This is a genomic window from Streptosporangium amethystogenes, assembly GCF_000721075.1.
In the GTDB taxonomy this organism is placed as follows: Bacteria; Actinomycetota; Actinomycetes; order Streptosporangiales; family Streptosporangiaceae; genus Streptosporangium; species Streptosporangium amethystogenes.
Map to the genome: position 1 here is coordinate 55,245 of NZ_JOEQ01000024.1, position 115,343 is coordinate 170,587.

At 69.0% G+C, this 115,343-nt stretch carries 103 protein-coding genes, 1 tRNA gene, 2 pseudogenes and 2 riboswitches (1 of these 108 only partly in view); of the genes and pseudogenes, 53 read left to right on the plus strand and 53 right to left on the minus strand.

Translation table 11 applies throughout. The annotated features are described in order from the left end of the window. The 22 genes and pseudogenes from IG98_RS0128945 to IG98_RS0129050 form a co-directional block, all read left to right on the plus strand. On the plus strand, positions 1-709 hold the 3' portion of the coding sequence (locus IG98_RS0128945) for an ABC transporter ATP-binding protein (protein ID WP_030919044.1). 104 nt of this gene lie to the left of the window's left edge; 709 of the gene's 813 nt are visible here — the last part of the coding sequence; its start codon lies off the left edge, out of view; it ends in the stop codon at positions 707-709. Next, positions 706-1,530 (plus strand): ABC transporter ATP-binding protein, encoded by an 825-nt coding sequence (locus IG98_RS0128950; protein ID WP_157594580.1) that lies wholly within the window; start codon positions 706-708, stop codon positions 1,528-1,530. Before IG98_RS0128945 ends, IG98_RS0128950 begins: the two co-directional genes overlap by 4 nt. Next, entirely contained in the window at positions 1,527-2,417 is an 891-nt protein-coding gene (locus IG98_RS0128955; RefSeq protein ID WP_030919050.1) for a branched-chain amino acid ABC transporter permease, read from the plus strand. Before IG98_RS0128950 ends, IG98_RS0128955 begins: the two co-directional genes overlap by 4 nt. After that, positions 2,410-3,537: a branched-chain amino acid ABC transporter permease gene (locus tag IG98_RS0128960; protein ID WP_030919052.1), complete on the plus strand. Its 1,128-nt coding sequence runs from the start codon at positions 2,410-2,412 to the stop codon at positions 3,535-3,537. The genes IG98_RS0128955 and IG98_RS0128960 overlap by 8 nt, the downstream gene beginning before the upstream one ends. 2 nt (positions 3,538-3,539) lie before the next feature. Then, positions 3,540-4,820 (plus strand): ABC transporter substrate-binding protein, encoded by a 1,281-nt coding sequence (locus IG98_RS0128965; protein WP_030919054.1) that lies wholly within the window; start codon positions 3,540-3,542, stop codon positions 4,818-4,820. Between the two features lie 104 nt (positions 4,821-4,924). Next, on the plus strand, positions 4,925-6,334 hold the full coding sequence (locus IG98_RS0128970) for an aminopeptidase P family protein (RefSeq protein ID WP_030919056.1): 1,410 nt from the start codon (positions 4,925-4,927) through the stop codon (positions 6,332-6,334). 481 nt (positions 6,335-6,815) lie between these two features. Beyond that, positions 6,816-7,625: an MlaE family ABC transporter permease gene (locus IG98_RS0128975; protein ID WP_051753110.1), complete on the plus strand. Its 810-nt coding sequence runs from the start codon at positions 6,816-6,818 to the stop codon at positions 7,623-7,625. Next, entirely contained in the window at positions 7,625-8,506 is an 882-nt protein-coding gene (locus tag IG98_RS0128980; protein ID WP_030919062.1) for an ABC transporter permease, read from the plus strand. Before IG98_RS0128975 ends, IG98_RS0128980 begins: the two co-directional genes overlap by 1 nt. A gap of 5 nt (positions 8,507-8,511) precedes the next feature. After that, on the plus strand, positions 8,512-9,531 hold the full coding sequence (locus tag IG98_RS0128985; RefSeq protein WP_030919064.1) for an MlaD family protein: 1,020 nt from the start codon (positions 8,512-8,514) through the stop codon (positions 9,529-9,531). Between the two features lie 4 nt (positions 9,532-9,535). Beyond that, the gene (locus IG98_RS0128990) at positions 9,536-10,594 is read left to right on the plus strand and encodes an MCE family protein (protein ID WP_051753112.1); all 1,059 of its coding nucleotides are present in this window, start codon (positions 9,536-9,538) and stop codon (positions 10,592-10,594) included. After that, entirely contained in the window at positions 10,594-11,619 is a 1,026-nt protein-coding gene (locus IG98_RS0128995; protein ID WP_030919071.1) for an MlaD family protein, read from the plus strand. The genes IG98_RS0128990 and IG98_RS0128995 overlap by 1 nt, the downstream gene beginning before the upstream one ends. Then, positions 11,616-12,728, plus strand: coding sequence for an MCE family protein (locus IG98_RS0129000; protein WP_030919073.1), 1,113 nt, complete (start codon positions 11,616-11,618; stop codon positions 12,726-12,728). Before IG98_RS0128995 ends, IG98_RS0129000 begins: the two co-directional genes overlap by 4 nt. After that, positions 12,728-13,804: an MCE family protein gene (locus IG98_RS0129005; RefSeq protein WP_084195732.1), complete on the plus strand. Its 1,077-nt coding sequence runs from the start codon at positions 12,728-12,730 to the stop codon at positions 13,802-13,804. Before IG98_RS0129000 ends, IG98_RS0129005 begins: the two co-directional genes overlap by 1 nt. After that, complete coding sequence (locus IG98_RS0129010) at positions 13,801-15,126, plus strand: MCE family protein (RefSeq protein ID WP_030919079.1); 1,326 nt, start codon at positions 13,801-13,803, stop codon at positions 15,124-15,126. Before IG98_RS0129005 ends, IG98_RS0129010 begins: the two co-directional genes overlap by 4 nt. Positions 15,127-15,130: 4 nt before the next feature. Beyond that, positions 15,131-15,880: a hypothetical protein gene (locus tag IG98_RS0129015; RefSeq protein ID WP_030919081.1), complete on the plus strand. Its 750-nt coding sequence runs from the start codon at positions 15,131-15,133 to the stop codon at positions 15,878-15,880. A gap of 70 nt (positions 15,881-15,950) precedes the next feature. Continuing rightward, positions 15,951-16,505: a MarR family winged helix-turn-helix transcriptional regulator gene (locus tag IG98_RS0129020; RefSeq protein ID WP_084195733.1), complete on the plus strand. Its 555-nt coding sequence runs from the start codon at positions 15,951-15,953 to the stop codon at positions 16,503-16,505. A gap of 59 nt (positions 16,506-16,564) precedes the next feature. Further along, positions 16,565-17,245 (plus strand): LppX_LprAFG lipoprotein, encoded by a 681-nt coding sequence (locus tag IG98_RS0129025; RefSeq protein ID WP_030919086.1) that lies wholly within the window; start codon positions 16,565-16,567, stop codon positions 17,243-17,245. After that, positions 17,245-18,801, plus strand: a complete 1,557-nt coding sequence (locus IG98_RS0129030) for an MFS transporter (RefSeq protein WP_051753114.1) — start codon at positions 17,245-17,247, stop codon at positions 18,799-18,801. Before IG98_RS0129025 ends, IG98_RS0129030 begins: the two co-directional genes overlap by 1 nt. A 218-nt stretch (positions 18,802-19,019) precedes the next feature. Continuing rightward, the gene (locus IG98_RS0129035) at positions 19,020-19,436 is read left to right on the plus strand and encodes a pyridoxamine 5'-phosphate oxidase family protein (protein WP_030919090.1); all 417 of its coding nucleotides are present in this window, start codon (positions 19,020-19,022) and stop codon (positions 19,434-19,436) included. 10 nt (positions 19,437-19,446) lie between these two features. After that, positions 19,447-20,025, plus strand: a pseudogene (gene cbiT / locus IG98_RS0129040) (precorrin-6Y C5,15-methyltransferase (decarboxylating) subunit CbiT); the annotation flags it as partial. After that, entirely contained in the window at positions 20,022-20,771 is a 750-nt protein-coding gene (cobM, locus tag IG98_RS0129045; protein WP_063766310.1) for a precorrin-4 C(11)-methyltransferase, read from the plus strand. The pseudogene cbiT and the gene cobM, both read left to right, overlap by 4 nt. A gap of 95 nt (positions 20,772-20,866) precedes the next feature. Continuing rightward, complete coding sequence (locus tag IG98_RS0129050; RefSeq protein WP_030919100.1) at positions 20,867-21,607, plus strand: cobalt-precorrin-6A reductase; 741 nt, start codon at positions 20,867-20,869, stop codon at positions 21,605-21,607. On the opposite strand, the gene IG98_RS0129055 is transcribed toward IG98_RS0129050, so the two are convergent. The 3 genes from IG98_RS0129055 to cobG form a co-directional block, all read right to left on the minus strand. Then, the gene (locus tag IG98_RS0129055; RefSeq protein ID WP_425428116.1) at positions 21,595-23,118 is read right to left on the minus strand and encodes a precorrin-2 C(20)-methyltransferase; all 1,524 of its coding nucleotides are present in this window, start codon (positions 23,116-23,118) and stop codon (positions 21,595-21,597) included. The two genes, IG98_RS0129050 and IG98_RS0129055, sit on opposite strands and share 13 nt — an antisense overlap. A gap of 97 nt (positions 23,119-23,215) precedes the next feature. Beyond that, positions 23,216-23,842 (minus strand): precorrin-8X methylmutase, encoded by a 627-nt coding sequence (locus IG98_RS0129065; RefSeq protein ID WP_030919105.1) that lies wholly within the window; start codon positions 23,840-23,842, stop codon positions 23,216-23,218. Continuing rightward, positions 23,839-25,230: a precorrin-3B synthase gene (gene cobG / locus IG98_RS0129070; RefSeq protein WP_037971563.1), complete on the minus strand. Its 1,392-nt coding sequence runs from the start codon at positions 25,228-25,230 to the stop codon at positions 23,839-23,841. The genes IG98_RS0129065 and cobG overlap by 4 nt, the downstream gene beginning before the upstream one ends. Positions 25,231-25,244: 14 nt before the next feature. Next, positions 25,245-25,449: riboswitch (cobalamin riboswitch) on the plus strand. 32 nt (positions 25,450-25,481) lie between these two features. Here cobG and cobN point away from each other — a divergent pair. Continuing rightward, positions 25,482-29,123, plus strand: a complete 3,642-nt coding sequence (gene cobN, locus IG98_RS0129075) for a cobaltochelatase subunit CobN (RefSeq protein WP_051753116.1) — start codon at positions 25,482-25,484, stop codon at positions 29,121-29,123. A gap of 132 nt (positions 29,124-29,255) precedes the next feature. Here the strand turns inward: cobN and IG98_RS0129080 are convergent, their stop codons facing one another. The 9 genes from IG98_RS0129080 to IG98_RS0129120 all read right to left on the minus strand — a co-directional run bounded on the left by IG98_RS0129080 (position 29,256) and on the right by IG98_RS0129120 (position 37,879). Then, positions 29,256-30,590: a cobyrinic acid a,c-diamide synthase CobB gene (locus IG98_RS0129080; RefSeq protein WP_030919121.1), complete on the minus strand. Its 1,335-nt coding sequence runs from the start codon at positions 30,588-30,590 to the stop codon at positions 29,256-29,258. Next, positions 30,584-31,186: a cob(I)yrinic acid a,c-diamide adenosyltransferase gene (cobO, locus tag IG98_RS53640; RefSeq protein ID WP_030919123.1), complete on the minus strand. Its 603-nt coding sequence runs from the start codon at positions 31,184-31,186 to the stop codon at positions 30,584-30,586. The genes IG98_RS0129080 and cobO overlap by 7 nt, the downstream gene beginning before the upstream one ends. 1 nt (position 31,187) lies before the next feature. Further along, entirely contained in the window at positions 31,188-33,263 is a 2,076-nt protein-coding gene (locus tag IG98_RS0129090) for a putative cobaltochelatase (protein ID WP_030919127.1), read from the minus strand. Positions 33,264-33,312: 49 nt separating this feature from the next. Further along, positions 33,313-34,038, minus strand: coding sequence for a CbtA family protein (locus IG98_RS0129095; protein ID WP_030919137.1), 726 nt, complete (start codon positions 34,036-34,038; stop codon positions 33,313-33,315). An 8-nt stretch (positions 34,039-34,046) separates the two neighbouring features. Continuing rightward, positions 34,047-34,235, minus strand: a complete 189-nt coding sequence (locus IG98_RS0129100) for a CbtB domain-containing protein (RefSeq protein ID WP_030919140.1) — start codon at positions 34,233-34,235, stop codon at positions 34,047-34,049. A 31-nt stretch (positions 34,236-34,266) separates the two neighbouring features. Continuing rightward, a riboswitch (cobalamin riboswitch) is annotated at positions 34,267-34,398 on the minus strand. Between the two features lie 186 nt (positions 34,399-34,584). Continuing rightward, on the minus strand, positions 34,585-35,223 hold the full coding sequence (locus IG98_RS0129105; protein ID WP_030919143.1) for a response regulator: 639 nt from the start codon (positions 35,221-35,223) through the stop codon (positions 34,585-34,587). 3 nt (positions 35,224-35,226) lie between these two features. Beyond that, positions 35,227-36,447 carry a sensor histidine kinase gene (locus tag IG98_RS0129110; RefSeq protein ID WP_030919146.1) on the minus strand — a complete coding sequence of 407 codons (1,221 nt, stop codon included), beginning with the start codon at positions 36,445-36,447 and terminating at the stop codon, positions 35,227-35,229. Continuing rightward, complete coding sequence (locus IG98_RS0129115; protein WP_030919149.1) at positions 36,444-37,166, minus strand: ABC transporter permease; 723 nt, start codon at positions 37,164-37,166, stop codon at positions 36,444-36,446. The genes IG98_RS0129110 and IG98_RS0129115 overlap by 4 nt, the downstream gene beginning before the upstream one ends. Further along, positions 37,166-37,879: an ABC transporter ATP-binding protein gene (locus IG98_RS0129120; protein ID WP_030919151.1), complete on the minus strand. Its 714-nt coding sequence runs from the start codon at positions 37,877-37,879 to the stop codon at positions 37,166-37,168. Before IG98_RS0129120 ends, IG98_RS0129115 begins: the two co-directional genes overlap by 1 nt. 374 nt (positions 37,880-38,253) lie before the next feature. On the opposite strand from IG98_RS0129120, the gene IG98_RS0129125 reads away from it, so the two are divergent. After that, the gene (locus tag IG98_RS0129125) at positions 38,254-40,596 is read left to right on the plus strand and encodes a DUF4132 domain-containing protein (protein WP_157594582.1); all 2,343 of its coding nucleotides are present in this window, start codon (positions 38,254-38,256) and stop codon (positions 40,594-40,596) included. A gap of 82 nt (positions 40,597-40,678) precedes the next feature. On the opposite strand, the gene cobF is transcribed toward IG98_RS0129125, so the two are convergent. Next, the gene (cobF, locus tag IG98_RS0129130; RefSeq protein WP_030919157.1) at positions 40,679-41,431 is read right to left on the minus strand and encodes a precorrin-6A synthase (deacetylating); all 753 of its coding nucleotides are present in this window, start codon (positions 41,429-41,431) and stop codon (positions 40,679-40,681) included. A 142-nt stretch (positions 41,432-41,573) separates the two neighbouring features. On the opposite strand from cobF, the gene IG98_RS0129135 reads away from it, so the two are divergent. Continuing rightward, positions 41,574-42,041, plus strand: coding sequence for a DUF6220 domain-containing protein (locus IG98_RS0129135; RefSeq protein WP_030919159.1), 468 nt, complete (start codon positions 41,574-41,576; stop codon positions 42,039-42,041). Positions 42,042-42,146: 105 nt separating this feature from the next. After that, the gene (locus IG98_RS45455; protein WP_051753118.1) at positions 42,147-44,222 is read left to right on the plus strand and encodes a multicopper oxidase family protein; all 2,076 of its coding nucleotides are present in this window, start codon (positions 42,147-42,149) and stop codon (positions 44,220-44,222) included. Positions 44,223-44,354: 132 nt separating this feature from the next. Here IG98_RS45455 and IG98_RS49175 read toward each other — a convergent pair whose 3' ends face one another. Next, positions 44,355-44,879: an ATP-binding protein gene (locus IG98_RS49175; protein WP_169750198.1), complete on the minus strand. Its 525-nt coding sequence runs from the start codon at positions 44,877-44,879 to the stop codon at positions 44,355-44,357. A 326-nt stretch (positions 44,880-45,205) separates the two neighbouring features. Here IG98_RS49175 and IG98_RS48140 point away from each other — a divergent pair, with 326 nt between their 5' ends. Both IG98_RS48140 and IG98_RS0129155 read left to right on the plus strand, forming a co-directional pair. Then, positions 45,206-46,060, plus strand: a complete 855-nt coding sequence (locus IG98_RS48140; protein WP_030919167.1) for a helix-turn-helix domain-containing protein — start codon at positions 45,206-45,208, stop codon at positions 46,058-46,060. A gap of 33 nt (positions 46,061-46,093) precedes the next feature. Then, the gene (locus IG98_RS0129155; RefSeq protein WP_084195739.1) at positions 46,094-46,519 is read left to right on the plus strand and encodes a DUF397 domain-containing protein; all 426 of its coding nucleotides are present in this window, start codon (positions 46,094-46,096) and stop codon (positions 46,517-46,519) included. Between the two features lie 63 nt (positions 46,520-46,582). Here the strand turns inward: IG98_RS0129155 and IG98_RS0129160 are convergent, their stop codons facing one another. Further along, on the minus strand, positions 46,583-47,353 hold the full coding sequence (locus IG98_RS0129160; RefSeq protein ID WP_030919170.1) for a GntR family transcriptional regulator: 771 nt from the start codon (positions 47,351-47,353) through the stop codon (positions 46,583-46,585). Between the two features lie 122 nt (positions 47,354-47,475). Here IG98_RS0129160 and IG98_RS0129165 point away from each other — a divergent pair, with 122 nt between their 5' ends. Next, the gene (locus IG98_RS0129165) at positions 47,476-48,771 is read left to right on the plus strand and encodes a D-tagatose-bisphosphate aldolase, class II, non-catalytic subunit (protein WP_030919171.1); all 1,296 of its coding nucleotides are present in this window, start codon (positions 47,476-47,478) and stop codon (positions 48,769-48,771) included. Beyond that, positions 48,768-49,922 (plus strand): SIS domain-containing protein, encoded by a 1,155-nt coding sequence (locus IG98_RS0129170; protein ID WP_051753121.1) that lies wholly within the window; start codon positions 48,768-48,770, stop codon positions 49,920-49,922. The genes IG98_RS0129165 and IG98_RS0129170 overlap by 4 nt, the downstream gene beginning before the upstream one ends. 349 nt (positions 49,923-50,271) lie before the next feature. Here IG98_RS0129170 and der read toward each other — a convergent pair whose 3' ends face one another. The 11 genes from der to IG98_RS0129225 form a co-directional block, all read right to left on the minus strand. After that, the gene (der, locus tag IG98_RS0129175; RefSeq protein ID WP_030919178.1) at positions 50,272-51,702 is read right to left on the minus strand and encodes a ribosome biogenesis GTPase Der; all 1,431 of its coding nucleotides are present in this window, start codon (positions 51,700-51,702) and stop codon (positions 50,272-50,274) included. After that, on the minus strand, positions 51,699-52,334 hold the full coding sequence (gene cmk / locus IG98_RS0129180; protein ID WP_051753135.1) for a (d)CMP kinase: 636 nt from the start codon (positions 52,332-52,334) through the stop codon (positions 51,699-51,701). Before cmk ends, der begins: the two co-directional genes overlap by 4 nt. Before the next feature lie 143 nt (positions 52,335-52,477). Continuing rightward, a complete protein-coding gene (locus tag IG98_RS0129185) occupies positions 52,478-53,551 on the minus strand; it encodes a prephenate dehydrogenase (protein ID WP_030919181.1) in 1,074 nt (357 codons plus the stop codon). Between the two features lie 34 nt (positions 53,552-53,585). Further along, positions 53,586-53,945 (minus strand): chorismate mutase, encoded by a 360-nt coding sequence (gene aroH, locus IG98_RS0129190; protein WP_030919183.1) that lies wholly within the window; start codon positions 53,943-53,945, stop codon positions 53,586-53,588. Between the two features lie 80 nt (positions 53,946-54,025). Continuing rightward, on the minus strand, positions 54,026-55,402 hold the full coding sequence (locus IG98_RS48145; RefSeq protein ID WP_245651761.1) for a pseudouridine synthase: 1,377 nt from the start codon (positions 55,400-55,402) through the stop codon (positions 54,026-54,028). A gap of 141 nt (positions 55,403-55,543) precedes the next feature. Continuing rightward, entirely contained in the window at positions 55,544-56,122 is a 579-nt protein-coding gene (scpB, locus tag IG98_RS0129200) for an SMC-Scp complex subunit ScpB (protein ID WP_030919186.1), read from the minus strand. Continuing rightward, positions 56,115-56,939 carry a segregation and condensation protein A gene (locus IG98_RS0129205; RefSeq protein ID WP_030919188.1) on the minus strand — a complete coding sequence of 275 codons (825 nt, stop codon included), beginning with the start codon at positions 56,937-56,939 and terminating at the stop codon, positions 56,115-56,117. Before IG98_RS0129205 ends, scpB begins: the two co-directional genes overlap by 8 nt. A 30-nt stretch (positions 56,940-56,969) precedes the next feature. Further along, the gene (locus tag IG98_RS0129210) at positions 56,970-57,917 is read right to left on the minus strand and encodes a ParA family protein (protein ID WP_030919190.1); all 948 of its coding nucleotides are present in this window, start codon (positions 57,915-57,917) and stop codon (positions 56,970-56,972) included. 99 nt (positions 57,918-58,016) lie between these two features. Next, a complete protein-coding gene (locus tag IG98_RS0129215; protein WP_030919193.1) occupies positions 58,017-58,943 on the minus strand; it encodes a tyrosine recombinase in 927 nt (308 codons plus the stop codon). A 12-nt stretch (positions 58,944-58,955) separates the two neighbouring features. Beyond that, positions 58,956-59,603: an NUDIX domain-containing protein gene (locus IG98_RS0129220; RefSeq protein ID WP_211264146.1), complete on the minus strand. Its 648-nt coding sequence runs from the start codon at positions 59,601-59,603 to the stop codon at positions 58,956-58,958. Beyond that, positions 59,600-61,270 (minus strand): CTP synthase, encoded by a 1,671-nt coding sequence (locus tag IG98_RS0129225; RefSeq protein WP_030919200.1) that lies wholly within the window; start codon positions 61,268-61,270, stop codon positions 59,600-59,602. The genes IG98_RS0129220 and IG98_RS0129225 overlap by 4 nt, the downstream gene beginning before the upstream one ends. Positions 61,271-61,426: 156 nt before the next feature. On the opposite strand from IG98_RS0129225, the gene IG98_RS0129230 reads away from it, so the two are divergent. From IG98_RS0129230 to IG98_RS0129245, 4 genes are all read left to right on the plus strand, one after another. After that, on the plus strand, positions 61,427-62,224 hold the full coding sequence (locus IG98_RS0129230) for an acyltransferase (RefSeq protein WP_084195741.1): 798 nt from the start codon (positions 61,427-61,429) through the stop codon (positions 62,222-62,224). An 89-nt stretch (positions 62,225-62,313) separates the two neighbouring features. Further along, entirely contained in the window at positions 62,314-63,447 is a 1,134-nt protein-coding gene (locus IG98_RS0129235; RefSeq protein ID WP_030919206.1) for an NAD(P)H-dependent flavin oxidoreductase, read from the plus strand. Positions 63,448-63,745: 298 nt separating this feature from the next. After that, positions 63,746-64,345 carry a DUF4126 domain-containing protein gene (locus tag IG98_RS0129240; protein WP_030919209.1) on the plus strand — a complete coding sequence of 200 codons (600 nt, stop codon included), beginning with the start codon at positions 63,746-63,748 and terminating at the stop codon, positions 64,343-64,345. A gap of 52 nt (positions 64,346-64,397) precedes the next feature. Beyond that, positions 64,398-65,012, plus strand: a complete 615-nt coding sequence (locus IG98_RS0129245; RefSeq protein WP_157594585.1) for a hypothetical protein — start codon at positions 64,398-64,400, stop codon at positions 65,010-65,012. Positions 65,013-65,057: 45 nt separating this feature from the next. Here IG98_RS0129245 and IG98_RS0129250 read toward each other — a convergent pair whose 3' ends face one another. Further along, on the minus strand, positions 65,058-66,323 hold the full coding sequence (locus tag IG98_RS0129250) for an APC family permease (protein ID WP_030919215.1): 1,266 nt from the start codon (positions 66,321-66,323) through the stop codon (positions 65,058-65,060). Positions 66,324-66,545: 222 nt separating this feature from the next. Between IG98_RS0129250 and IG98_RS0129255 the strand changes: the two genes are divergently transcribed. Continuing rightward, a complete protein-coding gene (locus IG98_RS0129255) occupies positions 66,546-67,292 on the plus strand; it encodes a hemerythrin domain-containing protein (RefSeq protein ID WP_030919223.1) in 747 nt (248 codons plus the stop codon). A 28-nt stretch (positions 67,293-67,320) separates the two neighbouring features. On the opposite strand, the gene IG98_RS0129260 is transcribed toward IG98_RS0129255, so the two are convergent. Further along, positions 67,321-67,632: an Rv3488 family transcriptional regulator gene (locus IG98_RS0129260; protein ID WP_030919225.1), complete on the minus strand. Its 312-nt coding sequence runs from the start codon at positions 67,630-67,632 to the stop codon at positions 67,321-67,323. Positions 67,633-67,934: 302 nt separating this feature from the next. After that, positions 67,935-70,046, minus strand: coding sequence for an excinuclease ABC subunit UvrB (gene uvrB / locus IG98_RS0129265; protein WP_030919228.1), 2,112 nt, complete (start codon positions 70,044-70,046; stop codon positions 67,935-67,937). A 199-nt stretch (positions 70,047-70,245) separates the two neighbouring features. Here uvrB and IG98_RS0129270 point away from each other — a divergent pair, with 199 nt between their 5' ends. The 6 genes from IG98_RS0129270 (at position 70,246) to IG98_RS0129295 (ending at position 75,483) form a co-directional block, all read left to right on the plus strand. After that, positions 70,246-71,811, plus strand: coding sequence for an SPFH domain-containing protein (locus tag IG98_RS0129270; RefSeq protein ID WP_245651762.1), 1,566 nt, complete (start codon positions 70,246-70,248; stop codon positions 71,809-71,811). Between the two features lie 48 nt (positions 71,812-71,859). Continuing rightward, positions 71,860-73,092 carry an SPFH domain-containing protein gene (locus IG98_RS0129275; protein WP_030919234.1) on the plus strand — a complete coding sequence of 411 codons (1,233 nt, stop codon included), beginning with the start codon at positions 71,860-71,862 and terminating at the stop codon, positions 73,090-73,092. Positions 73,093-73,110: 18 nt separating this feature from the next. Further along, complete coding sequence (locus IG98_RS0129280; protein ID WP_037971564.1) at positions 73,111-73,884, plus strand: sporulation protein; 774 nt, start codon at positions 73,111-73,113, stop codon at positions 73,882-73,884. Between the two features lie 197 nt (positions 73,885-74,081). Then, a complete protein-coding gene (locus tag IG98_RS0129285) occupies positions 74,082-74,330 on the plus strand; it encodes a hypothetical protein (RefSeq protein WP_157594586.1) in 249 nt (82 codons plus the stop codon). A 62-nt stretch (positions 74,331-74,392) separates the two neighbouring features. Then, entirely contained in the window at positions 74,393-74,605 is a 213-nt protein-coding gene (locus tag IG98_RS0129290) for a hypothetical protein (protein ID WP_030919243.1), read from the plus strand. A 68-nt stretch (positions 74,606-74,673) separates the two neighbouring features. Next, complete coding sequence (locus tag IG98_RS0129295; protein WP_169750199.1) at positions 74,674-75,483, plus strand: DUF4259 domain-containing protein; 810 nt, start codon at positions 74,674-74,676, stop codon at positions 75,481-75,483. Between the two features lie 11 nt (positions 75,484-75,494). Here IG98_RS0129295 and IG98_RS0129300 read toward each other — a convergent pair whose 3' ends face one another. The 3 genes from IG98_RS0129300 to IG98_RS0129310 form a co-directional block, all read right to left on the minus strand. After that, the gene (locus tag IG98_RS0129300; RefSeq protein ID WP_030919249.1) at positions 75,495-76,283 is read right to left on the minus strand and encodes a class I SAM-dependent methyltransferase; all 789 of its coding nucleotides are present in this window, start codon (positions 76,281-76,283) and stop codon (positions 75,495-75,497) included. Positions 76,284-76,378: 95 nt separating this feature from the next. Then, on the minus strand, positions 76,379-76,600 hold the full coding sequence (locus tag IG98_RS0129305; RefSeq protein ID WP_030919252.1) for a hypothetical protein: 222 nt from the start codon (positions 76,598-76,600) through the stop codon (positions 76,379-76,381). Beyond that, on the minus strand, positions 76,597-77,016 hold the full coding sequence (locus IG98_RS0129310) for an ATP-binding protein (RefSeq protein ID WP_051753122.1): 420 nt from the start codon (positions 77,014-77,016) through the stop codon (positions 76,597-76,599). The genes IG98_RS0129305 and IG98_RS0129310 overlap by 4 nt, the downstream gene beginning before the upstream one ends. Before the next feature lie 118 nt (positions 77,017-77,134). Between IG98_RS0129310 and IG98_RS0129315 the strand changes: the two are divergent. Continuing rightward, positions 77,135-77,605: pseudogene (locus tag IG98_RS0129315) on the plus strand (DUF5753 domain-containing protein); the annotation flags it as partial. Continuing rightward, positions 77,587-77,808: a DUF397 domain-containing protein gene (locus IG98_RS0129320; RefSeq protein WP_245651763.1), complete on the plus strand. Its 222-nt coding sequence runs from the start codon at positions 77,587-77,589 to the stop codon at positions 77,806-77,808. The pseudogene IG98_RS0129315 and the gene IG98_RS0129320, both read left to right, overlap by 19 nt. 195 nt (positions 77,809-78,003) lie before the next feature. Here IG98_RS0129320 and IG98_RS0129325 read toward each other — a convergent pair whose 3' ends face one another. Beyond that, a complete protein-coding gene (locus IG98_RS0129325; protein WP_157594589.1) occupies positions 78,004-78,501 on the minus strand; it encodes a hypothetical protein in 498 nt (165 codons plus the stop codon). 500 nt (positions 78,502-79,001) lie between these two features. Next, complete coding sequence (locus IG98_RS50935; protein ID WP_157594590.1) at positions 79,002-79,451, minus strand: hypothetical protein; 450 nt, start codon at positions 79,449-79,451, stop codon at positions 79,002-79,004. 120 nt (positions 79,452-79,571) lie between these two features. On the opposite strand from IG98_RS50935, the gene IG98_RS0129330 reads away from it, so the two are divergent. Together IG98_RS0129330 and IG98_RS0129335 are read left to right on the plus strand one after the other, a co-directional pair. Continuing rightward, a complete protein-coding gene (locus IG98_RS0129330) occupies positions 79,572-79,829 on the plus strand; it encodes a DUF397 domain-containing protein (RefSeq protein ID WP_342666856.1) in 258 nt (85 codons plus the stop codon). A gap of 199 nt (positions 79,830-80,028) precedes the next feature. Next, positions 80,029-80,247 carry a transposase gene (locus IG98_RS0129335; protein ID WP_084195743.1) on the plus strand — a complete coding sequence of 73 codons (219 nt, stop codon included), beginning with the start codon at positions 80,029-80,031 and terminating at the stop codon, positions 80,245-80,247. Positions 80,248-80,528: 281 nt separating this feature from the next. On the opposite strand, the gene IG98_RS0129340 is transcribed toward IG98_RS0129335, so the two are convergent. The 3 genes from IG98_RS0129340 to IG98_RS0129355 form a co-directional block, all read right to left on the minus strand. Continuing rightward, positions 80,529-81,032, minus strand: a complete 504-nt coding sequence (locus IG98_RS0129340; protein ID WP_030919269.1) for a hypothetical protein — start codon at positions 81,030-81,032, stop codon at positions 80,529-80,531. Positions 81,033-82,371: 1,339 nt separating this feature from the next. After that, positions 82,372-82,584 carry a hypothetical protein gene (locus tag IG98_RS0129350; RefSeq protein WP_030919273.1) on the minus strand — a complete coding sequence of 71 codons (213 nt, stop codon included), beginning with the start codon at positions 82,582-82,584 and terminating at the stop codon, positions 82,372-82,374. A gap of 93 nt (positions 82,585-82,677) precedes the next feature. After that, positions 82,678-88,296, minus strand: coding sequence for a LamG-like jellyroll fold domain-containing protein (locus IG98_RS0129355; RefSeq protein ID WP_157594591.1), 5,619 nt, complete (start codon positions 88,294-88,296; stop codon positions 82,678-82,680). A 326-nt stretch (positions 88,297-88,622) separates the two neighbouring features. On the opposite strand from IG98_RS0129355, the gene IG98_RS0129360 reads away from it, so the two are divergent. Next, on the plus strand, positions 88,623-91,628 hold the full coding sequence (locus IG98_RS0129360; RefSeq protein ID WP_030919280.1) for an AfsR/SARP family transcriptional regulator: 3,006 nt from the start codon (positions 88,623-88,625) through the stop codon (positions 91,626-91,628). A 52-nt stretch (positions 91,629-91,680) separates the two neighbouring features. Here the strand turns inward: IG98_RS0129360 and IG98_RS0129365 are convergent, their stop codons facing one another. The 6 genes from IG98_RS0129365 to polA all read right to left on the minus strand — a co-directional run bounded on the left by IG98_RS0129365 (position 91,681) and on the right by polA (position 100,619). Then, the gene (locus IG98_RS0129365; protein WP_030919283.1) at positions 91,681-92,868 is read right to left on the minus strand and encodes an ArsB/NhaD family transporter; all 1,188 of its coding nucleotides are present in this window, start codon (positions 92,866-92,868) and stop codon (positions 91,681-91,683) included. Positions 92,869-93,046: 178 nt separating this feature from the next. Next, positions 93,047-93,646, minus strand: a complete 600-nt coding sequence (gene coaE / locus IG98_RS0129370; protein ID WP_030919286.1) for a dephospho-CoA kinase — start codon at positions 93,644-93,646, stop codon at positions 93,047-93,049. 354 nt (positions 93,647-94,000) lie between these two features. Next, the gene (locus tag IG98_RS0129375; RefSeq protein WP_037971565.1) at positions 94,001-94,456 is read right to left on the minus strand and encodes a GNAT family N-acetyltransferase; all 456 of its coding nucleotides are present in this window, start codon (positions 94,454-94,456) and stop codon (positions 94,001-94,003) included. Positions 94,457-94,756: 300 nt separating this feature from the next. Next, positions 94,757-96,253: a 30S ribosomal protein S1 gene (gene rpsA, locus IG98_RS0129380; protein ID WP_030919293.1), complete on the minus strand. Its 1,497-nt coding sequence runs from the start codon at positions 96,251-96,253 to the stop codon at positions 94,757-94,759. Positions 96,254-96,474: 221 nt separating this feature from the next. Continuing rightward, positions 96,475-97,596, minus strand: a complete 1,122-nt coding sequence (locus IG98_RS0129385; protein ID WP_245651765.1) for a polysaccharide deacetylase family protein — start codon at positions 97,594-97,596, stop codon at positions 96,475-96,477. Between the two features lie 329 nt (positions 97,597-97,925). Continuing rightward, positions 97,926-100,619 (minus strand): DNA polymerase I, encoded by a 2,694-nt coding sequence (gene polA, locus IG98_RS0129390; protein WP_030919299.1) that lies wholly within the window; start codon positions 100,617-100,619, stop codon positions 97,926-97,928. A 106-nt stretch (positions 100,620-100,725) separates the two neighbouring features. On the opposite strand from polA, the gene IG98_RS0129395 reads away from it, so the two are divergent. Beyond that, positions 100,726-101,112 carry a PaaI family thioesterase gene (locus tag IG98_RS0129395; RefSeq protein ID WP_051753141.1) on the plus strand — a complete coding sequence of 129 codons (387 nt, stop codon included), beginning with the start codon at positions 100,726-100,728 and terminating at the stop codon, positions 101,110-101,112. Between the two features lie 74 nt (positions 101,113-101,186). Here the strand turns inward: IG98_RS0129395 and IG98_RS0129400 are convergent, their stop codons facing one another. Continuing rightward, positions 101,187-102,347, minus strand: coding sequence for an RNA-guided endonuclease InsQ/TnpB family protein (locus IG98_RS0129400; RefSeq protein WP_030919305.1), 1,161 nt, complete (start codon positions 102,345-102,347; stop codon positions 101,187-101,189). Between the two features lie 19 nt (positions 102,348-102,366). Here IG98_RS0129400 and tnpA point away from each other — a divergent pair, with 19 nt between their 5' ends. Further along, on the plus strand, positions 102,367-102,795 hold the full coding sequence (tnpA, locus tag IG98_RS0129405; protein WP_084195751.1) for an IS200/IS605 family transposase: 429 nt from the start codon (positions 102,367-102,369) through the stop codon (positions 102,793-102,795). A 346-nt stretch (positions 102,796-103,141) separates the two neighbouring features. Here the strand turns inward: tnpA and IG98_RS0129410 are convergent, their stop codons facing one another. Genes IG98_RS0129410 through IG98_RS0129420 form a run of 3 tightly spaced genes read right to left on the minus strand, consistent with a single transcriptional unit; the run spans position 103,142 to position 105,570 of the window. Beyond that, the gene (locus IG98_RS0129410) at positions 103,142-103,903 is read right to left on the minus strand and encodes an amino acid ABC transporter ATP-binding protein (RefSeq protein WP_030919324.1); all 762 of its coding nucleotides are present in this window, start codon (positions 103,901-103,903) and stop codon (positions 103,142-103,144) included. After that, positions 103,900-104,748, minus strand: coding sequence for an amino acid ABC transporter permease (locus IG98_RS0129415; protein WP_030919326.1), 849 nt, complete (start codon positions 104,746-104,748; stop codon positions 103,900-103,902). Before IG98_RS0129415 ends, IG98_RS0129410 begins: the two co-directional genes overlap by 4 nt. A 3-nt stretch (positions 104,749-104,751) precedes the next feature. Next, on the minus strand, positions 104,752-105,570 hold the full coding sequence (locus IG98_RS0129420) for an ABC transporter substrate-binding protein (protein WP_051753125.1): 819 nt from the start codon (positions 105,568-105,570) through the stop codon (positions 104,752-104,754). Between the two features lie 287 nt (positions 105,571-105,857). On the opposite strand from IG98_RS0129420, the gene IG98_RS0129425 reads away from it, so the two are divergent. Beyond that, entirely contained in the window at positions 105,858-106,412 is a 555-nt protein-coding gene (locus IG98_RS0129425; RefSeq protein ID WP_063766312.1) for a DUF4352 domain-containing protein, read from the plus strand. A gap of 70 nt (positions 106,413-106,482) precedes the next feature. Here the strand turns inward: IG98_RS0129425 and IG98_RS0129430 are convergent, their stop codons facing one another. The 6 genes from IG98_RS0129430 to IG98_RS0129455 all read right to left on the minus strand — a co-directional run bounded on the left by IG98_RS0129430 (position 106,483) and on the right by IG98_RS0129455 (position 112,494). Continuing rightward, positions 106,483-107,256, minus strand: a complete 774-nt coding sequence (locus IG98_RS0129430; RefSeq protein WP_037971566.1) for an ABC transporter ATP-binding protein — start codon at positions 107,254-107,256, stop codon at positions 106,483-106,485. Beyond that, complete coding sequence (locus IG98_RS0129435) at positions 107,246-108,079, minus strand: ABC transporter ATP-binding protein (RefSeq protein WP_425428118.1); 834 nt, start codon at positions 108,077-108,079, stop codon at positions 107,246-107,248. Before IG98_RS0129435 ends, IG98_RS0129430 begins: the two co-directional genes overlap by 11 nt. Continuing rightward, positions 108,076-109,245: a branched-chain amino acid ABC transporter permease gene (locus tag IG98_RS0129440; protein ID WP_030919334.1), complete on the minus strand. Its 1,170-nt coding sequence runs from the start codon at positions 109,243-109,245 to the stop codon at positions 108,076-108,078. The genes IG98_RS0129435 and IG98_RS0129440 overlap by 4 nt, the downstream gene beginning before the upstream one ends. Further along, positions 109,242-110,210 (minus strand): branched-chain amino acid ABC transporter permease, encoded by a 969-nt coding sequence (locus tag IG98_RS0129445; RefSeq protein ID WP_030919336.1) that lies wholly within the window; start codon positions 110,208-110,210, stop codon positions 109,242-109,244. Before IG98_RS0129445 ends, IG98_RS0129440 begins: the two co-directional genes overlap by 4 nt. A gap of 158 nt (positions 110,211-110,368) precedes the next feature. Continuing rightward, positions 110,369-111,541: a branched-chain amino acid ABC transporter substrate-binding protein gene (locus IG98_RS0129450; RefSeq protein ID WP_281178547.1), complete on the minus strand. Its 1,173-nt coding sequence runs from the start codon at positions 111,539-111,541 to the stop codon at positions 110,369-110,371. 338 nt (positions 111,542-111,879) lie between these two features. After that, positions 111,880-112,494, minus strand: coding sequence for an ANTAR domain-containing response regulator (locus IG98_RS0129455; RefSeq protein WP_245651767.1), 615 nt, complete (start codon positions 112,492-112,494; stop codon positions 111,880-111,882). A gap of 133 nt (positions 112,495-112,627) precedes the next feature. Here IG98_RS0129455 and IG98_RS0129460 point away from each other — a divergent pair. From IG98_RS0129460 to IG98_RS0129475, 4 genes are all read left to right on the plus strand, one after another. Beyond that, a tRNA-Leu gene (locus IG98_RS0129460) sits at positions 112,628-112,701 on the plus strand. Between the two features lie 100 nt (positions 112,702-112,801). Beyond that, the gene (locus IG98_RS0129465; RefSeq protein WP_030919343.1) at positions 112,802-113,569 is read left to right on the plus strand and encodes a hypothetical protein; all 768 of its coding nucleotides are present in this window, start codon (positions 112,802-112,804) and stop codon (positions 113,567-113,569) included. A 70-nt stretch (positions 113,570-113,639) separates the two neighbouring features. Continuing rightward, on the plus strand, positions 113,640-114,233 hold the full coding sequence (locus IG98_RS0129470) for a GNAT family N-acetyltransferase (RefSeq protein WP_084195744.1): 594 nt from the start codon (positions 113,640-113,642) through the stop codon (positions 114,231-114,233). A gap of 175 nt (positions 114,234-114,408) precedes the next feature. Next, positions 114,409-115,215 carry a maleylpyruvate isomerase N-terminal domain-containing protein gene (locus IG98_RS0129475; protein WP_030919349.1) on the plus strand — a complete coding sequence of 269 codons (807 nt, stop codon included), beginning with the start codon at positions 114,409-114,411 and terminating at the stop codon, positions 115,213-115,215. The last annotated feature ends 128 nt before the right edge of the window (positions 115,216-115,343 follow it).

A 115,343-nucleotide genomic window follows, 5' to 3' on the forward strand; every position in this document is an offset into this window, starting at 1 on the left:
CGTCCCTCGCGGTTCGGTCGTCGCGGTGCTCGGCGGCAACGGCGCGGGGAAGTCCACCCTGCTGCGCGCCGTATCGGGCACCCTCAGGTTCCACCGAGGCGGGATCACCGCGGGCGAGGTCACCTTCGGCGGGAAGCGGCTCTCCGGCGCCACCACCTCTGCCGTCGTGGCCGGCGGCGTCGTCCAGGTACCCGAGGGCCGCCGGATCTTCGCGCGGATGACCGTGGAGGAGAACCTGCGGGCCGGCGCCCTCGGCGCGCCCGGCCGGCGGTCGGCGGCCAAGGCGAAGGAGCGAGTGCTCACGCTCTTCCCCGTGCTCGCCGAGCGCGCCGGGCAGCGCGCGGGACTGCTGTCCGGGGGCGAGCAGCAGATGCTCGCCATCGGCCGCGCGCTGATGGCCAGGCCGAGGATGCTCCTGCTCGACGAGCCCACCCTCGGCCTGGCGCCGATGATGGCCTCCCGGATCGCCGACACCGTTCGCGAGATCAACGCCGGGGGGACCACGGTGCTCCTGGTGGAGCAGAACGCCGCCATGGCCCTGTCCCTGGCCTCGCACGCCTACGTGCTGGAGGTCGGAGAGGTCGTCCTGTCGGGACCGGCCGCCGAACTCGCCACGAGCGACGAGGTGCGCCGCCGCTACCTGGGCATCGAGGACGCCCCCGAGGCCGCGGCCGGCGCCCGTCCCGTGCTGGCGAGGTGGTCCACGTGAGCGGCACGGACACCTCCGTTCCCCGGCTCGACGTGCGCGAGGTGACGGTGCGCTTCGCCGGGCTCACCGCGCTGGACGCGGTCGGCTTCACCGTCGAGCCCGGCAGTGTGCACGCTGTGATCGGGCCCAACGGGGCGGGCAAGTCGACCTGCTTCAACGTCCTGTCGGGCGTCTACCGGGCCACCTCGGGCAGCGTGCGGTTCGGCGACGCGGAGCTGACCGCCCTGGCCCCGCACCGCATCGCCGCCCTGGGCGTGGCGCGCACCTTCCAGAACATCGCGCTGTCGCCGATGCTGTCGGTCCGGGACAACCTGATGCTCGGCCGCCACCGGCTGACCCGCGCCGGGTTCCTCTCCGCCGGGCTGCGGCTGCCGTCGGCCCGGCGCGAGGCCGCCGCGCACGGCGAGCGGGTGACCGAGATCGCCGCGTTCGTCGGGCTCTCCGAGCATCTGGCCACGCCCGTCGGACTCCTGTCGTACGGCGTGCAGAAGCGCGTGGAGCTGGCCCGGGCACTGTGCATGGAACCTCGGCTGCTGCTGCTGGACGAGCCGGTCGCCGGCATGAACGGCGGCGAGCGCCGCGACATGGCCGAACTGATCGTCGCGGTACGGGAGAGCCTCGGCATCTCGATCCTGCTGGTCGAGCACGACATGGGGATGGTCATGCGGCTCGCCGACGCGGTGACGGTCCTGGACTTCGGCAGGCGCATCGCGGACGGCCCGCCCGGCGAGGTGCAGAACGATCCCGAGGTTGTCCGCGCCTACCTGGGCGCGGCGGCCGAGAGCACGACCGTGAGCGGGACCGAGGAGGTCACCTCATGATCACCTTTCTCGAACTCCTGGTGAACGGCATCTCCGTCGGAGCGGTGTACGCGCTGATCGCCCTGGGCTTTGTGATCATCTTCAAGGCGACCGAGGTGGTGAACTTCGCCCACGCCTCGCTGCTGCTGGTCGGCGGGTTCGTGATCGCGAGGCTGCACCCGCTGATCGGCTTCTGGGCCGCGCTGCTGCTGGGCATCGCCGGCGCGGCGGTCGTGGGCGCCCTGATCGAATTCCTGATCATCCGCAGGGCGAACGTCATCTCGCACAGCGTCCTCGCGATCGTGACGATCGGTGTCGACATCGTGCTGACCACCGAGCTCACCAGGCAGATCGGCACCGACGTGCTCGCCCTGGGCGACCCGTGGCGCGACCGGGTGCTGCACCTGGGAGGCGTCAGCATCGCCGAGACCCGGATCGTCGCGCTGGCCGTCGCCGCGGTCCTGATCTCCGCGTTCCTGCTGGCGTTCAAGTACACGAACTGGGGCATCGCCATGCGCGCCACCGCGGAGGACACCGAGACCGCCGCGCTGATGGGCGTGCGGCGCGGGCGGATCTCGATGGGGGCCTGGGCGGTCGCCGGGGCGCTCGCCGCCGTCGCCGCGCTCTTCCTGTGCGTCTTCCCCACACCGGGTCTGGATCGCAGCACCACCTTCGCGGCGATGAAGGCGTTCCCCGCGGCGATCCTCGGCGGCCTCGACTCCACCACCGGGGCACTGGCCGGCGGGCTGATCATCGGTGTCACCGAGGCGATGATGAGCGGCTACCAGAACGACCTGGTCTTCCTCGGCCGGGGTATCGGCGACGTCGCGCCGTTCCTCGTGATGATCGTGGTCCTGCTCATCCGCCCCGCGGGGCTGTTCGGGACGAGGGAGCTGGCACGTGTCTAAGAAGGTCATCCTCTCCTGTGTGGTGCTGGTCGTGGCGGCGGTCGCCATACCGTTCTACCTGGAGGGCTTCTGGCTGCAGGCCGGACTCTTCGCGATGTCGGCGGCGATCGGGGCGATCGGCCTCAACCTGCTGACCGGTGCCACCGGCCAGCTCTCCATGGGCCACGCGTTCTTCCTCGCGGTCGGCGCGTACGCCTACGTCTACTTCGCCGCCGAACCGGAGGGCGGCACGCACGCCCTCGGCGGCCTCGGCCTGCCCACGCCGGTCGCGGCACTGTTCGCGGTGCTCACCGCGGGCGTCGCGGGCGGGGTGTTCAGCCCCATCGCGGGACGCCTGAAGGGCGCGTACCTCGGCATCGCCACCCTCGCGCTGATCTTCGTCGGCCAGCACGTGCTGTTCAACGCCGAGCCTGTGACGGGCGGCTACAACGGGCGGGCGGTGCCGCCGATGGAGCTGTTCGGATTCGTGTTCGCCGACTCCCCCGAACTGGTGGTCGCCCAGGTGCCGTTCGGGTCGCTGGAGCGCCTGTGGTTCCTCGGGCTGGCCGTGCTGACCTGCGCGGCGCTGTTCGCCCGCGGGGTGCTGCGCGGCCGGCCGGGACGGGCCATGAACACCATCCGCGACCACGAGATCGCGGCCGGGGTGATGGGCGTGCCGGTGGCCCGCTACCGCGCCGGGGTGTTCGTGCTGTCGTCGATGTACGGCGGGCTGGCCGGGGTCCTGATCGCGCTGGTCTTCCAGCGCACCGTGCCCGACTACTTCGGCCTGCTGCTCTCCCTCGACTACCTGGCGATGATCATCATCGGCGGCCTCGGCTCCGTCGCGGGCGCGGTGATCGGCGCGTTCTTCATCTCCCTGCTCCCCCAGTTGCTCAGCCGCTACAGCGACGCCCTGCCGCTGGTGGCCGAGCCCGGCTCAGGCGGGGTCTCACCCGCCGAGGCGTCCCGCATCCTGTACGGCGCCGCCGTCGTCGTCATCGTCCTCTTCCTGCCCGGCGGACTGCTCGGCCTCGCCAGGCGCCTGCGCCTCGCCGTGACCCGGCGGCTCGCCCCGGTCCACGCGACGAGGAAGACCCCGCTCTCCCCCTCTTCCACCCCCTCCCCCGACACAAGGAACTGACAATGGGAATCCCAAGAACCCCGGTCCGACGAATCGCGGTACTCGCCCTCCTGGCCCTGGCCGTCACCGCGTGCGCCAGCGAGAAGGCCACCGGGGGCAGCGGGGGCGCCGCCCCCTCCGCCGTCGGGGGGGACGGCGTGAAGACCGGTCCCGGCGTCACCGCCGACAAGATCACGATCGGCCTGATGACCGACCTCACCGGCCCGTACGCCTCCTTCGGCAAGAGCCTGACCCAGGCGCAGCAGCTCTACTTCGAGCAGACGAACGCGGCGGGGGGCGTGTGCGGGCGGCAGCTGGAGGCTCTGGTCCGTGACCACGGCTACGACGTGCAGAAGGCGGTCGCGGCCTACACCGAGATCTCCCCGAAGGTGGTGGCCCTCGCCCACGTCGTCGGCTCGCCCATGGTCAACGCGGTCAAACAGCGCATCGAGGCCGACGACATGCTCACCATCCCGCAGGCGTGGGCGACCGGGCTGCTCGGCAGCAAGCCCATCCAGGTCACCGGGACGACCTACGACATCGACATGATCAACGGGGTGGACTTCCTCACCAAGGAGAAGGGCATCAAGTCCGGCGACAAGATCGGCCACCTGTACTTCGAGGGCGACTACGGCGAGAGCGCGCTGAACGGCTCCAAGTACGCGGCGGAGAAGCTCGGCCTCAAGCTCGTGGAGCAGAAGATCAAGGCCACCGACCAGGACATGAGCGCCCAGGTCGCCGCCTTCAAGGCCGAGGGCGTCAAGGCCATCCTGGTCTCCGTCGGCCCCAGGCAGACCGCCTCGCTCGTCGGCGTCTCGCTCGCCAAGGGCATGGACGTGCCGTTCGTCGGCAGCAACTCGGCCTACTCCCCGCAGCTGCTGCCCACCCCGGCGGGTCCCGCGCTGCTGAAGGACTTCTACTACATCACCGCCGGCACCCCGATCAGCGCCGACCAGCCGGCCATGAAGAAGCTGGCCGCCGACTACGCGGCGAAGTATCCGGACGCGGCCATCGACAGCGGTGTCTCCGCCGGTTACTCGGCGGCGGCGATCGTCGTCGACGCGCTCAAGAAGGCCTGCGAGGGCAAGGACCTGACCCGGGCCGCCGTGGTCGCCGCGCACCGCGGCCAGTCGGCCTGGGGTGCGGAGTTCGGCACCGTCATGGACTTCACCACGTTCGACAAGCCCGCCTCGCTGCTGTCGTACGTCGCCAAGCCGGACAAGGACGCCCTGGGCGGCGCGGTGATCTTCAAGGACGCCGCCACCTCCGACCTGGCCAAGACCTACCAGGTCCCGGTGGGCTGATCCGCGGTTCACGACGGGCCCCGCACCCCCGGCGAGGAAGGTGCGGGACCCGTCGCTCCGGGCTAGCGTGGCAGGGACCGTAAACCTTCGCGCCCGGGGACACAATGACCCAGAAGCTCAATACCGGCAGCCACGACCTGCCGGTCTCCGACGCCCTCGCCGAGTTCATGAACACCGGCTGGGCCGACACCCACCGCGACGACCTGGCCGCGCTGCCACAGGCCGCCTACACCGCCAAGCGGCGCGCCGCACTCGCCGCCCGCTTCCCCGGCGAGCGGCTGGTCGTCCCGTCCGGCACGCTCAAGACGCGTAGCAACGACAGCGACTACCGGTTCCGGACGCACAGCGCGTTCGCCTACCTCACCGGTGACCAGGAACCCGACGGCGTGCTGGTCGTCGAACCCTCCGGGGAGGCCGTCCTGTTCCTGCGCCCCCGCTCGGTGCGGTCGGCGCCGGGGCCGGCCGGGCAGGACTTCTACCGCGATCGCCGCCACGGCGAGTTCTGGGTCGGCCGCCGCCCCGACCTGACCGAGGCGGAGGCGCTGTACCAGATCGCCTGCGCGCCGATCGACAGGCTCGACGACGTGCTCGACGGGCCCGCGCGGGTGCTGCGCGGGGTGGACGCGTCGGTGGACGGGCGAGTCGCGCCCGGCGACGGGGACGAGGAGCTGGAGACGTTCCTGTCCGAGATGCGGCTGATCAAGGACGACTGGGAGATCGCGGAACTGCAGTTCGCGGTGGACGCGACCAGGCGCGGGTTCGAGGACGTGGTGCGGGCCCTGCCCGCCGCCCTGGGGCACCGGCGCGGCGAGCGCTACCTGGAGGGGATCTTCGGCCTCCGCTCCCGTCTGGAGGGCAACGCGGTCGGCTACGACAGCATCGTGGCCTCCGGCGCGAACGCGTGCGTGCTGCACTGGATCCGCAACGACGGGCGGCTGAACGAGAGTGAACTGCTCCTCCTCGACGCGGGCGTGGAGACCGACCACCTCTACACCGCCGACATCACCAGGACCCTGCCGCTTTCCGGACGCTTCGACCCCGTCCAGCGCCAGGTCTACGAGCTGGTGTACGAGGCCCAGGAGGCGGCGATCGCCGTCCTGCGGCCCGGTGCGAGCTTCCGCGACTTCCACGGTGCGGCCATGCGGGTCATCGTGGAGGGGCTGCGCGACTGGGGCGTGCTGAAGATCAGCGCGGACGAGGCGATGGAGCCGGACAGCGGCCTGTACCGCCGCTACACGCTGTGCAGCAGCGGCCACATGCTCGGCATGGACGTGCACGACTGTGCCAGGGCCCGCGCGGAGGTCTATCTGGACGGTGTGCTGGAGGAGGGCCAGGTGCTGACCGTCGAACCCGGCCTCTACCTGCAGCCTGACGACCTGACGCTGCCGCCGGAGCTGCGCGGCATCGGTGTGCGCATCGAGGACGACCTCGTCATCACGGCCGACGGCGCCCGCCTCATGTCAGGTGGCCTGCCCCGGCACCCGGACGAGATCGAGAAGTGGATGCAGTACTAATTGCGACGCTGACGCGTCGCGGTTCGGGCGTACCCATGGCGACGCTAACGCGTCGCGGTGAGGCCGCTCTTACCCGGCTCCTTCCCTCGTCGACCGGGGTCGCTCGTTCCTCGCGACCCCGGTCTCCTCAGTCCAGTCGCCGGCGCGGCCTCACGGGAGCCCGTAGGTAAACGGCCTCACAGGAGCCCGTAGATGAGCGGCCTTGTGGGATCCGTAGGTGAGCGGCCTCACGGGGAGTCCCCTGCGCGGCCTGTTGGGCCCGTAGGGGAGGCGGTTCTCGTGGGGGCGCGCAGGGGGCGCGTTCTCACGAGAAGGCGGGAGGAAAATGTGAGGGGCTGACAAGTTGAAAGGCGGTGGTCATACCTTTTCATCAAATTACTTGAGAAGCATCGACTTACTGGAATACCCGTCAGTAGCGTGGCTGATCCATGGTCGGAGTCGCTAGTTCCGAGGTGGTCATGGCTCAACGGACGGCGGGTTGATGGCGGTCGGCGGGCGGACGAGGGTCACCGGTTACGTGATCCGCCGGACGACCGGCGTACTGGACCGGGTCGGCGACATGTCGGTGATCGCCCTTGAGGGCTTCCGCCGCACCTGGGACGTCAGGACCTGGTTCTGGGAGTTCGTCCAGCAGTGCTGGTTCCTGGCCCGTGTCACGAGCCTGCCCGTGCTGCTGGTCTCGCTCCCGCTGGGCGCGACCGTCGCCCTGCAGGTGGGCCAGCTGGCCTGGCAGCTGGGCGCCTCCTCCGCCACCGGCGGCGCGGTGGTCGTCGGCCTGGTCCGCGAGGTCGCCCCGATGGCCTCGGCCCTGCTGATCGCCGGAGCCGGGGGATCGGCCATGACCTCCGACATCGGCGCCCGCAACATCCGTGACGAGCTGGCCGCCATGGAGGTGATGGCGGTCAACCCGATCCACCGCCTGGTCACCCCCCGGCTCTGGGCGGCGAGCACGGTGGCGGTGCTGCTGGTACCGCTGGTCATCGTGGCCGGGGCGGGCGGCGGCTACTTCTTCAACGTCATCGTCCAGGGCGTCACACCCGGCGCGTACTTCGACGGCGCGGTCTCGCTGCTGGTCACCAGCGACCTGCTGGTCACACTGCTCAAGGCCTGGATCTTCGGCTTCATCGCGGCCATCATGTCGTGCTACTTCGGCATGACCTGCCAGACCAGCCCGGTCGGCGTGGGCCGCGCGGTGAACCAGTCGACGGTCGTCACCTTCATGCTGGTCTTCGCGGTCAACTACGTGATCACCATGATCTACTTCCTCGCCTACCCGCCGAGGGCCATGTGATGGCCGCCGCCCCGGAGGTGCACAGCGCGGGGGTTCGCAGCGTGGGGGTTCGCGCGTACGGGCTGATCCGCGACGGCGCGGACCGGCTGGCCTCGCTGTCGGACTGGCCGCTCTTCCTGTGGAAGGTCGTCTTCTACTCGGTCAGGGACATCGTCCTGCGGCTGAAGTTCTCCAAGGTCGTGCTGCGCCAGGTCAGCGACGTGGTGGTGGGCGTCGGCGCGACGGTCATCGGCGGTGGCATGGTCTTCGTGGTGTTCACCATGGCCTTCGCGGTCGGTGCCACCGTCGGCCTCCAGGGCTACCAAGGCCTGCAGGCGATCGGCGCCGAGTCCTTCATCGGGCTGGTGGGCAGCTTCGCCAGCGTGCGGGAGATCACCCCGATCATCGCGGCGGTCGCGCTCGCGGCCCAGGTCGGCTCGTCCTTCACCGCCGAACTCGGCGCCATGCGGATCTCCGAGGAGATCGACGCGCTCGAGGTGATGGCCATCAACGCGTTCACCTACCTCATCTGCACCCGGGTGGTGGCCGCGCTGATCGCGCTGATCCCGATCTACCTGATCGCGCTGTTCGCCAGTTTCTTCGCCACCCGGCTGATGTGCACCGTCCTGTTCGGCATGTCGCCGGGCGTCTACGACTACTACTTCTACCTCGGCCTGCCGGTGATCGACATCGTCTACAGCGTGATCAAGGTGGTCGTCTTCGCGTTCGCCGTGGTCAGCATCCACTGCTACTACGGGTTCAACGCCACCGGCGGCCCGGTCGGCGTTGGCGTCGCGGCCGGGCGGGCGATCCGGCAGTCGATCGTCACGGTCATCCTCCTCAACCTGCTGCTGTCCTACCTGTTCTGGGGTGGCGGCAGCAGCCTGAAGCTGACGGGGTGAGCCGGATGGCGACCAGGGGTGAGGTGGCACTGCCGATCAGGCTGGCGATCTCGATCGTCGTGCTGCTGGTCCTGGCCGTCTCCATCACCTTGGTGGTGCGAAGCGCGTCCGAGGTGAGCGGCACCCGGCTGGCCGCGGTGTTCACCCGTTCGGGCCAGGGTCTGGACCCCAACTCCCCGGTCAAGATCCGCGGCATCACGGTGGGCGGGGTCAGTTCGGTCACCCTGGACCGGCAGGGCCGGTCCGTGGTCGCCATCTACGTGGACCCCGGAGTCAGGGTGCCCCAGAGCGTCACCGCCACGATCGAGCCGAGCTCGGTCTTCGGCCCCAAGTTCGTCAACCTCGTCCCCGGCTCCGGCGAGACCTCCGGCCCCTACCTGCTCAGCGGCGCGGTCATCACCAGGACCGAGGCGCCCTCCGACCTGTCGGACTCCCTCACCGACGCGTACGAGGGGCTGAAGGCGATCAACCCGCAGGACGTCACGACCATCGTGCACACCCTGGGCCGGGGCCTGGACGGCAAGGGCCCGCAGCTGCGGGCGATCGTCGGCGACGCCGGAAAGGTCATCGACGTGGCCCACCGGCACCGCGCCGACTTCCAGCGGTTCATCGGCGACGCCGGGGACCTCAGCGCGGCCCTGGCCGACAAGGGCGACGAGCTGGTGTCCATCTCCGCGGACACCAATGTGATCACTCCCGACCTGCTGAAGCGGGCCGACAAGGTACGCGCCCTGCTCAAGGAGTTCGACGACGTCTCCCATCTGACCGCGCACGGCCTGCGCAAGCACCGCCGCGACCTCAAAGCCGCCGTCAACTCCGGGGAACGCCTCGTCTCCCTGCTGTACGCGCAGCTCGGCATCGTCGGAGACGGGGTGCGGGGGCTGAACCAGTTGCTCACCGCGCTCAACGACCTGGCCTCGGGGCAGGGCCCGAACGGCACCGCCCAGATCAAGATGGAGACCTTCATCTCGACGGACGTGTGCGAGCTCTTCGTCGGCGCGTGCGGCTCCACGAAGGGCGGGTGAGCGCGTGGCCGGATCCGTGGAGCAGATTCAGCGCCGCTGGACGCTGGGCAAGTTCACACTCTTCCTCCTGGTGACGGGCGCACTGATCATCCTGATCGGCGGTCAGATCGCCCGGGTGAACGTGGACGCCTCCTACCGCCTCGTCGCCACCTTCGACGACGTCTCCGGGCTGCACGAGGGAGACCAGGTGAAGATCGCGGGTGCGCCCGTCGGGCAGGTCGACACGATCGAGGTGGTCGCGGGCCGGGCCGAGGTCACGCTCAGCGTACGGACGGATGTACGGGTTCCCTCCGACAGCTCGGCCGCGATCCGCTGGCGCAACACGATCGGGCAGCGGGTGGTCTATCTGGAGCCGGGCACCGCCGGGGAGATGCTCGGCGACGGCGCCCGCGTGGAGCGGACGAGTTCGGTGGTCGACATCGGCGAGCTGGTGAGCGACCTGGGCCCGCTCACCCGCAGCCTCGACCCCGAGCAGATCAACCAGTTGCTCACCGCGGCGGGCGAGGCGCTGGACGGCAACCAGGAGAACATCACCGAACTGGTCGACAACCTCGACGACCTGACCGGCACGATCGCCGAACGTAAGAAGGTCATCCAGGGGCTGCTGGAGGACTACGCCACGGTGACCGACGTCGTCGCCCGCCGGGACCGGCAGATAGCCCAGCTGGTCGACAACCTGGTCACGCTGACCGGCGCGTTCGCCCGCAACCGCGAGCTGGTCGACGACGCCCTGGTGGAGCTGTCCACCACGGTCAGGGTCAGCGACCGGGTGCTCGGCGCGAACTCCCAGGAGCTCGGCCGGGTGGTGGACCACCTGACCCGGTTCACCGGCGGCATCCGGCGCAACATCGGCAGCGTGGAGAAGCTCCTCAGCTCGCTCCCCCAGCCGATGGGGCGCTCGTTCCAGGTGACCGGCCAGGGCAACTTCGTCACCGCCTACGTGCCCTGCCTCGCACTCGGCCCGCTGCCCTGCCCGTACCCGATGAAGAGCCCCCCGCCGCTGCGCGGCTCCTTCAAGCTGTCCGACACCGGTGACCTGCGCCGGGTTCTGGTGGGGTCCTGATGGCGCTCAAGTCGTTCCGCGACCGCAACAGGACCGTCGTCGGCCTGGTGTCGATGACGGTCCTCGTCATCGTGCTCGTCGTCACCTTCCTCATCGGCAACCTGGGGCTGCTGGAGGGGGGATACACGATGTCGGCGGTGCTGCCCGACTCGGCCGGGCTGCGTTCCGGTAACGACGTCCGGGTGGCGGGGGTGACGGTCGGCAAGGTCACCGAGGTCCGCGCCGACTACTCCCGGGGGCACGTCGTAGTGACCTGGAGGGTGGACGACGGGATCAGACTCGGCCCGCAGACCCGGGCCGAGATCGCCCTGTCCAACCTGCTGGGCGGGCGCTACGTCAGGCTCACCGGGCCGGTCACCCGCCCGTACATGGACGAGCTGCCCGAAGAGCAGCGGCGGATCCCGATGTCCCGGACCAGCACCCCCGTGCTGATCACCGACGCGCTCAAGGACGCCACCAGGCTGGTGCAGCGGCTCGACACCGACTCCGTCGACAGGCTCCTGACCGAGCTGGCCGAGCTCAAACCCGCCCGCCAGGGCAGGGTCAGCAAGCTGCTGGACAACATCGGCGAGCTGTCGGAGATCATCAGCGAGAGTGAACCCCAGCTGCGGCGGCTGCTGGACAACGGCAACAAGATCATGGACGTGCTGGAGAAGAAGGACGCGCAGATCGGCCGCCTGATCGACTCGATCGAGATCATGCTCAACGAGCTGCGACTCCGCCGCGACGAGCTGAAGTCGCTGCTCGGCGACGGCAGCGACCTGGTCAACAGCATCACCACCCTGGTCAACCGGCACGAGAAGGACCTGATCACGGTGCTCGACGACGTGACCGCCATCAGCAACCGCCTCGACTCCACCAGCCGCAAGAACCTCAACTCGGTGCTCGCCTGGGTCGGCCCCACCTTCTCCGGGCTCGCCACGACCGGTGGCCACGGGCCGTGGGTGGACGCCATCGCCACCGGGCTGGGGCCGATCAACCCCGAGGTGCTCGCCGCCATCCGCAAGGACAGGAACAGCCGTTGACAGCGCAGGGACAGCAAGGAGCGAGCCGCCCGCACCGCGCCCGCACCGCGGCGCGGTCCCCGGCGCGGTCCCCGGCGCGCAGGATGATCGCGGCGCTGCTCGCGGGAGTGCTGCTGGCCTCCACCGGGGGGTGCTCGCTGCTGCCGGGCGGGGCCGGCCCCTACCGGCTGACCGCCTACTTCAGCGCGGCACCTTCGCTGTACGAGCAGGCGAAGGTCAAGGTGCTGGGCCTGGACGCGGGGACCGTGCAGAAGCTCACCGTCGAGGGCGACAAGGTCCGGGCGGACCTGCTGATCGACGGGGGGATACCGCTGCCCGCCGATGTCAACGCCATCGTGGCCGCGCAGAACACGCTGGGCGAGCGGAACGTGGTGCTCCACCCGCCCTGGACGCCCGGCAAGCCGAAGATCGCGCCCAACACGGTGATCCCCCTGGAGCGGACCGACCTGCCGGTGGAGATCGACGACGCCCTGGAGGCGTTCACCAAGCTCACCGACGCCCTCGACACCGACAAGATGGGCGATGTGGCCGGCAACCTGGCCGACACCGTCAGGGGCCGGGGCAAGCAGATCAACGGCGCGCTCGCCGACGCCGCCTCGCTGACCCGCACCCTCGCCGGGCAGGACGAGCAGCTGATCGAGCTGGCCAGGGGCCTCAACCGGATCGCCACCAACCTCAACAGGCGCGAGAAGCAGGTGAAGACCACCATCGACGCCTTCGCCGAGGCCGGCGCCACCCTCGCCGACGAGCGGCAGCGGATGAAACGCTTCGTCGCCGGCCTGGCGGAGCTCGTGCAGCGCGGTGACGTGCTGATCGAGGCGTACCAGGAGCGGCTGCCCAAGGGGGTGGCCAACCTCGCCGAGCTGGTGCTGACCCTCAAGGTCAACAGCGAGTCGGTGGCCAAAGGCATCACGAGCACCAGGAAGTTCCTGGACAACATGATCCTGTCCTGGGACAGGAAGAACCACGTGCTCAAGATCCGTGTGGTGCTCAACGCGCTGACCCGGGTCTGGCTGACCCCGCTCTTCGAGGCACTGGGCCTGGGCAAGGTGCCCTGTCTGCCGGGAGAGCTGAGCAACTGCCCCTGGCAGGGAAGCGGGAAGGGCTGATGGGCGCGGGAGTACGGGAGCGGACGGAGACGCCACCGGGGACACCCGCGGGCGCGGGCCGGTGGCGGCGGTGGACCCGCCCGGTCGCCGGGCTGGCCGTGCTCTGGCTGAGCGCGGCGTGCAGCCTGCAGACCCTGGGCGCGCCGACCGGGGAGCTCACCCTGACCGCGACCTTCGACGACGTGCAGAGCCTGGTGGCCGGACACAGCGTGCAGGTGTCCGACGTACGGGTGGGCAGCGTGACCGACATCCGGCTGGAGGGCTACCGGGCGAAGGTCACCATGTCCATCGAGGACGGCAACCAGGTGCCCGAGGGGACGAGCGCCATCGTCGCCAAGACCTCGATCCTCGGCGAGAACTACATCGAGCTGGATCTTCCCGAGGGGAGGGACATGACGACGGGGCCGTTCATGCGGAGCGGATCGACCATCGCCGTGACCTCCGTCAAACCCGACATCGAGCAGGTCACCGAGCGGGCCGGGCCGCTCATCGACGCGCTCGGCGCCCAGGACGTGAACGCCGTCCTTGACGCGGCGGCGACCGGGATCGGCGGCAAGGGCAAGGACCTCAACCGGCTCCTGCGGCAGACCACCGAGGTCACCGCCGCCTACGCGGAGTCCCGCCAGGACCTGGCCCGTACCATCGACGGCCTGGCCAGGCTCGGCGACGAACTGGCCAAGGGCACCGCGGAGCTGGACCGGCTGCCCGGCACGCTCACCGACGCCACCGCTCGCCTGAACCACGGCCGCAGGCACATCAAGAAGACCCTCAGGGAACTCACCGCGCTGGCCCGTGAGGTCAACGACACGATCTATCCCCGGCACGAGGCCCGGTTGCGCACCCTGCTGCGCGAGCTCGACGCGGTCTCCGCCTCGGCGGTACGCGGCAAGGAGGACCTGAAGATGCTGGTGAGCCGGGTGCAGAGCTTCCTCGACCAGCCACCACTCGTGGTGAACGGCCAGTTGCTGATCTCCGTATGGCTCAAGGGGCTGCTGCTGTCCGAACCGAAGAAGAGCGACAAGCCCCGCCTGCCCAACTCGGTGGACGACTTCCGCCTGCTGCTGGGGCCGCGATGAAAAACCGCATCTGGATCAACCTCGGCTTCTTCGCGGCGCTCGGCGTCGTGATGACCGTGTGGGCGTTCACCACCATCATCAAACTGGACTTCGTCGAGCGGCCGTACCGGATCAACGCCGAGTTCCTCTCCTCCCCCGGCCTGGTGGAGGGCTTCGACGTGGCCTACCTCGGCGTGCGGATCGGCCGGATCAGCGGCGTGCGGCTGGCCCCCGGAAAGATCGTTGTCGCGCTGAGCATCGATCGCGGAGTACAACTGCCCCGGGACGTCACCGCCGAGGTGCGCCGCAAGTCCGCCATCGGCGAGCCGTACGTGGAGGTCTCCCCGCCCAAGAGCGGAACCGGCGGCGCCACCCTGGCCGCGGGCGCCACCATCCCGCTGGCCAACACCTCGGTGCCGCTCGACTACCGGAAGCTGTTCGACGGCGTCGGCAAGCTGCTCGACGCGGTGCCCGCCGATGACGCCCGGACCATCGTGGGGGAGCTGGCGACCGGCCTGGACGGACGGACGACCTCGATCCGGGAGATCGTCGACAACGCGCACGACCTCACCGCGACCCTCGCCGAGAACACCGACGTGCTGGACGAGTTGTCGGTGCAGCTCACCCGGCTCACCGGAACCCTGGCGGGCCGGCGCGAGAAACTGTCCGAGGGGGTGGAGGACCTGGCCGGGGTGACCCAGGCCATCCGCGAGTCCCGCAAACAGCTGAACGTCGCCCTCGACCACGGACCGAGCTTCTTCCGACAGGTCAACACCCTGCTCACCACCGCGCGGCCCGGCCTGTCCTGCCTGCTGACCGCCGGAGGCATCAAGCCCGGCAAGATTTTCGGCGGCGCTGCCCCCGACAACGTCAACCGCCTGCTCCGCAACATACCCACCGCTCAGGCGCTGCTCGCCGACGTGAGCGACAGGCAGGCAGACGGCCTGTACGGCAGGACCGCGTTCATGTTCAGCGTCCCCGGCGGCCCCAAGGCCGCGCAGGAGTACCGCAATCCGCTGGCTCCCCCGACGATTCCCAAGCTCCGCACCTGCCCGAAGGGACCCGCGAGCAAGGTGGCGGTCGGAAAGGACGAGAAGGCTCCCGACGACGAGAACGCCGACGACGAGTCCGCGGACGGAGCGACCGCCGAGCCCGGCGACGCGACACCGGCGCCCGAGGAGAGCCAGGAGCCGGTACCGGCCGCGGACACCGACCGGACCTCGGAGTCCTCCCAGGACACGACCCCCCTCATCGTTGCGATCTTCGCCGCGGTCGTCATCTCCGGCGGTGTGCTCGGCTGGATCGCCGTCGGCCGAGCCTCCCGCCGCCGTGAACAGGAGTAAGCCCTTGACCCCCACCCCCCGCACGTCGGAACAGCGCCGGCTCGACCCCGCCGAGGACGCCCCGGCTCCGGACCAGGACCAGGAGACCACGGCGGAAACGGAGGCCGGACCGTCCGCCGAGGCGAACCCGGAGCCCGAGCGGGAGGACGGAGCCACGGACCGGAAAAAGAGCGGATTCAGCACGTGGCGCGGCAGACTGGCCGGTGCCGTCGCGGCCATGCTGTTCGCGGCGACCGCGACCACCGCGGTGCTCCAATGGATGGCCGCCGACCGGCTGGCGCAGGAGAAGGCCGACCGCGGGGCGGTGTCCACCAGGGCGGGCGAGTTCGCCGTGGCCCTGCAGACCTACGACCACACCAACCTGCAGGCCTACCGCGACCGGGTCTTCGCCATCTCCGGCGAGGACTTCGAGAAGACCTACAACGAGGCGTTCAGCCCGCTCGAAGGCGTGATCATTACGATGCGGGCGAGCTCTTCGGCCTCGATCCGCGGCGTCTACGTCTCAACGGTCGACGAGGGCAGGGCGAAGGCGATCACGGTGGTCGACTCCCAGGTCACGAGCACGGCGGGGACCCGGCGCATGCTCGGCACGTACATGGAGCTGAGCCTGATCAAGACGGGAGGCCAGTGGAAGGTGAATGCGGCCACGGTGATGGGCGCCGCCGAGGAACTGGTCACCGACCCGAACGGCGAGACCGTCGAGCCGTCCCCGACATCATCCCCGGCACCGTCGCCGAGCAAGAAGGCCGGTTGACGAGACCCTCCGGCCGCGCTGACGCCGCCTACCACGAGTGATCGGTGCCTTCTGAGGTAGGTTCTGATCCATGACCCTGCAGCAGGCCTCGCCCGGCGAACGGAGTGGTCGGCCGGGGGGCGGACCCGCCGGCGCGGGGAACGAGAGTGGTGAGCGACCGGTGAACGACGAGACGCCTCGCTGGCTGTCGTCAGTCGAGCAGCGCGCGTGGCGTGCCCACCTCGCCGCGCACAAACTCCTCGAACACCGCCTCGACCGCGAACTCCAGCCCTTCGGGCTCTCGGTGAACGACTACGAGATCCTGGTGAACCTGTCGGAGACCCCCGGGCACCGCATGCGGATGAGCGACCTGGCGGACGCCACGATCCAGTCCCGCAGCCGGCTGTCGCACCAGATCTCCCGGATGGAGAAGGCCGATCTGGTCGCCAGGGAGAACTGCGCCGATGACCGGCGCGGCACCTTCGCCGTCCTCACCGAGCACGGCTGGGACACCATCAACAGGGTCGCGCCGCATCACGTGGCCGGCGTACGCCGGCATTTCATCGACCTGCTCACCGACGATCAGCTGATCGACCTGGAAATCGCCTACGCTCCGGTGGTGGAGCATCTCAAAAACATTCGCTGACGCGAAACCGATACCGCCCGTACTCCCTTACTAGACCACGCTGTCGTTACGATCCGCCCATGTCTGCTCGCCGGATCTTCATCGCCGCGGTGCTCACCGCGTGCTCCCTGGTCACCGCCTGCAGCGGCGGCGACGCCTCCGACGCCACGACGGCCCTCCCCAGCGGAGCCGAACTGGTCAAGAAGTCCGCGGAGGCGACACGTGCCGTGAAGTCGGCGAGTTTCTCCATGGAGACCGAGGGCGCTCCCGCGGTGCCGGTCAAGAAGGCCTCCGGCCGCCTCAGCGGGACCGGCGACGCGGACGGCACCATCCAGATCGACGTGGCGGGCAGCCTCCAGGAGATCAGCTTCGTGCTGATCGGGGAGACCGTCCACTTCAAGGGGGTGACCGGGGGCTTCCAGAAGATGTCGCGGAGCCAGCTGGCGGCGATCTACGACCCGTCCGCCATCCTCAACCCGGAGAGGGGCGTCGTGCAGTTGCTGAGCAACGCGCTGGACCCGAAGACCCAGGCGGCCGAGAAGGTGAACGGCGTCGACTCCTACCGGGTCTCGGCGACGCTCTCCCAGCAGGTGCTCGCCACGATGGTGCCCGGCCTCGCGCAGAGCGTGAACGGCACGCTCTGGATCGACAAGGCCACCAGTCGCCTGCTCAAGGCGGATCTGCCACTGACCGGCGGCAAGGTGATCGTGGTCTTCAGCGATTACGACGTGCCGGTCCAGGTCACCGCTCCGGCTCAGTGATGGCGACCCGCACCCTCCCGAAGGACGGGGGCCGGACCGCCCGGCGGCGGGCCGCTCTCGGCGTCGGCGGCACCGCGGTGCTGCTGGCGGCGCTGGACGCGTACGTCGTGGTCACGGTCCTCATCGACATCGCCAAGGACGTCGACGTCCCGCTCAACCACATGGAGCGGGCCACCCCGATCGTCACCGGCTTCCTGCTCGGCTACATCGCGGCCATGCCGCTGCTCGGCCAGCTCTCCGACCGGTACGGCAGGCGTCCGCTCATCCAGCTCTGCCTGGCGGGCTTCGCGGTGGGCTCGGTGGTCACCGCGCTGGGTGAGACGGTGCCCTGGCTGGTCGCCGGACGGGCCCTGCAGGGGGTCGCGGGCGGTGCGCTGCTGCCCATCACCATGGCTCTGATCGGGGATCTGTGGGATGAGGACGAGCGTCCGGTGGCGCTCGGCGCGGTGGGGTCGGCCCAGGAACTCGGCAGCGTGCTGGGCCCCCTGTACGGCGCGGCCCTCGCCGCCCTGGTCCCGTCCACCCTCCAGCTCGGCGGCGTGCAACTCGGCGGCTGGCGGTCGATCTTCTGGCTGAACATCCCGCTGGTGGCCCTGGCCGCGGTCGCCGTACAGCGGTCGGTGCCGCCACCCGGCCGGGATCGGACCGGCGCCGCGGGCAGCCGCGTCGACGTGGTCGGCGGGCTGCTGCTGGCGCTCGCGCTCGGCCTGCTCGTGGCCGGTCTCTACAACCCCGACCCGAGCGAGGCGGTCCTCCCGCCCTGGGGTCTGCCGGCGATCGTCTGCGGGGTCGTGTCCGGCGCCGTGTTCGTCGCGTGGGAGACGCGCGCCAGAACCCGGTTGATCGACATGGCGGGGGTGCTGCGCGGCCCGTTCTTCGCCACGCTCGGGGTGAGTTTCCTGACCGGCGCCGCGCTGCTGGTCACCCTGGTCGACGTGCAGCTCTCGGCCCAGACCCTGCTGCGCCTGGACACCCTGGACGGCGCCCTGGTGCTGTCGCGCTTCCTCGTCGCGCTCTCCGTGGCCGCTCTGGTGGGCGGCCTGGCGTCCCGCCGGTACGGTGAGCGCACGGTGACGGTGATCGGGCTGGCACTGGCCGCGGTCGGCTACGTGCGCATCGGCCAATGGCCACTGGACCTCGCCTCGGCCGGGTACCGGATGGACGCCGACCTGATCGTCGCCGGTCTCGGCCTGGGGCTGGTGATCGCACCGGTCTCCTCCGCGGTGCTGCGTGCCGTCCCCGCCGTCCAGCACGGGGTGGCCTCGGCGGCGGTGGTCGTGGCCCGGATGATGGGCATGCTGCTCGGTGTCGCCGCGCTGTCCGCCTGGGGTTTCCACCGCTTCCAGTCCCTCACCGCGGACCTGGACACCCCGCTGCCCTTCGGCGTGGACCCGGCCGTGTACGCCACCCGGCTCGCCGAGTACGAGGAGAAGGTCAGGGCGGCGCTGCACACCGAGTACAGCGAGATCTTCCTGATCACCGCCGCCCTGTGCGGGGTGGGCGTGCTGGTCGCGCTGCTGCTGCCGAGCGGGTCCGGGTCGTCCGACCCGGTCTGACCTTCTCCGCCCCGGGCGGTGGCTGCGCCCACGCCGTGTCCGGCCCGGTGTGCAGGAACCTGCCCTCGGCCGCCACCCCCCTCTCCGAGTACACTCTGGCCTCGCCACGGGTGACGTGCGGCGCGCTCCGCCCGGCACCGGGAGAGGGCGCCCCCCGCGGCGGTACGCCACGGGGATCCTCATCGGGGGAACGTACCGACGACCATTGGGGTGACGTGATGCTTGTGGGAGCCACGCGGCCGGACCTGGCCCGGCTCGGCAAGGGGTTCGACGCGTTCTGGCATGAGCGGCACCTGTGCACGCTGACCACCGTCCGCTCCGACGGGACACCGCACGTGGTGCCCGTCGGGGTGACGCTCGACGTCGGCACGGCGACCGCCCGGGTCATCACCTCGCGCGGGTCGCACAAGGCCCGGCTGGTGGCCGCCGCGGGTCCGGCGGGCGCGCCGGCCGCCGTCTGCCAGGTCGACGGGCGGCGCTGGTCCACCCTGGAGGGGCGGGCGGTGCTCCGGGACACCCCCGAGGAGGTCGCCGACGCCGAGCGCCGGTACGCGCTGCGCTACCGCGCCCCCCGGGTGAACCCCGACCGTGTCGTGATCGAGATCCAGGTGACCCGGGTGCTCGGCAATGTCTGACCTGGGACATCTCCCGCTCCCCCGCGTCCCCGGACTGCCGGACGAGGCGTTCGAGCACGACGGGCAGCTGACCAAGCGCGAGGTACGGGCGGTCACCATGTCCCGCCTCGCGCCCGTCCCCGGCGAGCTGCTGTGGGACGTCGGCGCGGGTGCGGGGAGCATCGCGATCGAGTGGATGCGCTGCCATCCCGCCTGCCGGGCCGTCGCGGTGGAGAGCCGCCGGGACCGGGCGGAGCGGGCCGCGCGCAACGCGGCCACACTGGGAGTGCCCGAGCTGGAGATCGTCGTCGGCGCGGCCCCCGGCGCGCTCGCCGGGCTGGCCGCGCCCGACGCCGTCTTCGTGGGCGGCGGCGCGACGGTCCCCGGCGTGCTGAGTACCTGCTGGGCGGCGCTCAGGCCGGGCGGCAGGCTGGTGGTCAACGCGGTGACCCTGGAGTCCGAGGCGGTCGTGGCCGACTGGTACGGCAGGCACGGCGGAGACCTGGTGCGCCTCGCGGTCGGCCGAGCCGCCCCGGTCGGCGGCTTCACCGGCTGGCGGACGATGATGCCGGTGACCGTCTGGTCATCGGTCAAGGAGGAGGAGTCTTGACGGCCAGGGTGCGTTTCGTCGGAGCGGGCCCCGGAGCCGCCGACCTGGTCACGGTGCGCGGCCTGCGGGTGATCGCCTCGTCCCCGGTGTGCCTGTACGCCGGATCGCTGGTGCCGCGCGAGCTGCTGGACGACTGCCCGCCCGGGGCACGGCTGGTGGACACGGCCGGGCTCACCCTCGATGAGATCGTCGCCGAGATGGCCGGTGCGCACGCGGCCGGGCTGGACGTCGCCCGGCTGCACTCGGGCGACCCCTCCGTCTTCAGCGCGATGGCCGAGCAGATGCGGCGGCTGGACGCGCTCGGCATCCCGTACGACGTGGTGCCGGGCGTCCCGGCCTTCGCGGCCGCGGCGGCCTCGCTGAAGCGGGAGCTCACCGTGCCGGGAGTCGGGCAGTCCATCATCCTCACCCGTACGTCCGCGCGTGCCACGCCGATGCCGGAGGGCGAGGACCTGGCCACGCTCGGCGCGAGCCGGGCGACCATGGTGCTGCACCTGGCCGTGCAGCGGATCGAGGCGGTCGTCACGGAGCTGCTCCCCGCCTACGGCGCCGACTGCCCGGTGGCGGTGGTGGCCCGGGCGAGCAGGGAGGACGAGGTGATCCTGCGGGGCACCCTGGCCGACATCGCCGAGCGGGTCAGGGCCGCCGGGGTGCTGCGGACTGCGGTGATCGTGGTCGGGCGGGTGCTGACGGCCTCGGCGTTCCCCGACAGCCACCTCTACTCGACGGACAGGTGCCGGGATTGACCGGCGACCGGCCCCGGCCCGCCGACATCGACAGGCGCACCGCGTCGCCTGGCGATGTCGGCGGGGACTCCGCACGGCCTGGCGGCGGGCGGCGAATGAGACGCCTGCTGATCCTGGGTGGCACCGCGGAGGCCAGAGCGCTGGCCGCCCGGCTGGACGGGCGGGCGGATCTGCACGTGGTGTCCTCGCTGGCGGGACGGGTCGCCAACCCCAGGCTCCCGGTCGGCGAGGTGCGCGAGGGTGGATTCGGTGGCCCCGAGGGGCTCGCCGACTGGCTGCGAGAGCACGCGATCGACCTGGTCGTCGACGCCACCCACCCGTTCGCCCGGCGGATGACCGCCTCGGCCGTCGCGGCCTCCGCCGACACCGGGGTGCCGCTGCTGGTGCTGCGCCGTCCCGGCTGGCACCAGGGGCCGGACGACGACTGGCGCTGGGTGCCCACGCTTGAGGCCGCCGCCCGCCTGCTGCCCGAGCTGGGCAGGCGGGTCTTCCTCACGACCGGCCGCCGGAGCCTGGCCGCGTTCACCGGCCTTGACCTGTGGTTCCTGGCCAGGTCCGTCGATCCGCCCGCCCCGCCGCTGCCCGGCCGGACGGTGGTCGTGCTCTCCCGGGGGCCGTACACCCTGCGCGGAGAGCTGGAGCTGATGCGCGAGCACCGCGTCGAGGTGCTGGTGACCAAGGACAGCGGCGGCGAGATGACCACCGCCAAGCTGGCCGCCGCGCGGGAGCTGGGGATTCCGGTGGTCATCGTACGACGGCCGCCGGTTCCCGGCGGTGTCACGCTGACGGACACCGCCGAGGCCGCCGCAGCCTGGGTGGAGGCTCAGGCCGGGTAGCGGCGCGGGGTGTAGACGACGGGCCGTCCCCCGCGTTCGGTGAGCCGGGTGGTGGACGAGCCCACGATCAGCAGGCAGCGCATGTCGATCTCCGCGGGGTCGAGGTCGGCCAGCTCCACGACGCGCACGCTCTCCTCTGGGCCGCCGACATCCCGCCCGATGACGACGGGCGTGTGCGGGGAGCGGTGTTCGAGCAGCAGGTCGCGCATGGCGGCCACCTGCCAGGTCCGGCTCCGCGAGGCCGGATTGTAGACCGCCAGCACCAGGTCGGCCCGCGCCGCGGCGGTGATCCGGTCCGCGACGACCTCCCACGGTTTGAGCAGGTCGGACAGCGACAGCACGCAGAAGTCGTGGCCCAGCGGAGCCCCGGCGCGACTGGCCACCGCCTGTGCGGCGGTCAGGCCGGGCAGCACGCGTACCTCGACGTCGGCGAACCTCGGCTCGGACGCGACCTCTAGCACCGCGCTGGCCATGGCGAACACCCCCGGATCGCCCGAGGAGACCACGGCCACCCGTGATCCGGCGGCGGCCAACTCCAGCGCGTGCGCGGCGCGCTCGGCCTCGACCCGGTTGTCCGTGGGGTGGCGGCGCTGGCGCGGGTTGGGCGGCACCCGATCGAGGTAGGGGCCGTAGCCGATCAGTTCGTCGGCTCGGGCGAGGGCGTCCTGCACCTCGGGGGTCAGCCACGGCCGCCCGGCGGGGCCGAGCCCCACCACGACGACCTCGCCGCGCCGCTCGTCTCCGGGCTGCTCCTCGCGGTCGGCCACGGCCTTCGCGGAGAACGGCGTGAGCGGGCTGGGCAGCAGCGCGAGGGAGAAGTAGGGGACCGAGGCGGGGTCGACGTCCGCCAGCGGCTCGATGCGCTGCTTACCGGTGGTGGCCCGCTCGACGTACCAGGCGTCGTCGAGGCGACCGGCCTCGGCGAAGGCGGCGCGGACCTTCTCGAAGGTCCTGCCGAGTTTCAGCACCGCGGCCGAGTCGGCGGCGGCCAGCCGTTCGGCCAGCACGTCCGCCGGGAGCGTGCCGGGCAGCACGGTCAGCGTCTCGTCCCGCTCGACCAGCGGGCGGCCGAGCACCGCGGCGGCCCCACTGATCGAGGTCACCCCCGGCACCACCTCGGTCGGGTACCGGTGCGCGAGCCGCTTGTGCATGTGCATGTAGGAGCCGTAGAAGAGCGGGTCGCCCTCGCAGAGCACCACCACGTCGCGCCCGGCGTCCAGATGCGCGGCCAGCCGTACGGCGCAGTCGGCGTAGAAGTCGTCGAGCGCGCCCTGGTATCCGCCGGGGTGGTCGGTGGTCTCGGTGGTCACCGGGTAGATCAGCGCCTCCTCGACCTGGTCTCCCCGTAGGTAGGGCAGAGCCACCGATTTGGCGATGCTCCGCCCGTGCCGGGCGCTGTGGTAGGCGATCACGTCGGCCGCGCCGAGCAGCCTGGCCGCCTTCACCGTCACCAGCTCCGGGTCTCCCGGCCCCAGTCCGACCCCGTACAGGCACCCGAGATTCCCACTCAACCCGCTCACTGCTCCTCACTCGCGACCGCGTCGACGGCAGCCGCCGCCATCGCGAGCCCGACCCCGTACAGACACCCGAAAACCCCACTCAACCCGCTCACTCCTCCTCGCTCGCGACCGCGTTGACGGCGGCCGCCGCCATGGCGCTGCCGCCCCTGCGTCCGTGCACCACCAGGTGGTCGAGTCCGGCCGGGTGCTCGGCCAGGGCCAGCTTCGACTCCGCGGCCCCGATGAAGCCGACCGGCACGCCCAGCACCGCGGCCGGGCGTCCGGCCCCCTCCTCGACCAGTTCGAGCAGGCGGAACAGCGCGGTCGGCGCGTTGCCGATCGCGACCACCGCGCCGTCGAGCCGGTCGCGCCACAGTTCCAGCGCCGCGGCACTGCGGGTGGTGCCCAGCCGCAGCGCCAGCTCCGGGACCCGTGGGTCGCCGAGCGTGCAGATCACCTCGTTCGCCTTCGGCAGCCGTCGCCTGGTGACGCCGGAGGCGACCATCATGGCGTCGCACAGCACGGGCGCGCCGTCGCGCAGCGCCTCGCGCGCCGCCGTGACGACTCCCGGCGACCAGGCGAGGTCGTCGACGAGGTCGACCATGCCGCAGGCGTGCACCATGCGGACCGCGACCTGCGCGACGCCCGGCGGCATGCCGCCGAGGTCCGTCTCCGCGCGGATGGTGGCGAAGGAGCGGCGGTAGATCTCCGCCCCGTCCCTGATGTAGTCGATCACTTTCCCTCTCTGGTCGCCGCCACCGCGGCGCTCGTCTGCTCGGCGTCGGCGAACGTACGGCTCACGCCGTCCGCCTCGACGCGGTATCCGTCTCCGGTCGCGACCACGTCCACGACCCGGCCGCGCGGACGTCCGCACCGCCGCTCGCATCCCGACCAGTGCACGGGGAGCACGCGGCTGCGGCCCCGCGAGGGGCGGACGTCGTCAGGACAGCCCGCACCGGACTCGGGACCGGTGCCGCCGTTCGCGTGCACACCCGCGCGGACGTCGGCGTGGACGTCGGCGAGGGCCTTGGCGCATCCGGGCCGGCCGGCGCAGGCGGTCAGGCCCAGCCACGGCGACGCCGGGTCACAGACCAGGCCCGCGTCGGTGAGCGTCGCCCGCCGGCCGTCGACCTCCTGCGGCGGCAGATCGGGGACGACGACCGTCCGCCACGGCGTCACCCGGACCTCTCCCCCGCCGTGCTCGGCCACCTGGGCGAGCGCCTCCAGCTGGGCCGCCGTGAGCCGCCCGAGCGCGGCGAGAACGGTGAGGGCCGACCTTCCGTCACGCTGCGCGATGACCCCGATCGTGCCGCCGTCCGCCGTCCGCGCCCGTCGTACGACGGGGACGGACAGCCGGAGAGCCGGCTCCGCCCCGAGAACGCGGGCCGAGACCCGCCCCGGGCCGTCGGCCAGCTCGGCGAGCCGCCACGCGCCCGCCCCCTGCTCGGCGCGCTCGGCCAGGAACGCCTCGGCCACCGCGAGCATGCCGGTGACGGCGGAGGAGACGGGCGCGCGCAGCCCCTGGTCGGCACCGGCGAGCAGCAGCGCCACCTCGGAGACGTCCGTCGAGGCGTCCACCGGATCGACCGGCAGCAGCGTGACGTCCGCGCCGAGAGCCGCCATGTCACCCGAGCCGTCGTCGAGCGCGAAGAGGAACCGGCCGGGCAGGTCGGCGAGCGCGGGCCGGGCGCGGAGTTCCCCGTCCAGCTCGGACACCAGCGGGCGGACGTCGAACAGGCTCGCGGGTGCCCGCCCGGCCAGGGGTGAGGCCACGATGTTGCGTACCCGCTCATGCGTGGCCGACGGTAGCAGCCCGGCGGCGACCAGTCGCATGGCGAGGTCGGATACCGGAACGCGCACGTCGTCGCGTGCCGGGTCCATGGCAAGGGGCTCGCCGTCCTGCGGCGGGAGGCCGCGCACCTGGAGGTTCGCCCGGGAGGTCAGCTCGATCACGCCGGATCCGAGCTCCCGGGCGGCGGCGGCGACCACGCGGAGCTGACGCGCCGTGAGCACCCCGCCGGGAACCCTGATCCGTGCCAGGCCGCCGTCGGCCGCGGCGTGCACCTGGAGCGCTCCGGGACACGCGTCGGTCCGGGCTCTTCCGGGAGGGTCGGTTATTGACACGCAGTGGATGGTAGCTCCCATTTCTTTACGGATGTCCGCCTGGCATAGTGTGACCCAGACGATGGCGCAGGGAGGAAGCCGGTGTGAAGCCGGCGCGGTCCCGCCACTGTAACCGGGGAGCGAACCCCACCGAAGGCCACGGTCCGGCAACGGACGGGAAGGCCGGGGTGAGCGTTGATCCGGGAGCCAGGAGACTCCTGCCGTCGTGATGACGACGACCCGGGGCGAGGACCCCGAGGGAGGACTTCCGTATGCGTTCCGTGCCATCCGCACCACTCGCGCCACCCACCGTCCTGCTGCTGTCGACCTCCGACACCGACCTGCTCAGCGCGCGGACGAGCGGCGCGAACTACCGGCTCGGCAACCCGGCGAGGCTGTCCGCCGAGGACCTGCCCGCACTGACCGAGGGCACCGATCTCGTGGTCGTGCGCCTGCTCGGCGGACGCAGGGCATGGCAGGACGGGCTGGACGCGCTGCTCGCCGACCGGCGGCCCGTCGTGATCCTCGGCGGCGAGCAGGCCCCCGACGCCGAGCTGATGGAGCTGTCCACGGTGCCCGGCGGGGTCTGCGCCGAGGCGCACGCCTACCTCGCACACGGCGGTCCGGCGAACCTGGCCCAACTGCACGCCTTCCTCTCCGACACGGTGCTGCTCACCGGGTACGGCTTCGCGCCGCCCGCGCCCACTCCGGGCTGGGGCCCCCTCGAACGTGTCGCGCGACGCACCGAGGGCCCCGTCATCGGCGTGCTCTACTACCGCGCGCACCACGTCGCGGGCAACACCGCCTTCGTCGAGACACTCTGCCTGGCCATCGAGGAGGCGGGCGGCCAGGCCCTGCCCGTCTACTGCGGTTCCCTGCGCAGCGCCGAACCCGACCTGTTCGACACGCTCCGGGCCGCGGACGCCCTGGTGGTCACCGTGCTCGCCGCCGGGGGCACCCGCCCGGCGACCGCCTCGGCGGGCGGGGACGACTCCGCGTGGGACGTCGGCGCGCTCGCCGAACTGGACGTGCCGATCCTGCAGGGCCTCTGCCTGACCACGGGAAGGGACGCCTGGCGGGAGAACGACGACGGCCTGTCCCCGCTCGACGCGGCCTCCCAGGTGGCGATCCCCGAGTTCGACGGGCGGATCATCACCGTGCCGTTCTCCTTCAAGGAGGTCGACGACGAGGGCCTGACCGTGTACGTGGCCGATCCCGAGCGGGCCTCGCGGGTGGCCGGCATCGCGGTACGGCACGGCCTGCTCCGGCACGTCCGGGCACCGGAACGGCGGATCGCGGTGATGCTGTCGGCGTACCCGACCAAGCACTCCAGGATCGGCAACGCGGTCGGCCTGGACACCCCGGCCAGCGTGGTCAGGCTGCTCACGGCCATGATGGAGGCCGGGTACGACCTCGGAGACGGTTTCCCCGGTGTGGCGGAACGGGACGGCGACGCGCTGATCCACGCGCTGATCGCGGCGGGCGGCCAGGACCGGAACTGGCTCACCGAGGAGCAACTGGCCGCGAACCCGGTGCGGATCCCGGCCACACGCTACCGGGCGTGGTTCGAGACGCTGCCCGAGGACCTGCGGCACGGCGTCGAGGCGCACTGGGGGCCGCCGCCGGGCGAGTTGTTCGTCGACCGGAGCCGCGATGCCGACGGCGAGATCGTGCTGGCCGCGCTGCGCGCGGGCAACCTGGTGGTGATGGTCCAGCCGCCGCGCGGCTTCGGGGAGAACCCGGTCGCCATCTACCACGACCCCGACCTGCCGCCGAGCCACCACTATCTGGCCGCCTACCGGTGGCTGGCCGACGACTTCGGCGCGCACGCGATCGTGCACGTCGGCAAGCACGGCAACCTGGAGTGGCTGCCCGGCAAGTCGGCGGGGATGTCGGCCTCCTGCGGCCCCGACGCGGCGCTCGGCGACCTGCCGCTGGTCTACCCGTTCCTGGTGAACGACCCCGGTGAGGGCACCCAGGCCAAACGGCGGGCGCACGCCGTACTGGTCGATCATCTGGTGCCGCCGATGGCCCGCGCGGAGACCTACGGCGACATCGCCCGGCTGGAGCAACTGCTGGACGAGCACGCCTCGATCGCGGCCATGGACCCGGCCAAGCTGCCCGCCATCCGGGCGCAGATCTGGACGCTGATCCAGGCCGCCAGGCTCGACCACGACCTGGGCGTCGACGACCGGCCGCAGGACAGCGGGTTCGACGACTTCCTGCTGCACGTCGACGGATGGCTCTGCGAGGTCAAGGACGTCCAGATCCGCGACGGCCTGCACGTGCTCGGCGACGCCCCCGAGGGGAAGGCCCGCGTCGACCTCGTGCTGGCCATGCTCCGCGCCCGCCAGATCTGGGCCGGTCAACAGGCACTCCCCGGCCTTCGTGAGGCCCTCGGCCTGGCCGAGGACGGCGGCGCCGCGAGGGTGAGCGTGGACGAGGCCGAGTCGCTGGCCCGCGCCCTCGTCGAGGGCATGGAGGAGCGCGGCTGGGACCCGTTCGCCGTCTCCCCGGTCACCGCCTCCGTCCTCGCCGGCGGGAGTGACCGCGACTCCGGAGTCGTGGCCGTCGTGGAGAAGGTGCTCGGGTTCGCGGCCGAGGAGATCGTGCCCCGGCTCGCCAGGACCACGGACGAGATCGGCGCGGTGCTGCACGCGCTCGACGGCGGTTACGTCCCCGCCGGGCCGAGCGGGTCGCCGCTGCGCGGGCTGATCAACGTGCTGCCGACCGGGCGGAACTTCTACTCCGTCGATCCCCGGGCGGTGCCCAGCAGGCTGGCGTGGGAGACCGGGCAGGCCATGGCCGACTCCCTGCTGGAACGGTACCGCTCCGACACCGGTGAGTGGCCGCGCTCCGTCGGGCTGTCGGTCTGGGGCACCAGTGCCATGCGCACGGCGGGCGACGACGTGGCGGAGGTGCTCGCGCTGCTCGGCGTGCGGCCGGTCTGGGATGAGGCGTCCCGCCGGGTCAGCGGCCTGGAACCGGTCCCGCTCGCCGAACTCGGCCGGCCCAGAATCGACGTGACCGTCCGGATCAGCGGGTTCTTCAGGGACGCCTTCCCGCACGTCGTCACCATGCTGGACGACGCGGTACGGCTGGTCGCGGGCCTGGCGGAGCCCGCCGGGGAGAACTACGTGCGGGCGCACGCCGACGCCGACCTGGCCGCGCACGGTGACGAGCGGCGGGCCACTCTGCGGATCTTCGGCTCCCGTCCCGGCGCCTACGGCGCGGGCCTGCTGCCGCTGATGGAGAGCGGGAACTGGCGCGACGACGCCGACCTGGCCGAGGTGTACGCGGTCTGGGGCGGCTTCGCCTACGGCCGCGACCTCGACGGGACACCGGCGCGGCAGGACATGGAGAGCGCCTACCGGCGGATCGCGGTGGCCGCGAAGAACGTCGACACCCGCGAGCACGACATCGCCGACTCCGACGACTACTTCCAGTACCACGGCGGGATGATCGCCACCGTGCGGGCGCTCACCGGCCGGGCACCCGCCGCGTACGTGGGCGACAGCACCCGTCCGGACGCGGTGCGGACCAGGACCCTGCACGAGGAGACCGCGCGGATCTTCCGCGCCCGGGTGGTCAACCCCAACTGGCTGGCGGCGATGCGCAGGCACGGGTACAAGGGCGCGTTCGAGCTGGCCGCCACCGTGGACTACCTGTTCGGCTACGACGCCACGACGGGTGTGCTGGCCGACTGGATGTACGACAGGCTGGCCGCCGCCTACGTCCTGGACCCGGAGAACCGGGCGTTCATGGCCGCCTCGAACCCGTGGGCACTGCACGGCATCGCCGAGCGGCTGCTTGAGGCGGCCGACAGGAAGATGTGGGAGCATCCCGACCCCGAGATCATGGCGGCCCTGCGGGGGGCGTACCTCGCCGTCGAGGGCGACCTGGAGGACCGCTGACCCGTTCCATCTCCCCGGGGGCGGTACGCGGTCACCGCCCCCGGACTCGGGACCGCCGGACAGGTCAGGCGATTCAGGCACGGCCCAGCCGACGGCCCGCCAAGTTCGGAACCAGCGGACCAGTAGCACGGTTCAGCCGATGGCCGCGATCAGGCGTTCGGCCAGCTCGGGGCTGCCGGCCCAGTGCAGGTGCAGGTAGGAGGCGGCCAGCAGGGGCTCGGCGAAGCCGTCGGCCGCGCCCCTCCAGCGGAACAGCGGCGGCGTCGCGTGCCCGGGGTCGGTGGCCGTGCGGTGGAACTCGTGGCCCCGGTAGCGCTCGCCCTCGCGGGTGAGCACGGACGTGGCGGTCGCCACGGCGTCGCGGTAGCCCAGCGTGAGCCGGCCGGTCATCGTCGCGGTGATGTCGAGCCTTCCGCACATGGGATGGCCGTCCAGCTCGCGCGCCAGGTAGAGCAGCCCGGCGCACTCGGCGACGATCGGGCCGTCGAAGGCGGCCACCCGGCGGCGGAGCGGCTCGTTGGCGGACAGCTCCGCCGCGTACATCTCGGGGAAGCCGCCGCCGATGACGACCGCCCCGGCGTTCTCGGGCAGGCACTCGTCCCCGAGCGGGTCGAAGGTCGCCACCTCGGCCCCCGCCGCCGCGAGCAGCTCGACCTGCTCGGCGTATCCGAAGGTGAACGCCGCCCCGCCCGCCACCGCCACCACCGGCCGCCCACCGGATAGGGGGCCGGTCGTGGCCGGGGACAGGGCCGGAGTCCAGGGGCGCGCGGGCAGCGGCGGCGCCGAGCGCGCCAGGGCCACCAGTCCTTCGAGGTCGCAGGAGCCGGCGACCAGGGCACCCATCCGCTCCACCGCCGCCACCGCGTCCCCGCTGCGCTCGGCCGCCGGGATCAGCCCGAGATGGCGGGAAGGGGTCGCCACCCCGTCCACCCGCGGGATCACGCCCAGTACCGAGATGCCGCTCTCGTCCAGCGCGGCGCGGCAGATCTCCTCGTGCCGCGGCGAGCCAACCCGGTTGAGGATCACCCCGGCCAGCCGGACCCGGGTGTCGAAGGAGGCGAAGCCCTGCACGAGCGCGGCCACGGACCTGCCCTGCCGTGCGGCGTCCACCACCAGGACCACCGGCGCGCCGATCAGCCGGGCGACGTGCGCGGTGGAGGCGAAGTCCCCGCTCCCGGCACCGTCGTACAGGCCCATGACCCCCTCGACCACGGCGATGTCCGCGTCCCGCGCGCCGTGCAGGAGGAGCGGCGCGACCCGGTCCTCACCGGTCAGCCAGGGGTCGAGGTTGCGTCCGGGGCGGCCGGTGGCGAGCGCGTGGTAGCCGGGGTCGATGTAGTCGGGTCCCACCTTGTGCGGGGAGACGCGCAGGCCCCGCGCGCGCAGTGCCGCCATCAGGCCGGTCGCGACGGTGGTCTTCCCGCTGCCCGAGGACGGCGCGGCGATCACCAGTCGCGGCACTACCATTCGATGCCCCTCTGGCCCTTCTGCCCGGCGTCCATCGGATGTCTGACCTTCCCCATCTCGGTCACCAGGTCGGCGACCTCGACCAGTCTCGGGTCGGCGTCCCTGCCGGTGATCACGACGTGCTGGTTCCCTGGCCGCGCGGCCAGGGTGGCGACCACGTCGTCCACGTCCAGCCAGCCCCATTTCAGGGGGTAGGTGAACTCGTCGAGTACGTAGAAGCGGTAGGTCTCCGCGGCCAGGTCACGTCTGATCTGCTCCCAGCCCTCGCGGGCGTCGGCGGCGTGGTCCTCCTCGCTGCCCGGCCGCTGGATCCACGACCAGCCCTCGCCCATCTTGTGCCAGGTCACGCTGCCGCCCTCGGCGGACTCGCCGAGCACCAGCAGCGCCCGTTCCTCGCCGATGCGCCACTTGGCCGACTTGACGAACTGGAACACCCCGACCGGCCAGCCCTGGTTCCACGCGCGCAGCGCCATCCCGAAGGCGGCGGTGGACTTCCCCTTACCCGGCCCGGTGTGCACGATCAGCAGCGGCCGGTTGCGGCGCTGGCGCGTGGTGAGCCCGTCCTCGGGCACCGTGTCCGGCTTGCCCTGCGGCATCTCAGATCGCCTTCCGGTAGTCGGCCCGGTGGTCACGGACCAGCCCGCCGAGCCCGCCGCCCTCCGCGAGCGCGTCGAGCCGTACCGCGGGTGCGCCCAGCCTGGCCGCGAGGTCGAGGGCCAGGGCGAGTCGCACCGGACCGCTCTCGCAGTCGACCACGACCCCCGCCGTACCGGCGAGCAGCGCGGCGGAGGCCGCCACGTCGGATCCCGAGGTGGCCCGGCCGTCGGTGACCACCACGAGCAGCGGCCTTCTGGCCGGGTCGCGCAGCCGCTCCACCCTGAGCACCTCGGCGGCCCGGCGCAGCCCGGCGGCCAGCGGGGTGCGTCCGCCGGTCGGCAGTTCCCGCAGCCGGGCCGCGCCGACCTCGACCGAGGAGGTCGGGGGCAGTACCAGGTCCGCCGTGGATCCCCTGAAGGTGATCAGCCCGACCTTGTCCCGCCGCTGGTAGGCGTCGAGCAGCAGGCTGAGCACGGCGGCCTTGACCTCGCGCATGCGCTGCCGGGCCGCCATGGAACCGCTCGCGTCCACCACGAAGAGCACCAGGTTGCCCTCCTTGCCTTCGCGGACGGCCTCGCGCAGGTCGGTGTCGCGTACCAGCAGGCCAGGGCCGGTGCGGCCGCGCTCGCGCTGGTACGGCGCGGCGGCGCGGAGCGTCGCCGACAGGTGCGGCCGCTGGAGCCGCCCGGCGGGAACCCGCGATCCGGTGGTCCGCCCGTTGGGGGTCCGGGCCCGTGACCGCCGGCCCGAGGCGCCGTCGCCCAGCCCGGGGACCTGGAAGGGGCGCACCCGGTACGGTTCGGCGGCGGCGACCACCCGCTCCGCGGCGGGAGGGTCAGGCGAGGCGCCGTTCCCGTCGGAGGCACCTGGAGCACCGTCGGACAGGTCGCCGTCGTTGGAGCCGTCGGGGCCGTCGGCGGCACCGTACGGGCCGCTCTCACTGGAAGCGCCGGCCTCGGGAGCGGGCCCGGAGTCCGCGGGCCCCTCGGGACCGTGCGAGTCTCCCGGGCCGCCGGAGGTGCCCGGCCCTCCGTCCGGGTCGTCCGGCTCGTCGTCGCCGTGTTCCGCCAGCAGGTCGTCGAGCCGTGACTCGTCAAGGCCCGGCGCGTCGAACGGGTCTCGGCGGCGGCGGTGCGGCAGCGAGAGACGGGCCGCCTCGCGCACGTCCTCGGCCGTGACCTCGGCGCCGCCGCGCCAGGCCGCGTGCGCGATGGCCGCGTTGGCCGTGACCAGGTCGGCCCGGAGCCCGTCCACCTCGAAGGCGGCGCACACCGCCGCGATCTGGCGCAGCCGGACGTCCGGCAGCACGACCTGCCTGACCCGCTCCCTGGCCTCGGCGATCCGCCGTGCCAGGGCCGCCTCCTCCCCCGCCCATCCGGCGGCGAAGGAGGCGGGATCGGCGTCGAAGGCCAGGCGGCGCCGTACCACCTCGGCCCGCTCGTCCGGATTCCTGGACGCCCGCACCTCGACGGTCAGCCCGAAGCGGTCCAGGAGCTGGGGCCGCAGTTCGCCCTCCTCCGGGTTCATCGTGCCGACCAGCAGGAACCGTGCCGCGTGCCGTACCGAGACCGACTCGCGCTCGACGAAGCAGGTGCCGAGTGCGGCGGCGTCGAGCAGCAGGTCCACCAGATGGTCGTGCAGCAGGTTGACCTCATCGACGTAGAGGACACCGCGATGCGCGGCGGCGAGCAGGCCAGGCTCGAACGCCCTGACCCCCTCGGTGAGCGCGCGCTCGATGTCGAGCGCGCCGACCAGCCGGTCCTCCGACGCGCCGACGGGCAGCTCCACCAGCGCGGCCGGACGCTCCTGCCCACTTTCGCCCGCGCCGTGCGGATCGTGCGGGCCGTCGGGGCAGGACGGATCAGGCTCGGCCGGGTCGCAGGAGAAGCGGCAGCCGGCGATCACCCTGACCGTGGGGAGCTGTGCGGCGAGCGCACGGACGATCGTGGACTTGGCGGTCCCCTTCTCCCCTCGGACCAGCACACCGCCCACCCGTGGGGAGACCGCGTTGAGTATCAGCGCGAGCTTGAGGTCGTCGAGACCGACGACGGCACTGAACGGATAGGCACCGATCACAAGGGTTCTTTCTGCGAGATCCTGCTGACGTGTCCGACCCGCCGAACGTTCAGTTCGGGGCCGCCGCGAACGCGTCGCGGCGGACGGTGCGCCGCGCGGCGACGCCGTACAGGGCGCCGATGGCCGACCAGAGCACGAGTTGCGTGCCGAGGGAGGACACCCGGAAGTCCCACAGCAGCTGAGCGGGGAAGCCGTCGGGCACCTCGTTGACCGCCGGCAGCACGAACAGGGTGACGATGACGGGGACCAGGAAACCGGCCGCGCCGGCGAGCCAGGGCCTGTCCGGCACCTTACGGGCGCAGGCCACTCCCACCGCCACGGACAGCAGACCGATGGCGACCAGGACCAGGTACAGCGTGGTCCGGCTGCCGATGGTGTCCGGGTCACCGACGGCGGGCGGGTTGGCCGGGTACTTGACGAACGGCACCAGCACGATCGCGACGAACGCGGTGGCGGCCATCGTCGCGGCCAGCAGCGTGTCGGAGCGGGGGCCGATCCGGCCGCGCAGCCCCGCGAAGACGAGGGAGAAGATGCCTCCCACGGACATCCCGTACAGGGCCATGGCGAGGAAGAGCCCGGCCTGCTGGCCGGACCGGCTGACCAGGGCCTCCTCCCCGTGGGAGTGCCCGACCTCGGCCTGGGCGTGCGCGGCGGCCTCTTCGAGTGCGATGGCCTGGTCGATGTTCGGCTCGCCGAGCAGGTAGGCGAACACGGCGGCGATCAGCCCGGCGACCAGCCCGACGAGCAGGCCGCGGAGCAACAGGGTACGGATCACGACGCGGCCTAGTGGCACGGAACGCCGAGCAGGTGGCGCCCGTCGTGCATGAGTTCGTGCAGATAGTCGCCCGCCTGCGACACGGCCCCCTGGTCGAAGGTGACCAGGTAGGCCACCAGCAGGAGCAGCGGAACCGCCACGAGCCAGCGGGCCAGGTGGGAGAGGGGAACGGGCGGTGAAACGGACAGCTCACGCATGAGTAGCCTCCTTGGGGATGACGCGTCCCGACAGATGAGGACGCGGCGGCCAAGTAACCTGGCTCCCGGAACGCACGTTCCGGATACAGTGGCGCGACCGCACCGGCTTCTCACCGGACTTCCCTCGGACCACCGCGAAATCGCCCGCACTGTAACCTTTTTTAGAGCGGGCCGTCAATGTGGGGTATCTGTCACGGCACCGCGGACGCCGTTCCAGTCTGGTGTCCCCCATCTCTCCAGCGGAACGCACCGCGCGGGCTGCGTCACCGGCGCAGCCCTCGAATCCGAGACAGGACACGACTCACGTGGTGACACCGGTACTCAGGACCGGCGCACCGGGCGCCCTTGATCAGGTCTCTGAAGCCCGCTTGAGCAGCCCGGTCTCGTAGGCCGCCGCCACCGCGGCGGCCCGGTCCTTCACCCCGAGTTTGGCGAAGATGTGCAGCAGGTGTGTCTTGACCGTCGCCTCGGTGATGAACAGCTTCGCGGCGACCTCGCGATTGGTGGCGCCGCGGGCGATCAGCCCGAGCACTTCGAGCTCCCGCCGGCTCAGCGTCTGCCGCTCGGGGGCGCGTACCTTCCGCGTGAGCAGCCCGGCCACGGCGGGGGACAGCACCGTCTCGCCGCGGGCAGCCGCCTGCGCGGCGCGGAGCAGCTCGACACGCGGGGTGTCCTTGAGCAGGTAGCCGGTGGCGCCCTGCTCGATGGCGGGCAGCACGTCCGCGTCGTTGTCGAACGTGGTCAGGACCAGCACGTTGATGCCCGGCGTCTGCTCGCGCAGCCGGCGGATCAGCTCGGTGCCGCTCATCTTCGGCATCCGCAGGTCCATGAGCACGAGATCGGGGTTGGTCAGCCGCGCCAGGGCGAGAGCCTCCGGCCCGTCGGCCGCCTCGCCGACGACCTCGAAGGCCTCATCGGTGGAGAAGATCTCGCGTAGCCCGTCGCGGACGACCGGGTGATCGTCCACGACGATGATACGAATCGGCATGCCTCACACGTTTCTGGAGTCGGCGGGGATGGCGGGCACCGTAGCGGAGACGCCCGTTCCCTGGCCGGGAGCGGTCTCGATCTCGAAGTCACCGGCCAGCCGGGTGACTCGCTGACGCATCGCGATGAGCCCGAACCCGCCCGCGACCGACAGGTTCACCGTCCGGGGGTCGAACCCGGATCCGTCGTCGCGCACGTCGAGCACCACCACATCCTCCATGTAGGACAGGGTAACGGCGACCCTGCTGGCAGAGGCGTGCTTGCCGACGTTGGCCAGAGCCTCCTGAGCCACTCGCAGCAGGGTCATCTCCACCTCGGCGTGCAGCGGTCTGGCCTCGCCGGTGACCGACACCGGAACCGGCATGCCGGTCCTCTGTGACCAGGTGGCCGCGACGTCCTCGAGGGCGGCCGAGAGCTGGGCCTCCTCCAGCGGAGCAGGGCGCATCGCCAGAACCGACCGGCGGGCCTCGTTGAGACTGTCCCTGGCCAGCGTGCGTACGGTGTTCAGCCTGGAGCGGGCGGCAGGCACATTCTCAATGACGTTCTCGGCGACTTCGAGCTGGGTGAGGATGGCGGTCAGCCCTTGGGCGATCGTGTCGTGGATCTCCCTGGCCATCCGCTGGCGCTCGCCGAGCACGCCCGCCTCGCGGGCGCTGGTCAGCAGTTGCGCCTGCAGTCTCGCCTTCTCCTCCGCCAGCTCGACCAGTTCGGTGCTAGCGGCCTTCAGCTGCGCGATCATTTCCTGGCGCTGCCGGCTCTGCTCCGAGATGGTCTGGATGAACAGGCCGACGGTCGAGGTGATCAGGACGGCGAGCAGGAAGGAGAAGACCATCTCGCTCGGCGGCCGGGGATCGGGGCGGACGCCGACCAGCACGGCGGCTGTGGCGGCCACCCCCAGGTAGGCCATCCACCCGCGCAGCAGGGCGAAGGACTGGACGAACGCGCCCAGACCGGCCACCGTGAACAGCGAGTCGATCCTGACCAGCACCGCGACGAAGGCGAGCATCACGATGAAGTAGACGATCGCCATCGCCGGCCGCTCGATCCGGCTGAATCGCGAGGAGACCATGAACCAGTGCCAGGCTCCGACGAACACCGCCAGGACCACCACGTCCAGTCTCCAGTCCCGCAGCAGGGCGAAGACCGTCGGTAGCAGGATGAAGAGGTACGGCAGGACCGGCCAGGCGCGGTCCCATCGCGAGACGTCGGGTTCGGTGCCTGTCACCAGCGGAACGCCTTCAGCGCGGCCCCGCCGGCGACGATGAAGATCGCGGCCATGACGGCGAGGGTGAGCGGAGAGACGGGGTGGCCTTCCCAGCCGGCGCGGATGGCTTGGACGGCGGGTGCCATGGGGGTCAGGTCGCCGATGGAGCGCATCGACTCCGGCAGTGTCTCGCGGGCGCTCATGGCGCCGGAGACGAAGACCATGGGGAAGAAGACGGCCAGGCCGATCACCGTGGCGGCGCGACCGCTGGGCACCAGGGCGCCGATGAGCAGCCCGATGGAACCGAGGCTGAGGGCGCCGAGGACCCAGGCGAGGACGACGTCGGCAAGGTTGGCCGGCCCGCTCAGGCCGTAGGCGGCCAGGCCGATGACGGTAAGCAGAGCGGTGCCGAGTACGGCCAGCAGCATGTGCGCGGCCCACTGGGCGCCGAAGATCATGGTGGAAGAGGCCGGGGTGGCGCGCAGCCGCTTGAGCACGTGGCGTTCGCGGTACTGGGCCAGGGTGGCTGGCAGGACGACCAGGGAGGCCAGGCCGACGACGAAGACGCTGAGCATCGGGACGAGGGCGTCGATGGCAGGCAGCCCGCCGGGCAGCGTGCCGCCGTTGCGCATCTTCACCCACAGGATGACCGCGGGGAAGGCCAGTGCGAAGAAGGCGGCCATCGGATCGCGCACGGCCAGTTTGAGTTCGATCGCGATGACGTTGCCGAGTCCCTTCATCACACGGTCCTCTCGATGAGTGTGAAGTAGGCGTCCTCGAGGGAGTCGGCGTGACTTCTGTCGATGAGCTCGCCGGGGCTGCCCTCGTGAACGACACGCCCCTGGTCGATTACGGCGATGCGGTCGCAGAGGGCCTCCGCCTCGTCCATGAAGTGGGTGACCAGCACGACGGTGACGCCGCGGTCGCGCATGTCGCGGATCAGTCCCCAGGTCAGCCGGCGGGCATCGGGGTCCAGGCCGGTGGTCAGCTCGTCGAGGAAGACGACCTCGGGGTTGCCGACCAGGGCCAGCGCGATGAACAGGCGCTGCTTCCAGCCGCCGGACAGACCCGCGAAGCGGGCGCGCTTCTTCTCGGCCAGTCCCCATTCCTGCATCAGTGCGCGCCAGTCGGCAGGCTTGTCATAGAAGGAGGCGTACATCTGCAGTGCCTCGCCGACCTTGATGGCGTCGGGCAGGGCGGCTTCCTGCAGTTGGGCGCCGATGCGCTGGAGCAGCTCACGTCGCCGGGTCCGCGGGTCCATGCCGAGCACGCGCAGGGTGCCGCCGTCGGGCTTGCGCAGTCCGGACGCGCACTCCACCACGGTGGTCTTGCCGGCTCCGTTGGGGCCGAGGATGCCGAAGATCTCGCCTCGCTCGACCGTCAGGGTGACGCTGTCCAGCGCCTTGTGTGTTCTGTAGCTCTTCTGCAAGCCGTTGATCTCGATGACTGCCATGTTCCGAGAATCCCCGTTCCGCCGGATCTCCGTAATCCACCGAATGGTTGATGGCGGCTGTCCAACCTGCGGGATGGCGCTTCAGCCTGTTGATCAGGCACGGTCACGGTTGTGGTCGCCGTCATCTCGATCATCATGGCCCAGATGTGCGGCCTGCCGGGTTTGTGACCGCGCCGGCGGATGCGACGTGAAAAGGTTCGGGGCCGATACCTCACCCGCGTCAGTGAGCGGTCATGACGTCCCCGGTCCGAATCGGACGAGGAGGCGGAAGCGGCTTTCGTGGAGACATGTCTGAATCATGGCAGGGGGAATCTGTCGGTTCCGGCTGATATCCATGATCACCCAGCGTTTCCGATCATCAGTGGAGCCATGTCATGACGTCAGCGGGCAGATGGGACCACATGGACCTGGCCACGAGGGCCGCCTACCAGCGGTTCGACGAGCTCACCGAGCAGGGACTCGGCCCCGGCCCCGGCGTCGACTGGCGGGTCTACGGCACCTACGCGCAGATGAGGCTCTGGCTGGGGCCGGAAGGCGGCCACGACTACGACGAGCGGGTGCTGCGCGTGGTCCGGTCGGTGGCCGAGCGCGACATCGACTTCACCTACCGGGAGGCGCACCACCTCATGGACCGGGCGGGGTACTGGGTGCGGCAGGGGCACACCCGCTACGAGGAGCTGTTCCGGATCCCGCTCGCGGCGGCCCGCCGGTTCGACTACCAGCTGCGCCGGGACCTGCTGCGCTGGCTGACGTCGGGACCGTGGCTGAAGGACGCGCGGGCGCTCCTGGCCGAGCAGGTGACCGAGCTGCTCACCGAACCCGCCGAGCACGGCCCGGCCGGGGTGGTCCGGACCGAGATCGGGGACACCGACCACTTCGCCCGCATGCTGGCCGAGGAGTACGGCCCGCGCCTGGTCGAGGTGCTGCCGCTGTTCCGCCACTGGAACACCGCCCGCTCGACCAAACCCAGCGCCCGGTGGCTCAGGAACGCCGCGCGGATGCTCACCCCCGGCGCGGTCGCCCTGGTCCGTGAGCTGCTCACGCGGCTGGTGGCCTACCGGGGCGGAGACTGGGTCGTCCGCTATGACGACGAGGAGTGGCGGGACAGGGTCTTCCTCAAGGAGGACACCATCGTCGTGGTGCGCGGCATCCTGTGGACCTGCCAGGTCATCGACGAGCGCTGGGTGACCTCGCTCGTCACCGACGTCGCGATGACCTGCGGCACCGGCAGCAACGGGATGGGCTCCACGTGCCGCTGCGAACCCGTCACCAACGCCGCCGTCGGCGTCCTGGCCCGCAGGGGCGGCCTCGACGTGATCGTCCCGCTGTCCAGAATCCAGGCGAAGGTGCGCGCGAGGTCCGTACAGAGGAATCTGAGCCTCGCCCTCGACGCGGTGGCCGGCGAGAACGGGCTGACCCGCGAGCAGCTGCTCGACCGGACGGTCCCCACCTTCGGCCTGGACACCGGCGGCGTCCGCGAGGAGAAGATCGGCGACTACCGGGTCAGGCTGTGCGCCGACGTACCCGCCCTGCGCTACGTGAACGCCACCGGCAAGACCGTCAAGTCGCTGCCGAAGGATCTGCGCGCGGAGCTGTCCGATCTGCGGGCCATCCTGAAGGAGCTCAAGCTGACGCAGGCGGCCGAGCGGTCCCGCCTGGAACAGGCGATCGTCCATGAACGGACGTGGCACTGGCGCGAGGTGACCGAGTACTTCCTCGACCATCCCGTCACCGGCCCCTACGCCCGCACCCTGGTCTGGCAGATCGCCGGCGGCCCGGCGGCCCTGCCGGTCAAGACCGCCGACGGCTGGGAACTGGCCGGCCACCGCCCCGCCCCCGACGCCGTGGCAGGCCTGTGGCACCCGATCCACGCGACCGCCGACGAGGTGGCGGCGTGGCGCGACCATCTTCTCGAGGGTGGTGTACGCCAGCCGTTCAAGCAGGTCTTCCGCGAGCTCTACCTGCTGACCCCCGCCGAGGAGCGGACCGGCACCTTCTCCAACCGTTTCGCCGGCCACATTCTGCGCTACGGCCAGGCCCGGACCCTGCTGGGCCGGCGCGGCTGGACCGGCCGGTCGATCGGCAACTGGGACTACGAGAACGGCGGCGACCAGGGCGAGGTGGTGCGCGACCTGGCGGGCTGGCAGGCCCGCTGGGCCATGCACATCGTCTCCGCCCCCGGGGCCGAGACCACCATGCTGTGCGCCACCGAGAGCATCACCTTCCACCGCGACGGGCGACCGGCGTCGATGGCCGATCTGCCGCCGCTGGTGCTGTCGGAGATCCTCCGCGAGGCCGACCTCGCCGTGGGCGTGGCCTCGGTCGCCCGCGACGACCAGGCGCTGATCGGCCACGAACGCTATTGGCGCTCCCACGGCTTCGGCGAGCTGACGGAGACGGCCAGGACCCGGCGCGAGGTACTGGCACGGCTGCTGCCGAAACTGAAGATCGCCTCCCGGGTGGAGCTGACCGACAGATTCCTTCTTGTACGGGGTGATCTGAGGACGTACAAGATCCATCTGGGGTCGACGAACATCCTGATGGAGCCCAACGACGCGTACCTGTGCGTCGTCCCGGCGAGCGGGCGCGCGGCCGGATCGGTGTTCCTGCCGTTCGAGGACGACGGGGGGACGCTGTCGGTGATCCTTTCGAAGGCGTACCTCCTGGCCGACGACACGGCGATCACCGACCCGACGATCACCCGGCAGCTCGGCTGAACGACCACTCGGACACCGTCGTATCAGATTCCCGGGAGTCACCAGACGCGCGGCGGCCGGTGCGGGCCGCCGCGACGAACGCTCAGCGAGACACCCGGCGGAGCAGGTAGGTGTCCATGATCCAGCCCTTGCGTGCCCGTGCCTCGGCACGCAGCTCGCGGATGCGGTCGGCGACCTCGGGCACCGGTCCGGCGACCAGGATCTCGTCGGGGGTGCCGACGTAGGCACCCCAGTAGATGTCGAAGTCGGCTCCCAGATCGGCGAAGGCGCAGTGCGCGTCCAGCATGACGACGACGTCGTCGGCCGAGGGCCCCTCCTCGGCGAGACGTCGGCCGGTGGTGACGTGCACCGGCCGGGCGACCCGGGTCAGGCCGACCCGGTGCCGGGCGGTGAGTGCGGACACGCTGCTGACACCCGGAATCACCTCGTGCTCGAACCGGACCGAGCCCCGCTGGTGAATCTCCTCGACGATGGCCAGGGTGCTGTCGTACAGGCCCGGATCGCCCCACACCAGGAAGGCACCCGTCTGCCCCTCGGCGAGCTCGTCGCGGATGAACCGCTCGCAGACGTCGGCGCGGCGCGAGCGCCAGTCCTCGACCGCGGGCGCGTAGTCCGGAGTGGTCCGGTCCCGTTCGGGATCGCCGGCCTCGACGATCCGGTACGGCGGGCGGGCGTGCGCGTCGACGAGGTCGTGCCGCAACTGGACGAGGTCGTGCTTGGCCTCGCCCTTGTCCAGGACGAAGAACACGTCGGTACGGGCGATGGCCTTGACCGCCTGGAGGGTGAGATGGTCGGGATCACCGGCACCGATGCCGATGATGAGGATTCGCTTCACCCGACAGAGTCTGCCCGTACCGTCCCGAGATCCGCCACAGGGGCCCCAAGTGGCGGCGCAGACAACAGCAAGAGCCTGCCAAGCGGTGAAGGTGATCCTTGGAACGTCAACCTCCCCCGGCCTACACTCCAGGGAACGTTCCATGCGCAAGGTCTTCCTCGGCTCCGCCGCGCTCCTGCTGCTCGCCGTGATCGCCCAGTTCTACCTCTCCACCTTCGGCGCCTTCGAGCGCCCCACCCCGAGCCCGGGTGCCTCCAGCGCCATCACTCCGCACGCGATCAACGGGGTCGCGGTGATCCCGGTGCTCTCCCTGATCACCGCGATCGTCGCCGCGGCGGCCCGCGTCGGCGGCAAGATGATCTGGCTGAGCCTCGTCCCGCTGGTGGTCGTACTGGGCCAGCTTTTCGTGATCTTCCCGCTGGTCGAGCTGTCCGGCGCCACCAAGGAGCAGACCAACACCTTCGCCCACATCGTGTTCGGCTTCCACGCGGTCCTCGGCCTGGTGCTGCTCTGGGCCTCCGTGGTGATCTTCCGCGAGGCGAGGACTCTGGCCTCACCCGCCGCCCTCGCCAGGAGCCGGACCCACGACCTGGCCTCCTCCCCGTTCTGACCTCGCCCGCCCAGACTTCCCGGCCCGCTCCCGCATCTCCCCTCCCCCGGCGTCCCTGGCCGCCTCTCACGGTTCTCCGGCGCTTCCGACCTTCCCTGAAAGATCATGAACACCGCGCAACTCCTCGCCCTGGACCGCATCCTGCTCGTTCTCGTCGCCGCGCTCTGGCTCGGCGCCGGGGTGAGCACGGTCATGGCCCGCCGTGACCGCCGTACCCGCCTGATCGCCCTCGGCCTGACCCTGGCGGCGCTGGCCGCCACCGGCCTGCGGGTCGGACTGGCGGTCGCGCTGAGCCGTTCGGGCTGGTGGTTCGCCGCCGACAAGCTGACCCTCGCCCTGCCGCTGGTCGGTGTCCCCGCGCTGGTCGCCGCCGTCGCCGCCCTTCCCCGGCTGCTCCGCCCGTCACCGTCCCCCGCCACGGCCGTCCCCGCGCTGACCGCCGGGTACGGAGCCCTGGGCGGCGTCATCGCGGCACTCACGATCTCCCACCCCGTCCCTCCGGTCATGGCCGGCGTCCTCGTCGCCCTGGTCGTCGTCGGTGCCACGATCACCTGGCGGCTGCTCGGCGCCGTCTTCCGTACGGAAGATGTGGAGACCGCGAACGGAACCGTGGCGCGCGGGAGGTGGAGCACCACGGCGGGGACGGCGGTGCTGTGCGCGGCCCTGGTCTGGGCCGGTCTGTCGGCGTGGTCGAGCCGGATACCCGCGACTCTGGATCTCGGCGCCCACCATCGGGACGGCGCCCAGAGCACCGCCCGGCCCGCCGCCGCGACCAGGGCGGTGACGGACCTGCGCGGTCCGGCCGCCGGTGCGAAGGTACGGCGCTTCACCCTCACCGCCAAGCCCGCGACCGTGTCCCTGGCCTCCGGCCGGCGGGTCGAGGCGTGGACGTTCGACGGCACGGTGCCCGGTCCCACCATCCGCGTCCGCCAGGGGGAACTGGTCGAGGTGCGGCTGCGCAACGCGATGCCAGGCATCGGGGTGACCCTGCACTGGCACGGCTATGACGTCCCGGTGGGCGAGGACGGCGTCGCGGGCGTCACCCAGGACGCGGTGAAGCCGGGAGGCGAGTTCGTCTACCGCTTCCTGGCCGAGGACCCCGGCAGCTACTGGTACCACAGCCACGACCTGTCGGACCCGGCGGTCCGGATGGGCCTGTACGGCATGCTCGTCGTCGACCCGGCGGCCACCGGCGAGGGCACCTCCCCTCCCGGCCTTCCGGACCCCTCGAATCCGCCCGGCTCCCCCTCGGGTGCCGCGGGCGGACCACTCGGTTCCGGCTCTTCACCTGATGCCGTGGCGAAGGTGTCGGACCACACCGTCTCCACCCATGTGCTCGGCGGCGTCCAGACGGTGGCCGTCGACGACGAAGGCCCGGTGGACGGCCTGGCCCGGCTCGGAGTCACCCCGGGGACGCCGGTCCGGCTCCGCGTCACGGCGACCGACAACGTCCGGCGGACGCTGGGCCTGAGCGGCACACCGTACCGGATCGCCGCCGTGGACGGACGGGACCTGTCACGGCCCGGCGAGATCGGGGACCGGCGGGTCCAGCTGGCCGCGGGCGGGCGCTACGACCTGACCTTCACCATGCCCGCCACACCCGTCCTGCTCTCGGTGGACGGCCGTTCCGACCTCGGCCTGCTGGTCACTCCCGGCTCGGGCACCGCTCCCACGCCGGCCGCCGGCCCCCTGTTGGACATCGCGACGTACGACTCGGACGACCCCGCGAAGCCCGGCCGACCCGACCGGTTCGACCGGGAGGTCACCTGGATCCTGGACCGGGGTCTGGCCATGCTGGACGGGGTCCCCACCCTGGCCCACACGGTCAACGGCGAGGTCTGGCCGCGCATCACCACCCCGGTGCTGCGCGAGGGTGAGCTGGTGAGGATCACGGTGGCGAACCGGAGCGGGGACGTCCACCCCATCCATCCGCACGGCCACCACGTCCGTGTGCTTTCCCGTAACGGCGTACCCGCCACCGGAGAGCTGTGGATGGACACCTTCGACGTCGGCCCCGGAGAGGTCTGGGAGGTCGCGCTGCGCGCCGACAACCCGGGTATCTGGATGTCACACTGCCACGACCTGGGCCACGCGGCCCTCGGCATGACCTTCCACTTCGCCTATGAGGGCGTCACCACCCCCTACGACGCCGGTCACGCCTCCGGGAACAACCCCGAATGATCATCTCCCCCTGCCCAGACCAGGCAGGAGGCGACAAACCAAAACCAGGGGAACAACCCCGAATGATCATCTCCCCCCGCCCAGACCAGACAGGAGGCGACAAACCAAAACCAGGGAAACAACCCCGAATGATCAGCCGTCTCCGCCCAGGCCGGGCGAGGGCGTGGCGAGTTGGAACCAGACGCTCGTGCTCCCGGGGGATCGGTGGAAGCCCCAGCGGGCCGCCAGGGTGTCGACCAAGGCGAGACCCCGGCCGCTCGGGGCCTCCTCCGCCGCCTGTCTCGGGTACGGGATCCTGGACGAACCGCAGTCCCGGACCGCGACCAGCACGCCGCCGGTCACGAACGCCAGCGAGACGAGGAACTCCCGCTGGATCGCGTGCCGGATCACGTTCCCGGCAAGCTCGCTGGTGAGCAGGACGGCGTCGTCCCTGCGCGGATGCTCGTCCCCCAGCAGGTCCGCGACGAAGGTGCGGGCGGGCCTGACCTGCGAGGCCGTGGCCGCGAACCGGCGGGAGAAACTCGGGGAGGCGGACAGCACGTCCAGCGCGAACAGCTGCCAGTCCAGACCGGAGAACCTCCGATCCGCACCGCCGAGACGCCCGCCCCGGAACAACCCGGAGATCCCGCCGACGATCAGAGCACGCGAACGCTTCACGATCATCCCTGTCCCTTCCCTTGTCCACGGCACCGATCGGCCCGGGAACGTTCCATCGCCGCCTGACACGGCCCGACCCCATGGCGGTACGCAACCGCAGATCCCCACAGCCATCACCTACCGTGACGAGACCTGCGGCACCGGCGCTTCGAACGCCGAATCCGCCATCAATTCCAACTACCAACCGTTTTTTGTCGATCACCTTCGGTAATCGATCGCCGAGCCTATAGTGGTCCGCGAGATTCTGATCCGCAAGCTGCTTCGGTGAAATTCTTACGATGAAGAAAGCTTCATCAAGCGCTCGATCACTGACCCAGGAAAGGGACATGAGACCAGAAACACCATCACTCCGACAACGTTGGTTCGGCGCCAAGCTGGCGGAACTCCGACTCCGGGCGGGCCTCACCTCCCTTGCCCTCGCCGCCGAGAAATGCGGACGTTCCACAGGCTCACTCAGCCGCATCGAAAACGGCATCGTCGGCATTCCGCCCCGCGATGTACCTCCGATCCTGGACGCGTATGGAGTCACCGACCCCAGCATCCGAGACAAACTCATGATCGTCGCGGGAGAGGTACAGCAGGAACGACGCGGCTGGTGGGTCGAACACAGTGACGCGTTGTCACCCTCATATGTGGACCTGATCCGGCTTGAAGCAACGGCGACCGAGATCTGGACATACGAGATGCATTTGATGCCCGGCCTTCTACAGACAGAGGCATATGCCCGTGCGTTCGTGTCCGCCCTGGGAGAGCTTGGCAGCGTGTCGAGGCTTGACGAGTTCATCACCGTCCGGATGAACCGCAAGGCCATCATCAGCCGCGACGAACCGGTCACACTGAAGGCCGTGATCAGCGAGGCCGCCCTGCGCCAGCCCATCGGCGGGCCGGAGATCTTCCGAGATCAGCTACAGCATCTGCGCGAATACATGACTCGGCCGAACGTCACCTTGCAGGTCCTGCCGTTTCTCGACCGCCCCAATCCGGGACTCTTTGGCGCCTTCAGCGTCCTACGTCTCCCCAGCCTGGATGTTGCCCATGTCGAGACCATGAACACCGATGCCTACATCGAGGACGAACACAGCGTCGAGCAGTACCTCCGAGCTTTTGAGCGTCTCACCGCCCTCGCCCTGAGCCCTGCCGAATCAGACTCCTTCCTTCGAGAAATAGCAGTTACGCTCTAATCGGCACAATTCATCCAAGAAAGGGTGCCGAGCATGGCTGGCGATCAGAATTTGGGCGGTATCTGGCGTAAAAGCGCTCGCAGCGGCGTCCAGAGCAACTGCGTCGAAGCCCGCTTCGACGGCACCGTCGTCTGGCTGCACAACTCCAACAACCCCTCCCCCCAAGGCCCGACCATCGCCATCACCCCGGAGGACTGGCTCGCTTTCCTCGACCGCGTACACGCCGATGATCTCGCCCCGCAGAGGCTAGGCACCCCCGCCCTCTTCGCGGGCCGCCTGCTCATCGGTTTCGACGGCGACCGCGTCACGATCCAGGACAGCGATGCCCCGCCCACATCCGCCATCACCTACACCCTCGGCGAATGGCACGCCTTCCTCGACGGAGTGACCCACGACGACGAGTTCACCCTCACCTGGCTCCTCTCCACCCCGGCCAAGGTGCTCGCGGCCCGGGGATGACCGGCCCGGCCGTGGTCAGCGCCGCCCGGTGACGGCGATCCGGACCAGGTCGCGGCCGCACCGTCAGTCGGTGATGGAAGCCCGGAAGCGGTAGCGGTCTCCTCGGTAGACCTGCACCGTCAGTTCGAGCGGCCGCCCGTCCTGGTTGAAGGAGAGCTGCTCGGCGACCAGCACCGGAGTCCCATCCTTGATCTCCAGCAGATCCCGCTCCCGGGTCTCGGGCTGCCGTGCCTCCACCGAGTAGTCCGCGACCCGGGGGAACTGCGCCGGATCGGCGCTTCGCAGGGTCGCGTAGAGCGACGCGGCGGCGAAGTCGGTGTCGGCCAGCGCCGGACAGAGCGTCAAAGGCACCCGGTTGTGCTCCAGTACGACGACGAGGTCGTCGAGGAAACGCAGTCGTCGCATCTCGAACAGCGCGGCGCCCGGGCCGATGCGCAGCGTCTCGGCCTCATCCACGGTCGCCGGCCTGGTTCCCGATTCCAGCACTTGGCTGCGGGTGGCCAGGCCGTGCTTCAGGGCGTAGTCGGCGAACCCCTCCACCGTGTGCCCACCCGTCGGCGTGACGGGCTGGCCACTTCCAGCGACAAACCAGCCGCGGGCCGCGGCGGACTCAAGCAGGCCCCGGCCCGCCAGTTCGGCCAGAGCGGCGCGCAGGGTTTCCCTCGACACCTCGTATCGCGTGGCCAGACTCCGCTCCGATGGCAGCCGGTCCCCCGCCCTGGCACCGCGGGCCGAGATGTCATCCCAGAGCCGTGCGGCGACCTGGACGTAGCGGGGCAGGGCGTCATCGCTCAGCAGGCCTTTGGGGAAGGAGGGTACATCCGAACGATCCATACCAGTACCGTACCAGATTCTGACCATTGACGACCAAAAACCGGACCAGTACTGTGCCAGCGTGTCGCCGGCTGTAAGAACGCGCCGCGCCCCGGAACGTAGGGCAAGAACAGGAGCGGATCATGTGGAGTTTGTTGGACGAGGTGGTCCAGCGTCAGAAGGCAGGTGAGCCCAGGGGCATCGCCTCCGTCTGTTCGGCGCATCCGCTGGTGATCGAGGCCGCTGTGCTCCAGGCGCGCGAAACCGGGAGGCAGGTCCTGGTGGAGGCGACCTCCAACCAGGTTGACCAGTACGGCGGTTACACGGGCATGCGGCCCGACGACTTCCGCGACCTGGTGTACGCCATCGCCGCCGAACAGGGTCTACCGCTGGACCGCGTCATCCTCGGCGGTGACCACCTTGGCCCCAACCGGTGGCGCGCGCTGCCACCGGATCAGGCGATGGAGCGGGCCGAAGCCCTTGTCACCGCCTACGTCTCGGCCGGTTTCACCAAAATCCACCTGGACTGCAGCTTCCCCTGCGCGGGCGACCCCACGCCGCTCACCGACGACGTGGTCGCCGAGCGCGCCGCCCGGCTGATCCGGGTGGCCGAGGACACGGCGGGGGAGCACGGCGCCGCCCGGATCCGCTACGTGATCGGAACAGAGGTGCCGACGCCCGGTGGCGCTCACGAGACGTTGAACGAACTCATGCCCACCTCGGCGCGGGCCGCACGGGTGACCCTGGCACGTCACCGTGAGGCGTTCGCCGGACACGGACTTGAGGACGTCTGGCCCCGCGTCATGGCACTCGTCGTCCAGCCGGGCGTGGAGTTCGACCATCAGCGGGTGATCGACTACCGGCCGGAGAGGACCGCGGAGCTAGGAGCGGTCCTCAACGAGGAGCCCACCATGGCGTTCGAGGCGCACTCGACCGACTACCAACTGGCCGAAGCACTCACGGCACTGGTCAAGGACCACTGGGCCGTCCTCAAGGTCGGTCCCGGTCTGACCTTCGCGCTCCGTGAGGCGCTGTTCGCGCTCGCAGCCATCGAGGACGAACTGGTGCCCGTGGGCGAACGGTCCCGGCTGCCCGAGGCCGTCGAACAGCGGATGCTCGCCGAGCCCGACCACTGGGAGGGCCACTACCCGAGCGACGACACTGAGCGGCGCCTCGCCCGGCGCTACAGCTACAGCGACCGGATGCGCTACTACTGGCCGGATCCCGAGGTGACCGAAGCGCAGGAGCGACTCCTCGGCAACCTCGCGGCGCGGGACATTCCTCTATCGCTCCTCAGTGCCTATCTGCCCAATCAGTACGCGCGCGTTCGCCGCGGGGAACTCGCCGCGAAGCCGCGGGCGTTGGTGATCGACCGCATCCGCGATGTGCTGCGCGACTACGATCGCGCGTGCGATCCCCACCACAAGGAGTATTCGTGACCGGCCTTCTCGGCACCCTGGCTCGCGCCCCCGGGGCCAGTGACACTGCCCGTGAGATCATGCAGCAGCCCGGCATCTGGCGGGATATCGACGGTATCGTCGCCGCCTCCCGGGCCACGCTCGACGACTTCCTCCAGCCGCTGGTGGCTCGCGACCACCTGCGCGTGGTGCTCACCGGTGCCGGTACCTCGGGCTTCGCGGGGCAGGTGCTCGCCACGACACTGGCTCGGCGGCTCGGGCGGCGAGTCGACGCCGTGTCCACCACGGACATCGTCGCCGACCCGCGAGGCTGCTTCGCCGAGGATCTGCCGACCCTTCTCGTCTCCTTCGCCCGGTCCGGGGACAGCCCGGAGAGTCTCGCGGCCACCGGACTCGCCGGGCAGTGCCTGTCGGATGTGCACCACCTCGTGATCACCTGCAATGAGGAGGGGCGGCTGGCTCGGGAACATTCCGGGAGGACCGCCTCGTGTGTGCTCCTGATGCCGCCCGCCTCCAATGACCGTGGCTTCGCGATGACATCGAGTTTCACCGGAATGACGCTTGCCGCCCTGCTCGCCCTCGGTGGAACCGCCTACGCCGGTGTCGCGGAGCGACTGGCCCGGGCAGCCGAGCGGATCACGCAGGACGGCGTCTTCGACAAGAACATCGGCGCGCTACTGGCCCGCGATCCCGAACGGATCGTCTACCTGGGCAGCGGGGCTCTCCGGGGGCTGGCCGCGGAGTCGGCACTGAAGGCGCTCGAACTGACCGGCGGGACGATCACCACGACCTCGGATTCCGCCCTGGGATTCCGCCACGGCCCCAAGGCCGTGCTGAACGAGCGCACCGTCGTGATCGTGTACGTGTCGAACGACCCGTACACCCGCCGGTACGACCTGGACATCATCGCGGAACTACGCTCGACCATGGCGCCCGGCAGTGTTATCGCGATCGAAGCCGGGACCGACGGCACGCCGGACGAGGGGAACTGGCTGCTCCACGGTGTCGAGGACATCGAGGACGCGGCGCTGGCCCTGCCCGCCGTCGTATGCGCCCAGCTCATCGGACTCAACGCCGCTGTGCTCCGAGGAACCCGGCCCGACAACCCGTTCCCTTCGGGCGAGGTCAACCGAGTGGTGCGAGGTGTCACCCTGCACCGGTTGCAGCACTGACATCACAGCAGCACGGCGTTGACCGGGCCCCTCGCTCCCCCTAACCTCCCGAGGCGCTCCCCAAGGATCGACAACCCTTGACGACACGAATCGCCCAAGGTAGCGACCTGTGTCGCGCCTCTGACGGCACCTCGTCGAACGGGAACAGGGCGAACGATTCCCACCAGTGCGCAACGGAACGGTCACCCGGAAGCCGTTCACGAGCGCGGAACCGGCTTCCGGCTCAAGATTGAAAAGCTGCGAGGAGCACGGCGAGGCGTCCCCCTCGCGTCGACGGGGCGGGCAGAACCTGGTGACAGGACCTCGGAAACGACGAACGGCCCGGCGTGGCCGGGCCGTTCGTGGTGGGTCATTTCTTCTTCTGTCCCTGCCCCTGGCGCTTCTCGCGGATCTTCATGGTGACCTCGATGGGAGATCCGGCGAAGCCGAACTCCTCGCGGATCCGGCGCTCGATGAAGCGGCGGTAGGTCTCCTCCAGGAAGCCCGAGGTGAACAGCACGAACTTCGGCGGTTCCGTCGACGCCTGGGTGGCGAAGAGGATCTTGGGCTGCTTGCCGCTGCGAACCGGCGGCGGGGTGGCCGCGACCAGGTCGGTCAGGAAGGCGTTGAGGCGGGCGGTGGGCACCCGGGTCGACCAGGAGTCGAGCGCCTTCTCGATCGCCGGGACGAGCCGGTCGACGTGCCAGCCGGTCTTGGCGGAGATATTGGCCCGCAGCGCCCACGGCACCCGGACGAGCTGGCGGTCGATCTCCTTCTCCAGGTAGTAGCGGCGGTCCTCGTCCAGCAGGTCCCACTTGTTGAACGCCACGACCATGCACCGGCCGGACTCGATCACCAGCGAGATGATCCGCAGGTCCTGCTCGGTCAGCACCTCGCTGGCGTCGATGAGCACCACCGCGATCTCCGAGCGCTCCAGCGCGGCCCTGGTGCGCATGCTCGCGTAGAAGTCGGCGCCCTTGAGCTCGCGGTCACGCCGCCGGATGCCGGCGGTGTCGACGAAGCGCCAGGTCTTGCCACCGAGCTCGACCAGTTCGTCCACCGGGTCGCGGGTGGTGCCCGCCATCGGGTCGACGAGCACCCGCTCCTGGCCGGCGAGCTGGTTCAGCAGCGAGGACTTGCCCACGTTGGGCTTGCCGACCAGGGCGACCCTGCGCGGCCCGCGCTCGGCGCCGAACCGCTGCTCGGGCGTTTCCGGCAGCTTTTCGAGGATCACGTCCAGCAGGTCACCGCTGGAGCGGCCGTGCAGCGCGGAGACCGGCTGCGGCTCGCCCAGGCCGAGAGACCAGAGCCCGGCGGCCTCCAGCTCCATCTGCTGGTTGTCGACCTTGTTGGCGGCGAGGATGACCGGCTTGCCCGACCCGCGCAGCACATGGCCGACGATCTCGTCCGCGTCGGTCACGCCCACCACGGCGTCGACCACGAACAGGATCACATCGGCCAGCTCCGCCGCCACCTGGGCCTGCTCGGCGATCTTCAGCGCCATGCCGGTCGCATCGGGGTCCCAGCCACCGGTGTCGACCACCGTGAACCGGCGCCCGCGCCAGGTGGCGTCGTAGGTGACCCGGTCGCGGGTCACCCCCGGCACGTCCTCCACGACCGCCTCACGGCGGCCGATGATCCGGTTGACCAATGTGGACTTGCCCACGTTGGGGCGGCCCACCACGGCCACGACCGGCTGCGGGGCGGTGTCCGGCCCCGCCTCCTGAGAGCTGTGGTCGGTCCCTGAATCGGCGAGCTCCGCGTCGATCCAGCCGTTGTCGTCGTCGTATTCCCCGGTCACGCCTTTTCCTTAATCACACGCAGTATTTCGGCGATGACCTCTTCGAGGTTCAGCGCCGTGGTGTCGAGCTCGACGGCGTCGGCCGCCTTCGCCAGCGGGTCTGCCTTCCTTGTCGAGTCAAGGGTGTCCCGGCGGGCCATCGCGGCCCGCTGTGCCTCCACCGTGGTGCCGGTGAGCTCCGCCGTGCGGCGCAGCGCCCTGGCGTCCGCGCTCGCGGTCAGATAGATCTTGACCACCGCGTCGGGCGCCACCACCGTGCCGATGTCACGGCCCTCGACGACGATGCCGCCGGAACCGATGATCTCACGCTGCTCGGCCACCAGGCGGCGCCGTACCTCGGGTACCGCGCTGACCGCCGAGACGGCCGCGGTGACCTCGGCGGTGCGGATCGGCCCGGCGGCGTCGACACCGTCGACCGCCACCGTGGGGGCGTCGGGATCGGCGCCCAGGGTGAGGATCGGGTCGAGCGCCCTGGCCGCGATCGCCTCGGGGTCGGCGAGGTCGACGCCCCGCTCAAGCATCCACCAGGTGATCGCCCGGTACATCGCCCCGGTATCGAGATAACGCAGCCCCAGCGCCCGCGCCACCCCTCGTGACGCGCTCGACTTGCCCGATCCCGAAGGACCGTCCATGGCGACGACCAGTCCGGTCACGACGCCTTCTCCCTTGCAGCCCGCTTCAGTTGTCCGTACGAGGCTACCGGGAGCCGGGCGGGAACCGCGCATCGAGCGAGCGGGCCCGTGCCCGGAGTGTGGCAGGCGCCTACGGCAGGCGCCTACGGCAGGTGCCAGCCATGCGCGCGCAGGGCCTCGGACAACCTCGGCACCGCCTCCGGCTGCACCGAGAGATCGGCGGCTCCCAGCGGCAGGCCGGGGGCGTGCTCAAGCCGGACGTCCTCGATGTTGACGCCCGCCTCCTTGGCCACCTGGAACAGCCGGGCCAGCTCGCCGGGGCGGTCACCGATGATGACCTGGACCGTCGCGTAGGCGCGCGCGGGACCTCCGTGCTTGCCGGGGATCCTGCCGGTGCCCGTGACGCCTCGGTACAACAGTTCGGTGACGCGGGCCATGGCCTCGGGATCGGCGGCCTCCCTGAGCGCGGCGGCCGCGGCGGCCAGGTCGGCCGCCACCGCCTCCAGCACCTCGGCCACCGGCAGCGCGTTGCCCGACAGGATCCCGGTCCACAGCCTCGGGTCGCCCGCCGCGATACGGGTGACGTCGCGCACCCCCGGCCCGGCCAGGCCGAGCGCGGTGGCCGGCGCGTCCGCGAGACGGGCGGCCACCGCGGAGGCGGTCACGTGCGGGGCGTGCGAGACGATCGCGACGGCCCTGTCGTGCTCCTCGGCGCCGACCCTGACCGCCTCGCCGCCGCAGAGCTTGACGAGGCCGTACATGGCCTCCACCGCGTCGGGCGAGGTCTCCTCGGTCGGGCAGAGCGCCCACGGGCGCCCGAGGAAGATGTCGGCCCGCGCCGCGGCGGGCCCGGAGCGCTCACGGCCGGCGAGCGGGTGCCCGGCGACGTAGCTCGTCAGGTCGCAGCCGAGGCTCGCGGCCTCTCTGAGCGGAAGGGCCTTGACGCTGGCCACGTCCGTGTAGAACCGGGCCGCGCCCTCCTGCTGGAGGGCGGCGAGCCGCCCCGCGACCGCATGGGGCGGGACCGCGATGACCGCGACGTCCACCCGCACGCCCTCGGCCCACTCCACTCCGGCGCCCAGCTCGCGTGCCAGCCGCAGGGAGCCCTCGTCCCGGTCGGCCAGATGAACGGCGACACCCTGCTCGCGCAGGGCCAGGGCGATCGAGGTGCCGATCAGCCCGGTACCGACGACCAGGACGCTCTCCAGACCGCTCACACCCACTCCCCCGAGATCATGACGCCTAAAGGACTCATTGGGCGATGTCCACCCGAAGGGCGACCGCGCCACGCAGGTAGACGTGCTGGACCTCCTGGCGGGGCCGGTCGACCTCGACATGGGCCATCAGCCGGACCACGCGGGGCAGGGCACCCGGCACGTCGATCTCGGAAGCACAGATCAGCGGGACATCGTGGAAACCGAGCTTGCGGGCGGCCAAGGCGGGAAACTCGGCGGTGAGATCAGGCGTGGCCGTGAAGATCACACTGATCACGTCCTCGGTGGTGAGCCTGTTGCGCCCCATCACCTCCGTGACCAGTTCGGTGACTCCGGACAGGATCGCGTCCCGGTCGTTCGCCTCGACCTGAATCGCACCGCGGATCGCCCGCACCATCGTCGTTCCTCCATATCCACCCGCGCCGGACCACCCCGAAGGGTGGTCCGGCGCGTCCCGAACGTGCGTGTCAGGGAAGGTTACAGCCCGACTGCGGCGTAGAGTTCCCCGACCTCCGTTAGGGTGAGCGCACGGAGGGTGCCCGGCTTGAGACGGCCGAGCTTGACCGGGCCGAACTCGATACGGGCCAGGTCGATGACCGGGTGCCCGACCTCCTCCAGCATGCGGCGGACGATGTGCTTGCGGCCCTCGTGCAGCACGATCTCGACCAGGGCCTGCTGGCCGTGCTCCTGGACCAGGGTGAAGGAGTCGGCCTTGGCCAGGCCGTCCTCCAAATCGATGCCCTTCTTCAGCCGACGGCCGAGATCGCGCTCGATCCGGCCGGGGACCTTGGCCCAGTACTTCTTCTGCACGCCGTAGCTCGGATGGGTGAGCCTGTTGGCCAGCTCACCGTCGTTGGTGAGCAGGATCAGGCCCTCGGTCTCGGTGTCGAGCCGGCCCACGTGGAACAGGCGCTCGGTGCGGTCGGCCACGAAGTCGGCCAGCGAGGGGCGACCGTCCGGGTCGGACATGGTGCTGACGACGCCGATCGGCTTGTTGATCGCGAAGTAGACCAGGTCGGGCATCGTCGGCAGGCGCTTGCCGTCGACGTGGATGACCTGCTTGGCGGGGTCGACCCGGGCGCCGAAGCGACGGACCACCTGGCCGTCGACGGTCACCCTGCCGTCGCCGATCATGTCCTCGCAGGCCCGGCGACTGGCGACGCCCGCCTGGGCGAGGACCTTCTGCAGCCGGACGCCGTCCGGGACCTCGGTGGTGTCGCGCTCGTCGACGTAGTCACGGTCGTAGAAGTCGGAGTCCCGCTTGGGCTGGCGGGCGGTCTTGAACCGGTCGTTCGCGATCGTGCCGGGCCGCAGCGGGGCCTTCGCCGCCGGGGCGCGGCCGCTGGAGCGGTCGGCGGGAGCGCGACGCTCGCCGTACGCCCCGGCGCGGTCGCCGCCGATGGTCTGGACGTCGTCCCGGCGGCCGGTCCTGCCGAAGCGGGCACGGGAGCCACCGGCGGGCGCGCCGCCGCGGCCGCGGTCGGAGCCGGGCCTGCCACGCGAGCCATCCCGGTCCGCGCGGAAACCACCCTGCGAACCACCACGATCGTCACGGCGCGGGGCGTCGGACCGGAAACCGCTCCGCGAACCGTCACGGGGTCCGCCGAACGACGAACCACCGCGGTCGTCCCGGCGCGGAGCGTCGGAGCGGTAGCCGCCCTGGGAGCCCTCGGAGGGCCTGCCGTACCGGCTCCGTGAGCTGTCGCGAGGTCCGCCGAACGACGAACCACCGCGATCATCCCGACGCGGACCGTCGGACCGGAAACCACCCTGCGAACCACCCGAGGGCCTGCTCCCGGACGAACCACGCGAACCATCGCGCTCAGCACGGCCGGAAACCACCCTGCGAACCACCCGAGGGCCTGCTCCCGGACGAACCACGCGAACCATCGCGCTCAGCACGGGACTGCGAGCCCCCACGGGGATTACCACCGCGCGGGGCTCCGCCACGGCCTTGACCGCGTCCATCACCGGACGGGGTACTACGGCTGTTGTTCACTGCTTCTGCTCCTCTAGGGATTCCATGTCGTCGGGCAGGAAAGGCGCCAGTTCTGGAAGCTCGTCGAGCCCCCGCAGGCCCATCCTCTCGAGAAAATACGAACTTGTCCGGTAGAGCACGGCTTGGCTCTCCGGTTCGGTGCCGGCCTCCTCGACCAGCCCCCTCGTCACCAGCGTGCGCATGACGCCGTCGCTGTTGACACCGCGGATGGCCGCCACCCGGGCCCGGCTCACCGGCTGCCGGTAGGCGACCACGGCCAGGGTCTCCAGCGCGGCCTGGGTCAGACGCGTCTGCTGGCCGTCGCGGACGAACCGCTCCACGAGTGAGGCGCACTCGGCCCGCGTGTAGAAACGCCAGCCGCCCGCGACCTCTCTCAGGTCGAAACCCCGCCCGGCTTCGGTGTATTCCGCCGAGAGTTCCCGGAGCACCCTGCCGACCTCGTGGACGGGCCGCTCCAGCACCTGGGCGAGGGTCACCTCGGCGACGGGCTCGTCGACCACCAGCAGGATGGCCTCCAGCCCGGCGCGCAGGTCGGGACCGGCGCTCAGCTCAGGCTCGGATGCCACGTCAGTCATCGGCGGGTTCTCTCTTCGAGGTCTCGTCGTAGTCGTCGGCCACGGCGACATCGCCGTCGTCGCTGCCGGTCCAGGTCACGTACAGCTCCCCGAGAGGCTCAAGTTGCTCGAAGGAGACGGCCGCCTCCCGGTAGAGCTCCAGGACCGCCAGGAAACGAGCGACGATCTCGAAGGTGCCGGCGCAGTCGGAGGTGAGTGCCCGGAAGGTCGCCCGGCGTAACCGCCGCAGCCGCTCGACAAGGATAACCGCCTGATCGCGGACATTGGCGAGTGGTTGGTAGATGTGGGCCACGGAAACCGACGGGGGCACCTTGGGGGCGAAGGCCCGCCGGGCGATCTCAGCGAGACGGTCGGGGCCGATGCCGAGGACCAGTTCGGGCAGCAGGCCTGCGAACCGGGCCTCCATCGGCACGGTACGCGGGAAGCGCAGCGCCTCCTCGGCCATCCTGGCGGAGAAGACCTTGACGACCTCCTTGTAGGCCCGGTACTGCAGGAGGCGGGCGAAGAGCAGGTCGCGGGCCTCCAGAAGGGCCAGGTCCTCCTCGTCGTCCACCTCGCCGGCGGGCAACAGCCTGGCCGCCTTGAGGTCGAGCAGGGTCGCCGCGACGAGCAGGAAATGGCTCGTCTGGTCCAGGTCCCACTCCGGGCCCCTGGCCCGGATATAGGAGATGAACTCGTCGGTGACCTGGCTGAGCGAGACCTCGGTGATGTCCAGCTTGTGCTTGGAGATCAGACCGAGCAGGAGATCGAAAGGGCCTTCGAAGACCTCCAGATGCACCTTGAAGGTGTCATCGGCGGTCTTCGGCTGCTCGGTCATCCCTCCATTGTCCCGTACCGGCAGGTGGGATCACCGCTCCAGCGCGGCCCACCTGGCAAGAACTTCCCTGGCGAGCTCGCGGTACGCGCTGGCGCCGAGCGAGGAGGAGTCGAAGCTGGTGATGGGCTCACCGGCCACGGTCGCGTCGGGGAAGCGAACCGTCCGATTGATCACTGTGTGGTAGACCTTGTCGTCGAACGCCTCGACGACCCGGGCCAGCACCTCGCGGCCGTGCAGGGTGCGCGCGTCGTACATGGTGGCGAGCAGTCCCTCGATGACCAGCTCGTCGTTGATGCGCTCCTGGACCTTGATGATGGTGTCCATGAGCAGCGCGACACCGCGCAGCGCGAAGAACTCGCACTCCAGCGGCACCATAACGCCGTGCGCGCAGGCCAGCGCGTTGATCGTGAGCAGTCCCAGGGAGGGCTGGCAGTCGATCAGGCAGACGTCGTACTCGGGCAGGAGGGGCTTGATGACCCGGCCGAGCACCTGCTCGCGAGCGACCTCCGTGACGAGCTGGACCTCGGCGGCCGACAGGTCGATGTTGCTGGGCAGCAGGTCCATGCCCTCGACGCCGGTCTCCAGCAGCACGTCCCTGGCCGTGATCTGCCGCTCCATGAGGAGGTTGTAGACCGTCAGGTCGAGCTGGAGGGGGTTGATCCCGAGACCGACCGATAGGGCGCCCTGCGGGTCGAAGTCGACCAGCAGAACCTTGAGCCCGGCCTCCGCCAGCGCGGCGCCCAGGTTGATCGTGGTGGTCGTCTTGCCGACGCCGCCCTTCTGGTTGACCATGGCGACGACCCTCGCCGGTCCGTGCACGCTGCGAGGGGGCGGGTCGGGGAAAACGGGGCGGGGACGCCCGGTCGGGCCGAGGACTCCCCCACTGCGAGGGGTCCCGGCGGTCTTGGTGTCGCCCCAGGGATTCTCGGGGTTTGCCGGGGCCGCTCCCCGGATAGAACCGTCGGTGGTCACAGTCACCAGTCGAACCTCCCTGACGGCCTCTAACCGGACCGTCCGGACGGACACTATGGCGTCAACACGTATGCGGCAAGGCGGCACGCCCGGACATAAGGAAGGTCAATCCCGCGTGCGCGGATGCGCCACGGCATAGACCTCCCGGAGCCTGTCGACCGTGACCTGCGTGTACACCTGGGTGGTGGTCACCGAGGCGTGGCCGAGTAGTTCCTGAACCACCCTAACGTCCGCACCGCCGTCAAGGAGGTGGGTTGCGAACGAATGTCGCAACATATGTGGCGACACTCCTTCGAGCCCGCCGCGCTCGGCGGCGCCCTGGAGCACCTCCCAGGCCCCCTGCCGGGTGAGCCGGCCACCCCTGGCGTTGAGAAAGAGCCCCGAGGTGCCGCGGCCGTGGGAGGCGATGCGGGGGCGGGCACGGGTGAGGTAGGCGCCCAGCGCCTCTCCCGCGAAGCCGCCCAGGGGCACCAGGCGGGTACGTCCGCCCTTACCCCGCAGACGCACCCGCTGGGCCTCCGTCCCCAGCTCGACGTCGTCGACGGTGAGCCCGACCGCCTCGGAGATGCGCGCGCCGGTGCCGTACAGCAGTTCGAGCAGTGCCCGGTTGCGCAGGGTGAGAGGGGCGCCGTCAGGCCCGGAGGCGGCGATCAGACGCTCCACGTCGCGGACGCTGATCGCCCTGGGCAGCCGCCTGAGCTGGCGCGGCGGGCGCACCTCGTGGGCGGGGTCGTGGCGGCAGAGGCCCTGGCTCAGCGCGAAGCGGTGCAGCCCGCGCACCGCGGAGACGGCCCGCGCCGCCGAGGCGGCGACGAGGGCCTGATGCTCCCCGTCGCCCTCCCTGAGCGCCGCCACGAAGGCGGCGACGTCGTCCTCGGCGACCTCGGCGAACGTGACGCGACCGCGGTGCTTGAGGTGCTCCACGTATCGCAGGAGATCACGGCGATAGGAGGCCAGTGTGTTGGCTGCCAGACCCCGCTCCCCCGCCAGGTGGGCAAGGTAGCGCAGGAGGACGGCCTCCGTCTCGCTCAGGGTGTCCTCCTGTCATGCCTCCGGTGCGTCGGCGGACCGCAGCGAGGCGAATCCATCCGCCGAAGCGGCGTATGCGGCGAGAATACCGGCCACGGCTTGGGAATTGTGGATCATTCCCGCCATGGCACGCCGAACCGCGTCGGACAGGGGAATCCAGACCACCGGCATGTCGGCCTCCTCGTGCCGGTGGACGAAGTCCAGCTCCCCCTCGGGAATGGGGGCGACGTCCCTGGCAAGGAAGATCCGGGTGCGCTCGTCGGTCATTCCCGGCGAGGTGAAGGCGTCGACGAGGGTGTGCCAGGTGCCCGCCCGGTAACCCGCCTCCTCGGCGAGCTCGCGGGCCGCCCCCGCCTGCAGGGACTCTCCGTGAACGTCGCGCAGCCCCGCGGGCAGTTCCCACAGCAGCCGCCTGACGGGGTGGCGGTACTGGCGGATCATCAGGACCCGCTCCCGGTCGTCGAGGGCGACGACGGCCACGGAGCCGGGGTGGATCACGTAGTCACGGTTGGCGACCTCGCCCTCCGGCATGACCACCGCGTCGGTGACGGCGGTGATGACCCGGGCGCGGAAGTGCTCGGTGGAGGAGGTGACCTTCCACTCCTCGGGGACGTCCAGGACCTCCAGGACGCCCTCGCTCCGCCCCCCTCGCGTGTCGCTCACTTGCCCCGCCCTGCCTTGGCGACGGTGCCACGGGTCTCCGCGTACGCCAGGGCGGCGCCGACCAGGCCCTTGAACAGCGGATGCGCGCGGGTCGGCCGGGAGCGGAACTCCGGGTGCGCCTGGGTGCCGATGAAGAAGGGGTGGAGATCGGTGGGCAGCTCGGCGTACTCCACCAGGCGGCCGTCCGGTGAGAGCCCCGAGAAGACCATGCCGACCTTCTCCAGCTGCTCGCGGTAGGAGTTGTTGACCTCGTAGCGGTGGCGGTGGCGCTCGTCGACCTTCGCCATGCCGTACAGCTGGCGGGCGAGGGTGCCCTCACCGAGCCTGGCCGGGTAGAGGCCCAGCCTCATGGTGCCGCCCATGTCGCGCTCGCCGGAGACGACGTCCTGCTGGTCGGCCATGGTGGAGATGACCGGGTGGGTGGTCTCCTCGTCGAACTCGGTGCTGCCGGCGTCCTCGATGTCCGCGAGGTTGCGGGCCGCCTCGATGACCATGCACTGCATGCCCAGGCAGATGCCGAGCAGCGGAATCTTGTTCTCCCTGACGTGCCGGATCGCGCCGACCTTGCCCTCGATGCCGCGCACCCCGAAGCCACCGGGGACCAGGACGCCGTCGACGCCGTCGAGTTCGCGGGCCGCGCCCTCGGGGGTCTCGCAGTCGTCGCTCTTCACCCAGCGGATGTTGACGCGGGCGTCGTTGGCGAAACCGCCCGCGCGCAAAGCCTCGGTGACCGACAGGTAGGCGTCGGGCAGGTCGATGTACTTGCCGACGAGCGCGATCGTGACCTCGTTGGCCGGGCGGTGCACCCGGCGCAGGAGCTGCTCCCACTCCTTCCAGTCGACGTCCCTGAAGGGCAGTCCGAGGCGGCGCACCACGTAGGCGTCCAGGCCTTCCGCGTGCAGCACCTTGGGGATGTCGTAGATGCTGGCGGCGTCCGCGGCGGAGACGACCGCGTCCTCGTCGACGTCGCACATGAGGCTGATCTTGCGCTTGATCGCGTTCGTGACCGGGCGGTCGGAGCGCAGCACGATCGCGTCGGGCTGGATGCCGATGCTGCGCAGCGCGGCGACCGAGTGCTGGGTCGGCTTGGTCTTCAGCTCTCCGCTCGGCCCGATGTACGGCAGCAGCGAGACGTGCAGGAAGAACACGTTGTCGCGGCCGACCTCGTGGCGGACCTGGCGGACGGCCTCCAGGAAGGGCAGCGACTCGATGTCGCCCACGGTGCCGCCGACCTCGGTGATGACCACGTCCACTTCGGGGCCGGCCATCGACCGGATGCGGTCCTTGATCTCGTTGGTGATGTGCGGGATGACCTGCACGGTGTCACCGAGATACTCACCGCGTCGCTCCTTGGCGATGACGTTGGAGTAGACCTGGCCGGTGGTCACGTTGGCCGAGCCGTGCAGTTCGGTGTCGAGGAACCGCTCGTAGTGACCGACGTCCAGGTCGGTCTCGGCGCCGTCGTCTGTGACGAAGACCTCACCGTGCTGGAACGGGTTCATGGTGCCGGGGTCGACGTTGAGATAGGGGTCGAGCTTCTGCATGGTGACCCGCAGGCCGCGCAGCTTGAGAAGACGGCCGAGGCTTGACGCCGTCAGCCCCTTACCCAGACTGGAGGCGACGCCGCCTGTGACGAACAGATGCTTGGTGTGTGCGGCGCTGCGCAAGAAGGCTCCCGTGGTCGTTGAAGATCAGTCGGCACACCCTTGTGAATGGCCTACAGGTCCACGGGCTCTCAGAATATCAAACGGTACCGGCGAAGTGCCCGAACAACCCCCACCCGCATTCCTACCAAACCCAACCAAGCAGTAACTTGATCCGTTATGTCACTTCGTGGGGTGGTACGGCGTGCTGTGGGCAGCCTGATCCACCGACTCTGGGCGGCAGCCCGTGCGGCCGGCACCATCAGCCCCGCCAGTCCTGCCGGATACCGGTTCCGGCGCCTCGGCGAGGGCGCCTGTCTGTCGTTCCCGGTCGGAGCCATCTTCGGCGAGGCCTGGGTCGAGATCGGCGACCACACCCTGATCGGCGAGCGGGTCTCCATCTCCGCGGGCATGGGCCCCGGGGTGGACCTGGGCCCGAACTCGATCGTACGGATCGGCGGAAGCTGCTCCATCGGCCGGGGCAGCCACATCGTGGGCCACCAGTCGATAGACATCGGCGACCACGTCTTCACCGGCCCGTACGTCTACATCACCGACCAGAACCATGTCTACGACGACCCCGAGATGCCGATCGGCCGCCAGTGGCCGCGCAACAACCCCGTCTCCATCGGGTCGGGATCATGGCTGGGCACCGGTGCGATCATCCTGCCGGGCACCCGGATCGGCAGGCAGTGCGTGGTGGCGGGCGGGGCCGTGGTGCGCGGGGAGTTCCCCGACCACAGCGTGATCGCGGGCATCCCCGCCAAGGTGGTACGCCACTACGTGCCCGGCGAAGGCTGGCTGCCACCTCACCTCGGCGGCGCGGAGCCCCCCGGCCCGGAGACCCCTGGCGACCCGAAGACTCCTCACGGCCCGGAGACCCCTGGCGACCCGGAGGGCGAGACCGCAGAGCCGACCGGCGCCCTGGCCGGACCGGCCGTACCGCCTCCCCCCGCCGACCCCGTCCACACCGCCTGACACCCCCCGCAACGGAGATCGCGACCACCCGGCTCCACGCCCGGTCGCGGCACTGGACCGAACAAGGTTCTGTGACTTACGGTCACCTCATGCGGACCATGATCTGTGAGAGATTCGGCGTCGAGTTCCCGCTCTTCGCCTTCAGCCACTGCCGCGACGTGGTCGCCGCGGTGACCAACGCGGGCGGGTTCGGCGTGCTCGGCGCCGTCGCCTACTCCCCCGAGCAGCTCGACACCGAGCTGAGCTGGATCGACGAACACGTCGGCGGCCGCCCGTACGGGGTGGACGTGCTCGTTCCCGGCAGGATCGACGCCTCGGCCGCCAACCGGAACACCAGCCTCACCGACCACATCCCCCAGCGGCACCGCGACTTCGTGGCACACCTGCTCGGCAAGTACGGCGTGGGCGGGGCCGAGGCGTTCACCCGCGCCACGGCCGACTACGCCGACGAGATGGGCCGCCAGGTGACCGCCGAGGGCGCCATCGGGCTGATCGACGTGGCGCTCAAGCACCCGATCGGTCTCATCGCCAGCGCGCTCGGCCCGCCTCCACCGGAGATGACGGCCAAGGCCAGGCAGGCCGGGGTACCGGTCGCCGCGCTGGTCGGTACCGTCGAGCACGCCCGCCGTCAGGTCGCCGCCGGAGCCGACGTGATCGTGGCCCAGGGCTCCGAGGCGGGCGGCCACACCGGCGAGATCTCCACGATGGTGCTCGTCCCCCAGGTCGTGGACGCGGTGGACGTCCCGGTGCTGGCGGCCGGCGGCATCGCGGGAGGACGCCAGATGGCCGCCGCGCTCGCGCTGGGCGCCGAGGGGGTGTGGTGCGGTTCGGTCTGGCTGACCACCGAGGAGGCCGAGACCCTGCCCCTGGTCAAGCAGAAGATGCTGGCCGCCACCTCCTCCGACACCGTGCGGTCCCGGTCGCGGACCGGCAAGCCCGCCCGGCAGCTGAGATCCGCCTGGACCGACGAGTGGGACGGGGCCCCGGAGAGCCCGGGCGCGCTGCCGATGCCGCTGCAGATGCTCCTCGCCGAGGGGGCGATGGCCAGGATCGGCAAGGCCGCCGAGAGCGGCTCCCCCGGCGCCGGGGAACTCGCCACCTACTTCGTCGGGCAGGTGGTCGGACAGATGAACCAGATCAGACCGGCCCGCCGGGTGGTCCACGACATGATCGAGGAGTTCGCCACCGCCGTCGAGCGCCTCGACCGCCTCACCGGCACCTGACCGGCTCCCTCACCTCCCTCACCTTCCCTCCTCGCCCCTCCTCGCCCCTCCGCTCTCTCCCGCTCTCCCCCTCCTCCGGCTCCTTCTGTGTCAGCTGTTTCAGCGCGCCCCGGTTTCGGTGGACTTCCCGGCCTCGGTGACGCCCGACGGACTCCTTCCGTATCCCCCGGTCACCCGGGACCCTCCCGGCTCACCGAAGCGGCCACCGAGACCGGAGTGATACCGGGAGAGGGAACCGGGCGGGATCGATCAGCCGCCATGAGACGTTGGAGGGGGCAGAGATGACAATGGAGGTGCGATGCTCGCGGCACTGACGGGCCTTGGGCTCTCCACCGCGGCCGGGCTCAACGCCTACATCCCGCTGCTGGTGGTCGGTCTGCTCGCCAACTTCACGGACCAGGTACGGCTGCCGCAGGAGTTCGCCTGGCTCTCCAACGGCTGGGTGCTCGGGATCATCGGCGTGCTGCTCCTGGCGGAGTTCGTGTTCGACAAGGTCCCGGTGGTCGACAGCGTCAACGACATGATCCAGACCGTCGTCCGCCCGGCCTCCGGCGGCGTCGTCTTCAGCGCCACCGAGGCCGCGGCCCGGCTGGACGGCTCGACCTGGATGAGCCACAACCCCTGGCTCAGCTGGGTGCTGGGCATCGGGATCGCGCTGGCCGTGCACATCATGAAGACGACCGCCAGGCCCGTGGTGAACGCCACCACGGCCGGGGTGGGCGCGCCCGTGGTCAGCACCGTCGAGGACGCCGGGGCACTGGGCATCAGCCTGGTGGCGATCTTCCTGCCCGTCCTGGTCATCCTGGTGGTGGCGGGGCTGGCGCTGCTCGCCTGGTGGACGACCCGCAGGATACGGCGACGGAGGCGGCGCCGGGCAGCCGAACCGAGCCTGCGATGAGGCCGCGCTCGCGGACTATGCTCTAGACATCTCGTCCAACCCCCATGGGGAGGTGGTTCCGATCGGCGAATTCCTCATGATCCTGCTGATGATCCTGCTGTTCTTCCTTCTCCTGGGAGCAGCCGGGATCTATCTGCTGGTCAAGATCGGCAAGAAGGCCACAAAGAAGGCCAAGAGCGTCTCCACCCGGGTTGCCTCCCAGATGGCCGCGATGGGCACCGGTGACGCCGCGGAGACCGAGCGGATGCGTCTTGACCTGCGGCGCGAGGTCTCCCTGACCCGCCAGGCGGTGGACCACGCGCTGCGCGACGGCTGGGGACTGGGCGATCTGCCTCAGCTGGTGGGAGAGATCGCGACGCACGCCGAGCAGCTCGACGCCCAGCTCGCCCACTACGCCCAGGAGCGGCGGGTCTCGCCCTACATCGACCACACGGCGCTGGGCCGCCTGCGCGAGCACCACGCCAAGCTGACCACGTCCTGTGCCCGGATCAGGGCCGACCTGCGCAACGACCAGATGGCGCACTCGGCCGGGGGCATCGACCAGATCCAGGACCGCACCGACCTGGAGATCGAGGCCCGCCGCCGGGCCCCCGACCCGCTGGACCAGATCGACGAGCTCTACAAACGCACCACGATCAACCGTTCCCTCCCCGAAGACCTCCGCTGACCCGGCGCGTGCCGTCGCCGCTCACGGCGGAGACCTCGGGTGGGGTCATCGGCGGCTCAGCCGCCGGCGTGCCCCGTACAGAACGGCCCCGATCACCAGGACCGCGCTGCCGGTGAGCACCGCCGTCGGCGGGAGGCTGAAGGCCAGCGCGACGCAACCGGCCAGTCCGAGGACGGGAACGGCCCTGGGCGGGCGGCCTTCACCGGGGGGCAGGGTCCAGGCGGAGGCGTTGGCGATGGCGTAGTACACCAGGACACCAAAGGAGGAGAACCCGATCGCGCCGCGTAGGTCGCTGGTCAGCACGAGTACGACGACGATGACGCCGACGGCGAGTTCCGCCCGGTGCGGCACCTTGAAGCGCGGGTGAACGGCGGCCAGGGCGGGCGGCAGGTACCGGTCCCTGGCCATGGCCATGGTGGTGCGAGAAACCCCGAGGATCAGCGCGAGCAGCGAACCCAGAGCCGCGACCGCGGCGCCGGCGCGGACGACCGGGACCAGGGCCGGCAGACCGGCGGCAGCGACCACCTCGGCCAGTGGCGCGGAGGTCTCGGCAAGGCGCCGAGGACCGAGGACGGCCAGGGCGGTGGCGGCCACGCAGACGTAGACGACCAGGGTGACGCCCAGCGAGATGGAGATCGCCCGGGGAATGGTGCGAGCGGGATCCCGCACCTCCTCACCCAAGGTGGCGATGCGGGCGTATCCGGCGAAGGCGAAGAACAGCAGGCCCGCGGCCTGTAACACCCCGCCCACGCCGGCCTCGGAGACGACGCCCGGCAGGGCGGGCCACGCGGGCCCGCTCATCAGGCCCGCCGCCACCACGGCGGTCAACACGACCAGCACGACCACGACGATGGTGCGGGTCAGCCACGCGGCCTTCCGTACCCCGGTGTAGTTCAGCGCGGTCAACATCGTCACCGCGGCCACGGCCACCTCCCGCTGGTGCCCCGGCCACACGTAGAGACCGACGGTCAGGGCCATCGCCGCGCATGAGGCGGTCTTGCCGACCACGAAGCTCCAGCCCGCCAGGTATCCCCAGAAGGGTCCCAGGCGCATCCGGCCGTACAGGTAGGTGCCGCCGGAGGCGGGGTAGCGTGCCGCCAGCCGTGCCGAGGAGGTGGCGTTGCAGTAGGCCACCGCCGCCGCGAGCGCCAGCCCCAGCAGCAGTCCCGATCCGGCCGCGGCGGCCGCGGGGGCCGGCGCGGAGAAGACCCCGGCTCCGATCATCGCGCCCAGGCCGATCACCACCGCGTCACCCAGCCCCAGGCGACGCTCCAGCCGTTGCTGCCCGGCTCCGGCCGATACCTCCGCCATGGCACACGCTCCGTCCGGCGCAAAACGAAACTCGATATCGGTTCACGATATCGAGTCGAGCCGTGCAGGAATCCCCCGGCCCCGGAACCGGCCGGCAAAGCCGTGACCGCGATGTGCGCAGCCGACGGGAGCATTGCCAAGGTCATCGCGTGAGGTCCTGCCCCACGGGAATGACCCGGAGGCAGGGACGGTGAGACAGCGGCCGGAAAAAAAGGGGGCCCGATGGGAAGCTCACACTCGCCCGAGGTGCGCCGACGTGACCTACTGGGACTGTCCGCCGCCATGGCGGGAGGTCTCCCCCTTGCCGCCTGCGGCGGCTCGGCGAGCCTGGTCGAAGCCGGGGCGTCCCCGCCCCCGTCGGGGTCCGCCGCCCAGGAGCAGGAGGTGCCGGTGACACCACCGGAAGATCTCATGCGTGAACACGGGGTACTCAAACGCATCCTGCTGATCTACCGGGAGGGGATCCGGCGGATCGAGGGTGGCGAGCCACTGCCGGCTCAGCCGCTGAACGCCGGGGCACGCATCATCCGCGGCTTCATCCAGGACTACCACGAGCATCTGGAAGAACAGTACGTGTTCCCGCGGCTGCGAGAGGCCGGCAAGCTCACCGACACCGTCTCGGTTCTACTGCTTCAGCATCAGAGAGGTCGCGTCCTGACCGATCACATCCTGCGGGCCACCGGCGCATCCGCCACACCGCAGACGCGGGCTCGCCGCGAACTGGTCACCGCCATGGCCGCGTTCATCCGAATGTACGAGCCACACGAGGCCCGCGAGGACACTGTCGTCTTCCCCGTCTTTCGCGACGTCGTCCCTGCCAGGGAGTTCCTCCGGCTGGGAGAGACCTTCGAGGACGAGGAGCACCGCCGCTTCGGCCAAAGCGGATTCACCGGCGTGGTCGGCCAGGTCGCCGACATCGAAAAGGCTCTCGGGATCTACGACCTGGCCCGGTTCACCCCGCGGGTGTGAAACCCGTGCCGGCCGCCATCCCCATGATCTAGGGCCGCCACTCGGCCTCGGTGAGGAGCTCGCGAGCCAACTCGGCCAGCGCGGCCCGGTCCTGCGTGAGGGCGGCGCGGCCCGCCCGGGTCGCGCGATACACCCGGCGCACTCGCCCCTCGACGGTGCGCTGCTCAGAGGTCAGCAACCCGTCCGCCTCCAGCCGATGCAGGGTCGGATACAGCGTGCCAGGGCTGATCGCATACCCGTGCCGCTTCAGCTCCTCTGCCATCCACGCACCGTGGATGTCCTGTTCGGCCGCGTGGTGCAGGATGTGCAGCCGCACCGCACCACGGAGAAACTCCCGCATCCGCCCCCCTGCCTTCCGCGTCGCCGGTGAACGCTCGGCGACAGAGGAATGACGATACCGATATCGGGAGCCGATACTAATCTCTCCCCGCCATACCGCGTCAGATCGCCACCATCGGGACTCATCGGAGACGGTTGAGATCGAACGTCGTCGCCGGCGAGCCGTTCGCACAGCCGTTTTCACACCGGCCCGGCCGCCCGCCTCGTCTCCCCTCGCTCTCCCGGCCCGGGTCGCCCACGCGGCGAGCCACCGGTGGGTCCGTGGTCGAGGTACGCGTGCACGCCACCTCGACCACGGGTGCATCAGGAGACGCCGGCCTCGCGCATGTCGCGGACCTCTCGCTTGAGCTCCTTGATCTCGTCACGGAGCCGGGCGGCGACCTCGAACTGGAGGTCGGTGGCGGCCTGGTGCATCTGCTCGGTGAGCGACTCCATCAGCGCCTCCAGCTGGGCCCTGGGCATCTCTCCGGCGATCGCCCTGGCATGCTGGCCCGCCTGCTTGACCGCGAACCCGGGGACGGGCGCCTTGCCGCGCGACTGCTGGCGACCGCTGCCGCCGAGAAGCTGGGCGGTGTCGGCGTCCTCCCGGTTGAGCGAGTCGAGGATGTCAGCGATCTTCTTGCGGAGCGGCTGCGGGTCGATGCCGTTGGCCTCGTTGTAGGCGATCTGCTTGGCCCGGCGGCGGTTGGTCTCGTCGATCGCCCGCTCCATGGAGGGGGTGATCCGGTCGGCGTACATGTGCACCTGGCCGGAGACGTTTCTGGCCGCGCGGCCGATGGTCTGGATCAGGGAGGTCTCCGAACGGAGGAAGCCCTCCTTGTCGGCGTCGAGGATGGCCACCAGCGACACCTCGGGCAGGTCGAGGCCCTCGCGGAGCAGGTTGATGCCGACCAGCACGTCGAACTCGCCCATCCGCAGCTCGCGCAGGAGCTCGATGCGGCGCAGGGTGTCGACCTCGCTGTGCAGATAGCGGACCCGGATGCCGAGTTCGAGCAGGTAGTCGGTGAGATCCTCGGACATCTTCTTGGTCAGCGTGGTGACCAGGACCCGCTCGTCCTTCTCGGTGCGGACGCGGATCTCGTGGATCAGATCGTCGATCTGCGACGTGGTCGGCTTGACGATCACCTCGGGGTCGATCAGGCCGGTCGGCCGGATGACCTGCTCGACCACGTCTCCCTTGGAGCGGCCCAGCTCATAGGGGCCGGGAGTGGCCGACAGGTAGACCGTCTGGTCGATCCGCTCCAGGAACTCCTCCCACTTCAGCGGGCGGTTGTCCATCGCGGACGGCAGGCGGAAGCCATGGTCGACGAGCGTGCGCTTGCGAGAGGCGTCCCCCTCGTACATCGCGCCGATCTGCGGGACGGTCTGGTGGGACTCGTCCAGGACCAGCAGGAAGTCCTCGGGGAAGTAGTCGAGCAGGGTGTTGGGCGCGCTGCCCGGTTCGCGGCCGTCCATGTGGCGCGAGTAGTTCTCGATGCCGGAGCAGGTGCCGATCTGGCGCATCATCTCCAGGTCGTAGGTGGTGCGCATGCGCAGCCGCTGGGCCTCAAGGAGCTTGCCCTGGCGCTCCATGGTCTCCAGCGTCCCGGCCAGCTCGGCCTCGATACCCCGGACGGCGCTCTCCATCCGCTCGGCGCCCGCGACGTAGTGGGAGGCCGGGAAGATGTAGAGCTCGGTGTCCTCGGTGATCACCTCGCCGGTCAGCGGATGCATGGTCGAGAGCTTCTCGATCTCGTCACCGAACATCTCGATGCGGACGGCGAGCTCCTCGTACTTGGGAATGATCTCGACGGTGTCGCCGCGCACCCGGAAGGTGCCCCGGGTGAAGGCCATGTCGTTGCGGGTGTACTGCATGTCGACGAGGCGGCGCAGCAGGCTGTCGCGCTCGATCTCCTGGCCGACCTTGAGCCTGACCATGCGGTCGACGTACTCCTGCGGGGTGCCCAGGCCGTAGATGCACGAGACCGAGGCGACCACGATCGTGTCACGGCGGGTCAGCAGCGAGTTGGTCGCCGAGTGGCGCAGCCGCTCGACCTCCTCGTTGATCGAGGAGTCCTTCTCGATGTAGGTGTCGCTCTGCGGGACGTACGCCTCGGGCTGGTAGTAGTCGTAGTAGGAGACGAAGTACTCGACCGCGTTGTTGGGCATCATCTCGCGCAGCTCGTTGGCGAACTGCGCGGCGAGCGTCTTGTTGGGCTGGATGACCAGGGTGGGTCGCTGGAGGCGCTCGATCAGCCAGGCGACCGTGGCGGTCTTGCCCGTACCCGTGGCGCCCAGCAGGACGTTGTCCTTGTCACCCGCCTTGACGCGCCGTTCGAGCTCGGCGATCGCGGTGGGCTGGTCGCCCGAAGGGGTCATGTCGGTGACGACCTCGAAGGGAGCCACCTTGCGCTGCAAATCTGTTACCGGCCTCACCTGTTCCACTGTAGGCGGCGTGACCGACAATCCTTCTCCGTACGGTCCCCCGCCGGGGTGACCGGCTTAACCGCACGGCAAGTGAACCGCAAGCGGGGTCCCCTTTACTAACCGGCGTGCCCGTGTTCACAAAGCGTGATATATCGAGCTTTTGACATACGACTACCTCGGAGGTGTGATGTCCCGGCCAAGAGAAGCCATGCAGTACGCGAGGGCCGCGGCCCAGACGATAGGGCAGGGCGGCGACATGCGCCAGGTGGTCGGGCAGGCCGTCGGACAGTTCGCCGGCCAGATGACAGGGCAGCCCAACGACGGACCGGGTGACTCCGGAGGCTCGGGGAACGAGGGTTTCGCGCTCAACCCCTTCGACTTCGCGGCCGCCCGTGACCAGGGCGCCTCCCTGGGCACGGTCATCGAGGCCCGTAGCGCGCCGCTCAACGAGGCCGGCGAGATCGTCAACCGGAGCTTCAGCGGCAAGGGCCAGCACGGCGAGCCCGTCCACGTCATCTCCCCCGTGGTCATCCCCAAGAGCGGCGCCGCCAAGGTGATCATCCCGCTGGTGGTGCTGGCCGGCCTCGGCCTGGTCGGGCTGGTCGCCACCGGCCTCCCGGACGGGGCACGGGTGCTGTTCGGCCCGCACTACTGGGCCGTGCTGGTGCTGGCCGCGGTGTTCCTGTGGTGGCGCCGGAGTGTGGTCATGGTGCCCGAGGGCTGCAAGGCCCTGATCACCAAGTTCGGCAAGCTCGTGCAGATCGCCGAGCCGGGCCGGGTGACGCTGTTCAACCCGTGGAAGCGGGTCAGCTACATCGTCAACACCACCCGCGAGTACCCCTTCAACGCGCCCATCCGCGAGGCTCCCACCCAGCAGGGCGTCAAGGCCAGCGTCGATCTGTTCCTGCAGTTCCGGATCGAGGACCCGGCCGAGTTCATCTTCGTGCTCGGCTCGGTCAGCGGCTTCCAGGCCAAGCTGCAGAACGCCATCAGCGAGGTCACCCGCTCGCTGATCTACTCCCAGCGCGCCGAGGAGATCTACGACCTGGTCGGCGAGAGCACGATGGGCATGCTGGACAACCTCAACCAGCAGTTCCTGCCCGCCGTACGGCTCACCGACGTCAACATCACGCACGCCGAGCCGTCCAGCCAGGAGTACCGGATGGACCTCGCCGCCCCCGAGATGATCAGGGTCGCCAAGGAGGCGTACACCTACGAGTACGAGCTCCAGCTGCGCAAGGAGCAGAACGAGGGCGACCTGATCAAGGAGCTGGCCGGCCTGCAGGAGCAGCTGTCCGCCATCCACGCCGACATCGCCACGTACCAGGCCCAGATGGACACCGCGCTGGAGCGCGCCTCACACCAGGCGAAGGCCCAGGCGGGCCAGCGGCTGGTGGAGGCGGAGTCCACCGCCAAGGCCAACGCGGCGCTGCTGGAGGCCCAGGCGCTGGACATCCGCGCGCTGAGCGCCGCCGAGGCGCCGGAGATCCTCGACTACCGGTTCCAGCAGGACCTGCTCGACAAACTGGAGTCCGTCGCCTCGCACCTGCCGCGTCTGGTGCAGGTCGGCGAGGACGTCGACCTCGACCTGCTCGCGCTGGCCAGGCAGCTGGTCGGCAGCCGCGAGGCACAGCTGTTCTCCGAGGCGGACATGGCCGCGATCAGGGCCCGGATGTCCGAGATCGGCGGTCGCGTCGAGGGGCGCGGGGCGGAGATCGCCGCCCTGCTCAATTCCCCCGCCGACGTCGCCGCTCCGGTACGAGACGAGGACTGACGTGCACCGGAACGGACCACGAGGCGAACGAGGAACGGTGAGGACCCAGTGAGCAACGGAGAATTCTCCAAGATCAAGGAATCCCTGGCCTCCTGGTCGGAGATCCGCCAGCTGCTGCGCGGCGGCGAGTCGGGCCAGCTGGTCCCGGTGGTGATCCCCAAGGACCGGCGCGGCTTCGCCTGGGTGACGCTGCTGTTCTTCGCCCTCTATCTGGCGGGCACCGCCGTGCTGGCCGACGGGGCGTTCTCCCTGCTGGCCGCGGTCGGCGCGGTGTTCTTCCTGGTGGTGGCGCTGATCTGGCTCTGGCGCCGGGCGATCATCGAGATCGAGGAGGGCACCACCGGCGTGCGCAGCCGGTGGGGCGCGATCGTCGGCACGCTGCCTCCCGGCCGCCACTACCTGTGGCTGCCCTGGGACCGGGTGGACGCGGTGGTGGACACCTCCACCGAGATCCCCTACTCCGCGCCGATCGTGGCCTGCCCGACCGCGGAGAACGTCCCGCTCAAGTCGATCGAGTTCTTCCTGAAGTTCCGCATCGTCGACCCGGTGGCCTTCGTCCGGACGATCGGCGCCGGCAACTTCGACCTGGTGCTCAGCAGCGCCGTGCAGGACGCCATCCGCCAGCGCAGCCGCCTGGTGCGGACCGAGCGCGCCTACGACCTGCGCGGCTCCGACGTCGGCGACATGCAGGAGCTCCTCACCCGCCAGCTCGGCCGGTACGGCGTGCGGATCACCGGCGCCAACATCCCCGACGTGCAGTTGCCCGACCAGTACCAGCAGCACCTGGCCACCCGGGAGAAGGTCGCCAAGGAACTGTCGGCCTTCGAGCGCGAGTGGGAGCTCACCCGCAAGCGCCGGATCGACACCCTGCTGATGGAGATCGAACGCTCCAAGAAGACGCGTGACGCGCGTATCGTCGAGGTGCGCGCCGCCGCCAACACGGCGCGTAAGGACGTCGCCCGCATGCTGGAGGAGCACGAGACCGAGGCTCAGCGAGTGCGCTGGGAGATCGAGGCCAAGGGCCGGGCCGAGCTCACCTCCGCCGAGAACGAGGCGAAGGGGCTGCGCAGGCTGGCCGACTCCTACCGCGACAACCGCGCCGTGCTCCAGTACGAGCTGGCCCGCCGCAGGCTCGACGTGGGCGCCAAGCTCGCGGAGAGCGCCCCGCGCCCCGTCGTCGTCCGCACCACCGGGGCCTCCGGCGACACCTCCGCGCTGTCCACCCTGCTGCTGGCCCAGCTGCTGCCCCAGCTGGGCAACGATCACATCCAATCCCCCTGAGAGAAATCTGGAGTCACAATGGTGTTCCGTAAGCTGATGGCCGCGTTCGGAGCGGGTGTCGAGGTCGACACGGTCCTGCAGAACTCGCACGTACGGCCCGGCGAGGTGCTACGCGGGCAGGTCAACTTCCGCGGCGGCGGCTCCGACTACCGGGTCGAGGGCATCTTCATCGACTTCACCGCCGTCGTCGAGGTCGAGAGCGGCGACAACGAGTACAAGTCGACCTACAGCTTCCTGCGCCAGCAGATCACCGGGCCGTTCCACCTGGCCGCGGGCGCCCCGCAGTCGGCCCCCTTCCAGATCCAGGTCCCCTGGGAGACCCCGATCAGCGCCATCAGCGGCCACCCGCTGCGCGGCATGCAGCTCGGTGTCTCCACCGAGCTCTCCCTGGCCGGCGCGCTCGACAAGGGCGACCTCGACCCGTTGTTCGTCAACCCGCTCCCCGCCCAGGACCACCTGCTCGGCGCGCTGGACCGGATGGGCTTCCGCTTCAAGAAGGCCGACCTGGAGCGGGGCACCCTGCACGGCTCGCGGATGCCGTTCTTCCAGGAGATCGAGTACTACGCGGGCGGCGAGTACCACCGCCACTTCAACGAGCTGGAGCTGACCTTCATCTCCGGTCCCCAGGCGATGGACGTCATCCTGGAGGCCGACAAGCGCGGCGGCTTCCTGTCCTCCAGCCACGACAGCTACAGCCGCTTCACCGTCCACTACAACGACCACCCGGGCCAGGTGGAGCAGTCCCTGCGCGCCGGCCTCCAGGCCATGGCCCAGAGGCGCGGCTGGTTCTGACCTTTCACGCGAAACGGCCGCGCCCCCGTCATCGAGGCACGGCCGTTTCGCGTTTCTGAGGGCCCGTCCGGCTCGGCGACACCATGGGGCACGCGTTCGCTCTCCTGTCGGATGCCGGCGCTTCCCCATCTTTCGCCGACTTGCGATGACCCCACGCACCGGCGGCTTACCGAATACCGCTATATGGCCTAATGTCCATGACCATGAAAATTCGCGCGATCATGACGACGGTCGCCGCCTCCGTTCTCCTCCTCCCCGGTACGGCCACCGCCTCGGCATATCCGGTCGAGGACGCCCCGCTCCTGACCGGCAACCCCCTTTACACCGCCGGCAGGCTCCCCGCCGCGAACTGCGCCGGGAAACCCGCCAAGGGCAGCAGCCTCGCCTCGGTCAAGAGGCACGTCAGCGCGCTCATCACCTGTATGAACGACACCTGGCGCCCCTAGACGCCGACGAGATCTCCGAGCAGATCCGCCGCTACAACCTGCAGGCGAAGTGCCTGGGCGGAATGACCGCGAAGAGTGTGTGGTCCGCCGTCGGTTACTCCGCCAGGGACGCCCGGCGCCTGCCGGGCCTGGTCAGGGCCGATGCCGCCGCCAAGAGCAAGATCCGCGATCTCGGCAAGGGCACCAACCTCGTCTACTGGACCAAGCGGGGCTACTCCACCGCCGACCCCAGATCGTGCAAGACCTGGACCGCCCCCTCCAGTAAGGTCTCGTAGCCCGCTCCCGGGCTCCCACGCGATCGGCACGTGCCATGATCATCAAATCCTCGGAAAGGATCCGCTGCGTGAACGACCGGCCCCCGCTCTTCGAGGAGCCCTTCGACAGTGACGATGCCTCCGACGCCATCGCGGAACTGGAGGGGGAGGAAGACGTCGCCGCGGCGATGGCGGAGGCGCTTGACACGTTCGTCCGCGACAACGAGGAGTACGTCGAGGAGGGCGCAGTGGAGGAGGCCCTGGCGTTCGCCTGCCTGGTCGCCGCTCGGATCTCCGGGATCGCCCCCGACGAGTCCGCCCATCACTGGCTCGATCGCAATCCGTTCACCGTCTCCGGCGACCTGCGCCGGCTGGCCGCCGCCGCGTTCGCGCTGGCCACCCGGCCGCGGGACAACTGGTTCAACGAGGTCCAGGCGGACTGGCAGGGACTCCTGGAGCACCTGGAGCCCTACCGCAAAGCTCTGCACGGTGAGCCCCAGGAGGCTCCCGCCCCGTTCGTCCCGGACCTCTCCCGTCAGAAAGGGCAGTGGCTGCGAGCGTTCTGGAGTATCGCCGAGCGAAGCCTGCCAGACGACACCCCTTACGCGGACGCGGCGGAACGCCTCGTCCTGGCCGTCAACGAGGCGCCGGACTGGCTCGCCTGGTGGCGCCCCGCCAATCTGCAGGAACTCCTTGTTTTCGGGCAGCTCACACCGGGCGCGTACACGGAACGGATCTCTCGTGGCCGCGCCACGGCCGAGGCATGGATCGACTTCGGTCACTCCCACGAGGTTTCTGACCTGACCCAGGTCATCGACGATCTCCAGCGGGCCCTAACCGCCGCAGGCCGCCATCTCGGCCTCGACCCCGTACCCGCGCTTCCCGCCCTGCCGGGGTGACCGTTCGGTTTCTAGAGCGCTTTGCGGGCGAGGGTGAGCAGGTGGCCGCTGATGCCGAGCAGAGAGGGGACCGATTCCAGGCGGCGCTGCGCGTCGAGCATGAGGGTTCGGCGGTCGGGGTCGTCCAGCCAGTCGTTGATGTCGCCGTACAGGGAGAAAGGTCCTTCCAGTCCGTAGCGGGCGGCGTCGGGGAGGCCCGCGTCGGCGAACTCCACCGGGACCTCGTCGGGATCGTGGAGGTAGGCGGTGAACCCCGAGCCCGGGGAGAGCATGACGCCGTCCACCGCGGCCGAGTGCGCCATCTTCCGCTGCTCTTCCAGCAGGTACGACCCCAGGTAGATCGTGTCGTGCATGACCGAGTAACGACTGATGGTCGCGGCGGCCACCAGCCCGCCCGGTCGCACCACCCGGACCGCCTCGGCCAGGGCCCTGACCCGGTCGGCACGCTCGGCGAGGTGGTAGAGCGGGCCCAGGAGCAACACCGCGTCCACGCTCTCGTCGGGCACCGGCAACTCCCTGGCGTCCCCCTGCCTCGCGGTGATCCCGGCCAGCCGCGTCGCCCGCTCCACGTGCAGCGGCACCAGATCGATCAGCTCGACCCGATATCCGTCGGCGGCCAGCCACTCCGCGTGCACCCCGGTGCCGCCGCCCACATCCAGCACCCTGGCCGGAGCCGGGGGCAGCGCCCTGCGCAGCACATCCTGCGTCCGCCACAGCTCCAGTCGCCCGCGCCCCACCCGGAGCCTGTCGTCTTCCCTGTCCTGCCCGTAGTAGGCGAGCAGTTCCGGTGTCGTCTCCATACTCGATCGTGTCCGCCCCCCGGGCCCGCGGGCAAGCGAATTAAATCGCCGGACGAGCGGGATCGGGTTGAGGGCAGCGATTCTCCCGGTTGATTTCAGAGTCGATTCTCGCGCTTCCTCTCGGCTGCCAGGCGGCGCGCCATTTCACCGAGGGTCGGCACGCATATCATGTTGGACAGGTCATTCCTGCCGAGAAACCCCTCGGACAGGCTGTGCCGGCGTACGGCGTAGTAGCCACCTCCGGCCGCCTCGGAGATGAGCCAGTTCCTGTCGTACCGGGCGATCAGGATGGCGATCTCACCTGGCGTCTCGGTCATTGTCGCGGCAGTTGAAACCAGACGATCCGGCCCGCCGCGCCCTCGTGCCAGCCCCAGGACAGGGCCACCTCGCTGACCAGCCAGAGCCAACGGCCACCCTCGGCGTCCTCGTCCGGCTCGACCGGGATCTCGGGCGCGCAGGTGGCGGAGCCCTTGTCGGCCACCGCTATCTGGACGGTCTCGCCGCAGTTCGCGACCACGATCGTCACCAGCCCGCCGACGCGGCCCGACTCCGAGTGTCCTACCGCGTTCGACACCAGCTCGCTGACCAGAAGCTCGGCGTCATGCGTATCCCGCCGGCCCGAGTTCTCCAGCACGCCCCTGACATATCGCCGGGCCGTGCCGACCGACTCGGCCACCCCGGGCAGTTCGACACTGCCCAGCAGACCGAGCACGGGAACCGCTTCAGCGCCCATTGGATCACCGCCATTCCTGCCAGGCGCCATAAATTCGCCTGTCACAATGTCTCCGCTAACCGGGCGAATTATCCATTTAATTCCCTGACATCGTCCGGATAAAAGCACGGAGAACTACGCGAGAGCCGTCTTCCGTGGCGACTTGGCCACCACGGAGCAGGAGGTCGAGGACCAGGTCAGTGCCCGCATGCGGCGGCAAATCATCCTCCGGAGGGACAGTCCGCCCACCCTGTGGGCGCTTCTTGACGAGTGGGTCCTCCGCCGTCCCATCGGAGGTTGGGAGGTCATGTACGAACAGCTCGACCATCTCGCTACCGTCGCCGGTCGGCAGAACGTGAAGGTACAACTCGTCCCCCACGACACCTTCTGCACCGCAGGCCTGATGTCCGGATTCGTGCTCGCCCAAATGCCGGACGCACCGACCACCGTCTCCGTAGAGTCTGCCGGGGAAGGCGAAGTTTCAGCTGAGCACAGTCTGGTAAGTGTCGTCTGGGATAGATACGACCGGCTCCGAACAGAGGCACTTCGTCCTAGCCAGTCGCTAGAGATGATCAAAGAAGCGAGGGACCAGTGGAAGCAACAGACCTGACCGGCCCTGACCTCTCCAGAGCCGCCTGGAAGAAGAGCTCCCTCAGCGGCGGAAGTGGTGGGAACTGCGTCGAAGTCGCCGGCAACCTCCCCGGGGCCGTCGCCATCCGCGACAGCAAAAACCCCACCGGCCCGGCCCTCACCTTCACCCCGACCGAATGGCGCACCTTCCTCAACTCCGTTAAGTCGGGCCACTTCGACTGACCGGCAGGACCGTTCTCCGCAGCCGGACCTCGAATACCCGCTCGGAGATCCGTTCTCACCTTAAAAGCATGCGCACCCGGCTGTCCCAACGGTCGGGTGCCGTTTTAATGTAAGGCACGGCTCCCGGTGATGGTGTTCGATCCATGAAGACAGATCTCTTCGACAGGTCAACACTCCGTCGCGTGGAGAGGACGGTCATTCGTTCATGGCGATATCCACGATCTTCACTGAGCGTACCTGCGGATGATCTACCAGCCGCGTCGCCTGTGGCGGAAGGTTATGCATAACGAATCCATAGATCCTACTATCGCTGGCTCGCCGCCGCAGTTCCTGATAGTCGATCCCGAACTCCTGTAGCGCGGAGGCGTCTTCCGGTCGTAGCAGCGAAACCCACTGGCGAAAAGCCGTGGTCGCCGATTTGCTGCCCTGGCAGAAGTCGAACCCTCTCGTGTCGCAGGAGAGGCCGGCGAACTCCCAGTCCCAACCGATGGGCTTCTGTTCCCCACCGGGCGAAAAGAAAAAAACATCAGGTGTGGACCAAATCTTCTCCACATCCTCTTCCAGCAGAGGCGACTCAAGCTCGACGACAGCCTGTACGTCGATATCTTTGCCTATGTCCGCAGCAAGGAGATCCACGCCCTTCCCTTCTTCTACGATACTGCCTCCACCGAGAGATTTGATGATCCGACTCATCCTCCACTCGTTGATGAAGGGTGCCTTCACCTGACCGAAAGAGTCCTGACCTATTTCACCGGCCGACACAGGATCAGCGAAGGACTTGAAAGGCGTCGACAGTGATCTGGGGGTAAGACCAACGGGGATTCGGGCATCGAAGTCCGAAGCCCCACCGGCACACTTTGGACTCTGCCAGGCATAATCCCAAGAGACCCTGTAGTCCGGATTGGCAACTGCCAAGGCATTCAACAGAACAAGGCGAAGTCGATCACAACTTATATATTCTCCTTCACGTCCGAGGCCGACCGGCCCCCCACTCGTGCATCCAGAAAAGATCACGAAAACGAAGGCCGCCGACAGAACTGGTGCATGAGCTACACCGCTCTTGCATTTCTTATCACGCGCCAAAATTTTCCCCGCCCTCTCATTCGGATGCCAACTTGGTAGCAATCTAATGTTCCACGACGATGGTCTATCGGCAATTGCCCACCGCGTCGATGAACTTCGGTCACACCCGATCAAGATTCCCTCTTGGGCGGTGGCACTGCGAACGAGCGGTTACCGGCGTACCCGAACACGAAGAAAGCCTGCAGAACTCCCAGAGCAAGCAACGGAATGCCTCCCGGTCTGCGGGGAGCCCACTGATCGAAAACAACGACCACCCCTGAGACGATCACCAGGAATGTCGTCAGTGTGGCGAGCAGTCGACCCCAGCGCTCGCTGCGTACCGAATGCCTTCCCCGACGCAGAAGCCACCACAGCAGCAGAGCCTGAAGTAACCCCGGCCAGAGCAACGACACCCACTCCGCGGTACCGCTGGTCAGAAGCTGAGGGGTCAGGCTCTCCATCGCAAGACCTGTGGCAACCTCGGCGATGGATAAAGGTAGTGCCATAAAGCCCATTAAGAGATAACCATAAATATGGTCACCCAGGACTCCCTCCGAGGTAAACACAGCCAAAGAGACCACGGACAAGGCATAGGTCCCCGCGATTTCCTCAGGAATCCAACGCAGCCAGAACGGAGGCTTCGGCTCTCCCCGACGAGAGGATGCGTCTTTCAGGTTCCCTCCACACACCGCAGGTAATTAATGTTCGATCCTGATTATGGCCGATACGAGGTGATCATGGAAGTAACATCCCTAACCGGCCTTGACCTCTCCAAGACCGTCTGGAAGAAGAGCTCCCTCAGCGGCGGCAGCGGTGGAAACTGCGTCGAAATCGCCGGCAACCTCCCCGGAGCCATCGCCATCCGCGACAGTAAGAACCCCACCGGCCCAGCCCTCACCTTCACCTCGGCCGAATGGTGTACCTTCCTCAACTCCGTTAAGTCCGGTTACTTCGATTGACCTGCAGGACCACTCCAGGATTTCGACTTCGTCTTTCTCCGAGGATCGGACGCACCCAATCGTTCCAGCGGTCGGGTGTCGGTCTTTGAGCTTCCCCGTAGGCCCTCCACTCGGGTCCGTGTCATCAGCAGTGCGTAACGCGCGCTCCTGCGGCTTGCGGTAACGTCAAAATCAGTTTCTCTGAGTGGGTGTTTGAGGGATGATCGTTGGGCCGTCTTACCAGGTGGGCATAGGTGAGGCAGGACACGAGACCGGTTTTTACGCCTCTGGCCTGACCGATGAGCAGTGGGCACTGATCGAGCCGCTGCTGCCCGCCCCGCACTGGGACGGCCGCCCGGACAGGCATCCACGGCGAGAGATCATGTACCTCGTGTGCACCGGCTGTTCCTGGCGGCCGCCCGGCTGCCGGAACGTGTAGTCGTGGCGGCGCTGGCCCCTGGGAGGCCAGCGCTCTCCTTCCGCCGCAGCAGGCCCGGCCCGGCGCAACCGGCCGCCCGGCATCCGGCCGCCCCGCACCACCTCGGCGGCCTGGGTACCGGTACGCTCCCGTGCGAACAGGTCGGCCACGTGCGCGGCCGTCCCTTCTCACACTAGGCCCGTCGTCCGGCGAGCAGGCCGCCGCCTCACGCATACCGCATGGACAGGGATGCCGCGGTGGCCCGGCCCTCTCACTGTCCGCAGAACATCACAATGCGAAAATCAGCAGCCGAAGGCGTAGAACTTAGCCTCGAACGAATAATAATAGTATTTCCGCTTTGAGATTTCGGTTGCGCCGCTGAACGGACGGTTGCACTCGACGATGACGTCCTTGGCCTCGGCGAGGAGGTCATCTCCGGAAGTGTCATCCTCCCACACCTGGACCGTCACCTTCTCACCCGGCGAAAACTTGAGAGGGTAATGCGACGGGAATTCGACTATCTGGCCCTCTTCGTCCTCGTTGACGTCGACCGTGCCATCGGTCGGGGCGAAGCGCTGACTTACTCCATTACGCACGACCTTGATGAAGACTTCGTCACCGTTGCTCCAGGCCCCCTCCTCGTCTATATCGTGAGCGTAGACGGTGATACCGAGTTCGGTTTCGACGATGGCGGTGGGGGCGGCGGTGACAGGAGCGGCGCTGGCAGGGGCGGCGGTGACAAGAGCCAGTGCCCCGAGAAGGCCTAGCACCGACAGAACCGCGCTGGGCTTGGAACGCGCGAGCATGGTTTCCTCCTTTTATTCGATCGATTTATCCGATCGATCATGGCCGAGGCTCCCGCAGCATTCTTGGAGGAGGCTTGCAGACAGCTTGGAGTCCGCCCGGTGGACGCCTGACCTCCGGTTTCCCGGAAGCCAGCCGGCTGGCGAAGCCATGGTCGACGAACACCACCTGGCAGCGCTCACTCAAGTACAGCCCCAGCGGGATGGTGGTGGCCCCGACGCGGTCCTGCACCCGGCCGAGTGCACCGTCACCGCCATCAGCAGCCCGAGCGTGCCGGTGATGTGGATGCTTGTTCGGGCCGGCCGTCTCAGTGCGGGGCGGGCAGCAGCGGCTCGATCGGCGCCCACTGCTCATCGGTCAGGCCAGGGGCGTAAAAACCGGTCTCGTGTCCTGCCTCACCTATGCCCACCTGGCAAGGCGGCCCAACGATCACCTCTCAAGCACCCGCTGAGCCACCGCACGGGCGGCTGTTACTGGAGCACCACCGCCTACGCCTATCACCTGTTCGGTTATGGCGACGGGGGCCGGGAGTGGTACTACTTTCGCCGCGAAGAGCGCAGCCGCAACCGTCACCAGGTACGCCGCGAACTGCGCGCCTATGACTGGGGCAGGTCGCGGTCAAGGACCAGCCATCCGCCGAGGGGTTGGTTCACACCCTGCTGATCCGCCGTTCGACCAGTGACCCCGACGACATCGAGTTCTTCCTCGCTCGCGCTCGGCTTCCCGCTCGGCTTCCCGATCGGCTGAGCGCTGAGGAACCCGAGGCAACCGGGGCAGACCCGGGAAAAGCGCCTGTTCCTCAGGAGCGGGTCTACTGACCCCGGCCCGGCTGATTCGGCTCTCCCTCGCTGAAATCCGCCGCGTTCTGGCCCGCCTGCTCGTTCCCGCCGCCGCCGCTGTCGACCACGTGCTGTCCTGGTCATATTTTCGGCTCGTCCATCAGACCCGGGCACTGATCAGCCACTACCGCAGCCGAGTCGATCCTCTGCCTCAAGATCTACGAATGTAATACCGGCATCCCTCCCCGGCTACCGTCCTGCGCATGCTGCGCGAGCACGACGAAGCGGACGCCACGGTGACATCAGTTTCGTGAGCCTGTGTGATGGATACGGGATCCGGCGTTTACCCCGGCCTCAAAGGATGAGCGGATCAGCTACATGACCAGTGCGAACCCCCGTTAACGCCGGATTCCTTTTCAAATCTCTCCGACCCCTGACTCTTGTGAGTTCCCCACGCCGCTCGACGCCATTGAACTCCCTCACACGTTGGCCACTCAGCATCGCTCCGAGCTGACCGCCCGGGCCGAGGAGGCCCGCCCCCAGAGGGACCGGCCCTGCAAAGTCATGGCCGATCAGGCTTCTTCGACTGGCTGTCAATCGCGGACGTGATCATAATGGTCGACCAGATCATCATGGCGCCAATGCATGCTATGCCCAGCACGAACACGATCAGCGTCTTACTTGACGACGCCAGAATGACCGCCAAAAAGAGTAACGCCGCGACTCCGAGGAGAATAAGCGCGCCACAACCGGCAAGTGAACGTTGCTCAGACATTCTCTGCCCTCGATCCTGGTTCGTATGACGGACAGGGGCCGCACCCCGCATCGAATCGGAGATGCGGCCCTTTACCCCACTTATACCTTACAGCTACGGCTTAGGCTCCGGGCCAGGCGTCGGAGATGGGTTTCTTTCGAGCGGTAACAACCATCGGGTTTCGCAGCCGATGGGCACCCTTCCGGGCCGGATCTTCTTGTCCGCGTAGGGAAGGAAAAGTTCCGCGGTGAAGGCGAACTTGAACCTCCGAATATCGCACAGGCCGTTACAGATAATACGCGCACTGTCGTTGCCGCCCGTGGGATAACTCAGCGCCTGAACACCTACAGGATTATCGCTCACCGCTTTCTCCCTGCAGTCCTCCACAGTCGAAGGCGTGAACGCCGGAGGATATGTGACGGTGATATCGCCAAGTTGGGTCACACCACACCAGCGCGGCTTGGCGGATATCTTCATCTTTGTGACGAAATCCTCCGCCCCATACTTCTTGATGAAGGCCTTGGTCATGTACGCCTGCACCCAGATGCGGCTTTTCGCTATGTTCAGCACGGAGACGATCTCGTATTCATGGTCCCGCCATGCCACGACACCCGAGCCTCGGAACGTCAAACCCTTCATGGGCTTGACGCTCTTCTTGTCGAACGGATCCGTCTCGAACCCGGGCTGCGCCTCCAACGTCACGCAGTTATTCCCCTGCGCACGAATGCTCGTACAGAGGCGGTCGTTGGACGGGTCGAAAACGCAGGCACTGGTGGGCGGGTCATCTGCTGCCACTCTGAGGGTTCCGCCAGAATCTCCTGGGAGGAGATTACCGCCGCAGGCATCGAAATGATCCGTCTGGTCCTCATACTGCGGCAGCGGGACGTTGATGATCGTGATGTCCCCGCAGCGGTCGAACACGAACACATCGATACTCGGCTCACTCGGCTCCACCTGACCCCCTGCGGCCGCTGCCGTCGACGTCACCGAGCGCTTGACCTGTCCTGTGCCATCCGTGGAGCCGTCGGTTTCCGTCCAGGTGCGGTTCACCTTGGTGAAGACCATGACGCTACCGTCCGGCCGGGCCCGCACCACGCTGTCGGACAACTCCACCGTGGAATTACTCCGGGTGATGTCACCATCCTGCATCGCCTCTCGGAGGCGAACCAGATTGGTGTTCAGGAGGGAGAGTTTAGCGGTGCTCGACGCTTGGGGCGTTATCCCAGGGGCGTCCCACACCGTTTCCGCGCGACCTTCCAGGACGGCGTCCTGCGCCTGATAATAGGCCGTGACGCGCTGGAGGTACTCCTGCGCACCGGACGCCACAGAAGCAGTCTTCATCTGCGGCGGCTGGCCCCTTTCGAGCACGCACGTCTCGCCCGCGCCCTTGACCGGTGGCGGCGGCACCGCCTTAGGAGTGACCGAAGCGGCTTCCCACTCGCCGACGCCGAAGGCCGTCTTGGCGCGCACCTTCACCGAGTAGGCCGCACCGTTCGTCAACCCGGTGATCGCGGCATACGGGTCTTTGACGTCGATGGTTTTGACGACCGTACCGCTGCTGTCGGTTACCTCGACGTCGTAGCCGTCGAGCATCGCGAGACTGCCGTTGGACTCAGGTAGACCCCAACTTGCGCTGGCTCCGCCATCCCCCGCCTGCACGGCGAGGTTGAGCACCTTGCTCGGTGGCCCGGCCGGGACATAGGTGAGCGCCAAAGACGGCTGCTCGGCTGATGCCGCCTCGCCGAAAGTGATGACCTCGTCCTTGTTGGAGGTGAGCAGCAGCCACTGGTACGCGTTGCCTGCGATGTCGGCCTGAAGAGCCGTCAGCGGCAGCGAGTACGGCGTATCCGTCGTGTCGGCGTCACCCGCCAGATCCGACCCCTTGCTCGCACCGGTCACCGGGCTCTTCAGAGTCGTCACGGTGATCACGGTGTCGGCTGGACACGTACCCGTCGAACAGGTGGGAGTGCCGAGCTTGAGAACGCCCTCGGACACCCTGGCACCGTCAGGGAGTTCGTCGAGCCTGAACCCGATCACCGCTACCGTCTTGTCGGTGCCACTGCCGCCGATCTGCATGGTGGTCGAGTCGGTCACCGTACAGGGCGAACCGTCGCAGGCGGTGGGATCGACCTTGGCGGTCTTGACGACGAAGTTGTCCTTGAGCAGGGTCAGATGCCGGATGTCTTCGGCGGGTGGGTCGGCCGGGGTGCCGGGGGTGGTGAAGCTGACCGGGGTGGTCTTGGCGGTGCAGACCTCTTCGCCGTTCTGGGTTGTGGCTTGGGTATCGGCAGGCGCCGCTGAGGCTGTGGCGACCTGGGCGGCGCCGTTGTAGAGGGTGGTGATCTCCGCTCCGGTCAATGACTTCTGGTAGAGGTGGACGTCGTCGATGATGCCCTTGAAGTAACTGTTCTGAGAACCGTTGGCCTTGGTGCGGCCGATGTGGACGTTACCTGTCGCATCCCAGCTGCTGGTGTAGGCGGTCTCGGCGTTCAGCACACCGTCCACGTACAGGCGGATCTTCTGAGCGGTCGCGTCGTAGACACCGACCAGGTGGGTCCACTGGCCGGCCACCGCGTTCTGGGTGGACAGGGCACGCACGGGGGTGGCACCGGTGGTGTCGGACTGGTACGTGACCATCCGCCACTTCTTGTCACCGGAGGAGTAGGCGAGCTTGAAAGCGCTGTTGACCGCGCCGTCCTGGCTGACTATCGCGTCTTCCCTGGTCGTGGCGTCCAGACGGGCCCACGCGCTGACCGTGTAGCCGGCATTGGTGTGGATCACTGGCCCGTTGGTGGCCCCGTAACCGGAGGTCCCACCCAGTACCAGTCCGCCCTGGCTCTTACCTGTCCCCCACGAGGCCGCGTTCAGCGTGACCGTGCGACTGTTACCGGAGGAATCGGCCGCGGCGGTACCACTGCCCTCGTCGAAGGCCCAGCGTGCCTTCTGCTGAGGATCCACGGTGGGGGTCGGAGTGGGCGTTGAAGTCGGAGTCGGGGTGGGTTCGGGCGTGGTGCTTTCCTGACCCACGCATGCCTGCATCTGCCAGGTGTAGGTCCGGCCCCCCTGGACGATGTTCTCGGGGACTTGGAACGAGGCGCGCTCCCCACCGTTGACGGTACGCCGGCCAAGCGGGCTGGACCCCACAGGGAAACCGCCGTTGTCGTAGAGGAAGTACTTGGCGGTGACCGGGCCGCCCGAGGGACGGTTCACCATGCCCGACAGGATCGGCCTGGTCGGGTCGGCCATGCCGGTCTCGGTGTCGGTGGGCAGCATCGGGGCGTCGCTGGTGATGCGGTAGGCCGGGCTCTCGTTGCAGGAGGGCTGGGTGACGCCGCTGCGGCAGGCCCGGACGACGAACTTGAAGCTGGCCGGGTTGTCCAGGGCGAAGGTCTGCTCGATCACCTGCCCGGAGGGCTTGGCGTTGTAGCTGGTGGCGGCGACCTCGCCGTACAACTTCTTGATGTCCGCCAGGGACAGGGCGCGCTGGTAGAGGCGCATGTCGTCGACGGCGCCCTGCAGGAGGTTGAGGCCCGACTTGTGGCCGCCGACGCGGAACGGGCCACTGGTCACGGTCTCGGACGGCTGATAGTCGGCTTCGCCGGAGAGCACGCCGTCGACATAGAGGCGGATCTTGGAGGCGCCGGCATCGTACATGGCGGTCAGGTGCGTCCAGGTGTCGGCCGTGGCCAGCTTGGCCGAGTCGACCCAGACGCCGTAACCGGTCGTGCCACCGGTTCCGGACACCTGTAGCCGCCACTTCTGGTAGCTGCCGCCGAGATAGTAGATGCTCAGGCCGAACGGGTCGCCGTCCTGGCTGGCGACGTACTGGATGGCTTCGCTGTCCTTGAGGCGGACCCAGGTGCTGATGCTGAAACTGGAGTTCTGGTTCAGCACCGACCTGCTGGTGGCGGCGTAGGAGTCCGGTATGCAGCAGCCGTTGCTGCCGGTCATGTCGTTCAGTTGTAGCGCGCCGCCGAGTTTGCCGGTGGTGGCCACTCTTCTGCTGCCTGTGTAGGTGGCGGTGTGGTTGTTGCCGCTGGCATCGGCCGCGGCGGTGGCCCCTGCGGCCTCGTCGAACTTCCAGTGCGCCACGTGTCCGGTGGGAAAGGCCGGTGGGGGAAGCATCGTGGAGTCGTTGACCGCGACGGTGTAGTCCAGGTTCGTCCCCTCGGGAACGCTGGACTTGAAACCGACCTTGACGCTGGTACTGCGGGCGATCGCGTCGTTGCCGTCCATGGAGTCGATCGACTCGGCGGTGACCGTGGGGATCTCCGGCGGCAGGAAGTAGGACACGGTCAGCTTCGGCCGGGTGCCCCCGGCTTTCTCCGACGAGTGGAAGTAGACCCACCACCCTGAGTTCTGCGCGGGGTCCGTCGTGCCCTTGCCCGACAGCCTGATGCCCTCGTTGGGCTGGCCCGCGGCCCACGCCTGGGCCATCGCGGTGACGCTCCAGGTGAAGGTTCTCGGGATCCAGTTGCCATTGTCGTCGACCGACGACGTGCTCGGGCAGAGCTGGACGGACGAGCCGAAGCTGGTCACGGACGGCTGGTTGCTCCAGCCCACGTACGGTGGCCAGGCCGAGGTCACCCGCTTGGCCTCGATCCCGGCGGGCCCGTACCAGCGGCAGCCCACGAGCTGGTCCGCGTACATGTCCAGCCTGGCGCTGCCGACGGACCTGCCCACCAGCGGTCCGGTGTCGAACTTGAGGAGCGAGTGACTGTAGGTGAGCGTCCCCGCGGAGTTGGTGCGTTCGATGCTCGTCACCAGCCTCTCCGAGGCCGATGAGGTGTCCGCGCCGGCAGCGTTGCTCACCACCAGGTCGCTCTGCAGGGTGAGCGTGGTGGTGGGATCCACCGTGACCGGATACCTGGTCGCCGGATCGGCGAGGAATTTCGGATCGGGAGTGAGGACCAATACCTGGCCGTCCTTCTCCTTCACCACCCGCGTGTTGATTTTTCCGGTGCGCGGCGGGACCACACCGGCGTTTTTGGTTTCGGCGGGACTGGGACCGGCATCAATTATCACCGGCTCGGCCGCTGACGCGACTCGTTTTCCCTTGGCATCGGTGAGTTCGAGTCCGCCTTGCTTGCCTTCGGCGAAGTCGAGTCCGTCTGTCTCGACCGGGATACGGAACTCCACCGGCTCTTTGGGTTGCTCCCGTAACACCACGTCATGCCGGAATCCTGTGGGCAGGGCCGTGACGACGAGATCGGCTCCCTGACCTGCCGCGTTGACAAAGGTCGCGACGTTTCCCTCGACGGTCGGCTTGGGCAGTTCGGTCGGCCAGTTGAATGAGACTTTCTGCCCGTCACCGCGTTCCATGGACGCGAAAGGACGATCCGCGCCGCCCGCGGAGAACTCGACTTTGGCCTTGGCGAGTTTGGGTCTCAGGACCCCGCCCTGCTCCACCAGGGTGGTGTCGATCCAGGCCCACGCCCCATCGGCCTGCTTGAGCTGGGCCGGACCGGCGTACGACTGCGTCGTCAGGTGCCCGTCGGGATAGGCCCAGGTGCGTGACCCCTCGGTGTAGGCGGCTTGGACCTCCACCGGCTTGTTCTGCTTTTTGGCCTCCTCAAGCGCGGCCCTCAGCACCGCGTCGGGATCCTCCGGGCGGGGGAACTCCGTCGTCTTAGGTGCGGCAGGGACGGCCGGGTTGTCGGGTCCAGGGTCTGCCTGTGCGGGGATGGAACCACCGGCCACCAGAAGTGATGCGGCCAGGGCCGAAATAGTCACGACCGTAAATACGGTCCGCTTCGGTGGTTCACGCCGTGGCGGCGCGAAAGGGCGATTCGGTAAGGGGAACCCCACCGACTACCTCCAATGATTGCGGGAGACCGGCCAGGGGTTCGGAAACGGGAACACCTGACCAGATGATCGCCACAAGCATCACGGTTGGTGCTGTTGATCTTGTCATATAAGATGCCTCGATCTTGCTAATCGATTCACCACTGCCTGTTTCCCGCAGGGAATGCGCAGTTGAGCAGAGGTATGACGGTAAATATCAGCGGAATGGTCGGCGAACATCGCCCTGCGGCGACCGTGATCAGTCGGGGGTTGGCATGGAGATTCGCGTTCTCGGTCCGGTCGACGTTTGGCGCGACGGGCGTTCGATCGCGATCGTCGGGCCGAAGCAACGGACCTTGATGGCCGTTCTGGTCCTGCAGGCGAACAAGACTGTCTCGCACGATCAACTTTTGACGGCTCTGTGGGGGACGAAAATCCCGGCCTCCGGCCGACGGTTGTTGCACAATCATCTGTGGTCGCTGCGGCGCCTGCTCACCGACGGTAACGCCATCGTGAGCACACCCACCGGTTACTCCCTGCGGCTGCGGCCGGGCGCCTCCGATCTCGATGTCTTCGTCACCGAGACGGCGCTGGCCCGCTCCGTGCTGTCCACGGGTGACGCCACCCGCGCCTCGGAGGGATTCCGCCGGGCGCTGTCACTCTGGCGTGGCCCCGCCCTCGGCGGTACTCACTCCGAACTGCAGGCAACGGAGGGTGCGGCACTGGAAGAGCAGCGCCTCGCCGCGCTCATCGGTCGCGTCGAAGCCGACCTCACCCTGGGACATCACTCCGAGTTGATCGGTGAGCTGCGTCTGCTGGTAACCGAGCATCCACTGAACGAGAAGCTGCGCGGCCAGTTGATGCTCGCACTCCACCACACCGGTCGTACGGCAGAGGCTCTTGAGGAGTTCAGAATCTGCCGCAGGCACTTCCGCGACGAACTCGGCCTGGAACCCGGCGAGGAGGTCGCCCGGATTCACCAGACGATCCTGTCCGGAGACTCCGCTTCCGGCACCGCCGTGGTGGGACAGACCCCTCCTGCACTACATGTGCCCCGGCAGCTACCTGCCGACGTCTCGCGCTTCACCGGCCGGGTGGAGAAGCTGCGTCAGCTGGACATGCTCCTGTCCGAGGAGGAGGGCACCACAACCATGGTGATCTCCGCCATCGCCGGCACCCCCGGGGTCGGCAAGACCGCCCTGGCGACACACTGGGGGCACAGAGTCTCCGCCCGGTTTCCGGACGGGCAGCTCTACATCAACCTGCACGGCTACTCACGAGGACGGGCCACCACGGCAGGGCAGGCGTTGGGTCGGCTTCTCCGTGGACTCGGCGTGGTCGAGGACGAGATCCCACACGACCTCGACGAACGCGCGGCACTTTACCGGTCGCTGCTGTCGGGCAGGCGGATGCTCATCGTGCTGGACAACGCCGCCACACCGGACCAGGTTCGCCCCCTGCTGCCCGGTTCCTCGCCCTCCCGAGTCGTGATCACCAGTCGCGACGCCCTGCGAGGTCTGTCCGTCACTCACGACGTGCAGGGCATCTCACTCGATGTACTACCGGCCGGTGAGGCGATCGCGCTGCTCACCAACTTCCTGGGCGGAAGCGAGGCGGATGTCATCGCCGAACTGGCTCGGCTCTGCGGGTATCTGCCGCTTGCCCTGCGACTGGCTGCGGCACAACTCGCAGGCGGGTCACCTGCCCGGATCAGGGAATTCGTCGGCAAGCTCCAGCAGGAGAACCGGCTGACCGTTCTGGATCTCGACGAGGATCCAGGGATCGGTGTTCGCACCGCACTCGAAGTTTCCTACCGGAGCCTCCCCGCGCAGGCTCGGCGGGTGTTCCGGGTGCTCAGCCTGCATCCGGGACCGTCCATCGGGCTGGACGCCGTGGCCGCCCTCAGCGGCCTGTCCCCCGAGGACGCCGCCGCGACGGTCGCGACACTGGTCAACGCGCATCTCCTGCAGGAGGACAGTGAGCGGAGGTTGTCGATGCACGATCTCGTGCGTGTCTACGCGGAGGAGCGGTGTGCCGTCGACGAGCCCGCAGACCACCGTGACGACGCCCTGACGAGAACGCTCGACTGGTACCGGCACTCGGTTCTGAAGGCCATGGACCATCTGTCTCCCGTCGACACCACCTCTTTGGCGATCGCTCCGGTGGACGGGACGCCGGACTTCCCGGGTTTCGACGAGGCGATGGCCTGGCTGGAACGGGAGCACCACACTCTCGTGGCCGTGATCGTCCATGGGGCGCGGCGAGATCGACACATCCACGCCTGGCAGACCTTCAGCAGGTTGTCATGGTTCTTCTATGCGAGAAACCATCTTGACGACCTTCTCATGACGGGCGAGATCGCATTGTCCTCCGCCCGCCTGATCGGTGACCGCTCCGGCGAGGCCGAGATCCTGAGCGACCTTGGCTACGCCAAGATGTTCACCGGGCGATACGCCGAGAACCTCAGCCACCAGGAGGAGGCCTTGGAGATCTGGCGTACGTCCGGCGATCGGGCGAGAGAGGCGAAGGCGCTCCGGCACGTGAGTTACGCCCTGCACCTGGCCGGACACCCCGCCAGGGCCATAGAACTCGGTGAGCAGGGCCTGGCCCTCAACCGCAGCCTCGGGAATCGAATCGATGAGTTCGCCACCATGGACACCTTGGCGATCAGTTATTTCACGATGGGCCGGTTCGGTGAGGCGCTCAAGGTCCTGTCGGAGTGCGTGAGCCACTGGCGGGAAACCGGCAGGGAGTACGACGAGGCCTACTGCCTCATCCAACTGGGCCTCGTTCACGCGAGGCTGAAGGAACCGGCGACCGCTCTGGACTGTTTGCAGCAGGCATCGCACCTGGGTCGTAACCAGGGCAACCAGCGCATCGAAGTCGACGCGCTCAACGGCATCGCCACGGTCCTGCGGCAGCAGGACCGTTACCGCGAAGCTCTCGACCACCATGAGCAGGCGCTCGCCCTCGCGAGGAGCCTGCGAAGCAGGCCGGTGGAGGGCGAGATGCTCTGTAGCCTCGCGGAAACCTGTCTCACGAGCGGGGACACCCAGGCCGCCCTGGACCACTACCGGGACGCCGCCCGCTACGCCGACGAGGAAACCGACGCCTACCAGCAAGGGTTCGCCCACGAAGGACTGGGCAACGCGCTGCGAGCCCTCGGACGGACAGCGGAGGCAGCGGCGCACTGGAAGATCGCGTTCGGCATATTCGCCCCCATGGGTGTTCCTCAGGCCGACGAGATCAGGAAGCGGATGCTTGCGGCCGGTATGAGCTGACGGCACCCGTGGGTTTCGGGGCGGACCAGAGCACCTGCCCTGAATGCGCCTCTCAGGCGGTGAGCAGCAGCGCCGCCACGGTGGCCGGGACGGCCACCACGACCAGTGCGGTCCCGGTCAGTACGAAGGTGCGCATCGGTACCCGTACTCCCCTGCGGCGGCACCACTCGAACCACAGCAGGGTGGCCAGGGAGGCCCACGGGGTGATCACCGTGCCGACGTTGGTGCCGATGAGCAGGGCGAGCAGCGGTTCCCGCTGGCCGGTGGGGACGACCTGCTCCACCGCGGTGTAGGCGGGCAGGTTGTCGATCAGGTTGGACAGCACCGTGCCGACGGCCGCCACCCGGTAGGCCCCGTCGCCCGTGTCGGTCCCGACCAGGGTGCTCATCATGGCGGCCAGGCCGTGCCGGCTCAGGGTGGGCACCACCAGGAACAGGCCCACCACGAAGACGAGCAGTTGCCAGGGAAACAGCGCGGGGGTGAGCTTGGCGCGGTCACGCCAGGCGAAGGCCACGACCATCAGGGCCGCCCCGGCCAGGGCGGCGAACTGGATCGGCAGTTCCAGCAGGACCGCGGCGATGAACAGCGCACAGACCCAGATGGCGGTCCGGAACAGCACCGGGTCCGCGACCGGCTCGGGAGCAGGCGGGATGTAGCGCTCGGTGCCGCGCGTACCCCGGCGCCAGAAGAACACCCACAGGAAGATCATGGTGATCGCGATCGCGACGAGCTGGGGGAACCAGAGCCTTGCGGCGAACTCGCGGGCCGACATCCCGAGCCGCCCCACGACCAGCAGGTTCGTCAGGTTCGAGACCGGCAGCAGCAGGCTGGCTGTGTTGGCCAGCCAGAGCGTCGTCATGGCCAGCGGCAGCGCGGCGATCCCGGTCCTGGCCGCCAGGGCGAGCATGACGGGGGTCAGCAGTACCGCGGTGGTGTCCAGGTTCAGGAAGATGGTGACCAGCGACGCGAAGGCCGTGCAGAGCAGGAACAGCGCGGCGTGGTCTCCCCGTCCCAGCATCGCCAGCCGGGTCGCGATCGCGTCGAAGAGCCCGGCCTCCTTGACCAGGTCCGCGAGGACGACCACGGCGGCGAGGAAGAGCAGGATGGGCGCGATCCGCTCCATTTCGCTCCATGCCTCCCGCAGGGGAAGCAGGCCGGTCGCGACGAACAGGAGTCCGAGGCCCAGCAGTCCGAGGCGGATCCAGTCCAGGATGCCCAGTCGTCGCAGCACATCGGCCATGATCGCACGCCCCGCCTGGGCGGATCAGTCCAGGAAGGGTGATCGCGCTCAGGTGGTGAAGACCATCTGAATCCCGCTCGCGCGGGTGACCTCAAATCTTCGCCGGGTCAGCGATACCCGCTCCAGCCAAGCCTCGCCACCGGCGTACCTGGGCGGATGGGATCAGCCCGAACCTCGTTCAGGCGACGGCGCGGGCGGTGAGGTCCTTCCAGAGGCCGTCCATCCTGGCCTCCAGTTCCTCCAGGGTCCCCTCGTTCGGTACCACGATGTCGGCGATCTCCAGGCGCTCCTCGCGGGTCGCCTGGGCGGCGAGCCTGGCCCTGGCGTCCTGCTCGCTCATGCCGCGCAGCTCGATCAGCCGGGCCACCCGCACCTCGTCGGCGGCGTCCACGACGATCACCACCTCGTACATGGGGGCGAGCTTGTTCTCCGCCAGCAACGGGACGTCGTAGATCACGATGCTGCCGGGGGCCGCCTGCTCCTGCAGCTCGGCGACCCTCGCGCCGACCAGCGGGTGGACGATGGCGTTGAGCGAGGCCAGCTTCTCTGAGTCGGCGAAGACGATCGAGCCGAGCCTCTCCCGGTTGAGCGAGCCGTCCTCGTGCAGGATCTCGGTGCCGAAGACCCCGACCACGCGCGCCAGGCCCGGGGTCCCCGGCTCGACCACCTCACGGGCGATCTTGTCGGCGTCGATGACCACGGCGCCTCGGGAGGCCAGCCGCCGGGAGACCTCGCTCTTGCCCGACCCGATACCGCCGGTAAGACCCACCTTCAACATGATCCGCAGCATACGCGGTACGGGCCGCCCGCCGGCAGTGCGGTCCTCGTCTCCTTGCGGCCGAGCCGAGACCGCCCCCGTCGCGCCCCAGACCCTCCGCTGTCGCATCGGGTGATCGGCGTCTCCCCCGTCTCGCACACCCCTGCCGACCCGTCGGCTGACGGGCCGGCCCCCCTTCACCGCAGCCTGCCACCCTGTCGTACGGCCTCGGAAGACCATCTACCGCACCGGAACAAGTCGGTCGGCGTCCCCCTGCCAGGCCACCGACAGACGGGCCGTAACCGCCCTTCACCGCACCGAAGGTGGCGCCTGCCCCTTTTGTGCGGGGTGGCATCGGAGGGCGTCTGAGCGCCCCTACAGCTCCCTGCGCATGTGTACCAGCGTCAGGTGGTCGCTCATCCGCTCCCTGCGGGTCTCGCGGTAGCCGTGCCGGCGGTAGAGCCGCAGGTTGCCCTCCGACAGGTGCCCGGTGAACAGGTCGAAGGCGAGCGCCGCGGCGGCCTCGTCGTGCAGTGCCGCCAGCAGCGCACCGCCGATGCCGGCGCCCTGCCTGTCGGGGGCGACCACCAGGCGGCCGACCAGGCAGGTCGTGCCGGACATCCGGCCCCGGATCGCGCCCACGATCCGCGTCCGGTCCCGGGCGACGAGCACGATGGCCGTCTCGACCGCGCTGCGGACCTGACCGGCCGACTCCACCAGCGGCGCGATGAAGGGGTCGCCGTAGAGCTGGGCCTCGCCCACGTAGGCGGCGCGCTGCACGGTCAGGATCTCGCCCGCGTCCTCGGGCTCCGCCCACTCGATCACAGCCACGGCGCCACCCTATCGGGCGGTCAAGGTTCGCAAAGGTCTTGGAGCGACCGCCGCCGGGGCGTTGTTCGAGGGGACGCGAAACACCGCGTCTCCCCGGGGACACGGCGGAGGGCGGTCACGCGAGACGCCATGCCGGAGGCGGTGTCACCGGGGGCGACCACCCTGACGGGCCCGCACGTGCCATGGGGAGGCGCCGGACCGGAGGACTCGAACAGCCGCGCCGTACCGGAAAAGGTGCCGGGAACGCGGGAAGGGCCCCGCCGAAGCGGGGCCCTTCCGTTGGAACTTCTACCGCACAGGTCAGCTCTGGCCGCCCGCGAGCTTCTCGCGCAGAGCCGCGAGAGCCTCGTCGGAGGCGAGGGCACCCGCCGCCGGAGCGGAGGAGCCGCTGGTGGAGCTGCTGGCAGCGGAGGACGGGGTCTCGCCGGAGTAGGACGTGGGGGCAGCCTCGCCCGCCTCGGCCTCGGCCTTGCGAGCCTCCTCGACCTGCTTCTTGTGAGCCTCGAAGCGGGTCTGAGCCTCGGCGTACTGCCGCTCCCACTCCTCGCGCTGCTTGTCGAAGCCCTCGAGCCACTCGCCGGTCTCGGAGTCGAAGCCCTCGGGGTAGATGTAGTTGCCCGAGTCGTCGTAGGTCGCCGCCATGCCGTACAGCGTGGGGTCGAACTCGACGTCGGCGCCGATCGCACCCTCGTTCGCCTGCTTGAGCGAGAGCGAGATCCGGCGACGCTCCAGGTCGATGTCGATGATCTTCACGAAGATCTCGTCGCCGACCTGGACGACCTGCTCGGGGATCTCGACGTGGCGCTCGGCCAGCTCGGAGATGTGGACCAGGCCCTCGATGCCCTCCTCGACGCGGACGAACGCACCGAACGGCACCAGCTTGGTGACGCGACCCGGGACGACCTGACCGATCTGGTGGGTGCGGGCGAACTGCTGCCAGGGGTCTTCCTGCGTCGCCTTGAGCGACAGGGAGACGCGCTCGCGCTCCATGTCGACGTCGAGCACCTCGACGGTGACCTCCTGGCCGACCTCGACGACCTCGGAGGGGTGGTCGATGTGCTTCCAGGAGAGCTCGGAGACGTGAACCAGACCGTCGACGCCGCCTAGGTCGACGAACGCACCGAAGTTGACGATCGAGGAGACGACGCCCTTGCGGACCTGACCCTTCTGCAGGGTGTTGAGGAACGTCTGGCGAACCTCGGACTGGGTCTGCTCAAGCCAGGCACGGCGGGACAGAACCACGTTGTTGCGGTTCTTGTCGAGCTCGATGATCTTCGCTTCGAGCTCGCGGCCCACGTAGGGCTGGAGGTCGCGGACGCGCCGCATCTCGACCAGGGACGCCGGCAGGAAGCCACGCAGGCCGATGTCGAGGATGAGACCACCCTTGACGACCTCGATGACGGTACCGGTGACGATGCCGTCCTCGTCCTTGATCTTCTCAATCGTGCCCCAGGCCCGCTCGTACTGAGCGCGCTTCTTGGACAGGATCAGGCGGCCTTCCTTGTCCTCCTTCTGGAGGACAAGGGCCTCGACGTGCTCGCCAACCTCGACGACATCCGCCGGATCGACATCGTGCTTGATCGAGAGCTCACGCGAGGGGATGACACCCTCGGTCTTGTAGCCGATGTCGAGCAAAACTTCGTCTCGGTCGACCTTGACGACGGTGCCCTCGACGATGTCGCCGTCGTTGAAGTACTTGATGGTCAGGTCGATCGCTGCGAGGAACTCTTCCTCGGAGCCGATGTCGTTGACCGCTACCTGCGGGGTGCTCGAGGTGGCCTCAGTGCTGCTCGTCATGTGTGGAGTTGCTCCGAACGCGGACAGATGTCGATGTGGCGAACGCGCGGCAGGCTTCTTACCGTCAGCCGGATGAATTCACACCGGCGTGATCGAGCGCGAGCCCACTCCGTCCGAGACACGCGCGAGCCCACAACGCAGCGATCAGCATATGAGACGAGACGGGTATGGTCAATCCGACGACACTACGCTCCCGCGTGCCGAAAGGATAACGATCTCGCCTAATAGGCGTTGATCATCTCTCTCCGGCCAGCCCTGATACTACCCCGAAGCCCCCGTGGGACGGAGATGCGGTCGGGGTCGCCGTCCGCCGTGTAGCGCTGGCGGGGGTGCTTGTTCAGCCACTCCAGCCAGTATTGGGAGCACCATTTCCGGCACTCGCCTTTTTTACCATTGCTCTGGATCCGCTGGATTGATCGCCAGTCGTAGTTCTTGGCGAACGGCGAGACCGACGGCTCGGCACCGGCCAGGAAGACGGCCTTGAACCGGTAGGAGACGCCCTGCCACCTTCCCGACTGCACCGTGGACCTCTTACCTGGCATCGCGCCGAACGGCAGCGCCATCGTCTCCGAGGGGGGCACGCCGAGCTGCTTCAGCAGCCGCTCGACCCTGGCGAGCTGCTCAGCGATCTTCTTCTTGGGCAGGCTCGGCAGGTGGGGATGGCTCCAGGTGTGGTTGGCCACCTCGAAACCCCGCGAGGTCAGCCACTGCACGGCCCGCGCCTGATCCTTGGCGTTCTGCAGGCCGAAGGGCTGCTGGTTGACCCAGAAAGTGGCGACGGGCCGGAAATCCGGGTGTTTCTTTGCCACCTGATAGATGATTCCGACCGCGGTGTTCCTGGCCGGGGTGCCGTCCGCCTCCAGCGCGAAGTGACTGGGGTGACCGTCGTCGAAGGTCAGCACCACCGGGTACTTGCCCGCCGGGATGTCCATCCTCCCGGCGGCGAACTCCCGCGCGGTGACCGGCACGTAACCGTCCCTGGCCAGCATCTCCAGTTCCTTGCGCAACTGGGCGGGCGTGCGGTCGATCGACGCCAGACGCTTGCCGATGATCCGGTGGTACATCAGGATCGGGACCATGCCGGCCTCGTTGGCCTTCACCTGCCGCGCGAACTCCGGCGTGGCGGTGACCGGCGGCGGCAGCTCGGCCGAGGGAAGATCCGGTGTCGGCGAGGGGGTCGCGGACGGCGGAGACGGGCTGGCCGCCCTGCCCGCCCCGGAGGCCCCGGCCGTGCCCGGCGGACCCGGTGGTGCCGGGAGCACCAGGAGCACCACCACCGCCACCGCGACGACCACCACATTGGTGAGCATGATGATCTGCGTCAGGGGGATTGGACTCCGCACAGCACTCCCGCGCCCGTTGAGCTTATCGGCTGGATCACCAGCCTAGAACAGACTCGGACAGGCCCGACCAATCGGCGGAGTTCAGCCCTCCCGAGGGGGTCGCCCGCCCGCCCGGAGGCGTTGTCAGTGCCCGCCCCTCCCCCGGCGGGGCACTGAGCGGGACACTGAGAAGGCCGTCGTCGGCGACCGCCCCCAGCGGAACACCCGAGAGGGCAGGCGGCCTTCATCCGGCCGGTGAGCGGCTCTCGGCAGGGCCCCGGCACCTTGGGAGCGGTCATCGATCTCCGGGGTCGGTAGCCCGCGTCAGTGGCCCGCGTCGATGTCCGGCGTCAGTGTCCGGCGTCCTCCCAGGTGCGGCCGACGCCCACCGAGACGGCCAGCGGGACACGCAGGGCGTAGGCGGCGTTCATCCGGTCCGTGACCAGCTCGCGCAACGTCTCCAGCTCACCGGGGGCCACCTCGAAGACGAGCTCGTCGTGGACCTGCAGCAGCATCCGGGAGCCGAGTGCCGCCTCCTTGAGCGCGCTCTGCACGTTGAGCATGGCGACCTTGATGATGTCGGCCGCCGAACCCTGGATGGGCGCGTTGAGCGCCATCCGCTCGGCCATCTCACGGCGCTGGCGGTTGTCGCTGTTGAGGTCGGGCAGGTAGCGGCGCCGACCCATGATCGTCTCGGTGTAGCCGTCGTTCCTGGCCTGCGCGACGATCGCGTTGAGGAAGTCGCGGACGCCGCCGAACTCCTCGAAATACCCCTCCTTGAGGGCCCTGGCCTCGGAGACGGGGATGTTGAGCTGCTCCGACAGCCCGAAGTCGGACAGGCCGTAGGCCAGGCCGTAGTTCATCGCCTTGATCTTGGCCCGCATCTCCCCGGTGACCTGCTCGGGTTCGGTGTCGAAGACCCGGGCCGCGGTGGCCTTGTGGAAGTCGTGCCCGGACTCGAAGGACGCGATCAGCGCCTCGTCGCCGGACAGGTGGGCCATGATGCGCAGCTCGATCTGGCTGTAGTCGGCGGTCAGCAGGGTCTCGAAACCCTTGCCGACCACGAAGCCCTGCCGGATGCGGCGGCCCTCGGCGGTGCGGATCGGGATGTTCTGCAGGTTGGGCTTCTCCGAGCTGAGCCGGCCGGTGGCCGCCACGATCTGGTTGAACGTGGTGTGGATGCGGCCGTCGTCGGCGATCTCCTTGATCAGGCCCTCGACCGTGACCTTCAGCTTGGCCTGGTCGCGGTGGCGCAGCATGATCGTCGGCAGCTCGTGCTCGGTCTGGGCGGCCAGCCAGGCCAGCGCGGGGGCGTCGGTGGTGTAGCCCGTCTTGGTCCTCTTGGTCTTGGGCAGGTTGAGCTTGACGAACAGGATCTCCTGAAGCTGCTTGGGCGAGCCCAGGTTGAACTGCTCACCGCCCACGGAGGCGTGCGCCGCCTCGACCGCCTGCTTGACCGCGGCGCCGAACTCGGCCTCCAGGCCGCTGAGATACTCCCGGTCGGCGGCGATGCCGGCCCGCTCCAGCTCGGCCAGCACGGTGACGAGCGGCAGCTCCACGTCGCGCATCAGAGCGATGCCGCCCAGCGGCTCCAGGAACGCCTCCAGCGCGTCGGCGAGCTCGCCGACCGCCAGGGCCCGCAGGGCCAGGTCTCGGGCGGCGTCGTCGTCCTGGTCGTCGAAGAGGCTGGCCTGGCCGCCGTTGTCGGCCTCGCCGCGCAGCTCGCGCCGCAGATAGACCCGCACGAGGTCCTCCAGCGGGAACGAGCGCTGTCCGGGCGTCGCCAGGTAGGCGGCGAGCGCGGTGTCGCAGGTGAGACCGCGCAGTTCCATTCCCTGCGCCCACAGCGCGAGCATCGGGCCCTTGGCGTCGTGCACCGCCTTGGGCTTTCCGGCGTCGGCCAGCCACGCGCGCAGGGCCGCCTCGTCGGCCTCGGTCAGCGTCGTCGGGTCGATGAACGCGGCCCCGGCTCCGGCCGCCGCGACGGCGATGCTGTCGACGCGGCCGGTGCCGCTGCCGTAGGTGCCCTTGAAGGCCAGGCCGGCGCGGCCCTCGGGCAGCGCGCGCAGCCAGGGGTCCACCTCGTCGGGGCCGAGGGTGACAACCTCGACCTCGAAGCCCTCCTCGGCCTCCGCCTCGGGCGAGCCGATCGTCTTGAACAGCCGGTCACGGATCTCGCCGCGGAACTCCAGCGTGTCGAGGATCTTGTTGATCTCGTCGCGGTCGGCCGCACCGACCGTCAGCTCAGGGATCTCCTGCTCCAGCGGGACGTCGCGGATCAGCTGGGTCAGGCGCCGGTTCATCAGCACCTGGTCGAGGTGGTCGCGGAGCTTGTCGCCGACCTTGCCCTTGACCTCGTCCACCCGGTTGACCAGCTCCTCCAGCGAGCCGAACTCGCGGATCCACTTGGCCGCGGTCTTCTCCCCCACGCCGGGGATGTTCTTCAGGTTGTCGCTGGAGTCGCCGCGGATGGCCGCGAAGTCGGGATACTGAGCCGGGGTGAGCTCGTACTTCTCCAGGACGGCCTCGGGGGTGAAGCGGGTCATGTTGCTGATGCCGACCCGGGTCATCAGCACGGTGACCCGCTCGTCGACGAGCTGCAGCGCGTCGCGGTCGCCGGTGACGATCAACACGTTCATGCCCTGCTCGGCGGCGCGGGTGGCGAGGGTGGCGATCAGGTCGTCGGCCTCGTATCCGGCCAGCGACAGGTGCGGCACGCGCACCGCGTCGAGCACCTCGTGGATCAGGCTCATCTGGCTGCGGAAGCTGTCCGGACTCGCGCTCCGGTTCGCCTTGTAGTCGGCGTACTCCTCGTGGCGGAACGTCGGCTCGGAACGGTCGAAGCAGACCGCCACGTGGGTCGGCCGCTCGTCACGGAGCACGTTGACCAGCATCGAGGTGAACCCGTAGACCGCGTTGGTCGTCTGGCCCGTGCTGGTGGAGAAGTTCTCCTCCGGCAGGGCGTAGAAGGCCCGATAGGCGAGTGAATGCCCATCCAGCAGCAGCAGACACGGACGAGTGGGGGTCGCTTCGTTCTTCGGCACAGCGAAAGCCTAGTCTCCTGGTACGACAGAACGCCTGACTCACCTGACAGGAGACGTCCTCTTGACCATGACCGATCCCGACGAGACCCGGTCCCTCCAGGAGCAGATGAGCATCGCCCACGCGAACACGCTGGTGGAGCGGATGGGCATCGAGATCACCGAGGCCACCCCGGAACGGGTGGTCGGCACGATGCCCGTCGAGGGCAACATCCAGCCGTACGGCCTGCTGCACGGCGGTGCCTCGTGCGTGCTGGCGGAGACGCTGGGCTCGGTCGGCGCGGCACTGCACGCGGGCCCCGAGCGGATCGCGATGGGCATCGAGATCAACGCCACCCACCACCGCTCGGCCACCTCGGGCCTGGTCACCGGCGTGGCCACCCGGCTGCACGGCGGCCGGACGCTCGCCAGCTACGACATCGAGATCGTCGACGAGCAGGGCCGCCGGGTGTGCAGCGCGCGCCTCAGCTGCATGCTGCGCGACGCGTCAACTTGACCCGGTCCTGAAAAGGATCGGGCTTGGAGGTAGGGCACCACTGGCTGTGGTGTGGCCTCCTCCGTCCAGACCACCTATGGGGTGGCCGGGACGCGTGACTCACGCCCCGCGATCCACGCAGCCTCGCCGCGTGCGGCGATGTTGCGGGATGCATTCCGGTCGGCGTGGGCAACGACCCCGCAGTTCCGGCAGATGAAGAGGGCCTGGTTGACCCGGTTGTTCTTCTCGATGTGGTGGCAGTCGGCGCATTCCTGACTGGTGTAGGCCGGATCGACGTACACCAGCGGGACACCCGCCCGCCGCGCCTTGTACTCAAGGAAGGTCCCGAGCTGGGAGAATGCCCAGGAGTGCAGCGTGACCCGTTGGGGCTTGCGGAGCCGTACCCTCTCCCGGATCCCGCCCAGGTCTTCCAGGGCGATACCGGAGGAGGTGCGTGCGGCCTCGGTCACGATCTTCTTCGAGATGATGTGGTTGACGTCCGCGGCGTGCCGCTGCTCTTTGCGACGGCGGCACTTGAGCCGCCGTCTGGCGGACTCGGTGGCCTTGGCCTGGAGTTTGCGGCGAAGTTCCAGCTGCCGCTTGCGGTGCCGGTTCAGGCCACGTCCGTTGAATGGCGTCATGCCGTCCACGGTGGCGATGTTGACGATGCCCAGATCCACGCCGAGCCAGCCGCCGGGATGCTCGTTGACCGGGGCTTGGGGTACCTCGCACACGGCGATCAGGTAGAAGGCGCCGTCGCGTTCGATCAGATCGGACTCGCCCTTGCGGTGTTGCCGCAGCGTCTTGAGCGCGCCGGCCGAGCAGGCGAAGCGGACACCCTTGATACGCCCGGCGGTGGTCCAGATACTGACGGTCTGAGCGTCGTACTGCCAGCTCAGACACCGGTCGTCAAACGGGTGCGCCGCCTGCGGACGGAAGGTGATCGGCTTGGACTCCGCTCTGGTGCGGCGCCTGGAGCCCTTCTTGCCGAGGTTGCCGGCACCGATGTTCGCCGTCAATGTGGTGTAGGCGTCGCGGACCTTCTTGATGGTGTGCTGAGCGGCCTGTGCCCCCAGCCCCCGCGCCTTCAACTCGGCGTAGGTGTGCTTGCGCAGCTCATACTCACGCGGCACGCCGTGCTCGAACGCCACCACCGACACCCGGTTCGCGGCGTCGTTGACCGCACGCAGGGTAGCCGACAGCGCGGTGGCCTGATCGGCCTGCGGCATCAGCTTCACCTGCACGACGATTTTCACGGGGAGGATCGTATGATCGATGTCACCACGCTGGGAGCCGAACCCCGACATTCGCCAGGGCCCTATGGTCGTTTATCCCCTCTGCGCACATTTGGTCTTCACACCCGGGTACCGGCGCGGACGGTTCAGCGACGAAATCCTCACGCGGTGCGAAGAAGTCACCCGGGCCATCCGCGCCGACTTCGAGACCGAACTGGTCGAGTTCAACGACGAGCGTGATCACGTGCACCTACTGGTGCACCACCCGCCGAAAGTCTCCCTGCCCAGGCTGGTCGGCTCCCGCAAGGGCGTGTCTGCCCGGAGATCGCGACAGGAGTACCCTGACCACCTCCGCGAACACCTGTGGGGTGCCCGCTTCTGGTCACCCTCGTACTTCGCGGCCTCGTGCGGCCGAGCAGCGCTGTCCATCGTCAAGGAACACATCGAGAACCAGAAACGCCCAGGCTGAGCCGCTCTGCGAAAGTTGCCGTCACCGCACCGCTCGGCCCTTGGCGGGCCTCCCGTGCTGCCGCTTCCTTTCGGGCGTGAACACGCCCGGGGTTCCACGACAGATCGCGCTGAACACACCCGGGCCGCCTTTTTGCCATCATCGAGCGACGATTCCGCTACGGTGGGTGACGGCGATGCCCGTGGGGAGGCCGAGTAGAAAACGTACGGGGTCGGGGAAGCTCCGTACGGCGCCAAAGGCCTCCCCCGGGCTCCCTGACCTCGACCTTCATCGCGCGAAAGCCGCGAAGGCCCGCGAAAGCCATGAAGGCCCGCACCGGGCGGGTGCGGGCCCTGCTGGACGAAACTCAGATGTCCGTGTGCGTCGGGTCGAGCACCCGGCGCAGGAAGGTCTTCGTGCGCTCGTGCTGCGGAGCGCCGATCACCTGCTCCGCCGAACCGTCCTCCACGATCACGCCGCCGTCCATGAAGACCACCCGGTCGGCCACGTCGCGGGCGAACGCCATCTCGTGGGTGACCACGAGCATCGTCATCCCCTCCTCGGCGAGCTTGCGCATGACTGTGAGCACGTCACCGACGAGCTCGGGGTCGAGCGCCGAGGTGGGCTCGTCGAAGAGCATCAGCGCCGGGCTCATGGCCAGCGCCCTGGCGATGGCCACCCGCTGCTGCTGGCCACCGGAGAGCTGGGCGGGGTAGGCGTCGCACTTCTCACCGATGCCGACCTTGTCCAGGTTCTCCCTGGCGATCTTCTCGGCCTCGGCCTTGCCCCGCTTCAGCACCCGGCGCTGCGAGATCATCACGTTCTGCAGAACCGTCATGTGCGGGAACAGGTTGAACTGCTGGAAGACCATCCCGATGCCGCGGCGGGCGGCGTCGATGTCGACGTCGCGGTCGGTCAGTTCCACTCCGTGGACGACCACCCTGCCCGACGTCGGCTGCTCCAGCAGGTTCACACAGCGCAGCAGGGTGGACTTGCCCGACCCCGACGGGCCGATGACGCAGACCACCTGGCCAGGGTCGACGGCGAAGTCGATGCCCTTGAGAACCTCTAGCTTGCCGAAGCACTTGTGCAGGTCACGGATCTCGACCGCGTGGTTCACCGGAGTCACCGTCCCTTCGCCTGGCGCTTCTCCAGCCGGGACGCGAGATAGCCCAGCGGGATGGTGACCAGAAGGTATGTCACGCCCACGACCAGGATGGGCGTGGCGTTGGCATGGGTCGAGGCCATGTCGTTGCCGAACTTCGTGAGCTCGACGTAGTCACCGGAGACGCCGAGGAACAGCACCAGCGAGGAGTCCTTGAGCAGGGAGACGAACTGGTTGGTCGTCGGCGGGATCACGATGCGCACGGCCTGCGGGATGACGATGGAGACCATGGCCCGCGTGTACGACATGCCCAGCGAGCGCGCCGCCTCCATCTGCCCCTTGGGCACCGCCTGCAGGCCCGCCCTGAGCGTCTCCGCCATGTAGGCCGAACCGACGATCGTCAGACCCAGGATGCCCTCGCCGTAGGTGCCGCCCGGTACCTGGAAGCCACTCAGGGCCAGGGGCAGGAACAGGATGAGCAGGAAGATCAGCAGCGCGGGCAGGCCGCGGAAGATCTCGATGTAGGCGATCGCGATCCACCGATAGGGCCGCACCGACGACATCCGCATCAATGCGAACAGCAGACCGAGCAGGAAGGCGAAGAAGAACCCACCGACCGAGTAGATGATGGTGTTCTTCAGCGCGATCGTGAACAGCTCTGGAAGCGTCTTCTCCGCGACGTCGAGCCTGGCGAAGTTCTTTCCGAGCTCGCCCCACTCGATGGTCAGGGCCAGGAAGACGGCCACGGCCGCCAGTACGACGTACTGGACGGCCCGGCTGATCTGCTGTCTCTTACGGGGACTGAGCCCACTCCCGGCGGGGGCGTCCCCGCCGGGAGTGGGCTCGGTCGTCGTTGGCTGGTCCGTCATCGGTTAGCCGAGCTCCCCGGGCTTCTTACCGAACCACTTGACGAAGATCTGCTCGTAGGTGCCGTCCGCCTTGGCCTCGGTGATCGCGTCGTTGATCGCCTTGAGCAGGATCGGGTCGGCGCCCTTCTTCAGGCCGACGCCGTACTGCTCGCCGGTGTCGAGGCTGGCGACCAGCTCGAACTTCTCCGCGATCTCGGGCTTCTTCAGCCAGGTCAGGACGACGGGAAGGTCCTGGACGATCACGTCGACCTGGCCGGACTGCAGACCGAGCAGTTCCTTGGGAGAGTCGGCGAACTCCTTCGGGTCCAGGCCCTTGCCCTTGACATAGTCGAGGCCCGTGGTCGAGGCCTGGGCGCCGAGCTTGAGGCCCTTGGCCTTGACCTCGTCAAGGGACGCCGCGCCGGCCCCCTTCTTGGCCAGCAGTGCCTGCGTGGCGTCGAAGTAGGGCTCGGAGAAGTCGATGTTGGCCTTGCGCTCCTCGGTGATCGTCATACCGGCGGCGGCCACGTCACACTTGCCCGCCGCCATCGCCGCACCGCTCTTGATGACGGCGAAGTCGATGTCGACGATCTCCTGCGTCAGGCCGAGCTTCTTGGCCGCCAGGTCGACGATGTCGACGTCGAAGCCGACGACCTTGTCGCCCTCCTTGAACTGGAAGGGCTCGTAGGGCAGGTTGGTGCAGGTGGTCAGCTTGCCTGGGGTGATCACCTGCGGGCCGGCCGCGGCCGCGGGAGCGCTTGCCGAGGCACCATCGCTCGGGCTCGCGCTGGTGGTCTCGCCACCACCGCAGGCCGCAAGGCCGAGCGCACCGGCGACGACCATGGCGCCCACCGTGAACGCACGACGGGAAACAAAACTTAGGCCCACAAAGGCCTCCTTACGGTCAAATGTCGCTTCTTTTATGGATACCTCAGTGCAGGTCATGCTCCATCACCTGCACAATCGTGCAGATCACCGGTATGACACAATTCGGACAACAACCGTGTCAGGAGCCCCCCCATCCACACCCTGCTCCCACCGCGGACCGGGATACGAGCACTTGCAGGATCGTCGACACCGGCCGGGCCGGTCGTTGAACTTCGGGGTCCGACTCGGCTACGTTGCCCGATGTGCGCGCCCCCCTGATCCTGTTCGCCGGTGTCGCTCTCACCGTCACCGTCCTGTCCGGCTGCACCGCGGAAAGACCGGCCGTGTCCGCCTCCGCCTCCACCACCCCCACCTACGAACTCCCGCCGCGCCCGGTACGACCGGGCGAGAGCCCCATCAGGGCCGCGCCGGTGACCGACGGCGACACCCGGTTCCAGGTGATCGGCCTGCAGAAGGGCCTGAGCGGCTTCTTCGGCAGCCACGCCGAGTGGCAGGCCAAGGGCCAGTACGTGGTCGTACGGATTCTCGTGGAGAACCCCGGGCGCACCAACTCACGCTTCGACGCCAAGCGGCAGCGGCTCATCACCGCCGACGGCACCGGCCACACGATCGACAAGTTCGCGCAGGCCATCAAGCGCCAGCCGGACACGCTCCCGCTCGGCGCCCAGGTCAGAATCGAAATGGACCTGTGGTACGACATCCCCGCCGAGGCGAAGGTCGCCGCGATCAGACTGTTCGGCGACCCGCCCCTCGGCGTGGGGGGCACCACCGACGGCGTGCAGGTGCCACTGTCCTGAGCCTCCCCGACATGAGGTGGGCCCGCCGCGCGTCGGCGCGGCGGGCCCACCCTGCCGTGAAAGGCACCGCTCAGGCCGGCTCCTCCGGCGCGGAGGCGGAGCCGGGAGCACCCGCCGCCTCCTCGACCAGGTCGTGTGCCACTCCGCCGCCCAGATAGGCGGCCTGCACGGCCGGGTCGTTGAGCAGCTCGTCGGCGGGCGCGCTCTTGACCACCTTCCCGGTCTCCAGGACGTAGGCGCGGTGGGCCAGTTTCAGCGCCTGCTGGGCGTTCTGTTCCACCAGCAGCACCGTGGTGCCCCGGCGGTTGATCTCCTCGATGATCGAGAAGATCTGCTGCACGATCAGCGGCGCCAGACCCATCGACGGCTCGTCCAGCAGGAGCAGCTTGGGCTTGGCCATCAGCGCGCGGCCGATGGCGAGCATCTGCTGCTCACCTCCGGACATCGTGCCGCCCATCTGGGTCCTGCGCTCCTTCAGGCGGGGGAAGAGCTCGTAGACCTCTTCCAGGTCGGCGCTGAAATCACCCGAGCGGGTGTAGGCGCCCATGAGCAGGTTGTCCTGCACCGTCATGCCCGGGAACACGCCCCGGCCCTCGGGCGCCTGCCCCAGACCCGCGACGACCCGCTGGTGGCCGGGCATCTTGCTGATGTCGTTGCCGTCGAAGGTGATGTTCCCCGACGACAGCGGGCGCAGGCCCGAGATCGTCTTCAGGGTGGTGGTCTTGCCCGCCCCGTTCGCCCCGATGAGCGTGACGATCTCGCCCTCGTTCACCTCGACCGAGATGCCCTTGAGCGCCTCGATCTTGCCGTAGTGGACATGGATGTCCTTGACCTCAAGAAGCATCGGCGGGAGCTCCCAAATACGCCTCGACGACCCGGGGGTCGGTCCGCACCTCGTCCGGCAGGCCATCGGCGATCTTCTGGCCGAAGTCCAGCACCGCGATGCGGTCACTGATGCCCATGATGAGGCTCATGTCATGCTCGATGATCAGAATCGTCCGCCCGGCGTCGCGGATGTCCCGGATCAGCTGCTGCAACGCCACCTTCTCCGCCGGGTTCATTCCGGCGGCGGGCTCGTCCAGCAGCAGTAGCTTCGGGTTGGTCGCCAGGGCGCGGGCGATCTCCAGACGGCGCTGGTCACCGTAGGGCAGGTTCTTGGCGTGGTCCTGCGCGCGGTGCGAGATGCCGACGAAGTCGAGCAGCTCCATCGCCAGCGCGCGCCCGTCGCGCTCGGCTTTGCGGTGCCAGGGAAGCCCCAGCGCCACGCTGACCATGCCCGACCTGTGGTGCGCGTCCGCGCCCACCATGACGTTCTCGATGGCCGTCATGTTGTGGAACAGACGGATGTTCTGGAACGTGCGGGCGATACCCCGCTTTGTGATCTTGAAGCGCTTGACGCCGCTGATCTTCTCGTCCAGGAAGCGGACCTCGCCTTCGGTCGGCTGGTAGACCCCGGTCACCACGTTGAAGACCGTGGTCTTGCCGGCGCCGTTCGGACCGATGAGCGCGAAGATCTCCCCTTCCTTGATGGTCAGGTCGACCTCGCGCAGCGCCGTGACACCGCCGAACCGCATCACGAGGCTCCGCAGCTCCAACATGGTGCGGCCGCTCCGCTCCGCCTGTGCCACCTCCGAGGTCACAGTGGCCGGATTCACCTCGGCGCTCACTTGGAAGCCACCTCCTCAACCTGCGAATCGGGCCCGGGAACCTCGGCCCCGAGCGTACCCATCCCGCCTGTTCCCTCCTGCAACTCCGCCTTGCGTTGACGCGACGGCAGCAGTCCCTCCGGACGGAAGATCATCAGCGCCACCAGCACCGCGCCGAAGATCAGCATGCGGTACTCCTGCAGACCACGGAACCGCTCGGGCAGCCAGGCCACCAGGAAGGCGCCCAACATGACACCCGGCAGGTTGCCCGAACCACCCATGACCACCGCGGCCAGGATCGTCGCCGACAGCAGGAACTGGAAGTCGTTCGGGTTGATCGAGATGGACTTCGCCGCCCACAGCACGCCCATCGCGCCACCGATGGAGGCACCGATCGCGAAGGCGAGCAACTTGAAGCGGAACGTCGGCACGCCCATGACCTCGGCCGCGTCCTCATCCTCACGGATCGCCGCCCAGGCACGTCCGACCCGGCTCTTCTCCCAGCGCTTCACCAGGATGATCACGATGACGGCCAGCGCGACCAGCAGGTAGTAGTAGGGGTGCGTGTTCAAGTTGCCGTACTTGAAGGGATCCACCCCGAACACCTCGGAGAAGTTCACCCCGAAGAGACTGAAGTCCTCGATGCTCGGCGGGTGCGGAATGCCGCGGATGCCGTTCGGGCCACCGATCTCGTCGGTGTTGCGGGCGGTGATACGAATGATCTCACCGAAGCCCAGCGTGACGATCGCCAGATAGTCACCGCGCAACCGCAGCGTCGGAGCGCCCAGCGTGAGACCCGACAGGGCACAGATCCCGATGCCGACCACCAGGATGAGCCAGAAGTTCCAGCCCAGCCGGGTGCCGATCAGCGCCATCGCGTAACCGCCCACCGCGTAGAACGCGACGAAACCCAGGTCGAGCAGACCCGCCTGACCGACCACCACGTTCAGGCCGATCGCCAGGACCACGTACGTCCCGATCGGGAAGAACAGGATGGTCGCCCAGTCGGTGTAGGGCGACATGATAGGGGCGAGACTCTCCGAGGGCAGTAGCAGCGCCCCGACGATCAGGAGCACGTACAGCACCCAACGCTGCCAGCCGGGAGTGCTCAGCCAGCGATCGTGCACGGCGTCGCCGAAGCGGCCAAGACCATCGCGGAAACCTGCCAGGGGATTCTTCTGGTTCATGCGCGCGCCTGCTGGAGTGATTCACCGAGGATTCCGGTGGGGCGGAACATCAGGACCAAGACGAGGATGGTGAAGGAGATCACGTGCTTCCAGTCGGACCCGAAGAAGATGGCTCCGTAGTTCTCCACCAGCCCCAGCGTGATTCCACCTACCAGGGCGCCACGCAGGTTGCCGATGCCACCCAGGACCGCCGCGGTGAACGCCTTGATACCGAAGAGGAATCCGACAAAGTAGTGCGTGTTCTCGTACGAGATCAGATAGAGGGCACCCGCCACACCGGCCATGCCGCCGCCGATGAGGAAGGTCATCCGGACGATCCTGTTGATGTCGACGCCCATCAGCACGGCCGCCTCGGGGTTCTGCGCGGTGGCGCGAATACCCCGGCCGATCTTCGAGCGGTTCACCAGGGCGTCCAGCGCGATCATCATGCCGATCGCCGCGAGGATAACGAATATCTGGTCGATCCGGACGGGGTGCCCGAAGATCGAGAAAAGCTCGCTCCGCTCCATCAGCCGGGGCAGAGCCATCTGGATACGCCCCTGCTCCGGACGGTTGAAGACCTCCGGGATCACCAGGAGCGCGAACAGCTCCTGAAGGAAGATCGAGGCGCCGATGGCCGAGATCAGCGCCGCCAGCCGGGACGCGCCGCGCTTGCGCAGCGGCCGGTAGGCGATCCGCTCCAGCGCGATCGCGGTACCCGCCGAGGCGAGCATGCCGGCCAGGATCATCGCCACCACGACACCGACCAGCGCGATGCCGGTGAGCGGAGAGTTGATACCGAACACGAACGGCACCAGCATCGCACCGAACGTACCGATCATGAAAACTTCTGAATGCGCGAAGTTGATCAGCCGCAGCACGCCGTACACCATGGTGTAGCCGAGCGCGATCAGGGCGTAGATCGAGCCGAAGGCCAGGCCGTCGATCGTCGCCGGCCAGAACTGATTGATGAAGTCATTGAGCACTAGGGTTTACCACTTCTAGCGGGGGTCGCCTGCACTTCCGGGTAGCACACCGCCTCCAGCAGAACCTCGTGGACTCTCTGGAAGTACGTGAGAAGCGGGAACGCACTGCGCGTTCCCGCTCCTCACGCGCCGACTACCTAATCTCCTTCAGCGCCGGACTAACCCAGCTTGGCCTCGTTGGCCTTGCCCAGCAGGCCGATCGCGCCATCCTTGACCTGGTAGATGTAGATGTCCTTCGCCGAGACCTCACCGTTGGCCTCGAACTTGACCTGCTTGGAGACACCCGCGAAGTCCACCGTGGCGATGAACTCGTTGATCTTCTCGGCCGTGGTGTTGCCCGCCTTGATCGCCTCGACGAAGACCGTCGCGGCGTCGTAACCCTCGGCCGCGTAGATGGCCGGGTCCGCGCTGTAGGCGGCCTTGTAGGAGTCGGCGAACGCCTTCACCTTGGCGTCGGTCACATCCGGGGTCGCGATGTAGCACGGGCAACCGACCAGCGCGCCCTCGGCGTTCGCGGCACCGGCGCCGTCGATCAGACCCTTGTCCAGCGAACCGTCACCGGACAGGAACTTCGCGTCCTTGACACCCTTGTCGCGGAGCTGCTTGAGCAGGTTGCCGCCCGCGGCGTAGTAACCACCAAAGAAGATCGCGTCAGGCTTGGCGGCCGCGACCTTGTTCACCACCGAGGAGAAGTCGCTCTCGGTCGGGTCAAGCGAGTCGGTCGTCAGCTTCACGCTCTTGGCCTCAAGCGCGCTCTTGACCGCGTCGGCCAGCGGCTTGCCGTACTCGGACTTGTCGTCGATGACGAAAACGTGCTTCGCGGCGAGACCCGTCGCGATGAAGTCACCGATACCGGGACCCTGAACGTTGTCACTCGGCAGCACGCGGTGCCAGTACTTCCAGCCGTTCGCCGACAGCGCGGCGTTGGTGGCGGACGCCGAGACGCTCGGCAGCTTCGCCTCCTCCAGCACCGGCGCCACCTGGGCGGACTCACCGGAGAACGCGGGACCGATCAGACCGACGATCTTGTCGGTCTTGATAGCCTGCTGGGCCAGGGCGACCGCCTTCGACGGGTCCGCCTGGCTGTCGTACTCGACCAGCTCGATCTTCACAGCCGGGTTGGTCTTGTTGTACTCGTTGATGACGAGCTTCGCACCGTTCCGGGGGGGAATCACGATGCCGGCATTGGCACCGGTCAGGTCCCCCATGAAGCCGAGCTTGATGGTACCGGGGGCGGCAGCACTGGAGCCACCCTCAGCCGGCGTGGCTTCCGTACCACCGTCACCGCAGGCAGCGAGACCGAGGGTGAGCGCCACACCGGCGGCAAGCACTCCACCGAGGCGTGCAGTCTTAGGCCGCAAGGTTGCCTTCCTTTCGCCCGTTCCCTCGTCAGGACCGGGTTCACAGATGCCCTTCCCTGGCGGGTGGCCAGGGGGTTGTGTCGGTTAGTACAGCCAGCCGATGTCACGGGTCGATACAGGACGGCCCGCCGTTACCGTTTCTTTATAACACCGATCCTTTTCGGCTATCAGCCGCAAAAGCCGTGGTCACTGGCAACCTCGCCACCCCCACGGCCATCGCCCCGGCCCTCAGACAAGCCCACATCGCCTCCCCCGCGAGCCACACCCCCGACAGGCACAGGCTTCCAGAAACAGGCGGAGAGTCCGATTCAGGGCTCCTCCGCCCCCATCTCGGCGCCGCCCCCACCCCGGTCCGCGTCCGCGACCACGAGCTGCGCGACCTGCCGCATACTCAGCCTGCGATCCATCGACGCCTTCTGAATCCACCGGAACGACTGCGGCTCACTCCACCCGTGCCGCTCCATCAGCAGACCCTTCGCCCGCTCCACCAGCTTGCGCGTCTCCAACCGCTCGGAGAGCGTCCCGACCTCCCGCTCCAGCGCGGCGATCTCCTGGTGCCTGCTGACCGCCATCTCGATCGCCGGCACCAGATCCGACTTCGTGAACGGCTTCACCAGGTACGCCATCGCACCGGCGTCCCTCGCCCGCTCCACCAGGTCACGCTGCGAGAAGGCCGTGAGAATGAGACACGGCGCGATCCGCTGCGACACGATCTGCTCGGCCGCCGAGATCCCGTCCAGGATGGGCATCTTCACATCCAGGATCACCAGGTCGGGCCGCTGCTCCATCGCCAGCTTGACCGCCGACTCCCCGTCCCCGGCCTCCGCGACGACCTCGTATCCTTCTTCCTCTAGCATCTCCTTGAGGTCGAGACGGATCAGTGCTTCATCTTCCGCGATCACCACTCGCCGCTGCGTACTCACGAGCAAGAGAGTACCGACGTCCGCTAGATTGGGACCACGCGAGTTGCCGAGAGCGATCTACTTCTAGGTAAGCTCTTAGCTGGCACAGCAGAATCTAGCTGGCACAGCAGAATCCGGACAAGTCCGGAAATATGCCCCGATAGACCAATCGGCAGAGTCGATGGACTCAAAATCCATTCAGTGTGGGTTCGAATCCCACTCGGGGCACAGTCAGCTGAGCCGGTCGACGAGATCGACCGGCTCAGCCACTTTCAACGCGATCTGTAGTTACCCGAAAACTGTCGGTAGCGCTTGGCATGGTGGTCCCATGCACCCCCGCGAAACCGTCGACCGCGCTCTCCACCTCTCGACGCTCGGCCTCATCGACCGACAGGTCGCCGAACTCTGCAACGTCTCCATTGGAGCGGTCCAGAAATGGCGTACTGGTTCACGACGCACCAATGACTTCGAAGATGAAAGACGGCATCGCTGCTGTCCTCGGTGCCACGGCCGCAAGTTCGACTCCCAGGCCTACGCTTACCTTCTCGGTCTGTATCTGGGCGATGGTCACATCCTTCTGGGCAAGAAGGGGGTATACCAGCTGTCACTCGCTTGCTGCGCCACATGGCCGGGTCTTACCGAGGCAGCGGGCGCGGTCCTATCGGCAGTCATGCCAACCTCATCAGTGAGTTACAGGACACTGTCCGGATATATCGAAGTAAAGAGCTATTCCAAACATTGGGCATGCCTATTTCCTCAGCATGGCCCGGGGCGCAAGCACGAACGCAAGATTGAGCTGGAGCAGTGGCAGCGGGAGATCGTTGATCTACATGCCGCAGATTTCGTACGTGGTCTGATGCACTCCGACGGCTACCGAGGCATGAACCGTGTGCGCCGCCACTTCAATGGCAGTGATCGCTGGTACGAATACCCGCGTTACCTATTCAGCAACGAGTCCACAGACATCCTCGCACTCTGTGGCGAAGCGCTGGACACGCTTGGGGTGGAATGGCGATACAACAAGCCCAACCAGCTCTCCGTGGCCAAGCGGGCCGCTGTTGAGCGGTTGGACGAGTTCGTGGGGCCGAAGTACTGAGGTGGCCCGGTGAGGGGCGCCCCGGTGGGCGAGTAGGTTGCTCGCAAGACGGTGTGACGGAGGGGGATGCATGGGAATCGTGGAGAACGGCCAGGCGGAGCTGAGCGGTCCCGGTGCCGGGCGGGTGTGCCTCCCGGAGGAGGTGCTGCTCCGCGGGCACGGGGTGGTGCTCCGGGAGTGGGAGGACGGCGATCTGGGGGCGATGGTGAAGCTGTTCGACGACCCCGAGGTGGCGTACTGGACGCCGCTGGTCTCGCCGTTCGATCCGCAGGCGGCACGGGCCTATCTGGACCGGGCCCGGCAGCGGCGGGCGGCCGGGGAGCGGCTGCAGTTGGCGATCACCGTGGACGGGGGTGAGCCCGCAGGTGAGGTGTTGCTGATGTTGAGCGGTCTCGGCCTGGATGTCGCGGAGATCGGTTACAGCGTGGGGTCCGCCTTCCGAGGGCGGGGGCTGGCGCGGGGGGCGGTGCGGGTGATGACGGAGTTCGCCCGTGACACGGTCGGGGTGTCGCGGCTGCTGCTGGAGATCGAAGCGGGTAACGCGGCGAGTGTGTCGGTGGCCCGCTCGGCGGGGTACCGCCTGACGGACGCGCCTCCGGTGCCCGCTGAGGAGAAGGGCCGGCCGATAGCGCTGCGGACGTGGGAGTACGAGGGGACCGGGTGAGGTGCCGTTGAGGATGGGGTTGGCGGCTCCGGCCGGGTGACGAGGAGACGCCCGTGCGGTGAGGGGTGGATGATGGTGCCCCGGGCGGCGGCGGGTACGAGCCAGGGAGGAGACTGTCGGTGCACGTCCGGCTCGGTCACGACAGCCCACCTTCCTCCATCTCGGCAGGAGAATCATGAGCACACTCGCTGACAGGACCATCGCGGCCCTGCGTACCACCCATGACGAGCTGGCGGCCTTCGTCCGCGGCTTGGACGCCGCCGATCTCGATCGGCAGTCGGGCGCCTCGGAGTGGACCGTCGCCCAGGTGCTCAGTCATCTTGGCAGCGGCGCCGAGATCGGCCTGGCGACGTTGCGGGCGGCGCTGGGCGGTCAGGAGACTCCGGGCCAGGATTTCAACCACGGGGTGTGGGACCGCTGGAACGCGAAGGATCCTGAGGCGCAGGCCAAGGATTTCCTCGTCGCGGACGCGGAGATCGTCTCGGCCTTCGAGGGGCTTGACGCGGACGCCCGCGAGCGGCTCCGGGTCAGGCTGGGTTTCCTGCCGGCGCCCGGCGATGTCGCTCTGGTGGCCGGGATGCGGCTGAACGAGGCCGCGCTGCACTCCTGGGACGTGATGGTCGCCTTCGATCCGGCGGCCATCGTGGCGCCGGACACGGCCGGGGTGCTGACCGATCTGTACTCGGGGCCGCTTGATTTCATGGTCGGCTTCATGGGCAGGCCCGACGCCATCGATCCGCGTCTTGCCACGACTCTCCGGGTCGAGACGAGTGACCCCGAGCGGGTGCTGGGTCTCACTCTGGGCGAGACCGTCGGCTTCAGTGAGGCCCCTGAGCCTGCTGACGTCCTGTCGCTTCCGGCGGAGGCGTGGGTGCGTCTGCTCGGCGGCAGGCTGGCTCCGGAGCACACTCCGCCGTCGGTGAGCGTCACCGGCGACGGCGTCTCCCTGGACGATCTGCGCCGGGTGTTCCCGGGGATCTGACGTTCGCCGGTCGTCGGGAGACACCCCTTGGAGACGGGTACGCCTGTTTCCGCATGTGCCGCACGGTTGCAGGTCAGGGGTTATATCTGAGCCAGTGCGCGGGTGATCACCCCAGGTCGATCGGGGTC

What these genes read in the sequence shown, in the direction of transcription:
- IG98_RS0128955 (WP_030919050.1), top strand. Translation starts at nt 1,527, where the DNA reads ATGATCACCTTTCTCGAACTCCTGGTGAACGGCATCTCCGTCGGAGCG.
- IG98_RS0128965 (WP_030919054.1), top strand. Translation starts at nt 3,540, where the DNA reads ATGGGAATCCCAAGAACCCCGGTCCGACGAATCGCGGTACTCGCCCTC.
- IG98_RS0128970 (WP_030919056.1), top strand. Translation starts at nt 4,925, where the DNA reads ATGACCCAGAAGCTCAATACCGGCAGCCACGACCTGCCGGTCTCCGAC.
- IG98_RS0128975 (WP_051753110.1), top strand. Translation starts at nt 6,816, where the DNA reads ATGGCGGTCGGCGGGCGGACGAGGGTCACCGGTTACGTGATCCGCCGG.
- IG98_RS0128980 (WP_030919062.1), top strand. Translation starts at nt 7,625, where the DNA reads ATGGCCGCCGCCCCGGAGGTGCACAGCGCGGGGGTTCGCAGCGTGGGG.
- IG98_RS0128985 (WP_030919064.1), top strand. Translation starts at nt 8,512, where the DNA reads ATGGCGACCAGGGGTGAGGTGGCACTGCCGATCAGGCTGGCGATCTCG.
- IG98_RS0128995 (WP_030919071.1), top strand. Translation starts at nt 10,594, where the DNA reads ATGGCGCTCAAGTCGTTCCGCGACCGCAACAGGACCGTCGTCGGCCTG.
- IG98_RS0129005 (WP_084195732.1), top strand. Translation starts at nt 12,728, where the DNA reads ATGGGCGCGGGAGTACGGGAGCGGACGGAGACGCCACCGGGGACACCC.
- IG98_RS0129010 (WP_030919079.1), top strand. Translation starts at nt 13,801, where the DNA reads ATGAAAAACCGCATCTGGATCAACCTCGGCTTCTTCGCGGCGCTCGGC.
- IG98_RS0129020 (WP_084195733.1), top strand. Translation starts at nt 15,951, where the DNA reads ATGACCCTGCAGCAGGCCTCGCCCGGCGAACGGAGTGGTCGGCCGGGG.
- IG98_RS0129025 (WP_030919086.1), top strand. Translation starts at nt 16,565, where the DNA reads ATGTCTGCTCGCCGGATCTTCATCGCCGCGGTGCTCACCGCGTGCTCC.
- IG98_RS0129030 (WP_051753114.1), top strand. Translation starts at nt 17,245, where the DNA reads ATGGCGACCCGCACCCTCCCGAAGGACGGGGGCCGGACCGCCCGGCGG.
- IG98_RS0129035 (WP_030919090.1), top strand. Translation starts at nt 19,020, where the DNA reads ATGCTTGTGGGAGCCACGCGGCCGGACCTGGCCCGGCTCGGCAAGGGG.
- IG98_RS0129050 (WP_030919100.1), top strand. Translation starts at nt 20,867, where the DNA reads ATGAGACGCCTGCTGATCCTGGGTGGCACCGCGGAGGCCAGAGCGCTG.
- cobN (WP_051753116.1), top strand. Translation starts at nt 25,482, where the DNA reads ATGCGTTCCGTGCCATCCGCACCACTCGCGCCACCCACCGTCCTGCTG.
- IG98_RS0129080 (WP_030919121.1), bottom strand. Translation starts at nt 30,590, where the DNA reads ATGGTAGTGCCGCGACTGGTGATCGCCGCGCCGTCCTCGGGCAGCGGG.
- cobO (WP_030919123.1), bottom strand. Translation starts at nt 31,186, where the DNA reads ATGCCGCAGGGCAAGCCGGACACGGTGCCCGAGGACGGGCTCACCACG.
- IG98_RS0129100 (WP_030919140.1), bottom strand. Translation starts at nt 34,235, where the DNA reads ATGCGTGAGCTGTCCGTTTCACCGCCCGTTCCCCTCTCCCACCTGGCC.
- IG98_RS0129105 (WP_030919143.1), bottom strand. Translation starts at nt 35,223, where the DNA reads ATGCCGATTCGTATCATCGTCGTGGACGATCACCCGGTCGTCCGCGAC.
- IG98_RS0129115 (WP_030919149.1), bottom strand. Translation starts at nt 37,166, where the DNA reads ATGAAGGGACTCGGCAACGTCATCGCGATCGAACTCAAACTGGCCGTG.
- IG98_RS0129120 (WP_030919151.1), bottom strand. Translation starts at nt 37,879, where the DNA reads ATGGCAGTCATCGAGATCAACGGCTTGCAGAAGAGCTACAGAACACAC.
- IG98_RS0129125 (WP_157594582.1), top strand. Translation starts at nt 38,254, where the DNA reads ATGACGTCAGCGGGCAGATGGGACCACATGGACCTGGCCACGAGGGCC.
- IG98_RS0129135 (WP_030919159.1), top strand. Translation starts at nt 41,574, where the DNA reads ATGCGCAAGGTCTTCCTCGGCTCCGCCGCGCTCCTGCTGCTCGCCGTG.
- IG98_RS45455 (WP_051753118.1), top strand. Translation starts at nt 42,147, where the DNA reads ATGAACACCGCGCAACTCCTCGCCCTGGACCGCATCCTGCTCGTTCTC.
- IG98_RS48140 (WP_030919167.1), top strand. Translation starts at nt 45,206, where the DNA reads ATGAGACCAGAAACACCATCACTCCGACAACGTTGGTTCGGCGCCAAG.
- IG98_RS0129155 (WP_084195739.1), top strand. Translation starts at nt 46,094, where the DNA reads ATGGCTGGCGATCAGAATTTGGGCGGTATCTGGCGTAAAAGCGCTCGC.
- IG98_RS0129160 (WP_030919170.1), bottom strand. Translation starts at nt 47,353, where the DNA reads ATGGATCGTTCGGATGTACCCTCCTTCCCCAAAGGCCTGCTGAGCGAT.
- IG98_RS0129165 (WP_030919171.1), top strand. Translation starts at nt 47,476, where the DNA reads ATGTGGAGTTTGTTGGACGAGGTGGTCCAGCGTCAGAAGGCAGGTGAG.
- cmk (WP_051753135.1), bottom strand. Translation starts at nt 52,334, where the DNA reads ATGGACGGTCCTTCGGGATCGGGCAAGTCGAGCGCGTCACGAGGGGTG.
- aroH (WP_030919183.1), bottom strand. Translation starts at nt 53,945, where the DNA reads ATGGTGCGGGCGATCCGCGGTGCGATTCAGGTCGAGGCGAACGACCGG.
- scpB (WP_030919186.1), bottom strand. Translation starts at nt 56,122, where the DNA reads ATGACTGACGTGGCATCCGAGCCTGAGCTGAGCGCCGGTCCCGACCTG.
- IG98_RS0129205 (WP_030919188.1), bottom strand. Translation starts at nt 56,939, where the DNA reads ATGACCGAGCAGCCGAAGACCGCCGATGACACCTTCAAGGTGCATCTG.
- IG98_RS0129230 (WP_084195741.1), top strand. Translation starts at nt 61,427, where the DNA reads ATGTCACTTCGTGGGGTGGTACGGCGTGCTGTGGGCAGCCTGATCCAC.
- IG98_RS0129235 (WP_030919206.1), top strand. Translation starts at nt 62,314, where the DNA reads ATGCGGACCATGATCTGTGAGAGATTCGGCGTCGAGTTCCCGCTCTTC.
- IG98_RS0129240 (WP_030919209.1), top strand. Translation starts at nt 63,746, where the DNA reads ATGCTCGCGGCACTGACGGGCCTTGGGCTCTCCACCGCGGCCGGGCTC.
- IG98_RS0129250 (WP_030919215.1), bottom strand. Translation starts at nt 66,323, where the DNA reads ATGGCGGAGGTATCGGCCGGAGCCGGGCAGCAACGGCTGGAGCGTCGC.
- IG98_RS0129255 (WP_030919223.1), top strand. Translation starts at nt 66,546, where the DNA reads ATGGGAAGCTCACACTCGCCCGAGGTGCGCCGACGTGACCTACTGGGA.
- IG98_RS0129260 (WP_030919225.1), bottom strand. Translation starts at nt 67,632, where the DNA reads ATGCGGGAGTTTCTCCGTGGTGCGGTGCGGCTGCACATCCTGCACCAC.
- IG98_RS0129270 (WP_245651762.1), top strand. Translation starts at nt 70,246, where the DNA reads ATGCAGTACGCGAGGGCCGCGGCCCAGACGATAGGGCAGGGCGGCGAC.
- IG98_RS0129280 (WP_037971564.1), top strand. Translation starts at nt 73,111, where the DNA reads ATGGTGTTCCGTAAGCTGATGGCCGCGTTCGGAGCGGGTGTCGAGGTC.
- IG98_RS0129285 (WP_157594586.1), top strand. Translation starts at nt 74,082, where the DNA reads ATGACCATGAAAATTCGCGCGATCATGACGACGGTCGCCGCCTCCGTT.
- IG98_RS0129290 (WP_030919243.1), top strand. Translation starts at nt 74,393, where the DNA reads ATGACCGCGAAGAGTGTGTGGTCCGCCGTCGGTTACTCCGCCAGGGAC.
- IG98_RS0129300 (WP_030919249.1), bottom strand. Translation starts at nt 76,283, where the DNA reads ATGGAGACGACACCGGAACTGCTCGCCTACTACGGGCAGGACAGGGAA.
- IG98_RS0129305 (WP_030919252.1), bottom strand. Translation starts at nt 76,600, where the DNA reads ATGACCGAGACGCCAGGTGAGATCGCCATCCTGATCGCCCGGTACGAC.
- IG98_RS0129310 (WP_051753122.1), bottom strand. Translation starts at nt 77,016, where the DNA reads ATGGGCGCTGAAGCGGTTCCCGTGCTCGGTCTGCTGGGCAGTGTCGAA.
- IG98_RS0129325 (WP_157594589.1), bottom strand. Translation starts at nt 78,501, where the DNA reads ATGAGTCGGATCATCAAATCTCTCGGTGGAGGCAGTATCGTAGAAGAA.
- IG98_RS0129330 (WP_342666856.1), top strand. Translation starts at nt 79,572, where the DNA reads ATGTTCGATCCTGATTATGGCCGATACGAGGTGATCATGGAAGTAACA.
- IG98_RS0129335 (WP_084195743.1), top strand. Translation starts at nt 80,029, where the DNA reads ATGATCGTTGGGCCGTCTTACCAGGTGGGCATAGGTGAGGCAGGACAC.
- IG98_RS0129340 (WP_030919269.1), bottom strand. Translation starts at nt 81,032, where the DNA reads ATGCTCGCGCGTTCCAAGCCCAGCGCGGTTCTGTCGGTGCTAGGCCTT.
- IG98_RS0129350 (WP_030919273.1), bottom strand. Translation starts at nt 82,584, where the DNA reads ATGTCTGAGCAACGTTCACTTGCCGGTTGTGGCGCGCTTATTCTCCTC.
- IG98_RS0129360 (WP_030919280.1), top strand. Translation starts at nt 88,623, where the DNA reads ATGGAGATTCGCGTTCTCGGTCCGGTCGACGTTTGGCGCGACGGGCGT.
- IG98_RS0129365 (WP_030919283.1), bottom strand. Translation starts at nt 92,868, where the DNA reads ATGGCCGATGTGCTGCGACGACTGGGCATCCTGGACTGGATCCGCCTC.
- coaE (WP_030919286.1), bottom strand. Translation starts at nt 93,646, where the DNA reads ATGTTGAAGGTGGGTCTTACCGGCGGTATCGGGTCGGGCAAGAGCGAG.
- rpsA (WP_030919293.1), bottom strand. Translation starts at nt 96,253, where the DNA reads ATGACGAGCAGCACTGAGGCCACCTCGAGCACCCCGCAGGTAGCGGTC.
- IG98_RS0129395 (WP_051753141.1), top strand. Translation starts at nt 100,726, where the DNA reads ATGAGCATCGCCCACGCGAACACGCTGGTGGAGCGGATGGGCATCGAG.
- tnpA (WP_084195751.1), top strand. Translation starts at nt 102,367, where the DNA reads ATGTCACCACGCTGGGAGCCGAACCCCGACATTCGCCAGGGCCCTATG.
- IG98_RS0129415 (WP_030919326.1), bottom strand. Translation starts at nt 104,748, where the DNA reads ATGACGGACCAGCCAACGACGACCGAGCCCACTCCCGGCGGGGACGCC.
- IG98_RS0129420 (WP_051753125.1), bottom strand. Translation starts at nt 105,570, where the DNA reads ATGGTCGTCGCCGGTGCGCTCGGCCTTGCGGCCTGCGGTGGTGGCGAG.
- IG98_RS0129430 (WP_037971566.1), bottom strand. Translation starts at nt 107,256, where the DNA reads ATGCTTCTTGAGGTCAAGGACATCCATGTCCACTACGGCAAGATCGAG.
- IG98_RS0129440 (WP_030919334.1), bottom strand. Translation starts at nt 109,245, where the DNA reads ATGAACCAGAAGAATCCCCTGGCAGGTTTCCGCGATGGTCTTGGCCGC.
- IG98_RS0129465 (WP_030919343.1), top strand. Translation starts at nt 112,802, where the DNA reads ATGCACCCCCGCGAAACCGTCGACCGCGCTCTCCACCTCTCGACGCTC.
- IG98_RS0129470 (WP_084195744.1), top strand. Translation starts at nt 113,640, where the DNA reads ATGGGAATCGTGGAGAACGGCCAGGCGGAGCTGAGCGGTCCCGGTGCC.
- IG98_RS0129475 (WP_030919349.1), top strand. Translation starts at nt 114,409, where the DNA reads ATGAGCACACTCGCTGACAGGACCATCGCGGCCCTGCGTACCACCCAT.